Source organism: Arthrobacter glacialis, from assembly GCF_002909445.1.
Classification (GTDB): domain Bacteria; phylum Actinomycetota; class Actinomycetes; order Actinomycetales; family Micrococcaceae; genus Specibacter; species Specibacter glacialis.
Genome location: NZ_PPXC01000008.1, coordinates 1 through 115,343, shown reverse-complemented (window position 1 = coordinate 115,343; position 115,343 = coordinate 1). Strand labels below are relative to the sequence as shown.

At 59.7% G+C, this 115,343-nt stretch carries 103 protein-coding genes, 1 tRNA gene and 4 pseudogenes; 54 read left to right on the top strand and 54 right to left on the bottom strand.

Annotated features, from left to right (window positions below; all coding sequences use genetic code 11):
* Window positions 1-98: 98 nt before the first annotated feature.
* From hisI to pyk, 11 genes are all read left to right on the top strand, one after another.
* Window positions 99-512: a phosphoribosyl-AMP cyclohydrolase gene (gene hisI / locus CVS27_RS11840; RefSeq protein ID WP_103466027.1), complete on the top strand. Its 414-nt coding sequence runs from the start codon at window positions 99-101 to the stop codon at window positions 510-512.
* Between the two features lie 60 nt (window positions 513-572).
* Entirely contained in the window at window positions 573-2,126 is a 1,554-nt protein-coding gene (locus CVS27_RS11835) for an anthranilate synthase component I (RefSeq protein WP_103465944.1), read from the top strand.
* Window positions 2,123-2,779 (top strand): Trp biosynthesis-associated membrane protein, encoded by a 657-nt coding sequence (locus CVS27_RS11830; RefSeq protein ID WP_306418493.1) that lies wholly within the window; start codon window positions 2,123-2,125, stop codon window positions 2,777-2,779. Before CVS27_RS11835 ends, CVS27_RS11830 begins: the two co-directional genes overlap by 4 nt.
* Before the next feature lie 97 nt (window positions 2,780-2,876).
* Window positions 2,877-3,152: an HGxxPAAW family protein gene (locus CVS27_RS11825; protein ID WP_103465943.1), complete on the top strand. Its 276-nt coding sequence runs from the start codon at window positions 2,877-2,879 to the stop codon at window positions 3,150-3,152.
* Between the two features lie 2 nt (window positions 3,153-3,154).
* Window positions 3,155-3,970: an indole-3-glycerol phosphate synthase TrpC gene (gene trpC / locus CVS27_RS11820; RefSeq protein WP_207767516.1), complete on the top strand. Its 816-nt coding sequence runs from the start codon at window positions 3,155-3,157 to the stop codon at window positions 3,968-3,970.
* Window positions 3,971-4,097: 127 nt separating this feature from the next.
* Window positions 4,098-5,510: a tryptophan synthase subunit beta gene (gene trpB / locus CVS27_RS11815; RefSeq protein ID WP_103466024.1), complete on the top strand. Its 1,413-nt coding sequence runs from the start codon at window positions 4,098-4,100 to the stop codon at window positions 5,508-5,510.
* A complete protein-coding gene (gene trpA, locus CVS27_RS11810) occupies window positions 5,503-6,348 on the top strand; it encodes a tryptophan synthase subunit alpha (RefSeq protein ID WP_103465942.1) in 846 nt (281 codons plus the stop codon). The genes trpB and trpA overlap by 8 nt, the downstream gene beginning before the upstream one ends.
* Window positions 6,348-7,412: a prolipoprotein diacylglyceryl transferase gene (lgt, locus tag CVS27_RS11805; RefSeq protein ID WP_103466023.1), complete on the top strand. Its 1,065-nt coding sequence runs from the start codon at window positions 6,348-6,350 to the stop codon at window positions 7,410-7,412. Before trpA ends, lgt begins: the two co-directional genes overlap by 1 nt.
* A gap of 679 nt (window positions 7,413-8,091) precedes the next feature.
* Window positions 8,092-12,639: a glutamate synthase large subunit gene (gene gltB, locus CVS27_RS11800; RefSeq protein ID WP_103466022.1), complete on the top strand. Its 4,548-nt coding sequence runs from the start codon at window positions 8,092-8,094 to the stop codon at window positions 12,637-12,639.
* On the top strand, window positions 12,632-14,086 hold the full coding sequence (locus CVS27_RS11795; protein WP_103465941.1) for a glutamate synthase subunit beta: 1,455 nt from the start codon (window positions 12,632-12,634) through the stop codon (window positions 14,084-14,086). The genes gltB and CVS27_RS11795 overlap by 8 nt, the downstream gene beginning before the upstream one ends.
* Window positions 14,087-14,154: 68 nt before the next feature.
* Window positions 14,155-15,645 (top strand): pyruvate kinase, encoded by a 1,491-nt coding sequence (gene pyk / locus CVS27_RS11790; protein WP_103465940.1) that lies wholly within the window; start codon window positions 14,155-14,157, stop codon window positions 15,643-15,645.
* A 238-nt stretch (window positions 15,646-15,883) separates the two neighbouring features.
* On the opposite strand, the gene CVS27_RS11785 is transcribed toward pyk, so the two are convergent.
* Window positions 15,884-16,486, bottom strand: a complete 603-nt coding sequence (locus tag CVS27_RS11785) for an ANTAR domain-containing response regulator (RefSeq protein WP_103465939.1) — start codon at window positions 16,484-16,486, stop codon at window positions 15,884-15,886.
* Window positions 16,487-16,665: 179 nt separating this feature from the next.
* On the opposite strand from CVS27_RS11785, the gene CVS27_RS11780 reads away from it, so the two are divergent.
* Window positions 16,666-16,746, top strand: a tRNA-Leu gene (locus CVS27_RS11780).
* Between the two features lie 87 nt (window positions 16,747-16,833).
* On the top strand, window positions 16,834-17,964 hold the full coding sequence (locus CVS27_RS11775) for a tyrosine-type recombinase/integrase (protein WP_103465938.1): 1,131 nt from the start codon (window positions 16,834-16,836) through the stop codon (window positions 17,962-17,964).
* A 501-nt stretch (window positions 17,965-18,465) separates the two neighbouring features.
* Here the strand turns inward: CVS27_RS11775 and CVS27_RS21655 are convergent.
* Both CVS27_RS21655 and CVS27_RS21650 read right to left on the bottom strand, forming a co-directional pair.
* A complete protein-coding gene (locus CVS27_RS21655; RefSeq protein WP_103465937.1) occupies window positions 18,466-18,681 on the bottom strand; it encodes a helix-turn-helix domain-containing protein in 216 nt (71 codons plus the stop codon).
* A 119-nt stretch (window positions 18,682-18,800) separates the two neighbouring features.
* Window positions 18,801-19,052: a helix-turn-helix domain-containing protein gene (locus tag CVS27_RS21650; RefSeq protein WP_370739512.1), complete on the bottom strand. Its 252-nt coding sequence runs from the start codon at window positions 19,050-19,052 to the stop codon at window positions 18,801-18,803.
* 183 nt (window positions 19,053-19,235) lie between these two features.
* On the opposite strand from CVS27_RS21650, the gene CVS27_RS11760 reads away from it, so the two are divergent.
* From CVS27_RS11760 to CVS27_RS11735, 5 genes are all read left to right on the top strand, one after another.
* The gene (locus CVS27_RS11760; protein WP_103465935.1) at window positions 19,236-19,550 is read left to right on the top strand and encodes a hypothetical protein; all 315 of its coding nucleotides are present in this window, start codon (window positions 19,236-19,238) and stop codon (window positions 19,548-19,550) included.
* A 64-nt stretch (window positions 19,551-19,614) separates the two neighbouring features.
* The gene (locus CVS27_RS11755; protein WP_103465934.1) at window positions 19,615-20,115 is read left to right on the top strand and encodes a hypothetical protein; all 501 of its coding nucleotides are present in this window, start codon (window positions 19,615-19,617) and stop codon (window positions 20,113-20,115) included.
* Between the two features lie 699 nt (window positions 20,116-20,814).
* Window positions 20,815-21,564, top strand: a complete 750-nt coding sequence (locus CVS27_RS11745; RefSeq protein ID WP_103465932.1) for an RNA polymerase sigma factor — start codon at window positions 20,815-20,817, stop codon at window positions 21,562-21,564.
* A 238-nt stretch (window positions 21,565-21,802) separates the two neighbouring features.
* A complete protein-coding gene (locus CVS27_RS11740; protein WP_133162928.1) occupies window positions 21,803-22,318 on the top strand; it encodes a hypothetical protein in 516 nt (171 codons plus the stop codon).
* Between the two features lie 305 nt (window positions 22,319-22,623).
* The gene (locus CVS27_RS11735) at window positions 22,624-23,418 is read left to right on the top strand and encodes a C40 family peptidase (protein ID WP_243400154.1); all 795 of its coding nucleotides are present in this window, start codon (window positions 22,624-22,626) and stop codon (window positions 23,416-23,418) included.
* 477 nt (window positions 23,419-23,895) lie between these two features.
* Here the strand turns inward: CVS27_RS11735 and CVS27_RS11730 are convergent, their stop codons facing one another.
* Genes CVS27_RS11730 through CVS27_RS11720 form a run of 3 tightly spaced genes read right to left on the bottom strand, consistent with a single transcriptional unit; the run spans window position 23,896 to window position 26,694 of the window.
* The gene (locus tag CVS27_RS11730) at window positions 23,896-24,774 is read right to left on the bottom strand and encodes a hypothetical protein (RefSeq protein ID WP_103465930.1); all 879 of its coding nucleotides are present in this window, start codon (window positions 24,772-24,774) and stop codon (window positions 23,896-23,898) included.
* A 40-nt stretch (window positions 24,775-24,814) separates the two neighbouring features.
* On the bottom strand, window positions 24,815-25,465 hold the full coding sequence (locus CVS27_RS11725; protein ID WP_103465929.1) for a response regulator: 651 nt from the start codon (window positions 25,463-25,465) through the stop codon (window positions 24,815-24,817).
* Window positions 25,462-26,694, bottom strand: coding sequence for a sensor histidine kinase (locus CVS27_RS11720; RefSeq protein ID WP_103465928.1), 1,233 nt, complete (start codon window positions 26,692-26,694; stop codon window positions 25,462-25,464). Before CVS27_RS11720 ends, CVS27_RS11725 begins: the two co-directional genes overlap by 4 nt.
* Window positions 26,695-27,506: 812 nt before the next feature.
* On the opposite strand from CVS27_RS11720, the gene CVS27_RS20550 reads away from it, so the two are divergent.
* Window positions 27,507-27,938 (top strand): hypothetical protein, encoded by a 432-nt coding sequence (locus CVS27_RS20550; protein ID WP_133162927.1) that lies wholly within the window; start codon window positions 27,507-27,509, stop codon window positions 27,936-27,938.
* A gap of 470 nt (window positions 27,939-28,408) precedes the next feature.
* On the opposite strand, the gene CVS27_RS11705 is transcribed toward CVS27_RS20550, so the two are convergent.
* The 5 genes and pseudogenes from CVS27_RS11705 to CVS27_RS21645 all read right to left on the bottom strand — a co-directional run.
* Window positions 28,409-28,903, bottom strand: a complete 495-nt coding sequence (locus CVS27_RS11705) for an NUDIX domain-containing protein (protein WP_103465926.1) — start codon at window positions 28,901-28,903, stop codon at window positions 28,409-28,411.
* 74 nt (window positions 28,904-28,977) lie between these two features.
* Window positions 28,978-29,433 (bottom strand): GNAT family N-acetyltransferase, encoded by a 456-nt coding sequence (locus tag CVS27_RS11700; RefSeq protein WP_103465925.1) that lies wholly within the window; start codon window positions 29,431-29,433, stop codon window positions 28,978-28,980.
* 119 nt (window positions 29,434-29,552) lie between these two features.
* Entirely contained in the window at window positions 29,553-30,473 is a 921-nt protein-coding gene (locus tag CVS27_RS11695) for an aminoglycoside phosphotransferase/kinase family protein (RefSeq protein WP_207767515.1), read from the bottom strand.
* Between the two features lie 162 nt (window positions 30,474-30,635).
* Window positions 30,636-31,139, bottom strand: coding sequence for a class I SAM-dependent methyltransferase (locus CVS27_RS11690; RefSeq protein WP_279325115.1), 504 nt, complete (start codon window positions 31,137-31,139; stop codon window positions 30,636-30,638).
* A 29-nt stretch (window positions 31,140-31,168) separates the two neighbouring features.
* A pseudogene (locus CVS27_RS21645) lies at window positions 31,169-31,417 on the bottom strand (class I SAM-dependent methyltransferase); the annotation flags it as partial.
* Window positions 31,418-31,621: 204 nt separating this feature from the next.
* Between CVS27_RS21645 and CVS27_RS11680 the strand changes: the two are divergent.
* From CVS27_RS11680 to CVS27_RS11670, 3 genes and pseudogenes are all read left to right on the top strand, one after another.
* The gene (locus tag CVS27_RS11680) at window positions 31,622-32,245 is read left to right on the top strand and encodes a maleylpyruvate isomerase N-terminal domain-containing protein (protein WP_133162926.1); all 624 of its coding nucleotides are present in this window, start codon (window positions 31,622-31,624) and stop codon (window positions 32,243-32,245) included.
* A 165-nt stretch (window positions 32,246-32,410) separates the two neighbouring features.
* Window positions 32,411-33,118, top strand: a complete 708-nt coding sequence (locus CVS27_RS11675) for an ASCH domain-containing protein (protein ID WP_103466019.1) — start codon at window positions 32,411-32,413, stop codon at window positions 33,116-33,118.
* A gap of 103 nt (window positions 33,119-33,221) precedes the next feature.
* A pseudogene (locus CVS27_RS11670) lies at window positions 33,222-33,419 on the top strand (Tn3 family transposase); the annotation flags it as partial.
* A 43-nt stretch (window positions 33,420-33,462) separates the two neighbouring features.
* On the opposite strand, the gene CVS27_RS11665 reads toward CVS27_RS11670, so the two are convergent.
* From CVS27_RS11665 to CVS27_RS11630, 8 genes are all read right to left on the bottom strand, one after another.
* On the bottom strand, window positions 33,463-33,912 hold the full coding sequence (locus CVS27_RS11665) for a cupredoxin domain-containing protein (protein WP_103465921.1): 450 nt from the start codon (window positions 33,910-33,912) through the stop codon (window positions 33,463-33,465).
* 50 nt (window positions 33,913-33,962) lie between these two features.
* Window positions 33,963-34,604, bottom strand: a complete 642-nt coding sequence (locus CVS27_RS11660; protein WP_103465920.1) for a hypothetical protein — start codon at window positions 34,602-34,604, stop codon at window positions 33,963-33,965.
* A gap of 48 nt (window positions 34,605-34,652) precedes the next feature.
* Window positions 34,653-35,351: a sortase domain-containing protein gene (locus CVS27_RS11655; protein ID WP_103466018.1), complete on the bottom strand. Its 699-nt coding sequence runs from the start codon at window positions 35,349-35,351 to the stop codon at window positions 34,653-34,655.
* 34 nt (window positions 35,352-35,385) lie between these two features.
* On the bottom strand, window positions 35,386-36,159 hold the full coding sequence (locus tag CVS27_RS11650) for a GVDTG sorting domain-containing protein (RefSeq protein ID WP_165788216.1): 774 nt from the start codon (window positions 36,157-36,159) through the stop codon (window positions 35,386-35,388).
* 165 nt (window positions 36,160-36,324) lie between these two features.
* The gene (locus tag CVS27_RS11645) at window positions 36,325-36,795 is read right to left on the bottom strand and encodes a hypothetical protein (RefSeq protein ID WP_103465919.1); all 471 of its coding nucleotides are present in this window, start codon (window positions 36,793-36,795) and stop codon (window positions 36,325-36,327) included.
* An 8-nt stretch (window positions 36,796-36,803) separates the two neighbouring features.
* Window positions 36,804-37,199, bottom strand: a complete 396-nt coding sequence (locus CVS27_RS11640; RefSeq protein ID WP_103465918.1) for a cupredoxin domain-containing protein — start codon at window positions 37,197-37,199, stop codon at window positions 36,804-36,806.
* A gap of 446 nt (window positions 37,200-37,645) precedes the next feature.
* A complete protein-coding gene (locus CVS27_RS11635; RefSeq protein WP_370739507.1) occupies window positions 37,646-38,245 on the bottom strand; it encodes a recombinase family protein in 600 nt (199 codons plus the stop codon).
* Window positions 38,246-38,645: 400 nt separating this feature from the next.
* A complete protein-coding gene (locus CVS27_RS11630; protein ID WP_103465917.1) occupies window positions 38,646-39,035 on the bottom strand; it encodes a hypothetical protein in 390 nt (129 codons plus the stop codon).
* Window positions 39,036-39,411: 376 nt separating this feature from the next.
* On the opposite strand from CVS27_RS11630, the gene CVS27_RS11625 reads away from it, so the two are divergent.
* Window positions 39,412-40,227: an NAD-dependent epimerase/dehydratase family protein gene (locus tag CVS27_RS11625; protein ID WP_103465916.1), complete on the top strand. Its 816-nt coding sequence runs from the start codon at window positions 39,412-39,414 to the stop codon at window positions 40,225-40,227.
* A 407-nt stretch (window positions 40,228-40,634) separates the two neighbouring features.
* On the opposite strand, the gene CVS27_RS11620 is transcribed toward CVS27_RS11625, so the two are convergent.
* Entirely contained in the window at window positions 40,635-41,516 is an 882-nt protein-coding gene (locus tag CVS27_RS11620) for a LysR family transcriptional regulator (protein WP_103465915.1), read from the bottom strand.
* Window positions 41,517-41,642: 126 nt separating this feature from the next.
* On the opposite strand from CVS27_RS11620, the gene CVS27_RS11615 reads away from it, so the two are divergent.
* The 3 genes and pseudogenes from CVS27_RS11615 to CVS27_RS11600 all read left to right on the top strand — a co-directional run.
* Window positions 41,643-42,632 carry a nitrilase family protein gene (locus CVS27_RS11615; protein WP_243400153.1) on the top strand — a complete coding sequence of 330 codons (990 nt, stop codon included), beginning with the start codon at window positions 41,643-41,645 and terminating at the stop codon, window positions 42,630-42,632.
* A 762-nt stretch (window positions 42,633-43,394) separates the two neighbouring features.
* Window positions 43,395-43,685, top strand: coding sequence for a transposase (locus CVS27_RS11605; RefSeq protein ID WP_103465912.1), 291 nt, complete (start codon window positions 43,395-43,397; stop codon window positions 43,683-43,685).
* Window positions 43,686-43,702: 17 nt separating this feature from the next.
* Window positions 43,703-44,578 (top strand): annotated as a pseudogene (locus CVS27_RS11600) (IS3 family transposase); the annotation flags it as partial.
* A gap of 363 nt (window positions 44,579-44,941) precedes the next feature.
* On the opposite strand, the gene CVS27_RS11595 reads toward CVS27_RS11600, so the two are convergent.
* A complete protein-coding gene (locus CVS27_RS11595; RefSeq protein ID WP_103465910.1) occupies window positions 44,942-45,397 on the bottom strand; it encodes an NAD(P)-dependent oxidoreductase in 456 nt (151 codons plus the stop codon).
* Window positions 45,394-46,287: an NmrA family NAD(P)-binding protein gene (locus CVS27_RS11590; protein ID WP_165788298.1), complete on the bottom strand. Its 894-nt coding sequence runs from the start codon at window positions 46,285-46,287 to the stop codon at window positions 45,394-45,396. Before CVS27_RS11590 ends, CVS27_RS11595 begins: the two co-directional genes overlap by 4 nt.
* Window positions 46,288-46,747: 460 nt before the next feature.
* Between CVS27_RS11590 and CVS27_RS21290 the strand changes: the two genes are divergently transcribed.
* From CVS27_RS21290 to CVS27_RS11570, 4 genes are all read left to right on the top strand, one after another.
* On the top strand, window positions 46,748-46,999 hold the full coding sequence (locus CVS27_RS21290) for a hypothetical protein (RefSeq protein WP_243399983.1): 252 nt from the start codon (window positions 46,748-46,750) through the stop codon (window positions 46,997-46,999).
* A gap of 291 nt (window positions 47,000-47,290) precedes the next feature.
* On the top strand, window positions 47,291-47,752 hold the full coding sequence (locus CVS27_RS11580) for a response regulator transcription factor (RefSeq protein WP_103465907.1): 462 nt from the start codon (window positions 47,291-47,293) through the stop codon (window positions 47,750-47,752).
* 487 nt (window positions 47,753-48,239) lie between these two features.
* Window positions 48,240-50,216 (top strand): Ig-like domain-containing protein, encoded by a 1,977-nt coding sequence (locus CVS27_RS11575; RefSeq protein ID WP_103465906.1) that lies wholly within the window; start codon window positions 48,240-48,242, stop codon window positions 50,214-50,216.
* Between the two features lie 147 nt (window positions 50,217-50,363).
* Entirely contained in the window at window positions 50,364-50,855 is a 492-nt protein-coding gene (locus CVS27_RS11570; RefSeq protein WP_103465905.1) for a helix-turn-helix domain-containing protein, read from the top strand.
* Between the two features lie 81 nt (window positions 50,856-50,936).
* Here the strand turns inward: CVS27_RS11570 and CVS27_RS11565 are convergent.
* A pseudogene (locus tag CVS27_RS11565) lies at window positions 50,937-52,040 on the bottom strand (IS256 family transposase); the annotation flags it as partial.
* A 526-nt stretch (window positions 52,041-52,566) separates the two neighbouring features.
* Window positions 52,567-53,199: a TetR/AcrR family transcriptional regulator gene (locus CVS27_RS11560; protein ID WP_103465904.1), complete on the bottom strand. Its 633-nt coding sequence runs from the start codon at window positions 53,197-53,199 to the stop codon at window positions 52,567-52,569.
* A 121-nt stretch (window positions 53,200-53,320) separates the two neighbouring features.
* Here CVS27_RS11560 and CVS27_RS11555 point away from each other — a divergent pair, with 121 nt between their 5' ends.
* The 3 genes from CVS27_RS11555 (at window position 53,321) to CVS27_RS11545 (ending at window position 57,318) form a co-directional block, all read left to right on the top strand.
* Window positions 53,321-55,060, top strand: a complete 1,740-nt coding sequence (locus CVS27_RS11555; RefSeq protein WP_103465903.1) for a CocE/NonD family hydrolase — start codon at window positions 53,321-53,323, stop codon at window positions 55,058-55,060.
* Window positions 55,061-55,183: 123 nt separating this feature from the next.
* Complete coding sequence (locus CVS27_RS11550; protein WP_103465902.1) at window positions 55,184-56,299, top strand: magnesium and cobalt transport protein CorA; 1,116 nt, start codon at window positions 55,184-55,186, stop codon at window positions 56,297-56,299.
* A 341-nt stretch (window positions 56,300-56,640) separates the two neighbouring features.
* Entirely contained in the window at window positions 56,641-57,318 is a 678-nt protein-coding gene (locus CVS27_RS11545; protein ID WP_103465901.1) for an NADPH-dependent F420 reductase, read from the top strand.
* A gap of 280 nt (window positions 57,319-57,598) precedes the next feature.
* Here the strand turns inward: CVS27_RS11545 and CVS27_RS11540 are convergent, their stop codons facing one another.
* The 3 genes from CVS27_RS11540 to CVS27_RS11530 form a co-directional block, all read right to left on the bottom strand.
* Window positions 57,599-58,483, bottom strand: coding sequence for a VOC family protein (locus CVS27_RS11540; RefSeq protein ID WP_103465900.1), 885 nt, complete (start codon window positions 58,481-58,483; stop codon window positions 57,599-57,601).
* Between the two features lie 84 nt (window positions 58,484-58,567).
* Window positions 58,568-59,740: an MFS transporter gene (locus CVS27_RS11535; protein WP_243400152.1), complete on the bottom strand. Its 1,173-nt coding sequence runs from the start codon at window positions 59,738-59,740 to the stop codon at window positions 58,568-58,570.
* Window positions 59,741-59,811: 71 nt separating this feature from the next.
* Window positions 59,812-60,333, bottom strand: a complete 522-nt coding sequence (locus tag CVS27_RS11530) for a PaaI family thioesterase (protein WP_243400151.1) — start codon at window positions 60,331-60,333, stop codon at window positions 59,812-59,814.
* A 227-nt stretch (window positions 60,334-60,560) separates the two neighbouring features.
* Here CVS27_RS11530 and CVS27_RS11525 point away from each other — a divergent pair, with 227 nt between their 5' ends.
* Window positions 60,561-61,055: a winged helix-turn-helix transcriptional regulator gene (locus CVS27_RS11525; protein WP_207767514.1), complete on the top strand. Its 495-nt coding sequence runs from the start codon at window positions 60,561-60,563 to the stop codon at window positions 61,053-61,055.
* An 80-nt stretch (window positions 61,056-61,135) separates the two neighbouring features.
* Here CVS27_RS11525 and CVS27_RS11520 read toward each other — a convergent pair whose 3' ends face one another.
* The 7 genes from CVS27_RS11520 to CVS27_RS11490 form a co-directional block, all read right to left on the bottom strand.
* Complete coding sequence (locus CVS27_RS11520; RefSeq protein ID WP_103465898.1) at window positions 61,136-62,041, bottom strand: LysR substrate-binding domain-containing protein; 906 nt, start codon at window positions 62,039-62,041, stop codon at window positions 61,136-61,138.
* Between the two features lie 104 nt (window positions 62,042-62,145).
* On the bottom strand, window positions 62,146-63,033 hold the full coding sequence (locus CVS27_RS11515; protein ID WP_103465897.1) for a 3-hydroxyacyl-CoA dehydrogenase family protein: 888 nt from the start codon (window positions 63,031-63,033) through the stop codon (window positions 62,146-62,148).
* Entirely contained in the window at window positions 63,030-63,824 is a 795-nt protein-coding gene (locus CVS27_RS11510; protein WP_103465896.1) for an enoyl-CoA hydratase/isomerase family protein, read from the bottom strand. Before CVS27_RS11510 ends, CVS27_RS11515 begins: the two co-directional genes overlap by 4 nt.
* Window positions 63,824-65,050, bottom strand: coding sequence for an acetyl-CoA C-acyltransferase (locus CVS27_RS11505; RefSeq protein ID WP_103465895.1), 1,227 nt, complete (start codon window positions 65,048-65,050; stop codon window positions 63,824-63,826). Before CVS27_RS11505 ends, CVS27_RS11510 begins: the two co-directional genes overlap by 1 nt.
* A 61-nt stretch (window positions 65,051-65,111) precedes the next feature.
* Window positions 65,112-66,314 (bottom strand): acyl-CoA dehydrogenase family protein, encoded by a 1,203-nt coding sequence (locus CVS27_RS11500; protein WP_306418492.1) that lies wholly within the window; start codon window positions 66,312-66,314, stop codon window positions 65,112-65,114.
* A gap of 16 nt (window positions 66,315-66,330) precedes the next feature.
* Window positions 66,331-67,614: a CaiB/BaiF CoA transferase family protein gene (locus CVS27_RS11495; RefSeq protein ID WP_306418491.1), complete on the bottom strand. Its 1,284-nt coding sequence runs from the start codon at window positions 67,612-67,614 to the stop codon at window positions 66,331-66,333.
* A gap of 183 nt (window positions 67,615-67,797) precedes the next feature.
* Complete coding sequence (locus tag CVS27_RS11490) at window positions 67,798-69,174, bottom strand: NAD-dependent succinate-semialdehyde dehydrogenase (protein WP_103465894.1); 1,377 nt, start codon at window positions 69,172-69,174, stop codon at window positions 67,798-67,800.
* Window positions 69,175-69,403: 229 nt separating this feature from the next.
* Here CVS27_RS11490 and CVS27_RS11485 point away from each other — a divergent pair, with 229 nt between their 5' ends.
* From CVS27_RS11485 to CVS27_RS11455, 7 genes are all read left to right on the top strand, one after another.
* Entirely contained in the window at window positions 69,404-70,321 is a 918-nt protein-coding gene (locus CVS27_RS11485; protein ID WP_103465893.1) for a LysR family transcriptional regulator, read from the top strand.
* 148 nt (window positions 70,322-70,469) lie between these two features.
* On the top strand, window positions 70,470-71,831 hold the full coding sequence (locus CVS27_RS11480) for an ABC transporter substrate-binding protein (RefSeq protein WP_207767513.1): 1,362 nt from the start codon (window positions 70,470-70,472) through the stop codon (window positions 71,829-71,831).
* A gap of 104 nt (window positions 71,832-71,935) precedes the next feature.
* Window positions 71,936-72,811, top strand: coding sequence for a carbohydrate ABC transporter permease (locus tag CVS27_RS11475; RefSeq protein WP_207767512.1), 876 nt, complete (start codon window positions 71,936-71,938; stop codon window positions 72,809-72,811).
* On the top strand, window positions 72,808-73,665 hold the full coding sequence (locus tag CVS27_RS11470) for a carbohydrate ABC transporter permease (protein WP_207767511.1): 858 nt from the start codon (window positions 72,808-72,810) through the stop codon (window positions 73,663-73,665). Before CVS27_RS11475 ends, CVS27_RS11470 begins: the two co-directional genes overlap by 4 nt.
* A gap of 70 nt (window positions 73,666-73,735) precedes the next feature.
* The gene (locus CVS27_RS11465; protein ID WP_165788193.1) at window positions 73,736-74,722 is read left to right on the top strand and encodes a DUF2804 domain-containing protein; all 987 of its coding nucleotides are present in this window, start codon (window positions 73,736-73,738) and stop codon (window positions 74,720-74,722) included.
* 137 nt (window positions 74,723-74,859) lie between these two features.
* Window positions 74,860-76,020: an acyl-CoA dehydrogenase family protein gene (locus CVS27_RS11460; protein WP_103465890.1), complete on the top strand. Its 1,161-nt coding sequence runs from the start codon at window positions 74,860-74,862 to the stop codon at window positions 76,018-76,020.
* Window positions 76,021-76,390: 370 nt separating this feature from the next.
* A complete protein-coding gene (locus tag CVS27_RS11455; protein WP_103465889.1) occupies window positions 76,391-76,660 on the top strand; it encodes a hypothetical protein in 270 nt (89 codons plus the stop codon).
* 531 nt (window positions 76,661-77,191) lie between these two features.
* On the opposite strand, the gene CVS27_RS11450 is transcribed toward CVS27_RS11455, so the two are convergent.
* From CVS27_RS11450 to phnF, 6 genes are all read right to left on the bottom strand, one after another.
* Window positions 77,192-78,835 (bottom strand): ABC1 kinase family protein, encoded by a 1,644-nt coding sequence (locus CVS27_RS11450; RefSeq protein WP_243400150.1) that lies wholly within the window; start codon window positions 78,833-78,835, stop codon window positions 77,192-77,194.
* An 11-nt stretch (window positions 78,836-78,846) separates the two neighbouring features.
* On the bottom strand, window positions 78,847-80,316 hold the full coding sequence (locus tag CVS27_RS11445) for a DUF4389 domain-containing protein (RefSeq protein ID WP_103465887.1): 1,470 nt from the start codon (window positions 80,314-80,316) through the stop codon (window positions 78,847-78,849).
* A gap of 98 nt (window positions 80,317-80,414) precedes the next feature.
* A complete protein-coding gene (locus tag CVS27_RS11440) occupies window positions 80,415-81,944 on the bottom strand; it encodes a multicopper oxidase family protein (protein ID WP_103465886.1) in 1,530 nt (509 codons plus the stop codon).
* Window positions 81,941-83,590, bottom strand: a complete 1,650-nt coding sequence (locus CVS27_RS11435; RefSeq protein ID WP_103465885.1) for a SulP family inorganic anion transporter — start codon at window positions 83,588-83,590, stop codon at window positions 81,941-81,943. The genes CVS27_RS11440 and CVS27_RS11435 overlap by 4 nt, the downstream gene beginning before the upstream one ends.
* Window positions 83,587-83,952: an ArsR/SmtB family transcription factor gene (locus CVS27_RS11430; protein WP_103465884.1), complete on the bottom strand. Its 366-nt coding sequence runs from the start codon at window positions 83,950-83,952 to the stop codon at window positions 83,587-83,589. Before CVS27_RS11430 ends, CVS27_RS11435 begins: the two co-directional genes overlap by 4 nt.
* Before the next feature lie 650 nt (window positions 83,953-84,602).
* A complete protein-coding gene (phnF, locus tag CVS27_RS11425; RefSeq protein ID WP_103465883.1) occupies window positions 84,603-85,355 on the bottom strand; it encodes a phosphonate metabolism transcriptional regulator PhnF in 753 nt (250 codons plus the stop codon).
* 157 nt (window positions 85,356-85,512) lie between these two features.
* Between phnF and phnG the strand changes: the two genes are divergently transcribed.
* The 10 genes from phnG (at window position 85,513) to CVS27_RS21640 (ending at window position 93,975) form a co-directional block, all read left to right on the top strand.
* Complete coding sequence (gene phnG / locus CVS27_RS11420; protein WP_243400149.1) at window positions 85,513-85,998, top strand: phosphonate C-P lyase system protein PhnG; 486 nt, start codon at window positions 85,513-85,515, stop codon at window positions 85,996-85,998.
* Window positions 85,995-86,633, top strand: coding sequence for a phosphonate C-P lyase system protein PhnH (gene phnH / locus CVS27_RS11415; RefSeq protein ID WP_103465881.1), 639 nt, complete (start codon window positions 85,995-85,997; stop codon window positions 86,631-86,633). The genes phnG and phnH overlap by 4 nt, the downstream gene beginning before the upstream one ends.
* On the top strand, window positions 86,633-87,751 hold the full coding sequence (locus CVS27_RS11410; RefSeq protein ID WP_103465880.1) for a carbon-phosphorus lyase complex subunit: 1,119 nt from the start codon (window positions 86,633-86,635) through the stop codon (window positions 87,749-87,751). Before phnH ends, CVS27_RS11410 begins: the two co-directional genes overlap by 1 nt.
* On the top strand, window positions 87,751-88,623 hold the full coding sequence (locus tag CVS27_RS11405; RefSeq protein ID WP_103465879.1) for an alpha-D-ribose 1-methylphosphonate 5-phosphate C-P-lyase PhnJ: 873 nt from the start codon (window positions 87,751-87,753) through the stop codon (window positions 88,621-88,623). Before CVS27_RS11410 ends, CVS27_RS11405 begins: the two co-directional genes overlap by 1 nt.
* Complete coding sequence (gene phnK, locus CVS27_RS11400; RefSeq protein ID WP_103465878.1) at window positions 88,620-89,432, top strand: phosphonate C-P lyase system protein PhnK; 813 nt, start codon at window positions 88,620-88,622, stop codon at window positions 89,430-89,432. Before CVS27_RS11405 ends, phnK begins: the two co-directional genes overlap by 4 nt.
* Before the next feature lie 5 nt (window positions 89,433-89,437).
* Complete coding sequence (phnL, locus tag CVS27_RS11395; RefSeq protein ID WP_103465877.1) at window positions 89,438-90,181, top strand: phosphonate C-P lyase system protein PhnL; 744 nt, start codon at window positions 89,438-89,440, stop codon at window positions 90,179-90,181.
* Window positions 90,178-90,873 carry a DUF1045 domain-containing protein gene (locus tag CVS27_RS11390; protein ID WP_103465876.1) on the top strand — a complete coding sequence of 232 codons (696 nt, stop codon included), beginning with the start codon at window positions 90,178-90,180 and terminating at the stop codon, window positions 90,871-90,873. The genes phnL and CVS27_RS11390 overlap by 4 nt, the downstream gene beginning before the upstream one ends.
* Entirely contained in the window at window positions 90,854-92,032 is a 1,179-nt protein-coding gene (locus tag CVS27_RS11385; protein ID WP_103465875.1) for an alpha-D-ribose 1-methylphosphonate 5-triphosphate diphosphatase, read from the top strand. The genes CVS27_RS11390 and CVS27_RS11385 overlap by 20 nt, the downstream gene beginning before the upstream one ends.
* A complete protein-coding gene (gene phnN / locus CVS27_RS11380; RefSeq protein ID WP_103465874.1) occupies window positions 92,029-92,610 on the top strand; it encodes a phosphonate metabolism protein/1,5-bisphosphokinase (PRPP-forming) PhnN in 582 nt (193 codons plus the stop codon). The genes CVS27_RS11385 and phnN overlap by 4 nt, the downstream gene beginning before the upstream one ends.
* A gap of 1,290 nt (window positions 92,611-93,900) precedes the next feature.
* Entirely contained in the window at window positions 93,901-93,975 is a 75-nt protein-coding gene (locus tag CVS27_RS21640) for a hypothetical protein (RefSeq protein WP_243400160.1), read from the top strand.
* Between the two features lie 339 nt (window positions 93,976-94,314).
* Here CVS27_RS21640 and CVS27_RS11375 read toward each other — a convergent pair whose 3' ends face one another.
* The 13 genes from CVS27_RS11375 to CVS27_RS11315 all read right to left on the bottom strand — a co-directional run bounded on the left by CVS27_RS11375 (window position 94,315) and on the right by CVS27_RS11315 (window position 107,372).
* Window positions 94,315-95,064, bottom strand: a complete 750-nt coding sequence (locus CVS27_RS11375) for a ThuA domain-containing protein (RefSeq protein ID WP_103465873.1) — start codon at window positions 95,062-95,064, stop codon at window positions 94,315-94,317.
* Complete coding sequence (locus CVS27_RS11370) at window positions 95,064-96,161, bottom strand: Gfo/Idh/MocA family protein (protein ID WP_103465872.1); 1,098 nt, start codon at window positions 96,159-96,161, stop codon at window positions 95,064-95,066. The genes CVS27_RS11375 and CVS27_RS11370 overlap by 1 nt, the downstream gene beginning before the upstream one ends.
* Before the next feature lie 47 nt (window positions 96,162-96,208).
* Entirely contained in the window at window positions 96,209-96,985 is a 777-nt protein-coding gene (locus tag CVS27_RS11365; RefSeq protein WP_243400148.1) for a carbohydrate ABC transporter permease, read from the bottom strand.
* A gap of 71 nt (window positions 96,986-97,056) precedes the next feature.
* On the bottom strand, window positions 97,057-98,007 hold the full coding sequence (locus tag CVS27_RS11360; protein ID WP_103466010.1) for a carbohydrate ABC transporter permease: 951 nt from the start codon (window positions 98,005-98,007) through the stop codon (window positions 97,057-97,059).
* A gap of 10 nt (window positions 98,008-98,017) precedes the next feature.
* Window positions 98,018-99,316 (bottom strand): ABC transporter substrate-binding protein, encoded by a 1,299-nt coding sequence (locus CVS27_RS11355; protein WP_103465870.1) that lies wholly within the window; start codon window positions 99,314-99,316, stop codon window positions 98,018-98,020.
* A 94-nt stretch (window positions 99,317-99,410) separates the two neighbouring features.
* The gene (locus CVS27_RS11350; RefSeq protein WP_103465869.1) at window positions 99,411-100,451 is read right to left on the bottom strand and encodes a LacI family DNA-binding transcriptional regulator; all 1,041 of its coding nucleotides are present in this window, start codon (window positions 100,449-100,451) and stop codon (window positions 99,411-99,413) included.
* Between the two features lie 623 nt (window positions 100,452-101,074).
* The gene (locus CVS27_RS21280) at window positions 101,075-101,305 is read right to left on the bottom strand and encodes a PfkB family carbohydrate kinase (protein ID WP_243400147.1); all 231 of its coding nucleotides are present in this window, start codon (window positions 101,303-101,305) and stop codon (window positions 101,075-101,077) included.
* A 101-nt stretch (window positions 101,306-101,406) separates the two neighbouring features.
* Window positions 101,407-101,712: a PfkB family carbohydrate kinase gene (locus CVS27_RS21275; RefSeq protein ID WP_243400146.1), complete on the bottom strand. Its 306-nt coding sequence runs from the start codon at window positions 101,710-101,712 to the stop codon at window positions 101,407-101,409.
* Between the two features lie 49 nt (window positions 101,713-101,761).
* Complete coding sequence (locus CVS27_RS11335; RefSeq protein ID WP_103465867.1) at window positions 101,762-103,180, bottom strand: FAD-dependent oxidoreductase; 1,419 nt, start codon at window positions 103,178-103,180, stop codon at window positions 101,762-101,764.
* Window positions 103,180-104,043, bottom strand: a complete 864-nt coding sequence (locus CVS27_RS11330) for a carbohydrate ABC transporter permease (RefSeq protein WP_103465866.1) — start codon at window positions 104,041-104,043, stop codon at window positions 103,180-103,182. The genes CVS27_RS11335 and CVS27_RS11330 overlap by 1 nt, the downstream gene beginning before the upstream one ends.
* On the bottom strand, window positions 104,040-105,020 hold the full coding sequence (locus tag CVS27_RS11325; protein WP_103465865.1) for a carbohydrate ABC transporter permease: 981 nt from the start codon (window positions 105,018-105,020) through the stop codon (window positions 104,040-104,042). Before CVS27_RS11325 ends, CVS27_RS11330 begins: the two co-directional genes overlap by 4 nt.
* Window positions 105,017-106,288, bottom strand: a complete 1,272-nt coding sequence (locus CVS27_RS11320) for an ABC transporter substrate-binding protein (RefSeq protein ID WP_103465864.1) — start codon at window positions 106,286-106,288, stop codon at window positions 105,017-105,019. The genes CVS27_RS11325 and CVS27_RS11320 overlap by 4 nt, the downstream gene beginning before the upstream one ends.
* 46 nt (window positions 106,289-106,334) lie before the next feature.
* Window positions 106,335-107,372: an NAD(P)-dependent alcohol dehydrogenase gene (locus tag CVS27_RS11315; protein ID WP_243400145.1), complete on the bottom strand. Its 1,038-nt coding sequence runs from the start codon at window positions 107,370-107,372 to the stop codon at window positions 106,335-106,337.
* Between the two features lie 156 nt (window positions 107,373-107,528).
* Between CVS27_RS11315 and CVS27_RS11310 the strand changes: the two genes are divergently transcribed.
* Window positions 107,529-108,464: an AraC family transcriptional regulator gene (locus CVS27_RS11310; protein ID WP_133162925.1), complete on the top strand. Its 936-nt coding sequence runs from the start codon at window positions 107,529-107,531 to the stop codon at window positions 108,462-108,464.
* A 658-nt stretch (window positions 108,465-109,122) separates the two neighbouring features.
* Window positions 109,123-109,455: a MarR family transcriptional regulator gene (locus tag CVS27_RS11305; RefSeq protein WP_133162924.1), complete on the top strand. Its 333-nt coding sequence runs from the start codon at window positions 109,123-109,125 to the stop codon at window positions 109,453-109,455.
* 132 nt (window positions 109,456-109,587) lie between these two features.
* Here the strand turns inward: CVS27_RS11305 and CVS27_RS11300 are convergent, their stop codons facing one another.
* Window positions 109,588-111,918 (bottom strand): DUF7933 domain-containing protein, encoded by a 2,331-nt coding sequence (locus tag CVS27_RS11300; RefSeq protein ID WP_103465860.1) that lies wholly within the window; start codon window positions 111,916-111,918, stop codon window positions 109,588-109,590.
* A gap of 511 nt (window positions 111,919-112,429) precedes the next feature.
* On the opposite strand from CVS27_RS11300, the gene CVS27_RS11295 reads away from it, so the two are divergent.
* Window positions 112,430-114,457 (top strand): sialidase family protein, encoded by a 2,028-nt coding sequence (locus CVS27_RS11295; RefSeq protein WP_103465859.1) that lies wholly within the window; start codon window positions 112,430-112,432, stop codon window positions 114,455-114,457.
* Window positions 114,458-115,343 lie beyond the last annotated feature (886 nt).

The following is a 115,343-nucleotide window of genomic DNA, read 5'->3' as shown; positions in this document are numbered from 1 at the left end:
ACCCCGGGTTACATTCGCCGGCGCAGCCCGATGACGGTTTGAGACGCTTTCTGGCGCTAGAATTGGCACTGATGCAGCACAATCCAGAACCCCAGTCAATGCCGGCCGAGTCCGCCACGCAGCCAATCGCTGCGGCAGCAGCCACCACCATCGAGGAACTGCCCGCCGAGGTGGCGGCCCTGCTCAAGCATGATGATGCGGGACTCGTTGCAGCCATCATTCAGCAGTTCGACACCCATGAGGTGTTGATGCTCGGCTGGATGGATGATGAGGCCCTGCGCCGGACGCTGAGCAGTGGACGCGTCACCTTCTACTCACGCTCCCGCCAGGAATACTGGCGCAAGGGCGACACCTCCGGGCACTTCCAGTACGTGAAGAGCGTGGCCCTGGACTGCGACGGCGACGCCCTGCTGATCGAAGTTGACCAGGTGGGCGCAGCCTGCCACACCGGCACACACACCTGTTTTGACAACCGTGAACTCACAGCCGTGGTGGGTCACCGCGGCGAGTAGCTCCCGCACCTCGTAGTTTTGCTTCATTCACCCGATTGACTCAAGGAAGCCAACCATTTCATGCAAGATCTAGGTGTCATCAGCCCCTCCCTGGCGGAATTTAGGGAATTGGCCCGCAGCCGCCGGGTTGTCCCCGTCCATCTGAAGGTCCTCGCCGACGCGCAAACGCCCATTGGCCTGTACCGCTCCCTCGCCGCCGAGGCGCCGGGCACGTTCTTGATGGAATCGGCTGCCGTGGGCGGGGTGTGGTCTCGCTATTCCTTCATTGGTGTGCGCTCCATTGCCACTTTGACAACGCGCGACGGCGAGACGTTCTGGCAGGGTGAACCCCCAGTGGGCGTGCCCTTGGGTGGTAGCCCGGTGGATGCCATGGAAGCAACGCTGAAGCTGTTGGGCACCGAACGGTTCGATGGTTTGCCGCCGTTCACCTCGGGTTTGGTGGGCTTTGTGGGCTGGGAGGCTGTGCGGCACTGGGAGAAACTCCCGGAGCCGCCCGTCGATGACCTGCACCTGCCTGAAGTTGCCCTGAACCTTGTGGCCGACATGGCCGTGCATGACAACAATGAAGGCACCGTGCTGTTGATAGCCAATGCCATCAACGCCAACGGCACCGACGAGAACGTGGACGGCGCCTGGCATGACGCGGTGGCCCGGGTCCGTGCCATGGTGGAGCAACTGCGCCAGCCCGTGGTCCAGCCCATGTCCGTGGTGGACGTTCCGGCAGCCAGCTTTGCCGAGAGCGTGCAGGAGCGCTGGGACCGGAACCAGTACCTGGCCGCGCTTGACCGCAGCAAGGAAGCCATTGTGGATGGTGAAGTGTTCCAGGTGGTCATCTCGCGCCGCTTTGAAATGGAATGCCAGGCCACCGCCTTGGATGTGTACCGCGTCTTGCGCAACACCAACCCCAGCCCGTACATGTACCTGTACAGCTTCGAGGACTCCAACGGTGCGCCCTACTCCATTGTGGGATCCTCACCGGAGGCCCTGGTCAGCGTCAGCGGCAACGAGGTCATCACCCACCCCATTGCAGGCTCGCGACCGCGCGGCGGCACGGTGGAGGATGACAAATGGCTGTCCAAGGACTTGCTGGAGGATGACAAGGAACGCTCCGAGCACCTGATGCTGGTTGACTTGTCCCGCAACGACCTTTCCAAGGTTTGTGTCCCCGGCACAGTGGATGTCACCCAGTTCATGGAGGTGGAGCGTTTCAGCCACATCATGCACCTGGTCTCCACCGTGGTGGGCACCCTCAGCCCGGACAAGAACGCCTATGACGTCTTGGCCGCGACCTTCCCCGCGGGAACCCTGTCCGGGGCTCCAAAGCCGAGGGCGCTGCGTCTCATTGACGAACTGGAACCGCATCGCCGCGGCATTTACGGCGGCGTTGTTGGATACCTGGACTTTGCCGGCAACATGGACATGGCCATCGCCATCCGTTCGGCCCTGCTGCGTGACGGCAAGGCCTATGTCCAGGCCGGCGGCGGCATCGTGGCCGATTCAGTCAACGAGACCGAGGCCCTGGAAACAGTTAACAAGGCGGCAGCCCCGCTGCGCGCTGTGTATGCGGCCGCCTCACTAAGGGCCCTTGATGAGAATGTCGGGGAAGAATTGTGAGCACGTCAGTTCCGGAATCACACGAGTCAGACGAAGAGGTATTGGGAGCTGTGGCACCGCACTCCAGCGCCACCAAGACTCCGCCCTGGCAGCGCAAGTCAACGTTGATCCTGTTGGCAATTTTGGCTGCGCTGGCCGTGTTCGGCACCACCACCCAAACCTGGATTCACGTAGCCATCGCACCCGGTGAAGTGGCCCAGACGGACTTGGACATTCCGGGCAGCAAGGCCGCTGTGGCCGTCTCCGCCCTGGCCTTGGTGGCCCTGGCAGGCGCCCTGGCAACCACCATTGCCGGGAAAGTGGCCCGCATTGTCGCCTCCTGCATCGTCTTGCTGGGCGCGGTGGGGATCATCGCCGTCGCGCTTAGGGTTTTGGCGAATCCGGCAGCTGCCGCCATGTCCGAGGTTGGTGCCGCCACGGGCATCATTGGCCAGAATTCTGACGCCACCACCACCATCTTTCCTGTGCTGGCCGCGCTGGCTGCGGCAGTGCTGGCCCTGACCGCGTTGGCTGTGCTGTGGTTTGGGCGGGCCTGGACCGTGCGCACCAAATATGACGCCGCCACGACGGCCTCGGGAGCCAACGCCGGTGAGCCGGTGGACGAGATTGACCGGTGGGATCAGCTCAGCCGCGGGGAAGACCCCACAGTCTAGGCACGGCACACATCCAAGGGGTGCCGCAGTTTCGGCTTCCTTGGGCAACTAATGGCAGAATGTATTTCAGTATCCGCGTTAAATAGGGAGATTTACCATGAGCAACAAGTCGGCGCAGGCAGTTACCGTACACGAGCCCGTTGATCACAGCATCGAACTAGGGCACGGCAACAGCCCGGCAGCATGGACAAGCGTGACCATCATGCTGGTTGGTACCATCATCGGTTGCATCGCCTTCGTCATCGGCGAGAGCGCAACCACCTTGTTCTGGATCGGCGTGGGCGTCATTGTTGTTGGCCTCATTGCAGGACCCGTCCTGCGGGCCGCGGGCTACGGTGTTGGTGGCAGCAAGCTGAAGAACACCGGCCACTAATCGTGAGTGTTTTGCTGGACATCATTGACGGAGTCCGAGCGGACCTTCGGGCGCGCCAAGAACTGGTCAGCCTGGCCGAGTTGCAGGAGCAGGTCAAGCATGTTGCCCCTGCCCTGGACGCTTGGGCTGCTCTGGGTGGAAACTTGGCGCAGCGCCCTGAACTGATGGTCATCGCCGAGGTGAAGCGTCGCAGCCCCTCCAAGGGTGATCTGGCAGGCATCGCCGATCCGGCTGCACTGGCAGTGCACTACCGCGACGGCGGAGCCAGCGTGATCAGCGTCCTCACCGAGGAGCGCCGCTTTGGCGGTTCCTTGGCCGATTTGGATGCCGTTCGCGCGGCTGTGGACATTCCGGTGCTGCGCAAGGACTTCACCTGCGATGAGTACATGATTTGGGAAGCGCGTGCCCACGGAGCGGACCTGGTGCTGCTCATTGTTGCGGCACTGAGCGATGAGGAACTGCGAAGCTACCTGGATCTGACCCATCAGCTGGGCATGAACGCCGTGGTGGAAACACACACGGCGGAGGAGATTGCCCGGGCAGTGGCAGTTGATGCCAAGATCATTGGCATCAATGTTCGCAACCTGAAAACCTTGGACGTTGACCGGGGCGTGTTTGCAGCCCTCGCTGGCAGCATTCCCGCAGGCCCCATTGTGGTTGCCGAATCCGGTGTCCGCGACGTTGCCGATGTTCAGCATTACAGCGCCCACGGCGCCCACGCCATTTTGGTGGGCGAAGCGTTGGTGAAGGATTCCACTCCGCGTGAGCGGATCGCCGAATTCAAGGCCGCCGGGGCACTGGCCATCAGCGCCCGCTAGAGCACCTCTTGCCTGGTTGCCGTGTCCCTTTCCGGGGCATGACGGCCGGGCTTTATGGCAATATGCGGCACCGCGGCCGCCGAAGACTATTAGTGCACAATTATCCAGGAACAGGACGGTGGAACTGATGGCTAACGTGCCAGCAGCTTCGTCACAGGATCCCGCTGACATGGTGGATCCGGCAACAGCATTCTTACAGGGCGGCGCCGCGGCACCGGAATTCTCTCCCGAGCATTCCCTGCGGCACGCACCTGGCCCCTACTTTGGCAGCTACGGTGGCCGATGGATGCCGGAATCACTCATCGCAGCCCTGGATGAGCTTGAAGACACCTTTGAAAAGGCCAGGGTTGACCCCGAGTTTCTCGCCGAGATCGCCGAGCTGAACAAGAACTACTCGGGTCGCCCGTCACTGTTGACCGAGGCCAAGAACTTCAGCAAGCACGCCGGTGGCGCCCGCGTGTTCCTCAAGCGCGAGGACTTGAACCACACAGGTTCCCACAAGATTAACAATGTCCTGGGCCAGGCCCTGCTGGCCAAGCGCATGGGTAAGACCCGCATCATCGCCGAAACTGGCGCGGGCCAGCACGGTGTGGCCAGCGCCACCGCCGCCGCCCTGCTCGGTCTTGAATGCGTGGTCTACATGGGTGCCGAGGACTGCCGTCGCCAGGCCTTGAACGTGGCCCGCATGCAGCTCCTTGGTGCCACCGTCGTCCCCGTGACCAATGGATCCCAGACGCTCAAGGACGCCATCAACGACGCACTGCGCGACTGGGTGGCAAATGTGGAGAGCACCCACTACGTGCTGGGCACGGTTTCCGGCTCCCACCCCTTCCCCGCCATGGTGCGTTTTTTCCACGAAGTCATTGGTGAGGAGGCCCGCGGCCAGATCCTCGAGCAGATCGGCCGCCTGCCCGACGCCCTGTGCGCCTGCATCGGCGGCGGATCCAACGCCATTGGCCTGTTCCACGCATTCTTGGATGATCCGTCCGTGAAGATCTTCGGTTTCGAGGCCGGGGGCGACGGCGTCGAAACTGGTCGCCACGCCGCAGCCATCACGCTGGGCCGTACCGGCGTGCTGCACGGTGCCCGCTCCTACCTCATGCAGGACGACGACGGCCAGACCGTCGAGTCGCACTCCATCTCCGCAGGCCTGGACTATCCCAGCGTCGGCCCCGAACACTCTTACCTGGCCGATATTGGCCGGGTCGGCTATGAGCCGATCACCGACAGTGAGGCCATGGAGGCCTTCAGGCTGCTAAGCCAGACTGAGGGCATCATCCCCGCCATCGAGTCCTCCCATGCTTTGGCCGGCGCCATCAAGGTGGGCCAGCGCCTCACGGCCGACGCCGCCAAGGCTGAGGACGTGGTGATCATCGTTAACCTCTCAGGCCGCGGTGACAAGGACGTGGAAACCGCAGCCGCCTGGTTCGGCATGCTCGATGACGACGGTCACGTGAAAGGCACCACCCTGTCTACCCGCACCGCCAAGGGTGCAGCCCCGGCTGCCGATGAAAATACAGAGGATGCCACCCATGAGTGAGAGCACCGCACCGATCCAGTCCGCAAGCAAGTCCGCGGCTGCCATTGACAGGGCCAAGGCCGCCGGCCGCAAGGCCTTGATTGCCTACCTGCCCGCCGGCTACCCGGACAAGCAGACGTCCATTGACGCAGCCATTGCCGTGGCCCGCAACGGAGCCGACATCATTGAGATCGGCATCCCGTACTCGGATCCCGTCATGGATGGCTCCGTCATTCAGGCTGCCACCACCGAAGCCCTGGCCAACGGTTTCCGCGTAGCCGACGTCTTTGACATCGTCGCCGCCGTCACGGCCGAGACTGATGCAGCCGTTCTGGTCATGACTTACTGGAATCCCGTGGACCGCATGGGCGTGGACGAGTTCTCCCGCCGCTTGGCCGAGGCCGGGGGAGCGGGGCTCATCACTCCCGACCTCATCCCGGATGAGGCCGCCGAATGGTTTGCCGCCTCCGACAAGTACGGTCTGGACCGCGTGTTCCTGGTGGCACCGTCCTCCACACCGGAGCGTGTGGCCATGACGGTCGAGGCAACCCGCGGGTTCGTCTATGCCGTCTCCATCATGGGTGTCACGGGCGCCCGCACCTCGGTCTCCAGCGCAGCGGAGGCCGTCGTGGCCGCCGCCCACAACGCCGGAGCAGAGCGCGCCTGCGTCGGGCTGGGAGTTTCCCGGCCCGAGCACGTCCGCGAGATTGCCGCCTACGCCGACGGTGTCATCGTGGGCACAGCACTGGTGGCTGCACTGCGCGACGGCGGGGTAGCCGCGGTGGGTGCCCTAGCCAAGGAACTCAGCACTGGTTTTGACGTGCCGTCCACATCCAACACGGAGGCTTTGACCCAGTGATTTCCACTCTTATTCCGCAGCAGCTCAGCGGTGCTCTCGGCGCGGCCATCCCCGCGCCGGTGTGGTCCGGCTTTGACCTTGGCCCGCTGCGCATTCACGCATACGCGCTGTGCATTCTCCTGGGCATTGTGGCAGCGCTCTGGCTCACGGATCGTCGCTGGAAGAAGCGCGGCGGGCCCGAGGGCTCCATCTGGGACATTGCCATTTGGGCCATCCCGTTTGGCATCATCGGTGGCCGGCTCTACCACGTATTCTCCTCCCCGGATGCCTACTTTGGCCCCGGCTATGACGGCACGGGCGATCTTTCCCTGATCCCACAAATCTGGTTGGGTGGCCTGGGCATCTGGGGCGCCGTGGTGCTCGGTGTGGTGGGAGCCTGGATCGGCTGCCGCCGCGCCGGCGTGAAAATTTCGGCCTTCATTGACGCCGCAGCCCCCGGTATCCTGCTGGCGCAGGCCATCGGTCGTTGGGGCAACTACTTCAATCAGGAGCTCTTCGGTGCGCCCACCACCCTGCCATGGGGCCTGAGCGTTTCCCCTGAATTTGTGCCGCCGGGCTTTAGCCCCGACACCCTGTTCCACCCCACCTTCCTCTACGAGTGCCTGTGGAACCTGGCCGGCGTCGCGGTGCTGCTGCTCCTGGACCGCAAGTTCCGCCTGCGCAGCGGACGCTTGTTCCTGATGTACGCCATGATCTACACTGCCGGCCGCGTCTGGATTGAAATGCTCCGGATCGACGACGCCGAGCAGATCACGTTCTTCGGCATCACCACCCGCCTCAACGTCTGGACCAGCATCATTGTGTTTGTGGCTGCGCTGGCGGTGTTCCTGATCCTGACCTACGCCCGCCGAGGCAAGGAATCCGAGTCCGTGTACCTGCCCGGGCATGAGCCGGCAGCTGACGAGACGCTCGAGGGTGCAGCCGATTCCGAGGCCAGGACAGTGGGTGGTTCGGGTGACTCTGCAGATGCTGTGAAGACCGGCGACGCTGTCCCGGCTGATGCTGCGGACAAGGCCGCCGCGCCAAAGTCGGCTGCGAAGGATTCGGCCAAGGACGGTAAGTAGCTAGTCCGCATGGACACCAACCGCACTGCAAGGTGTTGTTGAAGCCGTAAAAGGTGGTTCTGGATAACCAGGGCCACCTTTTTCGTGCCCGCGACCCTGCCGCATAAACGTACCTTCCGCGCTTATGGGCGCGTTGGCGGCTTGCCTGCGGTTGAGGAACCGCCGACAAGCCGCCAAAGCGCCCATAAGCGAGAATCTGTGCCGGAAATCGGCCAGACAACCCGAGATTAGGCACGGCGGCCGCGCACGTGCACCGAATTCTATTACTGATCGTGCATATGAGTCCGTAGAACAAGATTTGCATATTCGGTAGTACCGGCCCCGCTATATAGTAAAAACGACCGAAGGGGAAGATTTCACAGCGAAATCTCCTACTATTGTGCAAATGCACCATGAACCACCCGTTCGTGTGTACTTGCACAATGAATGACGCCCTCATGGGGGAGTCAGTGCGGTACAGCGGGAATTCGGTGCCAAGGAAACACATCCGAAACAAAACGGCATCAAGGAATCCCCGAAGAAGTACCGTTGAGGAAGATCCGCTTTCCCAACGATCGGGCCAGCGTCGTCCCCCACTAAACGCTCTTACCAGGGGAAGGACTTATACGTCGTGACTAGAACTTCTACACGTGACTCCCACCAGCCAGAAGCCATCTCGCCGTTCACCCGCTTCGCAGCCATGCCGGAGCGGGCGGGCCTGTACCGCCCGGACAGTGAAAAAGACGCTTGTGGCCTGGCTGTTGTTGCCACGTTGCGCGGCACCCCCGGCCACGACATTGTCCAAAAGGCACTCATTGCCCTGCGCAACCTGGAACACCGCGGTGCCGTTGGCGCTGACGAGGGAACGGGCGACGGCGCCGGCATCCTGACGCAAATCCCCGACGAATTCTTCCGCGCCATCACGGGCTTCGAACTCCCCGCACAGGGAAGCTACGCCGTGGGAACCGCGTTCCTGCCCGCCGAAGCTGCTGAGCAGGCATCGGCGAAGGCTGGCATGGAGGCCCTGGCTGAGAACGAGGGCCTGGTAGTGCTGGGCTGGCGTGAAGTCCCCGTTGTTGCCGAGTTGGTCGGGGCAAGCGCCCTGGCCTGCATGCCGTACTTCAGCCAGCTCTTCGTGGCACTCGCCAAGGAACCGCTGCAGCCCCTGGATCCCAGCAGGGCCAACGCCTTGGACGGCAAGGCCTTCAGGTTGCGCAAGCGTGCGCAGCAGAAGTTTGGCGTGTACTTCCCGTCAATGTCCTCCAAGACCATTGTGTACAAGGGCATGCTGACCACCGCCCAGGTTGAGCCGTTCTACCCGGACCTGTCCGACCCCCGCTTCACCACACGCCTGGCCGTGGTGCACTCGCGCTTCTCCACCAATACGTTCCCGTCGTGGCCGTTGGCCCAGCCCTTCCGCACCATTGCCCACAACGGTGAGATCAACACTGTCAAGGGCAACAGGAACTGGATGCGCGCCCGCCAGTCCACCATGGCCCACCGGCTGCTCGGGGACACCCCTGAAGAGCTGTTCCCCATCTGCACCCCGGGCGCCTCAGACTCGGCATCCTTTGACGAAGTGGCTGAGCTGCTCTGGCTTTCCGGGCGTTCCATCACCGAAGCCGTCATGATGATGATCCCCGAGGCCTGGGAAAACCACGCCACCATGGATCCGGCCCGCAAGGCTTTTTACGAATACCACTCACTGCTCATGGAACCGTGGGACGGCCCGGCAGCAGTCTCGTTCACGGATGGCACACTGGTGGGCGCGACCTTGGACCGCAATGGTCTGCGTCCTGCCCGTTTCTGGATCACCGACGACGGCCTGGTGGTTCTGGCCTCCGAGGTTGGCGTGCTGGAGATCGACCCGGCCACCATCGTGAAGAAGGGCCGCGTAGCCCCCGGCACCATGTTCCTGGTGGACACCGAAAAGGGTGTGCTCATCAGCGATGAGGACATCAAGGCCCAGGCAGCTGCCGCACACCCCTATGAGGAGTGGGCCAAGGAAAACACCATCCAGCTGGCAGATCTGCCCGAGCGCGAGCACGTGGTCCACCCGGCCGCTTCCGTGCTGCACCGCCAGCGCACCTTTGGCTACACCACCGAAGAGCTGCGGATCCTGCTGGGCCCCATGGCCAAGACTGGCGCCGAGCCGCTCGGTGCCATGGGTACCGACACCCCCGTTGCCGTGCTGTCCAAGCGTCCGCGCCTGCTCTTTGACTACTTTGTGCAGCAGTTCGCCCAGGTGACCAACCCGCCGCTGGATGCCATCCGCGAGGAACTTGTCACCTCGCTGAACACCACCATCGGCCCGCAGGGAAACATCCTCTCCCGCAACAAGGTCCAGGCCCCGCAGCTGGCGTTGAATTTCCCTGTCATCGACAACGACGACCTGGCCAAGATCGCGAACATGGAGAACGCGCAGGACGAGCACATCGCCATGAAGGTGCGTGGTCTTTACAAGGTCGACGGCGGCGAGTCCGCCCTGCGTGCCCGGCTCACCGAGATCTGCGAGCAGGTTTCCGGCGCCATCAACCGCGGCGTTCAGTACGTTGTGCTTTCCGACCGTGACTCCTCGGCAGTGTGGGCCCCGATCCCGTCGCTGTTGTTGCTCAGCGCCGTCCACCACCACCTGCTGCGCAGCGCCAACCGCACCAAGGTTTCCCTGGTGGTGGAAGCTGGCGATGTCCGCGAGGTTCACCACGTGGCAGTTCTGGTGGGCTACGGCGCTGCAGCCGTCAACCCCTACCTGGCCATGGAAACCGTTGAGGAACTCATCCGCAACGGCGATGTCACCGGCGTAACCCCTGAAGAGGGCGTGCACCACCTGATCAAGGGCCTGGGCAAAGGCGTCTTGAAGATCATGTCCAAAATGGGCATCTCCACCGTGGCCTCCTACTGCGGCGCCCAGACTTTCGAGGCGCTGGGCCTGTCCCAGGACCTCATCAACGAGTACTTCACCGGCACCGTCACCCAGCTGGGCGGCGTTGGCCTGGACGTCATTGCCAAGGAAGTTTCCGCACGCCACATCCTGGCCTACCCGGTCGACGGCGTGGACGTGCCGCACCGCCCGCTCCTGGGCGGCGGCGAGTACCAGTGGCGCCGCGACGGTGAGCCGCACCTGTTCAACCCGGATACGGTTTTCCGCCTGCAGCACGCAACGCGTGAACGCCGCTACGACATTTTCAAGAAGTACACCCAGGGCATTGACGATCAAGCCAACAAGCTCATGACCTTCCGTGGCCTGCTCACGTTCAAGGACGGCCAGCGCCAGCCCATTCCGTTGGATGAAGTTGAGTCGGTCAGCAGCATTGTCAAGCGTTTCTCCACCGGCGCCATGAGCTACGGCTCCATTTCGCAGGAGGCGCACCAGACCCTGGCCATCGCCATGAACCGCTTGGGCGCCAAGTCCAACACCGGTGAAGGCGGCGAGGACGTTGAGCGCCTGCTGGATCCGGAGCGCCGCAGCGCCATCAAGCAGGTGGCCTCGGGACGCTTCGGCGTGACCAGCCTGTACCTGACCAACGCGCAGGACATCCAGATCAAGATGGCCCAGGGTGCCAAGCCCGGCGAGGGCGGCCAGCTCATGGCCAAGAAGGTGTACCCGTGGATTGCCGAAACACGGCACTCCACCCCGGGCGTCGGCTTGATCTCCCCGCCGCCGCACCACGACATTTACTCGATCGAAGACCTGGCGCAGCTCATTTACGACTGCAAGCGCGCCAACCCCAGCGCACGTGTCCACGTGAAGCTTGTCTCCGAAATGGGGATTGGCACCGTTGCGGCCGGTGTGACCAAGGCCAAGGCCGACGTCGTACTGATTTCCGGGCACGACGGCGGAACCGGCGCCAGCCCGCTGAACTCGCTCAAGCACGCAGGCATGCCCTGGGAATTGGGCCTGGCTGAAACCCAGCAGACGCTGCGCCTGAACGGGCTGCGCGAGCGGGTTGTGGTGCAGGTTGACGGGCAGCTCAAGACTGGCCGCGACGTGGTCATCGCCGCGCTGCTCGGTGCTGAGGAATACGGTTTCGCAACCGCTCCTCTGGTGGTTTCCGGCTGTGTCATGATGCGTGTGTGCCACCTGGACACCTGCCCCGTGGGCATTGCCACGCAGAATCCAGAGCTGCGCCAGCGCTTCACCGGCAAGCCTGAGTTTGTGGTCAACTTCTTCGAGTTCCTTGCAGAGGAGGTCCGCGAGCTTTTGGCCGAGCTTGGTTTCCGCAGCTTGGAAGAGGCCATTGGGCAGTCGAACGTGTTGGACATCAAGGCAGCCATGAACCATTGGAAGACGGAGGGCTTGGATTTGAGCCCCATCCTTTCCGATGCCGGAGTGCCCGCCAGTGCCCCCGTTCGCCACCTGAGCAACCAGAACCACGAGCTGGACAAGCATTTTGACCAGCAGCTGATCACCATGAGTGCTGAGGCGCTCAGTGACCGGCAGCCCGTGAAGATCAGCGTTCCTGTGATCAACACGGACAGGTCGGTGGGCACCATGTTGGGCTACCACGTGACCAAGACGTTCGGCGTTGACATCTTGGGCCCGGACACCATCGACGTGACCCTCACCGGTCAGGCCGGCCAGTCACTGGGCGCATTCCTGCCGGCGGGCATCACCTTGCGCCTGCTGGGTGACTCCAATGACTACGTGGGCAAGGGCCTCTCCGGTGGCCGGATCACTGTCCGCCCCGACCGGGCGAACACCTTCGCCGCCTCTGAAAACGTCATTGCCGGCAATGTGATCGGCTATGGTGCCACGAGCGGAGAGATGTTCCTGCGTGGTTTGGTGGGGGAGCGGTTCCTGGTCCGAAACTCCGGCGCCACGGCTGTGGTTGAGGGCATTGGTGACCACGGTTGCGAGTACATGACAGGCGGCCGTGCCTTGATTTTGGGGCCCACAGGCCGCAACTTTGGTGCCGGCATGTCAGGCGGAACGGCCTACGTTCTGGATCTGGAAGCCAGCCGCGTGAACAAGAGTGCACTCGATTCCGGCGAGCTTTCCTTGTTGAAGCTCGACGCCGTCGATGAGGACATTGTTCGCTCACTTTTGCAGCGTCACGCTGAAGAAACAGAATCGGATGTGGCGGAGCAGTTGCTGGCCGATTTCCCGGCCACCGTTGAGCGGATGGTGAAAGTCCTTCCCCGCGACTACGCAGCAGTATTGGAGACCCGCTTGGCAGCAGCCGAGTTGGGCGAAGACCCGGACGGCGCAACCGTCTGGCAGAAGATCTTGGAGGTCACCGGTGGCTGATCCGCACGGTTTCTTAAACACCCGCGAACGCATCACCCAGACCCGCCGCCCGGTCCCGGTCCGCATCATGGACTGGAAAGAGGTTTACCAGGCTCAGGAGAAGGGCGTGCTGAAGTCTCAGGCCGGCCGCTGCATGGACTGTGGCGTGGCGTTCTGCCATCAGGGCTGCCCGTTGGGGAACTTGATTCCCGAATGGAATGACCTGACGTGGCGCGACAAGGGGCAGGACGCAATTGAGCGCCTGCACTCCACCAACAACTTCCCCGAGTTCACCGGCCGCCTGTGCCCGGCACCCTGTGAAACGTCATGTGTCCTGGGCATCAACCAGCCGGCCGTGACCATCAAGCAGGTTGAAGTCTCCATCATTGATGAGGCCTTCAACCAGGACTGGGTGCACCCGCTGCCCCCGGCCAGGCTCACAGGCAAGACTGTCGCCGTCGTCGGTTCAGGTCCGGCAGGACTGGCCGTTGCGCAGCAGCTGACCCGTACCGGCCACACTGTTGCCGTGTACGAGCGTGATGACAGGATCGGTGGCCTGCTGCGCTACGGCATCCCCGATTTCAAGCTGGAGAAGGAAAGCGTTGACCGCCGCGTGGAGCAGATGGTGGCCGAGGGCACCCGCTTCCGCACAGGTGTTGAAGTTGGCAAGGATATTGGCTGGGAAGAGCTGCGCAGGCGCTATGACGCCGTCGTGGTGTGCACCGGCGCCACCGTGCCACGCGATTTGCCCATCCCGGGCCGCACCTTGAGGGGTGTGCATTTCGCCATGGACTACTTGGTGCAGGCCAACAAGTTTGTTGCCGGGGATGAAGTTCCGGCCCAGATCGACGCCCGCGGCAAGCATGTGGTGATCCTCGGTGGCGGTGATACCGGTGCTGACTGCCTGGGCACGGCGCACCGCCAGAAGGCTGCATCGGTGACCACCTTGGCCATTGGCCAGCAGCCGTCCATGGATCGTCCCGCGTCACAGCCTTGGCCCACGTTCCCGAACTTGTTTGAGGTGGCCAGCGCCCACGAAGAAGGCGGCGAGCGGACCTACCTGGCCTCGACCGTGGAATTCTTGGGCGAAAACGGCGTGCTGACCGGGCTGAAGATTGCCGAAACCGAGTATGTGGGCGGGCGCAGGGTGCCCAAGGAGGGGACCGAACGGGTCATTCCCGCTGACTTGGTGTTCTTGTCGCTGGGTTTCACCGGACCGGAAACGGCCGAACTGACTCACCAGTTGCCTGTGACTTTGGATTCACGCTCAAATGTTAACCGTGACGGTTACTACATGACGAGCCGTGACGGGGTTTTTGCCGCAGGCGATGCAGGGCGCGGCCAGTCGCTGATTGTGTGGGCCATTGCGGAGGGTCGGGCGTGTGCTGCGGCGGTGGACAAGTTCCTCATGGGGGAGACCTTCCTGCCGGCACCTGTCTCACCCAGCGACTCAGCTATCAGTGTCTAGTGGCAAAGCGATAGGCTGGTTCCGGGCACCACAGATTTCTACTGTTAACCACACACGAGGTAGGTACATTGAGACGCGCAAAAATTGTTGCGACTTTCGGGCCGGCTATTGCCAGCTATGAAAACACACTTGCGGTTCTGGAGGCGGGCGTCAACGTAGCCCGGATGAACATGAGCCACGGCGATTACACCGTGCACCAGAACACGTACGACAACGTTCGTAAGGCCGCTGCTTCCTTGAACAAGCCGGTTGCCATCATGGCTGACCTGCAGGGACCCAAGATCCGCTTGGGTCGTTTTGCCAACGGCGAGGGCTATGACCTTGCCGTGGGCGATGTTTTCACCATCACCACCGAAGATGTTCCGGGCACCAAGGACATCTGCTCCACCACGTTGAAGTCCCTCACCGAGGACGTCAACGTTGGCGACATCATGCTGATCGACGACGGCAAGGTTTCGGTTCAGGCCACAGCTGTTGACTCCGTGAAGGTTGTCACCATTGTCACCGTTCCGGGCAAGGTCTCCAACAACAAGGGCATCAACCTGCCCGGCGTTGCTGTGAACGTCCCCGCCTTGAGCGAAAAGGATGAGGACGATCTGCGCTGGGCCCTGGCCTGCGGTGCAGATTTGATTGCGCTTTCCTTTGTGCGCGATGCTGCTGACATCACCCGTGTTCACGAGATCATGGATGAAGCTGGCCGCCGCGTGCCGGTCATCGCCAAGATTGAGAAGCCGCAGGCTGTTGCCAACCTGGAAGCCATTGTTGACGCATTTGACGCCATCATGGTTGCCCGTGGCGACCTGGGTGTTGAATTGCCGCTGGAAGATGTGCCGCTGGTACAGAAGAAGTGCGTTGAAATGGCTCGCCGCTGGGCCAAGCCCGTCATCGTGGCCACCCAGGTGCTCGAATCCATGATCGACAACCCGCGCCCCACGCGCGCTGAGGCTTCCGACTGTGCCAATGCCGTGCTCGACGGCGCGGATGCAGTCATGCTCTCCGGCGAGACCAGCGTTGGCAAGTTCCCCATCGAGACCGTCAAGGTCATGGCCCGCATCATTGAGGCCGCCGAAGAGGAAGCCGGCATGAAGCTGATCCCGAAGCTGGGATCCGAGCCCAAGACCCGCGGTGGCGTCATCACCGCTGCTGCCGTGCAGATCGCCGATCAGCTCGACGCCAAGTTTATTGCCACCTTCACGCAGTCAGGTGACTCGGCCCGCCGTTTGTCACGCCTGCGCCCGAAGAAGCAGGTCTTCGCCTTCACTCCTGAAGTGCAGGTTCGCAACGAGCTGGCACTGACCTGGGGCATTGAGCCCGTGTTGGTTCCCACTGTTGCCCACACCGACGCCATGACCGAGCAGGTTGACCACACCCTGTTGGCCAAGGGCTTGGTTGAAGAGGGAGACCTGGTTGTCATTGCAGCCGGTTCCCCTCCCGGACAGGCTGGCTCCACCAACCTGGTCAAGGTTCACAAGGTGGGCGACCTCGCCGACCTGGGCAAGAGCGAATCCGGTGTTCGCATCAACAAGGAAAAGATTGGTCCCTGGCCCACTGAGGGCTAAACCCCGTCTTTGACTGATTTTGCTTCACGCGGGGCGCCCTGCTCGCTGGAAACTGTAGAGTTTCTCAGCTGGCAGGGCGCTTTGTTTGTTTAACCCAAGTTAAAGCGCGACGGCGGCACTCACCATGTGGTGGGTGCCGCCGTCGAACGTTGGTCGAGCTTGTCTGCGGTGGTCGAGCTTGGGCCCACGCGCCCGAGGGCCCCGCTGCGAGCCTGCGAGCAGTGGGAGGGCGTGGGGACTAGTTGACCTGGTTGATGATGGTCTCGGCGACCTCACGCATGCTCAACCTGCGGTCCATGGAGGTCTTCTGAATCCATCGGAAGGCCTCAGGCTCGGTGAGGCCCATCTTGGTGGTCAGGAGGCTCTTAGCGCGCTCCACAAGCTTGCGGGTGGCGAACTGCTCCTGGAGGTCGGAAACCTCGTCCTCAAGCGCCTTGATCTCCTCGTGGCGGGAAAGGGCGATCTCCAGGGCGGGGAGGAGGTCTGCGGGGGTGAAGGGCTTGACCACGTAGGCCATGGCGCCGGCGTCGCGGGCACGCTCCACCAGTTCCTTCTGGCTGAAGGCCGTCAGCAGGACCACTGGGGCAATGCGGGCCTTGACGATGATCTCAGCGGCCGTGATGCCGTCCATGACAGGCATTTTGACGTCCATGAGGACCAGGTCGGGCTTGAGTTCCTTGGCGAGCTCCACTGCCTTCTCGCCGTTGTCAGCTTCGCCGACCACGTCGTAGCCTTCGCCGCGAAGGATTTCCATGATGTCGAGGCGGATCAGGGTCTCGTCTTCGGCAACAATGACGCGGCGTGCGGGGGTGGTGGGTTTGGTTTCCGTCTGTTCAGACACAAAAACTCCTTAGAAGGGGTGAGTTACACCACATTTAGCAAATATTTACCCCAAAGCTGGCCTTGGTTCTACAAAACAGCCTATCTCCATGTAGAGTAGTTGCGCGCACTGGTTCGGAAGCGATTCAAGAACCGGTATGTGATCTTCGTAACAGTGTTCGTATGGACGCTTTTGCTAAGGCCCAAGTGGCGGAACGGCAGACGCGCTGCACTCAAAATGCAGTATCGAAAGGTGTGTGGGTTCGAATCCCACCTTGGGCACGCTAAACCCCCTGGTCACAGGGGGTTTACGTGTTTAAGTGTTCCCAAAAAACCCAAAAGTGTTCCCACAGGCGTAAAATTTAGTGCATGGCAAGTGTTGTTCAGCGCCGGTCGAAGTCTGGAACCACCTCCTTTCAGGTGAGGTGGCGGGACCCCGATGTGGCCCAACAACAAAGCGTCACTTTTGTCTCCGAGGTTGACGCGAAGTTGCTGAAGGAGTTCCTGGACAGGAATGGCCAATCGTTTGGTATTGCCCAGAAAGCAATGGAGTCCAGTAGACGCAAAGTCTTGACTGTTGCAGAAGTTATCCAAGAACACATCGATTTGTTGGTCCGTCCGGCCTCCGGCACTTTGCGCACCTATCAGACCATGTTGGATCTGCATATTAAGCCGGTGCTAGGAGCAATCCTGATTGATGAACTCGACATGCGGCAGATTACTGGGTGGGTCCGTGGAATGCAGAAAAGGGGCAAGACTGCCAAAACAATCCGAAACAACCACTCGCTGATCTTTGCCTCCATGGAACGTGCGGTGCTGCTGAAATACCGGCCGGACAATCCATGCAGGGGAGTGGAGCTGCCATCGGGGGATAGGGTTGAAGATGATGCCAGGTTCCTAACCCATGCCGAGTTTTCCCAGATCTTGGCGCTTATGCCCGAGCGGTACAAGGACTTTACCCAATTTCTCGTTATGACTGGCACAAGGTTTGGTGAGGCCACCGCCGTGACCGTTGCCGATGTGGATCTACTGGCCAAGCCGGCCACAGTGAGGATCACTAAGGCGTGGAAGCGAGACGGAAACAACGAATTCTATGTTGGCCCGACGAAAACTGGTGCAGGCAAGCGAACGGTTTCCTTGGCTCCAATGCTGGTAGAGATATTGATTCCGCTGGTAGCCAGCCGGCAGGGGAGTGACCTGCTTTTCACGACAGGTACGGGAGGGCGAATTGCGCACAGCATCTACTGGCAGAAGTGCTGGGTTCCCACTGTCAAAGGTGCTCAAGCGGCTGGACTCAAGAAGACGCCCCGAATTCACGACCTGAGGCACACGCACGCTTCGTGGCTGATCCAGGACGGAGTTTCGCTATTCACCATTTCCAGGAGGCTTGGACACGCCTCCACACGGACCACGGAGGAGGTCTACGGGCATCTCATGCCTCAGGCGCTCCAAGACGGAGCAGAGTCCGTACAACGGTCCGCGAGAATCTGGGGAGGATAGGAACGAGCAGCCGTGCGGCGGGAGGGATCGAAGCTATTTTCCGATTTAGGTCGTTTGTCCCTTGGCTCGCGTGCCAAGTGTTCTGCGAATGTTGCTACCTACCGGATGAGCTCTTACCTCGCGGAGACTGGCGATTTCTTCTAGGTGTTCGTCGGTGAAGACAATCTTCCCTTTGCCCCATGTCAGATGGGGGAATTCGCAATTGGCGGCGCCAGTCCGAAGCCATGCTTCGGAACAGTGGAGTAGCTCTGCGGCCTGCTCTGGTTCGTAGAATTCGCGCTGCATGGCGTTGGCTATCCTCTCGCGTGTAGTTGGCTGGTGTGCTGACGCAGTCCCTGGAATGGCCAGCTCTTTGTGGCGACATATTCGATTCTCTGAGGCTTCGTGCTCGAAGGACCCTCAGTCACCATGACCCGACCGGCTGGCGGTCCTCTTCACCCAATGGGCACGGTGATGCAACGGGTGCACCTAGCCATGATCGTTTCTTACCGGTTACGGAATTTACGGATCCGATCGAAGTAGGAGCCATGCCTGGAAATCTGTCCGGCTTACGCGCAGGTGCCTTCCAATCCGGTAGGCGTGTGGCCCAATGCCCTTGGCTCTCCACTGGTAGAAGGTCTGCAGCGGAATCTGCAGTTCGTGGCAGATTTCACTGGGGGAGAGCAACTGTGTGACAGTCGAATCGGTTTGACTGTCGTGCTCCGTGTAGTCGGTCATCGCGGTGCCTTCCCTTCGGTATTGCCAACATTCAAGCATCGGCAAGTGTGACTAGGTAACTACTCATAGTCGGGAAAGCAACTTAGTCCATGACCGAGGGGTGATGGAGCCGGTTCTGTTCAGAGCTCCAATCCTAAAAACTGGCACACCCGCGTCATTTCCTGGAATATTTGGGGTGCATCGGAGGCATATATTGAGTCGAAATTACCAGGAATTGCCACACTGGCGCTGACGAACCCAGCTCTCGTTAGCTGTTCAAGTTCCCGATTGACCGTGGCGGCTGAAAGGGACAGTGCGTCAGATATGTCAGGGGCCGGGGCAGGACCATGAGTAACCAGCATATGTAAGATGCGGCTTCGGGGCAGGTTCATCAAGATTGAGGGTTCCATGGAAAACACTCCCAGAAGGCTACCTGCAGGACGGAATATACCCGTCTACTCTGCAAAACTTACTCTCACTCGGTCATGGTGTAAATGCCCCAAATCCCTATGACTTCGTGTAAGTCGCCGCCGTGGCGCGGCGTTTCCGACAAATTCAGATGGAAGGTTGATCACATGACCCAGCATCCTCAGGTCGAAGCTTTTGTCAGCGCTGCGGAATCGATGCGAGGAAACCGCTATTGGGCAAGGGATCCGCAGGAACAAATCGAATTTCTCACTGCGCTTCGTAATGTACTCGCGGAAGTTTGCTTCCATCTTGATCGGAACCAATTGCTCAACCAGGAGGGGCTTCGTGCTTTTGCTGCCAGTTCGGGTGCTCCTCACGGGTTGCCGTGGCTAGAGCCCAGCGCAGAGACCGTCCTCCTGCCCGAGTTGGATAATGCGATTCAGCGTTGTCTTGCGGGGTTGGAAGGCGCGGACAATACTTGAGTGGACGCGACGATTCGGCATGGGATAGTCGGCGAGCCGACGCCATTATCGTGAGGAGCCTGGCATGAGCGCTGGAAGCGGCAATCTGCAAGACCAGCCATCGCCTCAGCTAGCCCTTTCTAGGCGCCTGAACCTACTTCTAGATGCTGCTGCAGAAAAACGTGGCTATGACGTGACTTTCCGTGAGGTCCAAGATCGATTGGCTGAACGGGGCGTGAGCATGTCCCGTGCCCGTTGGTTCTATATGAAGGACGGGACAAGGGCGCTGGTCACCGATAGGAAGGTTTTGACTGCAATCTGTGAGTTGTTCGATGTTGATTCGTCGTATTTGCTGGACTTGGGCTCCGACGTGCTTCCCAGAAGCATTGAAGCAAGGCTTGAATTTGTTAAGGCCCTGAGGGTGTCGCGAGTGCAGGCCTTTGCCGCGCGCACACTTGCCGACGTTGCACCGGAAACGCTCGATGCCATTACTGATTTTCTGAAGCACGGCATGACCGCAACAGCTGATGGTGCTAGCGAGTCGGCTCAGTCAAATACCGAAGGTGGGCCTCCAGAAGGGCCTTGACGCGGTCAGGGTTAACTGAATACCTCGGCGCGCGACCGTGCCTGCGCCCTGGTTCGACGTCTGCACTGACAGCCCCGGCTTCTTCAAGGAGTATCAGGTGCTTGGCGACGCTTGCCTCGCTGGCTCCAACGTTGGCCACGATTTCGCCGCGCGGGTTCGGCCCGTTTTCCAATAGATAGCGGATGATCTCGGTGCGCGCTCGATTGCCAAAGGTGGCGACCGCCAGCTCGACTTCGTGTGGCCAATCCGGGCCTATCGGATGCGTAATTCGGGGCATAGCTTCATTCTGCCTCAAAGTTGTCCACAGGGTAAGAGTGACGCCCCTTGACAATATCTCTTTGATGCTTGGACACTAGTCTTATTACCTTTTGAAGTGGGTCACCCGCAATCGTTGATTTCGCACCGACCCATGGGGCCCGGCATATGCCGGAACGATCCTGCCGCCACCAACGGTGTCCCCAAGATCTTCTGCACAACGTCTGACGACGTCGCGCTTGATATTCAGTCAACGCATGAAGCGGTGATCATCATGGGTCCTTGGACCAGCGAAGCATGTGAAGTACCTATCGACGGGGCGGTCGATCAGTCCCTTGCCCGCCCGCCGGAACCCGATATCCCTATCGATCAGCTGATGAGGGCTGTTGAGGGAGTTCGTCCCTATGTGAAGATTCACCTGGCCCGGTTTGGGTTTTCCAAGACGTGAATGACGTCCTGCAGGACATCCGTGTTGCTGCGTGGGAGGGAACGGTGAACGGCAGCTATCAGGCATTTCCCGGAGTGAAGTTTGATGCCTGGGTTCAGGGGATCGCTTGTAATCTGTGCGCTGATCACATTCGGCGCACCTTTGCCAGATCGACTCTGCCATTGCTGGACCAAGGCGAGTCCGGCTTTCAGAGCCAGATTGATGTCCAGCTGACGCGCCTCGATGACCAAGTCACCAATCATGTCTGGGCCACGGAGGTTTTGCAGTTCGTCAAGGCACACGTGCCCGAGCGCACATGGGATCTGGCCGTTGCCAGTCTTTCTGACGGGAAGGCGCAATTCACGGCAACCAACGCTGATGTGTCCGCAGGTATGCGCTGGCAGTCCGTTTTCGTGGTCCGCCAGATGGCTCTGACGGCGAGTCGGGTCCTGGATGTCGATCCGCATCGGGTTGTTGACCTGGCATCACTGCGTAGGGCTACAGTTGCATCGCTTTCAAATCCGATGCTTCGACTCATCGCAGAGCGCATCGTCCTGCCGGCAGTACTGGGCAAGGCACGCGCTGCGGCGGTCGCCGAGGTCGCACAGGAGGTCGGAGTCAGTGTGCGCTACGTCAAGGTGCAGGTCGGCCTAGTGCGCAGCCTCGTCCAGGCAGCCGAGGAAATTTTGCGGGCAGGGACAGGGATTGAGGGTGCTGTCATCAAAACGGCAGGCAGCTCGGCGGTCCACGCCGTGTCCAAGGCCTAGCTCCTCAAGCAAATGAGGTGTGACCATGAAATCGACATGGCTGGCGCATAGGGACGGGACAGGCCGACGCCGGCCGTGGATCCTGCTACTGGTCGCTGCCGTAGTCGTCGCTGGGATTGCCGCGGTGCTCTCAATCCGGCCCCCGGAGGTCGGCCCTGTTGCAAGTACCCCGGAGTCTGCGGTTACGGCTGCGGTCGCAAGCCCCACGGCTAAAGCGACGGCGGTGGAACCGCCGACCATGACAAGCTCACCTGCGGATCAATCGGCTGCGCCAGCTGGCGAACCTTCAACCCTGGACTTTCGGCAGCTTGCCAACATAGCTGCCCGCACCATCTACACATGGGATACGCGAACGGCCACGTATTCGGAGACGTACGGGAGGCTTCGCAGCTGGTGGCATGTGTTGCCGGATGATTCAAACCCCCTGACCATCTTCGCGCAGCAGTTCGAAGCCACAGGAACCAATGCGGCGGCCTATGCGTCCTTGACTGGAGCGAAAGGATATCGAACTGCACAGCCTGCGAACTCATCGTGCGACGAGCAGCTGGCACAATATGTCCAACAACCTCCACCGTGGGTGGGCATGCACGTGTGTGCCGTGACCTTGAGTGTCGAGGAGCACACAACGTCGGGGGACAACAAATACACCGCGCCCGTCAGCATCGTCGTCAACTGTCCGCCTGCTGTATCTGCCCCGGCTGACCGCTGTGAGATGGTGGCTTTCTACGCTGCTCCTGAACGAATCGTTTACTGATGCCAGCCCCGGCGCTCGTTCTGGGCATGATCAAGAGACGTGCGGCCCTCAAATTAGCTGGGGCGGCATTCTCAGCCATGGTGCTGTGTTGCGTTATGGCGCTTTGCGGGGCAATTGCTCTGGTAGCTTTTGGAGCTCAAAGCTCGACGGCGGCTTGCATAACGGTCGATCCTGGCGGCTCGGGTCAGGCCCTGACGATCACAGTGCCTGACCGGGCGCCCACCACATTGAGCCAGTCGCAGGTGACCGTGGCCCAGGCTTACATAGCAGTGGGCCGTGCACGGTCAGTCCCAGACAAAGGCATCGTGATTGCGTTGATGATGGCGTTGCAAGAGTCCAATATGCAAATGCTGGCCAACTCCTCCGTGTCCGAGTCCTTGCAATATCCGCATGATGGCGTGGGTAGTGACCATGATTCAGTCGGCAGTGCCCAACAACGCCCTTCGGCGGGATGGGGGAGCATTGCCGAACTTATGCAACCCGCCTACGATGCTGAAGCATTCTATGGCGGGCCACAGGGGCCCAACCATGGGTCGCCTCGAGGACTTCTTGATATTCAGGGCTGGGATCAAATGGACAGGGGCGCGGCAGCTCAAGCGGTTCAAGGATCTGCTTTCCCAGAAAGGTACGCCCAATGGCAGACCGAGGCAGAATCAATCCTGAAAGCCTTGGGATCGTCAACCGTTCCGGCGGACTGCACTGCGAACAGTTCAGGGACGTCACAACCAACAATTCCAGCCGACTTGAGCCAACTTCGACGTGCGATCACCGCGTACGCGCAGGAGGGAGTCGGCGGCGCCTATGTCTGGGGTGGAACTGCCTTCAAAGCATGGGACTGTTCCGGCTACGTGCAGTGGGTTTACGACAAAGCGGGAATCCAGCTGCCTCGAACAGAGCAGTGGACGGCGGTAACGCCTACTTCGAATCCGCAGCCAGGTGACGTCGTGGTTCAGAATCCCGACGGACCAAACCACTGGGGCCACGTAGGCATCTACGCCGGCAACGGCATGATGTACAGCGCTCTCAATCCGGCCGTTGGCACGTTGTTACACCCTGTGGCGTGGAACAGCGGATCGGCATATTTTAGGATGGTGCCCTAGAAATGACTTGCAACGATGGAAATGACGAAGCTGCCGTGACCACCAGGGACTACGGCGGCATCCCAAACCATAAATCGTCATTCAGCCGGGGGAATCTGCCTGCATAATACTGTTGTTGTCGTGATTAGATGAGACGCTTTGTGACTGGATGACTTTCTGAGACGTATCGCGCCCCGCAAGTCATTTTCAGACGCCTTCTGCACGACCTTGGTGCGCCCGTAGGGCGAACGCTCTGCGGTACAGTCGGCGGGCTTTCAAGTTGCTGGTGAGATTCTGGCGCAGAGTTGAACTTCACGGTCTGTGTGGGGTGGTTTCAGGATCTCATTGTTAATTAATCCTCTGCGGGTTTTAACGACAATTGACCGGTCCCGGAATGGCGGAGCACGAATGCTCGCATGTTCGGGGCCCGATCACTTGTCCGCGGTGCCGTTCAGAAGCCATACTTGCCGGGGGCGGTGTCTTTTGGCTGCCTTGGACTTAGCTTGTTTTGGAGGCGGTTAGTTTTGCCGAGTTCGCTGCAGCAGCTTTTAGGATGTCAGCGATGCGTTGGAACTGGGAGTCCTGCTGTTGGACCAGGGTCGTCACGTACTTGTCCAGGATTGTATCCAAAGTGGCGTGCAGGCCTGTCTGGTCGCGGCAGATAGCATCGGTCACGGCGATTTCCCGTTCCTTTTGGCCGCCCGCGGCAGTTCCGGCATCGACTGCCTGCCAGGGACCTTCGAAAGCGGAAAATGGGGTTTCCGCCATGCAGTCCTTCCACGCCTTGACGGCATCAGCCACACCAGGATCATCAGATGCGGCGTGGCTGGCGGGAGTGAGGATGTTCATGGCTGCAGCAGTTGCCAGACCGTAGTTCTCAGTGTTCCCGTAGATGGTCTTGGCGGCTTCGAGTTTACACCCGCCCAAGAATGTTCCCATGGTGCCGACTTTGACGGGTTCGCCGGTGGCTTCGGTGCCATTGAGGGCTTCGAGGAAGCCCGGATTGGCGAACAGGTCAGCTTCAGCTGTTCCCAGTGCCGCTTCGTGGGGACCCTTAGGCTGCACTGATGAGTAGCCGCTGTTCTGTGCAGTCACCAGATCTAGCCGGCTGATGCCCATGGCTCCGTTGAGATCGACGCCGGTAGTCTCCGGTAGGGGCGTGTAGTCGAATCCGGCAGCTACAAGGCACTCATGCGTGGCTTGGCTGTACCCGGATCGTGCGATGGTGCCGGAGTTCAGCAATGCCTCTGTACTGTTGGTGATGCCGCCGATCGGTGTCGGGGATGCGGTGATGCCAGGTCCGGGGATGGCGGATGCCCCGATGACAGCTGCGGTGCCTATGGCTAGGACCGCGAGGGAGATGATGCGCTTATTCACGGTGACTCCTTATACTCGGTGACGCTCGGAGGATTGGTTGTTAGGTCAGTAGACCGTTTTGGTGGGCGAAGGCCACCAGTTGAATGCGGTTTTTGAGGTGGAGTTTTGACAGGATGGCGCCCACATGGGACTTCACAGTGGCTTCGCTGAGGACTAGGTTCGCGGCGATTTCAGCATTGGACAGGCCTGTGGAGGCTAGTGCGAAGACGTCTTTCTCCCGCTCGGAGAGGACCTCAATGACGGCAGGGTTTCCCTGATCGGCGCTGGTGTAGTCGCGCAGGAGTTCGTTGGTGATTGATGGTGCGATCACTGAATGACCCGAATGGACTGTTCGAATGGCCGCCAACAGGAACTCCGGTGTTGCGTCCTTGGTCAGGAAACCTGCAGCTCCGGCCTGGATGGCACGTACTACTGCTTCGTCATGTTGGATGGTGGTGAGGACTATGACTTTGGTTCTTGAAGATGACTTGGAGATGCGAGCTGTTGCTGTGATCCCGTCCATCACTGGCATCCGAATATCCATCAACATGACATCCGGTGCCGATGCCTCCGCCAGCTGGACCGCGGCTTGTCCATCTGTGGCTTCTCCAATGAAATCAATGTCTGCTTGGCTGCGCAGGATCATCTTCAGGCCGGCGCTGAACAGCGGTTGGTCATCGACCAGGGCGACACGAATGGTTGGTGCGCTCATGAGTGATTCCGTTCAAGGGGTGGTGCACCAATGGCGGCGCTGACAATAAAGTGGGTGTCGGTGGGGAAAGCGTTGAGCCAGCCGCCGGTGGCGTTGGCTCGGGCAGTCATTCCGGGTATTCCCCGGCCGGAGCCTGTGCCCGATGCGCTTGCTCCTTCGCCCGAAGGCTGCGCTGTATCGGCTGGCAGTGTTGATTCGATACGCACGATGACGCCGCCGGGATGCCAGTTCAAACCAACGTCGGCCCCTGCACTGTGGTCTCCGTGCTTGAAGGCATTGGTCAGGCTTTCCTGCACGACCCGGTGGACAGCGGGCCCATGCGGTTGGACCAGTTTGTCGGGGTTGCCCTCTTCTGAAAGGCGGACGGTCATGCCGGAGCTGGTTAGCCGTTGTGCCATCAGTTCGATGCCGTCGGTTACTGCAGCGACGGACAGATCAGGGTTGGTACCTTCAATCATTCTCCGGGTTTCCACCAAGGCGCTCCGTGCGGCCTCGGCGATGACGGTAGCGGCGGCTTCGACTGATTCTGGTTCGGTGCGGTGGATGTAGCGGATTCCTTCGGCTTGGGCGATCACTACAGCCAGGGAATGAGCCAAAACATCATGGAGTTCAGCAGCTATTCGGTTCCGTTCCTGTTCCACTGCAAGGGCCGTGGCCGTCTCGCGAAGTCGGGCCTCAGCTCGCAATTGGGCTCTGCGGCTGGCCGACGTGGCACTGACAGCGACGCCTAAGGCCCATGCCCCCAAATTGACGGCGGCAAAGGCTCCCATGATCAACAGGCACACCGTGAGGCTGCGGACCATGCCTCGGCCGTAAAGGTGAGTGCCGAAAATGAAGTTGATCCACGGCCCGTCCTGAAACCACGAAACGGTGGCAGCGGCAGCTAGAAGGACAGCCGACACCGGGAGCACCCGCCGGCGTGGACCGCGATACCCCCGCGTGGCAAAGAAGACCACGAACGGCACCGCACAATACGGTAGTACACCGGCCACGAGAATCGATGGGAAAACGCCAGCGGCCTGGGCAACCAATGCGCAGCCAGCAAACGCAAGTGCCACAAATGGGATCGTGTCCGCCACGGCAATGGCCAGGCCAAGGGCGAGCAACAGGGCACTGTTGGCATTGAATTGCCGGTCTTCAAGGACCGACAGCCAAAGCACCAGGGCGGCAGCGCAGCCTGGTGCGGCCAAGAAGCTGAGGCGAGGACGAAAGCGGAGGATGCTGTGCATAGCTTCACACTATGTTCCGGTGTGACTCCAAATGCACCAAAACCCTGCAGGTTCCACACTTCGGATGATCAAGTTCAACCTTGCTGATGAGAACCTGCCCCCAGGGTACATAACCGACCGTAGCCGCGCCTCTCGAACCACTCAATCGGAGAATGGGTTCCATACGGGAACGCTATGCGGTACTGGGACTGTATTCTGTTGGTTTCATAGACTTTGGGGTGGGAACGACATGAGAAGTACCCGTAATGCGCCGGCATTCCTGATTGGCGTGATCATGATTCCAATTGGCATGTTTCTGTATGGGCCAATTGGAGGGCGTGTGGCCCGGCAGGAATACCGTGATCACGAGGATCTTTACACTTTGCTCTTGTTGTTGGGTGGGGTGATCATTCTGGCCGGAATAGTTCTTGTTGTCCTTAGCATTTTTCGATCGCTTCGGAAAATTGATCGACTACCCAATGATGCATCGGTTCCGTCGCCCGACCGGGACATTTCGGTTCCCACGGTTCGTTAGAGCCAGGCATCGATTCGGCGTCTTTGGAACAACAGCAAGGCTTGGCGCTACTGCTCATAAATCCGAAATGGTGTCGAGGTAGTTCCACGCCGTATCCGCTGACCATAGACCAACGCTCTACCGGAACGATATGTCAGTAATCTGAAACCTTGAAATCAGGAGTTGCGCCTAGGCGCCTACTATTAGACAGATGACGTTGGACTCTCAAAATGACACGCACACAACTCTCGGCCGGCAATTTCGAACACCAGCTCACCCTCAAGTTCTGGAAGCACTTGGACGCGCCCACTATTGCTTCTTGAGCCTAGAAGAATCTGTGTCAGCGATTCTCTTCGAAACTGGGGCCTCGACTCTCCCCGAGGTTCAGGCAAAAATGGCAGGTTCTAAGGAGAGAGAACTTGAGAATCTTGCAGACCAATACAGATTAGTAGCGTCTGGCGTTGTCGTCGCAGATGCGCTCGATCAAGCTGTACTTGAATTCCGGAAGGCGCGGCAATCGGTGCGCAATGTACTCTTGCACGCTCATCCATATACGGCAGGTGAAGATGCGGAGGGTAATTACCTTCCAGGGTTGGCCTACACTGCGGCCGATGGGCAGTCGTGGAAGACAGTTTCGCGGACTCCTGAAGACCTGCTTGACCTCGCGACAAACATCGAGCGGGCGATCGATCCGCTCAGTGTGGCCCGCCTGGCTGTTCAAACGCTGCCACTCTCGGCGCTTAATCCTTGAGTTCTCCTCGGGGATACCGCAGAGACCGGAAAGAATCGTACGATTAGGGCCGGCCACCCAGAGCCTGCCCGTAGCGGGAACCTCCTGTGGGACGCTTCAGTTTTTTGCCCGCCATTGGATTCTATATACCCTTGTGAATCTACGTCGGAGAAGCCTGCTGGCTCCCCATCCACGGTCGCCACGTAACTGTTCCGCTCGTGCATCGCGGCATGCCAGGTGGATAGTTCGCGCGCTTCTGGCCGTGCCCACGCCTGAATCTGCTCCGGCGAGTAATCAGCGGCAGCGGTCTCTGTCACTGCGGCAAGGAAGACCGCCATGGTGTCCGCAGCATCCGCGAGACGGTAAGGACGAATGGCAACTACTGGCACATTGGTGTTTGTTTTCAAGTACACAGAACTAGCATCCCACTTCGACTGGCGATGACCACTCGGCGCTTATCTTGCCTCGTAGCCGAACCCCTACTGCGACGCCTAATTTGCTTGGAAAACGCCGGTTTCCCGGAACAGCGCATATAGCTTCAGCACTTCCAGAGTCGGGGCATGAGTGGGAGACGGTGGATCAATCAGCGGAAAGAACCCAAGGTCACTCACCTCGGACTCTTCTGCTGACAGGCTTCCTTCCCAGCTAGCAAGCACAAAACACATGGCGAAGGCTTGAACCTGATCACCGTTGGGGTAGGTCAAGGTGTGAATTGAAGGATCGGACAGGCACGCGAAAGGTTCGAGGTCTTCTATTTTGGCAACGAGGCCCGTTTCCTCAAACAACTCGGCTACGGCTGCTGTCCTGAAACTCTGGCCAGGTTCGCAGCCGCCAGCGGGCAGCTCCCATACTCCGTTATCCGCTCGGCGCTGGAACAAGGCATGGCCCTCTTGTCCTAGCACGAGCCCTTGAGCCCCAGGCAGAAGAACGAGTTGAGATCCGAGGTGTTGCCGAATCTTCCATAGATAAGAACCAATATGCCCCATGACCTCACCATAACAAGATGTCCCGAACACGTTCCTGAGGGGGACGTCATACGGAGCGGGCCTCTGCAGGTGTGTCAGAGCTGCCTGTTCCAGGCCACTTCACGTCCGAGCTGGCCAGTTTCAGTAAACAGTTGGACTTGATGAGTGGAGGCAAGGGCAACCGCTAGCTCGTTCGTGTCTGCTGACGTGAATCCTGCTTTCTGCCAGAACGGGCCAGACCTGCGGCTAAACAGCCAGGCTTGTTTGGCGCCAGCTTCGACAGCTCGTTCCATCGCGAATTGGGCGAGTTCCAGCCCAATCCCTGCCCCGCGAAGTTCTGGATCAACGGCGACGCTTCGGATAAGGGCGTGACTGCCGTCCTCGCTGCTTTCATATCCAGTCGTGGCGAAAATGCGTGCCGTCGTTTCATCCCGCGAGATCCACAAGTGCACAGTTGATGAATCGAGTCCGCTCAACGTCAGGTCCGCGATGCGCAGGAACTCTGAAATCTCGGCCATATCGGATTCAGTTGCGCGCGCAAGTTTGATCATTCCTCAACGGTATTCACCCAGCGTTGGATTCTCTAAATATGTAGGAGGGTGTCAGAAGTCGTCTCCACAAATTTCAGTACTCTGCTGCACAGCACTCCATCGTCCGCAGGCGGAACGCTCTACAGGACGCCGGCGCGTTGGAGTCGTTCCGGTGCCTGACAGGTGAGTGCATCTAGCGCGACCGGCGGGGATTGGAAGAGGCTTTCACCGCGGGCGTTATGCAGGGCAGGCCACAGGCTCGCGGCCCAGGCAACCTCCTGCTCTTCTTCGGTAAACCGTCTACCGCGCGCCTGCTGGTAGGAGTCGATGAATTTTTCCGAGCTTTCGATGGTTGCCAGCGTTGGGATGGCGGTGCTGGCAAAGGCGCCGGATCCTGCACCGACGATAGCCGCTTCAGGGAGGGCGACGAGGCTGTCCCAATCGTGGACCGCCCATGGGCGAAGCCCCTGCCATCGAAGATTTTGGCTTTCCCAGTCACCGTGCCCAACAGCTAGGGGCAATACTCCTTGTGTCAGCCTTTCCGATACGGCACGAGCAATAACATGAACGTGATCAGGTACGAGGCCTTGGTCCATGGCGTCTATCTCTGGATTTGTAGGCCACAAGCCACCAGTTGGAGGATTCCAGTGCATCCACGGAGGCGGTGAACCAAGCCCGGTTGGGGACTGTGACTCAAGAATCTCCATAAGCCCCGCCAAGAGTCTGGCAGACCGGTTGGCAAAGGAAACGCCTTCACCGGAGTACATTTCACCACCAGGAATCCACGTCTCAGCACTGATCACCAAACCTGGTCCGAGTAGGTCAGCACCGGTCAGCGGCCGGGCGCATGGGAAATCAGCATCGGCAGCTATGCGCTGAATTTGAAGGCATCGACTGATCCTGTCAGCGGAATCAGACCGGACTTTGACGACCACGATGCCCTGCTCATCGGAGTCGTATAGGAACTGATGAGACATTTCACCGCCAGCTTCGGCACGCAAGGATGTCAGGGTGCCGTGGCCGAGCACGCGAAAACACCACCCCTCAACTTCACCTGACATTGAACTTGTCACCATCATTCGATTCTACAAACAGGAACCCGCCGTAATTCCACTGTTGCCTACCACTCCCAGGGACGGCATCTTCTACCGCTCCGCAAGCGGAACGTTCAGCGGGAAAGTTTCCGGCGTTCGGTGAGCTGTCGTCATGAGTTTTCGTTCCGCCTAACCCACGACTCCTCGTACTGGCTGTTTGAGACGAAAGGTGGCCGTGATGTGGGGGAATCTGACAAGTCCTGTGTGAAGAGACTCGGCTTTTTCGCCCAGGTCGCGGATTTTCGCTAAGACGACGTTTCGGTCTGATCTCTGCGCAACGAAGGACCAGGAGCTGGCAAGTTGAACGAGTTGCTCGACCGTCAGCTCGTGATTGAAAGGGAATTCCTTGCGTTCAAAGGCGCCTCGTTCGACGAACTCTCCAGGCACGCTGAGCGTTTGGTCGGCAGGGGTTCCGTCCGGTTCGACAATTGCGGCCAGTGCCTGCACCCACGAGCTGGTGCGGTCCCAGGTATGCCATGCCATGCCCATCATGCCGTTCTGCTTGAGCACACGATCGCATTCATTTGTTGCCTGTTCGGGCTCGACCCAGTGCCAGGCTTGGAGGCAAATAGTGGCGTCGACGCTCTGATCGCCCAGGGGGATGCGTTCTGCCGATCCGCTAGTAGTCGTGATGCGATTAGCGACTCCGGTGGCGGTTCCTCGCAGGACTTTCGGAGCACGGACAACATGTCGGCGGAGGTATCAACCGCGGTGACGGTGTGTCCGAGTGTTGCGATGGCCCGTGTCCCTAGTCCTGTGCCGGCTCCTAGGTCCAGGACTGCCAGTCGCTGGCCGCTCAGTGGAGATCCTAATAGCCACGAGACCACCTCCGCAGACCATGTCGGACGAACATCATCATGCAGTACAGCGCTGTGGCTCGAAGCTGTTGTTGCACTGTGGAACTGATTCATGCCTTCAGCCTAACTAGTGTCCGGGGAGACCCGTCTTGAATACCCAAGGTCCGCTCATAACCGCGTAAAGAATCTGGCGCGTCAAACGAACCGAGGCGCGGTCGTTTGATATTTTATCTGGATCGAGTCCGCCCACCCAGGTCGGTGCGAGTGCTTGTGGCAGAGTTGTCTGTGATCGAGTGGCCAAGAAAGGTTGATGCATTCGTGGATCTTGAGAGTAATCCGGAAATGGCGTCCCGACTGTGCCGTGAAGCGCAGGGGCGATTGATGCGCCGCATGGCCCAGCTGACGGACGCCGACGTCCAATCGCCAAGTCGTCTGCCAGCCTGGACCGTGGGCCATGTACTGACCCATCTTGCTCGCAATGCTGACGCCCATGCGCGCCGCCTGTCAGGTGCGCTGAGCGGCAATAATGTTCCCAAATACGAAAGTGGGGAGCAACAGCGCAGCACCGAGATTGAAGACGGGGCCACGCGGTCGGCTGGCGAGATCATCGCCGACCTACAAGCCAGTATGGACAGTCTTGAAGAGATATTCACGCAATCCACTGCGGCAGGATGGCCCAATGGACACTTCCTCGGCGGAGGGCACTACGGTGTAGCTGGTTGCCCGGCACACAGGCTCCGCGAGGTGGAGATGCACCACGTCGACCTTGGACTGGGCTACACCCCTTTGGATTGGCCGGACGAGTATGTTGCCTGGGATCTTCCGCAGTTGCTTGCAACCGCCCCCGAGCGGCTTGATTCTTCCAATAGTCGTCGGTTGTTTATGGCTTGGTTGGCTGGGCGCGGGCCGCTGGACAGCGGGACAACACTGAACCCCTGGTAACCAACTGCCTCGAGTCGCGCAGCCAAAGATGGAAGACGCCAGTCTCAGATACCGAACGTCATACGGGACAGGCATAGGGCAGACAACGATTTTCATTCAATGTCCATCTGAATGTCGGGGGATTGATGCGCAGCATTACAATCACGGTGCGGCAGACTGTTGTTCATGGACCCATTTGAATCAGAATTGAGAGTCATTGAGGCAGCCGAAGAACTAGCAGCGACGCTCGGAGCAGACAAAAACCATACGGTAGCGGCTGCGGCGATGGATACGAACGGCGTTATTCATCGTGCTGTGAATGTTTACCACTTCACGGGCGGACCGTGCGCCGAGTTGGTCGTCATGGGGATCGCTGCTACAGCGGATGCCGGACCGTTGATAACGATGGCTGCTGCCGGCGATGGTGGACGTGGGCTGATATCGCCGTGCGGGAGATGCCGACAAGCTATGTTGGACATTCACCCTGACCTCATGGTGGCTGTGCCGACAGATAACGGCCCGAAGATGCGCCCGATTCGAAAGATGCTCCCAGACACGTATTTCTTCCCGGATGCAGATTCTCATCGCTTACTGAGATTCAACAAGCGTTACTACGACGTTGTCGCGAACGGAACTAAGGTAACGACCGTTCGCTTTGATGATCCGGTGACTCTGGGGCCGCACACCTTCGTTTTTGAGGACGACGCCGAGCATCGAACACTGGATGGGAGGGTGACAGAGGTTCTGTACTATCAGCTCGATAAAATGACAGCTGAACAAGCTGGTCTTGCACCCGGAACATCCGTCGAGGAGTTTCGCCGCGGACTTCGTTCTCACTATCCTGCGCTCTCCGATGAAGATGAGGTCGGCGTAGTCGCATTTGAAGTTGCCTGATTCGCCTTCACTTCTGAGCGGTAGCGCAACGACTTTGCCCGATACGGGAACCCTCTGCGGGACAGTCACGTGTAAGCGCCAACGTCGCCTTGCCCGATGATGTATCTGGAACACTGTCTACCTCGAAAGAGCCGCACATGCACTCGGCAGTCACGACCACGAAGCCCGTGAAGCTCTCCTTCAATACCTCTCACCACTGGGCTGGGAACACATCAACCTCACTGGCGACCACACCTGGCGCAACACCGCCATGCCCGGCACAGGCAAATTCAGACCCCTGAGTCACGGCAGACGGCCTTAGCGTACGATTTTCCGTTTTCTGCGGCGACCCCTTCTGCCGGGAGTTATTTCACGGTGAGGGTGCCTTTCATGTTGCCGTGGAAGTTGCAGTGGTAAGGGTAGGCCCCGGGTTCGGTGGGGGCGGTGAAGGTGGTGGTACCGACCTGGATATTGACGTCGAACGCGTTGGCGGTGTCAGCGGTGATGGTGTGCGCTTCGATGTCTTCGTTGGTGACGGTGATCTCGGCTCCGGGGCTCACGGTTTCCGTTCCCTGGTATTTGAAGCCCTTGATCAGTATTTTCTCCGGGGCCGCCGCGAGTGTTGTGCCCGGGCCGGAGGTTGAGGGAGAGGTGTCTGTGGTGGTGGAAGGAGGTGACTGGAATTGTTCCGCTGGTGTGGGCGAGGCTGTTGTGTCTGCCCCGGAGGTGCCGGGGTTTCCGCAGCCGGACAGGGCCAGCACTGCTATTGCTGCCGCAAGTCCGATCCTGCTACCGGTTCTGGTGTTTGCTTTCATGGGTGAACCTTTCATGGGCACCGAAAATGGGTGTCGGGTTGCGCATGGGGTCAGGGGTGTTCGATCCAGCAGGCGAGGATGGTGGAGGAGAGCTGGTAGGCAAGGGCGTTCCTGGTGATGTTCTCCGGTCCAATGGTTGCGGGCAGGTCTGTGGCGTCCACGTGCAGGACGAAAGCATCTTTTTGGAACACCGCTGATCCGTCGTCGGTTTCGTAGGCCGGGAAGCCGAGGTTCGTGAGGCCTTCGATGGGTGAGGCGTCTTTGGCCAGGGCCTGCATCGCGTTGAAGTAGGTTAGGGCGGACGCCTTGTCGACGGCCTCATGGACTGAGATTGTCAGTGCGCCCTCGTTCAAGTGGTAGGTGCAGGTGAAGGTATTGTTGGCCCAGTCGTTGATGGTGTGCGGGTCCTCCTTCAGGTTCAGGATGGACGTGAGCCTGTCCATCGGCTGGTCCCCGCAGACCATCAGGGCAGCATCGCTGGGCCCGTCCTTGGTGGCACCGGGCGAGGACGTACCCCCGCCGTGATGCCCGCCGCCCTGGCTGTCAGTGTGCCCTGCTTCGGGTGACGCTGCGGACGGGGCCGTCGCCGAAACCGCTGACGGGGCGGAAACGGACCCGGTAGCTGCGGCGCATCCGGAGAGCAGCATCGATGCTACGGCCAGGGCGGCCAGGGCCTGGTTTCGATTCTTCATTTCTTATCCATCCGTGCCCTCTCCTGCTTCTGCAGGCGAGAGCCGTTGTCAGGTTTTGAGTTTGGCGTAGATGACGTAGTTGTCGTCGAAGAGGCCTGTGGCGGGGTCGTAGCCGTCGCAGGTAACGAGCCGGAGTTCAGCGAATTTTGTGTTCCCGTAGACCTCAAGGGTGGGGAATTCGTTCTTGCTGTAGAGGGCTCCGCGGTCAACGATAAACACGGCGATGCTGCCGTCGGTTCGGGACACGTTGATTTCGTCGCCGTTTTTGAGCTTCCGGAGGTCCGCGAACACCCCGGTGTTCCCGCCGAAGGCGTTGACGTGACCGAGCATCACGGAGGGTCCCCGTTCACCGGGTGTGGGGGAGCCGTTGTACCAGCTGGCGGGTGCGCCGTCACCGGTGTCTTCCGGTACTTCTAGGGAGCCGTTCTCCCGCAGCCCTAAGTGGAGAAGGTCCGTCCGAACCCCGATTGAGGCAATGGTCAGGGTGACGGGTGCCGACGCGTTCATCACCGGCGAAAGCTGTTGTGCGGGCGGGGACGCCACGGCGGCAACGGGCGGCGGGGTGGCTGTAGCAGGTGTCGGAGCCGCGGACATGCCGGGTGATACCGGAGATGAGGCGGAAGCGGAAGTTGGGGAGCTGTCGTCGGGCGTTCCGTTGTTTCCTGCGCCGCAGCCTGCCACGGTGAGCAGGAGCAGAATCCCGGCCACCGCAGAGGCCAGGGGGCCTCTGCGGTGGCCGGGATTCATGAGTGTCACAGTGATGGGTCCAGTCAGCCCTTGCTTAGGCTGCTGATTCGCTGCTGCGGCGGCGGCGGATGACGTAAGCTCCGCCGGCGAGGGCGATCAGAGCCAAACCTCCGCCGATAGCGAGGGCTCCGGTGTCGGTGCCGGATTCGGCGGTCACGCCGGTGTCAGCGCCGCCTGCCGGCATCTTCATCTGGCCGGCCTGCAAGGTCCCGCACAAGGCGGGGGAAGTGGCGGCAAGTGGAAGGGTCGGTGCAAGGTCGCTCTTGGCGGCCTGACCTGCCGCGCTGAGCGTGGCGGGGTCAAGGCCGTGGACGACGACCACGGCGGTGCCCGCTTTCAGGGCCGCCTGGGTTTCGGGGTTCAGTTCGAACGTGCGGTCAACGGTGTACGCGGCGCCCTGGCCACCAACCTTGAGGTCAAGGCCTGCTGCGGGGCTGGTGTCGCCGCTGGTGGACAGCGTGGTGACGATGGGGCCATAGAACGGGTCACCTTCAGTGGTGGAGATGACCTGGTCGCCGTCCTTGTCGGCCGAAGGGTCCGGGCAGGTGCCTTGCTTGCCGCCGTGGATGTGCTGGACGTGCGGGTACGGGGCGTCCATGAACGTCGCCGGCATACCCGAAACTTTCAGAACAACGTGGGCCTGGTTGCCCGTGACATCAACTGTGATGGTGCCGGCGCCTGCGCTGCCGTTGAGCTGGCCCAAGGTCGACTGGTAAGACTGATCCGCTGCCATCGCGGGGGAACCGGAAAGGGCCAGAGCGGCCAAAGCGAAGGTGGAAACAGCCATAAAGCGAAGTGTCTTTTTCATCGAAAAATCTCCTCATACCCATTCGTGTGATGTTGGCTCGCCGGGGATGGGATCCCGGTACTTCGAGACGCTACCAGAAAAGGATGGGTAAGAACGTGAATTGCGCCACATGATTCAGGTAGGCCAGAGAGGCGTGGGTGTTCAGGTGGCCGTGATCTGTCTGGTTCAATTAGTCGAGGCGCCACGGCGGCCCCGAGTAGCCGTCCCCGATCCCGACTGGTTCTTGCGCAGCAGGGCGTAACCGGCCACCGCCAGGGCCCCGGCGACCGCTTCAGCGACTGCCGATATAACCTTGGCCGCGTACCAAACCGGCTCATACATTGAGGGCAGCGGCCCAATAGCCGGGACCTGGACATACCGGTACAGGATGACCGCGACCAGAGACGACAACGCAACTACGGCGGCGGCCGCGAAAGCGGTGCGCGAGCCCGTGACTAGTACGAACACCGAGGCCAGGACCGCGGCTCCGGCCTGGATCAGAAACAAGGTGCCTTGCCCGAGTCCGCCCGGGGCACCCTGCTGGTAGCCCGGGGCGAGCTGGACATGGATCACGGCACTGACCACCAGGCCCGCCGCGACACCGACACGCAGCACCCACAGAAACCGTAGATGCGATTCTAGTTCCGGCCGGCTCATTTCTCGGGTCATTTCACGACCAGCGTCCCGTTCATCTGCGGATGGAAGCTGCAAATAATTTTGTACTCACCCGGGGCATCCGGGGCCTGGAAGGTCACCGTTGCCCCGCCCGGGACCTCAATGTCGAATCCGCCCTTGTCCTTAACAGTCAGCGTGTGCGGGGCGATGTCAGCGTTCGTTACCGTCACCATCGCCGTCGGCTTAACCGACTCCGGAACCTCATAGGCGAAGTCCAGAATCGTGATATCCGCCTCACCAGCCTGCGCCGATCCGTCAGCCGACGGGGCAGCGGAGCTGGCCGCGGGCGGCGGGGTGAAAGAGTCCCCTTCCTGAGCTGCGCAGCCGGCGATGGCCGCCAACGATACGATTCCAGCTAGGGCCAGAATACGGTTGATCGCTCTCATGACAATCCCCTTCAATAAGGAATGTTGTCCCGCACCCGCCAGATGGCGCGCCCATCAGGAAACAACCCCCTCACGCGCTATTCATCTCACCTGCGCTCAAGGACTGCCCGCCGGGGACTAGCGGAATAACCAACCCAATTGGCTCCATGATGTCCGAAGGAAGTCGTCTGGTCAAGACTAAATGTGTGGCGTAACACAGTTGATACGTGATCCGGGGTTTGTTTGGGTTCTGAGCGCCATGTCGGTGATCGTTTCAGCCTCCTTCGTGGCTGGGGTGCCGACGGTCTGGGATTGTAGGATGAGGGAGTTCCTGTCGGGGAAGATCCCGTCCACGTCTGTCCGACTTCCAAGCTCGCGATTGAGGCGTTCATTGGCCCGGTACTCCTAGAGCTGTCCCTACCCGACAAGTAGCTGGTCTGATACCTAGACCGGGGTTGCGTGAGTGGTTAGTTTTGGGTGTTGATCCAGTGTTGGGCTCCGAGTTCTGCGATCCGTCGGTAGAGGGTTGCTCTGGACATGCCAAGGTCCCGGGCAACATGGGTTGCTGGCTGGCCGGCGTTGATGAGGCGTAGAGCGTTTTCGATTTGGCTGTTGGTGAAGCGTGCCCGTCGCCCGCCGAGGTCTTTGCCGGCGGCGCGGCGTTTGGATACTGAATCGGTGATGCGTTCGTGTTTGATGTCGAGTTCCATTTGTGCCAGGGCGGACATGACCGTGAAGACCATTGAGCCCATGGGGGTGCCGGTATCGACGTCGCCGCCGCCCAGGCGCAGTATCCGCAGCCCGATTCCTCGCTGCCGCAGCGCTTTAGCAAGGCCTAGCATGTTGGTGGTTGAGCGGCCGAGTCCGTCCAGGGTGGTGATGACGAGGGTGTCGCCGTCATGGAGAGCTTCCGGGGCCTTTTCGAATCCGGGTCGGCTGTTCCTGGCTCCGCTTACTCCGTGGTCGGCGTAGAGGTCATCGTGGCGGTCTCCGGCGCCGAGCAGATCGGTGGTTTGCCGATCGGTGTCTTGTGTCCTGGTCGATACTCGTGGTCGATACTCGTGCATACCCGACGAGCTTGCCCTTTTCCTTCTCCAAGTGTCTTGCAACAGTGGTTGCCTACTGCAATTCCAACTGTTGCTCGTGGTGTCATTTTCAGCACTCGCCTGCACAACCCCGGAAACAAGCGGCCCGCTTTGCAGACGAGTACTGAAAATGACATGTTTCTTTGGTGGTGGAGTCCCAGCGGGGGAGTGTCCCGGTTCCTAGGAACTGGGACACGGGTACTTCCGCAATGCATCTCCTTGGCCATGTCCTTGAGCGTGTAGCCCTGCCCTTTCAAAGTGCGGGCCAGTTCGGCTGGGCGAGCGTCCGCGGTAGCCCTTGTGGCCGCGAGTTGGCCCTCTGCCTAGTGATAGGACTCGTTGGCGGCTTTGGCGTCCTCCGGCCATCCCTGGTTAGGGCGGGTCAGCGGTGCGGGTCCACAACAACCTGAACATCGTCTTCATAGAGGACATGCCCCGGGGCTGATGAACGAAGTTCTTCCCATGGCATCCCGTAGCGGTCCAGCAGGTTCAGGTAACCGGGAACCCTGGCCAGCAGGTGCGTTGCGCTGATTTTGAACCATGCTTGGGCGTGCGGATTATGAGTTCGGTCGTAGACGGTGGGGTCTATAAGGTTTGGGTCGGCATAGGTGTCGTCGTACCAGGCATTCGCGTCCTGCAACCATTGGTAGTCCTCAGCGTTGAGCTGGCCGTTTCTTGCCAGTCTGTTGGCCAAACCAAATATCCCGTCGTAGATCCCACGCTCATCCAGTTGGGTTGCCTGGTACCTGACAAATTTGGGAGTTGCATCCATGCCTTAATCCTTCATTCTTCCGTCCGATGTTCGAGCGCCCGGCCCTATCCACGAGAGTCTCTATATCCTGCTGGATTCGAGTCTATTCCAGCAGGAAATGCGTGCACTCGCCTCTTGAAAATGACAGTGTTTCACGACCAAAGCAGTCTCACTGGTGGAGTGTCCCAGTTCCTTCGAACTGGGACGGATATATCACGAGGGGGCATCCGATCTGAGGCGGCGGGTTGTCGCTGGCGACTGGTAGCGTTTGTGTGCATTCGGCTTACCTTGGTGGCTCAACTGGAAGCCGGCGGCCGAAACCCTAGCGGGGCTTCAATTTGGGTATTCCCGGCACGGCGATGTTCTGAGGTGCCGATGATCAAAAGACAGGAATAGCATGACCATTTCGACAAAGCCCACGCTCTGGGCGATCACGGGTGCGGCAGGACAAGTAGGCCGCCATCTACGGACCACACTCGGTTCCCAGCTCGGCAATTTACTCCTGCTCGACATCATCGATCCGGGCCCGGTTCCTCCCAACGAAAAGAGCCTCATTGTCGATCTTCGTGATTTCAATACCGTTCACGCTGCGCTTGAGGGAGTCACAGGGATCATCCATTTGGGTGGAATCGCCGACGAGGCAGACTTCGCCGATCTCGTTTCGGCAAACATCCTTGGCACCCACCACGTGCTCGAAGCCGCCCGACAGCACTCGATTAGGCGTGTCGTCTATGCCAGCAGCAATCGGGCGACGGGCTTCTACCCTCGCGAGGGAACTATCAGTCCCGAGCAGCCATTCCGTCCTGACGGTCTCTACGGTGTAAGCAAGGCCGCAGCAGAAACACTGTGCCGTCTGTACTCGGATAAATTTGGCCTGGAAATCGCCTGCCTGCGTATCGGTAGTTTCGAAGCCTCACCCAGCACACCCCGCGAGCTGAGCACGTGGCTCAGCCACGACGACTGCACCCGCGCATTCAATGCGGCACTCGCCGGGGACTACCAGTTCACCACGTACTACGCGGTGTCCCGGAATACCCGACGTTGGTGGGACCTGGAAGCGGGCACACGGATTGGCTTCCATCCTCAAGACGACGCGGAGAACTTCGCACCAGAGATCTCAGGAGAGCCCACAAGACCGCAAGGAGGAGCCTTCGCCTCTCCCGAATACACCCTCTCGCGCCAATACAATACGACCCCGAGTGCCGGGCAGTGATCGCTGCCCACCGGCTCGAGTACGTTCGAGCAGGCGGAAACAGAAGGGAAGCACTCACGGATGCTCCCCGCCCCTCAGCCAAAGGCAAGAACTAGTTTAATCCCTCGCAAAAAGGCCGCCAGGGCGGCTTGCTGTAGAACGACTTTAGGACCCGCCCACGGCAGGTGAATGCCGAGGCCGGGTATCCACGAATCATGAGACTTGCCACCCTTCCGGCAGTGTCCCACTTCCTTGGAAGTGGAACACGTCTCTCGTCATCTTCGGGTAGCTGAGAGTGGGTATCGTTCGTCTGGGTATCGTTCGTCGTTGGACGCAGTCGATACGCGATGGCGCGTTCGGGTCCGGTACTTAAAGACGACGGATGCCAGTTTCGCGACGTACCCAGTCCCGGGTGCTGACCGGTTGCGTCATCCTTTTACGTTGGTCTCAACTGACTGGAGGAACAGGGGGACCAAGGGGCTTTGGCTCTTGAGGAGCCATGCAGTTCCGACGCTCCAGACTGCGGATTCTAGGTCGATTGGGATAAGTTGGACCCCCTCCGGGACTATCGCTGAGGCGCTGGCGGGTACCAGTGACCAGCCTGCTCCTGCCGCGACCAGAGCTAATACTGTCAACAAGTCGGAGGTCTCGTACATCACGGTCGGGCTACATCCCAGATCGGTGAACAGTTCGTTGGTTTGAGCGGCCAGCCCTGGCCCCCTGTCCTTCAGCAGACGAATGAGCGGGCGGTCTTGGAGGCATTCTCGCAAACTACTCCGATCAGGTTCCGGAATTGCCTCACCGGAGGGGACAGCAAGGGCAAGCTGATCACGGCGAATCACTCTGGTGCCCATTTCAGGCGGGGCGGGGAGCCGAACAAAGCCAACGTGTACGGAACCTTCGCGGATGGCGGCGAACTGCACAGAGGAGGACATGTCTTCAAGCCTGATGTCCACCGCGGGGTGGCATTCCCGGAAGGCCGCTACGGAGCGGGGCGCAACGTCGATGGTGGACATCCCGAAGCCCACATTGAGTACACCTTCGGCGCCCATTGCCACGCGCTCCATACGCAAAGCCAGAGCGTCTGCCCTGCGCACCAGATCAGTCGAGTCTGCCAGTAGAGCCTCGCCGGCAGCGGTCAGCGATGCGCCGTGGCGCCCCCGGGTAAACAGCGTGTTTCCTGTCTGCCGTTCCAAAACCTGAATCTGCTTGGTGAGGGCGGGCTGGGTTGTCATCAGCGCTCTCGCCGCGGCTCCGAAGTTCCGGGTTTCGGCGACCGCTATAAATGAGCGCAACAGGCGGAGTTCCATGCTGCAACCCTATCGGAATTCTACTAAATTGCATGCCAGCATGGAATCGAAACCCACCAAAGTTTCAATAGACAGAATGCATGGGATTGGCAAGCATGGGAGAGGTTCAACACCCACCGAGGAGACATGATGTCCAACGATCCACAGTTAACCCTTCGCGCCTCAACCGTGCAGTTCGAAGCTGTCCCTGACCGACCGGACCTCAATCTGAAAGCCATTCGTCGGTTGGCGACCATGGCAGCAGAGGATGGAACGCAGCTGGTCGTTTTTCCGGAAATGTGCCTGATTGGCTACTGGCATCTTCGCAGGCAAACGACCCAGCGCTTGAAGGAGCTTGCCGAACCCGACGACGGTGCAAGCATCCGCGTGGTCAGCGGGCTCTCCCGTGAACTAGGTGTGGGCATCGGCGTCGGTTATTTGGAGGCCGGGAGAGACGGCCGGCTCTACAACTCGTATACGGTATGCCTTCCCGACGGATCCCAACATACACACCGAAAGATCCACGCCTTCGAACACGAGGCCATCGAATCCGGCTCACGGTTTACGGTCTTTGGCACTCCTTGGGGGGTCAAAATCGGAATCCTGATCTGTTGGGACAATAACCTCGTCGAAAACGCCCGCGCAACCGCGCTCCTGGGCGCGACAGTACTCCTGGCACCCCACCAAACCGGAGGCACCAACTCCCCGAGCCCGCGCGGAATGAAACCCATCCCTGCCACCCTCTGGGAAAACCGCGCAGCAGATCCCGACGCGATCCAAGCAGCCATTCGCGGCCCACATGGCCGCGAATGGCTCATGCGGTGGCTACCAGCCCGCGCCCACGACAATGGAATCTTCATTCTCTTTAGCAACGGCGTAGGTCACGACGACAACGAGATCCGCACAGGCAATGCGATGATCATCGACCCCTACGGTTCGATCATCGCCGAAACCTGGGTCGCTGACGAAGCGATTGTTACCGCCGATCTCGATCTCGGCCTCATTCCCCTTTCAACCGGCAGACGGTGGATCCGAGGGCGCAGACCAGAGCTCTACGCCATCCTGAACCAAAAGCAGGGCAATGAGTTCGATGTCCGCGCCGCACGCTTCTCAGCAGACCCAGTCAAAATTCAGTAGGGACCTCGAACAACCATTCAGTAACTAGACAGCTGGCCCAGCCTCCGCCGCAGATGGGCCGCGCCAAAAGCGGTACCCACCGTCATTGGCGATCGGTGCGATGGAACACGACGCGCTACCGCTGCGGGCCGGACACGGAGCGCCTAAGAAGTTGCTCGGGATCTTGTGCAACTTTTGTGTGCGCCTCTAGGGCGCGTTGGTTTCTATGGGGAGATATTTGGTTGACCAGGTGCCGGGCCGGGGTGCTGGTGCTGTCAGGGAACCCTATTTGTGGGTTGCCTGGTTGTGGTCGGGGAGTGGGATGCCAAGCCAATTGTCAGACTGTCCTTGAAGTGTCTGAACCGAAGTGGCCAACCGTCCCCCAATAGTGAACTGCACCCCGAAAGTTGGACTGAATAATTCAGTTCCATCACTTCCGGGGAGTTTTTCTTGCGTCCACAAAGTTCCTTGACCGCCGCTCAGCGGTTGGCCGCCCTTGATCTATTCGAGGAGGGATTCGGGTACTACGCTGTAGCCTCAAAACTGAACGTTAGCGCCAAGGCCACCCGGAGTCTTCGGGAACGATTCATGATTTGGGGTAGATCGACGTTGGAAAGTAAACCGACCAGACCGGTGTACAGCTTCGAGTTCAAACTCGCCCTTGTCCGTCAGTTCCTGAATGGTGAAGGAACCCAGTCTGAGCTCGCCCTCAAGCACCAGCTCAGTTCTCCAACGCTTGAGGTGTAGTACTGATGTGGGACAGTTCCTGAAAGGATTGTTCCTATGTCTTCTCGTCCAACGTATTCCGATGAGTTCAAAGCCGATGCCGTGGCCTTGGTTGATTCCTCCGGCCGCTCATTAGCGCTCGTGGCTGCTGAACTTGGTATCTCCCTGACCGCCCTCAAACGATGGGTGAAGCTCGCCCATGAAGTGCCAGGAAGTGCCGTTGTGAAGCCTGAGCAGCCGGTGGATGCCTCGAAATATAAGGCTTTGGAAGCCCGACTGCGGGAAGTGGAGCGGGAGAATGAGTTCTTGAAAAAAGTGTCGGCGTTCTTCGCCAAAGAACAACGGTAGATACCAGCTACCGTCTTGTTCAACAGGAGGAGAACGCCGGAGAGAAAGTATCCTGGATGTGCCGGCAACTAGGAGTCCCACGATCCTCGTACTACCGATGGAAAGACGCCGGAGCGACACCGACGAGCTTACGCCGACTGGAGCTGACCGATCAGGTCAAGACCGTCTTTGATTCTTCCGATGGGATCTTTGGCCACCGGATGGTGCATGCGAAACTATCCACCGCCGGGGTGGAGGTATCCGTGGGAACGGTGGCTACGATCATGGCCGAGAACGGGTGGCAGGCCAGGCGGATGCGGGCTTTCAAACGCACCACCACCCCCTGCGATCCGGACAAGGTTTTCAAGGACTTGATCGGCCGGGACTTCACCGCAGAAACGCCTGGTACCCGTCTGGTCGGTGACATCACGTACCTGCGCACCGGTGAAGGATGGCTGTACTTAGCCACCGTCATTGACCTGTGCACCCGCATGATCGTGGGCTGGGCCATGGCTGACCACATGCGCGCATCCTTGTGTGTCAGTGCCCTGGAAATGGCCAGAGATAGAGGCCATCTGAGGGCTAACGCAATTTTCCATTCCGACCATGGGACACAATATACGTCCCGTGAATTCGGTGCCTGGTGCGCAGGAAACAGTGTCCGCCAGTCCATGGGATTAGCCGGTGTTTGCTGGGACAACGCCGTGGCCGAGTCCGCCTTCTCGACCATCAAGAACGAGTTCCACCATCACTACAGCTTCCCGACCCGTCAGGAAGCCAGACGGGCCACCATGCACTACGTCGAGGCCTTCTACAACCGCTGGCGGCCCCACACCCATAATGGTGGCCTGCCGCCAGGTACAGCAATGGCCAACCACACCGCCCAAAACCAACAGCTACCCGCTGGTGCCTAACCCAAAAAAACGAAACGAGCTGTCCCAGATCCTTGACACACCACATACTATCGATACAGGGCGAGAACCAGGTGATCTGACTGCCGAGGCCACTGGAATGCACTACGGAAATCCATGAGACTAACGAACGCTCACAAACGATCGGTTCTGAGACGGTCCCGGGGGCCAGCGTGCGGGATTGTGTTGTGTGCGTAGGTCAGCTGTCGGCGGCGAAGGGTGCTTGCTGCATGTATTGATCGGTGGTGGCGCAGTCCAGCAGCAACGTCGCAAGCGCTGAACGGTGCAGCACGGTCTTACGCGGCGGGATGTGTGGGTCGACGATTGCCGGCATGCTGGTGTCGCCGTCGATGAGGCGGGGGACCCTCAGTAGCGTCCACGACGGTCACTGGCCTGCCATGCTTGGTATTCGCGTTCCCGGTCACCCGATGCCGCCCCGGCGAGGGTACGTGCCAAGACTCCGATGAACCGGTCGCGGGGCCCTTTGCGGTCGCCGGGGACATCGAGGCCTCCGACGCTGACACCGACGAACCTTTTCACGCCCGTGGCTGTCATGGCGTGGATGCTGTTCGTGGCGAGCAGGGTGTGCAGATCTACGGCGCGGCAGCGGGCACCAATCGGCGAGATCATCGCGTCGGCTCCTTCGAAGACGCGAATAAGTGCGTTTGGGTCGCCGATATCACCTTCGACTGTATCCACGTCCGAACGCCCCGGCATGCTGGGATTACGGGCAAGTGCGGTGATCTGGTGTCCGCGTGAGAGTGCTTCTGCCAAGACAAGGCTGCCGGTGCGACCGGTAGCTCCCAGAACCGCGATTTTCATGGATTCTCCTTTGTGGGCGCCGGTAAGGTCCAGATTTCGCGTTCCCGATGCGCGAACTCGGCGAAGCTGATCGGATCTCGGCCTAATACTTCGTGCACGGTATCGGTCAAGGCATCGGCCAATCCAAAACGAGCTGTGGTGTAGATGGCGGCCGTCACCCACACCATGCCCCACGGCATGCCAAGGGTTCGACGCGCGTGTCGGAGGTATCGGAGGATGCCGGGCCTGGCGTACCTGATGGGGCGGCCAAGCTCACGAGTCAGTATCCGTGCGATCTGTTCATAGGTCAGGGCTTCATGCCCGGTGACGGTCCAGGCGGTGTTGCGATGACCGGCGGGGTTCAGCAGCTCGGCGGCGGCTACGGCTCCGACGTCTTCCCCATCCACAAACGCTGTCGCTCCCCGGCCGGCCGGGATCAGGAGCTCATCGCGGTCGCGGATATCGGACAAATGTGTTGTGGAAAGATTCTGGTGGAAAAAGGAAGCCCTCACAAAGGTCCAGTCAACACCGGAAGTACGCAACCATGCTTCGATGGATGCGTGCGGGACGACCTTGTTCTTCTCCGCACCTTGCAGGGACAAAAACACCACCTGCTCGACGCCCTGGGCGCGGGCATATTCAAGGGCGGGAACGATTTGCTTCTTCGGCTTGCCCAACTGTGGTGGACGCAGCAGAAACATGCGCTTGACCCCAGCAAATGCCCCGGGCCACGTCGCCTCGTCGGTGAAGTCCATGGCGACGGCCTCAACCCGCTGCCCAAACATTCCCCTCACAGACTCCACGGTACGACCCGCGGCCCGAACCCGCAGCCCCGCGGCCAACAACTGATCGACCACGACCCGGCCGATATTGCCCGTAGCCCCGGTCACCAGAATCAATTCCTCAACCATCAGAACTCCTTCTTTCACTGTTTCTGAGGTTACCAAGCCCGCACCCTGATAGTTCCCGATCCAATGGGGCATGTTCCGTCCTATTCAACGCACCCACCCAAAACGGTCATTTTTGCCCAGGTAACCATGAGCTCAATAGCTGTCATTTTCCGAAGCCGACTGCACTGGTGTCCGAAGTCCTGGACACTGCTCTTAGGCATCCGCAGGCGGAACCTTTACCGGGCGCTACATTCCGTTGATTGTTTTTCATGGCAGGCCGGGTAGGTGTGGGGGGTAGATTCGAAGCATGACACCGATTCGCAGATCCGTTTACGGACTTTCACTGGGTGCTCTCGCGGCACTATTGACTGGATGTTCAATTGACCCACTGATCTGGGGAGGCGATGGCGCCCAGGTGATTCAAGCGACCGAGAAGCTCGTGAGTGACTTAGCTTCGGGTGAAACGTCAGACATTGATTGCATGGATTCCGTAGCAGATCTCGGCACGCCCAGCGATTGGTCAGGGCTCTCGGCGGGTGAACCGGAAAAGTTTTCCCCGGAGTATTGGGACGACCAAGTGGCGCTCGACCCTCAGTGGAGCATCAACCTCGAAGGTCTCCCGGAGGGCGCAGTGCCCGGCACCGACTATCCGGGAAACGTCTTCTACCGTGAGACAGATGGTGGTCTATGTGTGATCGACGTAGCCTGGTCAACGCTCGTCTCAGTGAACTGACCAGCTAGGCGTATCAGCTGAACCTCATTCCTTATGGGAAGGGCTACCGCTATTCCGTTGCCTTACTTGCTGATCCGGTGTCCCTTATAGACAACCCTCACTGGTGCGATCCGGGGATGCCCTGGGTTCGGGAAGTGTTGGCTGCATGCGGAGCCTGGGAAGCTGATGAATCCTTGGTCTGGATTTCTGTATCGCTCCGCTTAGGGTCTTACTGGCAGGCGCTGGCAGGGATCGGGTTGATTATGGCAGTTTGGTTGAGTTTAGACTTGGGCTGACTGCGCCGGGGGTGCCATGAGTTCGCGAGGAGTTTGTCTAGTTATCGAAGATGACTGGGACATTCGGGATTTGATCAGCGCTATTTTGACTCGATCGGGGTTCGAAGTCCATGCTGTCGCTTCGGGTGCAGAAGGTGTTGTAGCTGCAGGAAATCTGGATCCTGTGCTGGTGACTTTGGATATCGGGTTACCTGACATGAGTGGCCACGAAGTCGCACGCCAGATCCGGAGGGTATCCAAGGCCCCGTTGCTGTTCCTGATTGGCCGCGCGGGGACCGATGATGAGGTGGCCAGCATATCCTCAGGGGCGGCCGCGTACCTGACCAAACCCTTTCAACCCCAACAGTTACGGGAAACCGCTGACCAGCTATGTCCGGTGAATCGAGCCGTATGTTACGTATCGGACCCCAAGGGCTCCGAGCAGGGCCGATCGGGTGAAATGTTATGGCCCTCTGCGGTGGCCGAATTCGTCGAGTAATCCATGCGGGGGTCGTTCCCGACGCTACGAGCAGGTGAAGCGAAGAGAGCCGAACCAAGGTGTTGAAGTATTCAAAGTGGGTTGAATGACCCGAGTTCCGCGCTCTCCACTTCGTTGAAATCTTAACATCGATCTAACGCCCGGAGCCCATCCGTCGCCAACCCTCTACGTGACTGCTTCAGATCATGTCTGCTCGTTGGTAGGTGAAGACAAGGCAGACTGTCTTGAGCCAACGGGTGATGAAGCAAAGTGGCCAGGCGCCGTCATTGGTCGTAATGAAACGTAACAATCGTGCAGAGTGTATCGAACTGCTATGGATAACACCGTGGCTGGTGCAGTGGTTGAGGTTAAGGTTCGGCCAACAGGCACATAGGTGTCATCCTCGTGAGATTTTTTGTAGCTTGTTTTGTACCTTAGATTTTCTAAGTAGAAAAAAATAACAAAAAAGTACTTAGCGGACATTTGCCCGCCCGAGGAGAATTAAATCTTGCGATCACCGAAACAATCCGTCGGCAACAGTTACCTGAAGAAGGCTGGCGGTGCAGGGCTGGCCGCAGCCTTAGTTACCGGGGCTTTCATTATCATCCCGCAGGCTGCGTTCGCGGCTGCTGCTTTCCCTGACACAGGGATGTACGCCACTCAGTCGGGTGGTTCCAACATCGTCTCTGTTAATCTGGCCACGGGCACGACCTCACTTGTATTGCAAGTGCCAGGTGGAGTGACCGGGCTAAACCAAATTGGCCTCACCAACGACGGCAACAAGCTCCTGCTAACCAACGGCACCAGCATTTTCGAATACACGGCATCGACCGAGCTTTGGGAGACCACCGCCAGGGCAACCCCTGCGGTGCCCAACACCATGGGTGGAGTTAATCCCACCAACGGTATCTTCTACTTCGGCGGGCAAGCTGCTGGAGGCGGCAACAACTTCGTATTCAAGACATTCGACCCTGCAACGAACAAGCTTGCAACGACGACAATCCCCGTCACAGCGGACGCCCCTCCGGGCGGCAATGGTGACCTCGCATTCGACAGCCTCGGGAACATGTACTTCGTGGCCAGCAGTGCCGCGGCGGGTCAGATTTACCGTGTGGACGCAGGCCAACTGACCTCCAGTGGAGGAGCGGCTGTCAAAGTCGGCCCGCAAATCGCGACCGGTGTAGCGCTAAATTCCATGGCTTTTGCCAAAGATGGCTTCCTCTACGTCGCCGGCGGCGGAGCCAACGGCTTCCTCAGGGTCAACCCGGTCACCGGCCAGGTCCTTGAGAGAAAAACTCTTGACGTCGCCATCACCGACCTCGGCTCCCGGTCACTGCCGTTCACCGGTTCCGTCCAGGTTGAACTACCCGCGGAACGCATCAATGACACAGACCAGTTCACAGTTACTATCGGCGGTGGCGGAATCAGCACCGGCAACACAGTCACGACGACCGGCGACGATGAATCCAAGATTGTGGGCCCATTACTCATTCTTCCTGGTGAGACCTACACCGTCGAACAGACACCCGCCGGGACAACCAATCCAGCACTCTATGAGACTTCCTGGAAGTGCGTAGATCCTGCCACTGATGCAGTCATCGCCTCCGGCCCCGGCGCATCCGGGTCCTTTACCATTCCCAAAGGCGTGCAAAACGTCTCCTGCAGTTTCACCACGGCACCATACCCGGCCCCTAGTGCTGTGAAGGATGAGTCGCTGAATAATGTTCAGGGTTCTGCTGTGAAGGTTCCTGTGTTGGGTAATGACAAGGGCGACCTTGATCCGACCACGGTGAAGCTCTTTGACGGTGACGGTAAGCCGGTTTCCGAGCTTGTCGTACCGGGTGAGGGTACGTGGACTGTTGATCCTGTAACCGGTGCTGTGACGTTCACACCCGAGGCTGGCTTCTCCGGTAACCCGACTGATGTGACCTACCAGGTCACTGATGTGCGTGGAAACAACACCGAGGCAGCCGTGACTGTCACTTATGTTCCGGGGGCTGTGAAGGATGAGTCGCTGAATAATGTTCAGGGTTCTGCTGTGAAGGTTCCTGTGTTGGGTAATGACAAGGGCGACCTTGATCCGACCACGGTGAAGCTCTTTGACGGTGACGGTAAGCCGGTTTCCGAGCTTGTCGTACCGGGTGAGGGTACGTGGACTGTTGATCCTGTAACCGGTGCTGTGACGTTCACACCCGAGGCTGGCTTCTCCGGTAACCCGACTGATGTGACCTACCAGGTCACTGATGTGCGTGGAAACAACACCGAGGCAGCCGTGACTGTCACTTATGTTCCGGGGGCTGTGAAGCCGGTCACCCCGGCCCCGTCACCTGGAGCTGTCAGTTCTCCGCCTCCTGCCCCGGAAGCTAGCAACGGTCCTCTTGCCTCCACAGGTGTTCAGGCATTCGGCATTGGCATTGCGGGCCTTGCGTTAGTTCTGCTTGGCGGTGCCTTGCTGGTCATCCGGCGCCGTCGAACGCAGAGCTAGAGAACTAATCGCGGGGCGACCACAAGTGCCCAGTAAGTTCTCAGATTGTCCTTGTGGTCTTTAAAACGAAGTGGCCAACTGCCCTCATGAACTGCTCCCCGGAAGTTGGACTGATTAATTCAGATCATTACTTTCGGGGAGTTCTTCATGCATCCACATAGTTCATTGACTGCCGAGCAGCGGCTAGCTGCCGTCGATCTGTTTGAGGAAGGGTTTGGGTATCGCGCGGTATCCCCAAGGCTGGGAGTCAGCATGTCGGCTATCTGCAAGTTGGAGAGTCGGTTCAAGATCTGGGGTAGGGCAGCATTGGACAAGAAACCAACCAAGCAGGTGCATTCCTTTGAGTTCAAGCTGGCGGTTGTTCGACAATATCTCGACGGTGAGGTGACGCGGCAGGACCTTGCCCGGATGCATCAGCTCAGTTCCCTAGACCTCTTGCGAGCATGGATCCGCGCCTATCGGGACTATGGCGAGGAGGGCCTGCGCCCCAAGGCCAAGGGCCGACCCAAATCTGTGCCTGGGACCCCATCGGTCGAAGTCAGCGAGCTGGAGAAGCTACGCCGCGAGAACCAGCGTCTGCAGGCAGAGAACGCCTATCTAAAAAAAGTACAGGCCTTGAGGAACCAGACACCGCTCTGAAAGTCAGTGCCGTGATTGCCCTCGGTTGCGTCCCGTGGAGTGGTGGAGTTTTCCTCAACACCGTGCGGGTCAGTGCTTTGATTATGCTGCAGTGAGTTCTGGGAGCAAAATTCCTTCCTCGACCGGGTCAGGTGTTGTGGTGTTCATGGTTTTGAGTTCGGTCATTGAGGCCTCGGAGAGGTAGCGGCGGTCCCCGGCTTCCCATTCGTCGTGTTGCTCGACGAGGACGGCGCCGGCGAGCCGGAGCAGGGCCGCAGGGTTGGGGAAGGCCCCGACGACATCGGTTCGTCGTTTGATTTCCTTGTTGACCCGTTCCATGGGGTTGGTAGACCAGATCTGGCGCCAGTGCCTGGTCGGGAAACCGGTGAACGCGAGCACGTCTTCCCGGGCGTCGCCGAGCATTGCGGCGACTTTAGGATGGGACTTGTTCAGCATCCTCGTGACTTCATCGAACTGGGTATTCACGTGTTCGGCGTCGGGTTGGGCGAAGGCGGTGCGGATGATTGAGCCGACCATGTCCTGGGAACCCTTGGGCACGATCGAGAGTACGTTACGCATGAAATGCACCCGGCACCGCTGCCAGGAAGCGCCCTGGAAGACCGTGGCGATAGCCTTCTTCAAGCCTAGGTGGGCGTCGGAGATCGCCAGCTTCACTCCGTCGAGTCCACGGGTTTTCATGGAACGCAGGAACGCGGTCCAGAAACCTTCGTTCTCGCTGTCGCCAACATCGAAGCCAAGGACTTCCCGGCGCCCGTCCGCAGCCACCCCGAAAGCGACCACGACGGCTTGGGAGACGACCCGGTGCCCGACCCTGGCCTTGCAGTAGGGCGCATCGAGGAACACGTACGGGTAGTCCATGGCGGAGATGTCACGGTCACGGAAAGCACCGACTTCATGGTCCAGGTCCTCGCAGATCCGGGAGACTTCGGACTTGGAAATCCCGGTGTCGGCCCCGAGCGCCTTGACTAGATCGTCGACCTTGCGGGTGGAAACCCCGTGCAGATAGGCCTCCATCACCACGGCGTAGAGGGCCTGGTCAACGCGACGGCGCCGTTCGAGCAATGCAGGGAAGAACGATCCGTTCCGCAGCTTGGGGATCTTCAGGTTCAAATCCCCGGCTGTGGTCGTCAACGTCCTGGTTCGGGAGCCGTTTCGCTGGGTAGTGCGCGCCTCGGAGCGTTCGAAGGGGGCTACGTCTACTCTGCTGATCTATATCATCGGAGCAGGCAGCCAAGAAGCAGCCACCTCCCGTTCGCCCGAGGCGTCCCTTGGCAGAGCGAACTCGCTCGCCTCGATCAGCGCGCACTGGGCGGCGCTTGACCCTGAGGAGTGGATCTTCACCCGGAGTATGGCCTCACGCCTCCAAACCCACGATGATAGGTCAGAGTTCTTAGCGGGCGTCGACCTCATCCTCCATGGTCTCGCCGCCAAGTCACCTAGGTACATGGGCACCTCACATGGCCGCGAATAGGCAGTTTCAACTGGCCACCAGCAGCCTGGTGAGCTGATTCTTGTCAACGCACTATTGGCTGGCATCTTGGATGCGTGGCAGCCATCGATTCCGTTGAAGTAGCTGAGTGCGCATGCCATGGACGACGGCGGGATGGGAAGCCTTCGGGTCGATCCAACACGCACAGACCGCCATTTCGGGCGCCGTCCTGTACGCGAGTATTGCGTGCAAGTCTCCTATGGCTCCGAGGGAACGGGAGGATCACGATGCGCGGTTGGCCGTACCAGGGGCGAGGATTTCTTGGATTGCCGGGCCAACTAGTCTGATGACCGCCTCGGGGTCGGCCTCGGCTAGGAGGGGGACGCCGATGATGCGGCGGCTGGTGATGAGGCCCACGAGCATGGATGATGCGAGGCCGGCCCGCAACGCGCTTTCGGAGTCGTCGGCGATTCGCTCTCTCGCTCCATCGAGCAGCCGGGATTGGATGAAGTCCGCGAGTTGCTTGCTTGCGGTGTCGTTGACGATGGCTCCGCGCAGCATGACCATGAGGGGCTCCGACTCTTCCGGGGTTCCTTCCCAAGCCTGCAGATAAGCGCGGACCACACGCTCCCCAAGGCACTCGTCAGGGCCTTCGAAGGCCGTGTCGAACAAGGCAAGAACCATCGGGGGAATGGACATGACGGCGGCGAAAAGTGCGTCCTTTGATCCGAAAAATTGCATGACTTGGGATGCGTCGACGTCGGCATCTGTGGCGATGCTTCGAATGGTTGTGGTGGTGAATCCCTCGGTGGCAAATTGTCGTCGGGCTGCTTCGAGGATGGTGTTCCGGGTGCTCCCGCTGCCTGGGGGGCGTCCGCGCCGTCGCCCAGTAGAAGTCGATTTCTGCTTAGTCATGGCATCAATCTACCTCAGAAAAAGATTTATATAAACAACTGTTGATTTATTCTTTGGTCCGCCATACGCTAGGACCGGCACAACGATTCGTGTCCCGAACTAGTGATTTGAGGAGCTCACCATGAGCGCTGACCAGAAGATGTTCGTACCGTCCCAACCGCTGCCCCCTGAGCGGACTGGGCTGCTGACTGCCTATGACCCGGGCACCCGCACTCTGGCTGCGGGATATCAGATTGCCCCACAGTTCCGCCCGTTGCCAGTGGACATCGTGTTTGAGAAGGATGTCCCGGTAACCTTGCGGGACGGGGTGAAGATCCATGTGGATGTGTTCCGGCCCGTCGGCGCCGAGAAGGTTCCGGTCATTGTTGCCTGGAGCCCATATGGCAAGGGCCAGGGCACGTCTGCCAGTGTCATGGGCGTCTTCGGGCTTGTTGGGCTCGGCAACGATGCGGTGTCGGGGTTGGAGAAGTTTGAGGCCCCGGACCCGGCCTACTGGTGCGCCCAGGGTTACGCCATCGCCAATCCGGATATTAGGGGAGTGGTGGATTCCGAGGGTGACAGCGTGCTGTGGGACCGGCAAGAGGGGCGTGACTGCTACGACTTGATTGAGTGGCTGGCAGAGCAGGACTGGTGCTCCGGCAAGGTCGGCATGACCGGCACCTCATACCTGGCTGTGTCGCAGTGGTTCACTGCGGCGGAGCAGCCTCCCCACCTCGCGGCCATTAACCCCTGGGAAGGTGTCAGCGATGTCTACCGGGACTTGGTGTTACGCGGTGGCATGCCGGACACTGGCTTTGCTGCGATCCTGCAGAATGGGAGCTTCTGGGGAAAGAACCGGAAGGAGGACATCCTGGGGGAGGCTGAAGCCTTCCCTCTGATGACCGAGCTCTGGGAGAACAAGATACCGGACTTCGACCGGATCACCGTGCCAGCTTATGTTGTTGCCAGCTATTCAAATACCCTCCACACCGCCGGCACGTTCCGCGCCTGGCGACGGCTGGCCTCGGAGCAGAAATGGCTTCGCATCCACAACAGCCAGGAATGGCCCGACTACTATGACCCGGAAAACGTTGAGGATCTGCGCCGCTTCTTTGACCACTTTCTCAAGGGTGCAGACAACGGGTGGGAGCAGACACCGCCGGTGCGCTACTCCTTGCTTGACTTTGCCGGCGGTGACCAGGTTGCCGTCGCCGCCGACGCGTTCCCGCCGTCGGGGGTTACTTCAACTAAGTTCTACCTCGACGGCGGCTCCCGGGTGTTGACCCAGACACGGCCCGAACCGGATGCCGCGGCAATGTACGCCGTTGCTGGCAATCCGGATTTGGCATCCTTCGTGACCCGATTCGACCACGAGACCGTGATGGTGGGCTACCCGAAAGCGCATCTGTGGGTCGAGGCCCGCGGTGCTGATGACATGGACCTATTCGTTCTGGTGCAGAAACTCGATAAGTTTGGCACGCCTTTGCAGCAGTTCACCGCTCACAATCAAAGCGCGATGATTCACGACCTCACCGAACGCGGTGGCTCGATCCTGCGTTACAAGGGGTCCGACGGCCGACTCCGCGTCTCTCTGCGGAACTTGGATGCCGCCCAATCAACCTCCGACATCCCGGCGCATAGTTTCGACCGGGTTGAGAAGCTCACTCCGGAGCAGATCGTGGAGGTCGAGATTGACCTGCTTCCGATCGGGCTTGTTTTCCATCCGGGGGAGCAGCTCCGCTTTATTATTAGCGGTCGCAGCCTGCTGGGGCCGATGATGCCCGGAGCACGGGAGTATGTGCCCGCGAACAGTGGCATGCATGTCATTCACACAGGGGGAGACCATCCCTCCTATCTGCAGCTTCCCATCAAGGACAGCTGAAGCGCCCGGCTAAGCTGGTTGCATGACACCAGAGGACGATGCGCACTCCCGTTGGGAGCGCGCATCGTCCTCTCAAGACCGGGGCCATTTGCCCACACCCGATACCTGAATGAAGGCGAACATATGCCTCAGCGTTACAGCGACGAGTCCACCCGGCGCCGGGGCACACGATTCCAGCGACGGTCTGCCACCGAACTACCTCAGGCCGAGGTCTCCTCGTGCAGAACCCGATACATCGTCGACGGCCACCTTCGCCCCACACCGGAGCGCGTTGCCGTGGCCGAAGCCCTGCATTTTGCCGAAGCTGCCCCACACCGGATGGCGCTAACTCTTTTCCCCGCACCAACTCCGCAGGACATTAACGAACTTGCCGAGGCATGGGCCTTGCACCCGGTGCTTGTCGAAGACCTGCTGCACGCAGGCCAGCGTCCGAAGCTGGAACGCTACGGCGATGTCCTCTTCATGGTGGTGCGGTCTGCGCGATACGACGACGCTGCAGAGGATGTCGATTTTTCGGAGTTTCACGTTCTGGTTCGCCCCCACGCCATAGTTGTCCTTTGCCAGGACAAGCGGTGGATCGATGGGACCAGTGAGGCAACTATGTCCGGCGATCCGTCAGATCTTGCTGACCGCGACGGCCACACGCTCCTTGATGACGAATACTTGCTGAATTTGGGCCCTGAGGCGGTCGCTTACCGACTTTTGGACGCGATTGTTGACGGGTATACGCCGGTGCTGCGCGGTTTGGCCATTGACAAGGAACAAATTGAACGCCAGGTATTCAGCGGGGACGCCGCCGTTGCTGAACGCATTTACCGGCTGAGCCAGGAAGTCATCGACCTGCAGCACACAACTACCTCGATGGCAGATGTTCTCGCTGCACTTCGCCAAGGATTTGACCGCCACGAAGTTCCAGAACCACTGCAGGCCTACCTGCAAGACGTCGCGGACCACCTCACTCACGCCAGCACCCGCGTATCCGAACTTCGTGACGCCCTTTCGCAGATCCTCAGCGTGAACTCAACCCTCGTCGCCCAGCGGCAGAATGAGGACATGAAAAAGATCTCCGGCTGGGCGGCAATCCTCTTCGCACCCACCCTGATAGGGGCCATCTACGGCATGAATTTCGATGTCATGCCCGAGTTGCACTGGTCACTCGGCTACCCCTTGGCTGTGGGAGCGATGATCGCCTTGGCGGTCGGGCTGTACATTGTCTTCAAAACCAAAAAGTGGATGTAGGGGGTGTGAATCCCACCTTAATCCCCGGGTGGGGGTGTTGACAGTGTCAACACATTTCCTGTCGGACTGGTCCGGATTGGCTCGTACTGAGCCGTATTGCCGCGGTGTCCCGCCATTTCCCTTTGTTTGCAAGGGTTTAAAACACTTTCGAATCCCACCTTGGGCACGCTTAACGCCCTGTTGGCAGGGGGATTCAAGCACGAGGATGGCCTCCACCTTGGCTGATGGGCAGACTGCGCCCCAAGGTTGACAGGTGGGTCGATCCGATACAGCCTGTTGAGAACGATCCGTCACACCGGGTTGAGGCTTTGCAACAGAAGAAACCACAAGGAGATCAACCCATGAAGACCGCCATCCTCGGAACCGGCACTGTCGCGCGCACCATCGCTGCGCGGCTCGTCGAACTTGGGCACGATGTCACCATCGGCACTCGCGATGCCGAGGCCACACTGGCCCGCACCGAGGTCGACGCCATGGGCAACGCACCCTTCGCCGCTTGGTCTGCCGGGAATCCCGACGTGACCGTGGCCAGCTTCGCCAACGCCGCTTCCGGATCCGAACTCATCATCAATGCCACCAACGGCGGCGCCTCCCTGCATGTTCTGGCCCTTGTCGGTGCGGAGAATCTAAGCGGCAAGGTCATTCTCGACCTCGCCAACCCCCTCGATTTCAGCCACGGCATGCCCCCGACCCTGTTCGTCAAGGACACTGATTCCCTCGGTGAACAGATCCAGCGTGCCTTCCCCGCCGCCCGCGTCGTGAAGTCCCTCAACACACTCAATGCGGACCTCATGGTCCACCCTGACCAACTTTCGGAGTCCAGCACGGTCTTCGTTTCCGGGAACGACGCCGATGCCAAGCACACCGTTACCGCGCTCCTAGAGGACTTCGGCCACCGGGATGTCATCGACCTCGGTGACATCACCACCGCCCGGGGTACCGAAATGCTCCTGCCCGTCTGGCTCCGCCTCTGGGGCGCACTCGGCACACCTGCCTTCAACTTCAAAATTGTCCGCTGACCCGTAACGGATCGCTGCGGCACGGAGCCGACGCATTCGACGCCCTCAATGACGGACACCAGGATGCCCGGCGGGGCGAGACCCTGGAACGGACCGGCGTCATGGCTCTCTTGCAAATCAGCGCGTGGTTTTGAGTCCTAAGGCAGGCCTGAGCGCCCCCATCGAAAAGCTCCACCCGCAGCTAGCAGCCACAACCGCATAGACAACGCCATGATGGCACCGTGGGCATGACACGACCCTGTCTGCACCGCGTGGCCGTCTGCAGGCGTGACTGTGAGTGTCACAGCTCGGCAATGATGAGTTTCTTCATGTCGAGCATCCGGGCAAAGGCCCCCGGGTGCTGCATGAGCTCGCCCATATTCTGCGGCACGATTTGCCAGCTCACGCCGTAGCGGTCCACCACCCAGCCACATTGTTCGGCCTCGGGCACGCTGGATAGTGCTTCCCACAACCGGTCGATCTCGTCCTGATCTGCGCAGGAAATTTCCAGTGACAGCCCTGGTGTAAACGTGAAATCGTGATCGGTGCCGCCATCCATGCCGGAGAACCATTGCCCGGCAAGTTGGAATTCGGCGAACATGATGCCGTTTGCTTCGTCCGGGTGGGGCATGACCATGCCGGTGCCTGAATCCGGAATAAGCCCGGTATAGAGCTCGATTGCCTGCTGGGCCTGGGCGACGGGTCCGGTGAAGAGGAACTGTGGAATCACTAGCGGCCGCCGCTCTCCTGCGGGGTCGCTCAACATCAGCTGCCAGTTCACCCCGAAGCGGTCTTCGACCCAGCCATAGAGCTTGCTGAACGGATACTCGCCTAACTCCATGCGCACCTGCCCGCCTTCTGCGAAGACCTCCCAAATGCTCTGGATACGGGTGCGTGCCTCATCCTCGCCGCCGTCGAACAGGAGCGGATCCATGTTCAAAATGAACGAGATGGCAGGTGTTGGGCGGAACTCATGTCCGGCATTGATGAGGCGGATCTGGTAACCGCTGACGGTCACATCCACGACGAGGGGCTGCCCTGCAAAATCGCGTTGGAAGTCCAGCAAGCCTTCTGTTGGATAGTTCATGGTTGTCTCGGCTGACGTTTGCGGAAGCACCGCAGAGTAGAACTCTCCGACCTCCACCGCGTTGCCTTGACACCATACGTTGGGCACAATCCGTTGCATGATTCCTCCTCGAAGTGACTCATTTCAGCATGTCACGGCTGTCCATGGCCTTCAATAGATTTGAAGGCGGTGATACCGCCTTCGTTAAGCGTTGACGGCTCTCGCAGCCTGCGGGGAAACGTGAGTCGAGATCTTGAGCAGGACAACCGCGAGTATGCAGAGGCCCGCCAGGGTCGCGGCCGCGGCGATCACGGCCGTGCTCAGGGTTCCCGAGGTGGCAAGCGCACCGACTCCGATGGCCGTAGCTGCTTGGAAAACGTAAGCGATGAGGTAGAGCAACGAGAGCGTTGCCCCTCGGTGGCGTTCGGGTGCGACGCTGTTGATGAGGCCGAGCCCGCCGGTGAAGGCCAGGGAATAGGCGCTGCCACCCACAAGACACCAGCTCAAAAACAGGACGCTTGATCCAAACATGCTTGCGCCAACCATCAGGGCCAGGCTGATGACCGTCAGCACGGCCCCGGCCCACACTTGGGAGCGGGCCGAAACTCGCACCGCCAGCAGTGCTGTAAGGCAGATCGCCACAGACGAACTTGCCAGGAGCGAACCGATGATCGCCCGGTTGTCTGTCTGGGCGAATTGGGCGATCATGTGCGCTCCAAGGGAAAGGAAGATCGCGCCCATGGAAAAGGCAAGTGCCACCGACAGTGTGGCGATCAGGAAACTCATCCTGATTCCGTGCGGAACCTTGGGGGACTGGGGGCGCCACCGCTGCCGAACCTCGGGCCGGTCGCCCGGGGTCATGAGCAGGGCCGCCGTCGTTGCGATAGCCAGGACCAGCAGGACGATGTAGCTCAACACCAAGGGCAGCGGCGCATATTGTGCCATCAGTCCGCTGGCCAAGAGGGCCATGGTGAGCCCTGTCGCTGTCGCAACTGTCGCCGTCGTACTGGCAAAGCGTGGGTTGATTCTGGGATTGTTCTCAATCAGCGACACTGTTGCTGCTCCCATGGCCAGCCCGGAACCAATGCCCTGCAGCGCCCTGCCGGCGAACAGGAAGCCGACGTTTGGTGCGACGGCGAACAGCAACGTGGAGAGCGCAATGAGCGTGACTCCGCCGATCATGACCATGCGACGTCCGTAGAGGTCAGAGAGGTTGCCGAAGAGCGGCAACACCACGATGAGGGCCAGGGGATAGGTGGCGAAAACGCTGGTCATCACCACCGGGGCCAGATCCCATTTTTCGGCGTAGGTGGGGTACAGCGTACTCGGGGCTCCGGAGGACCAAAGCACCAGAGCGAGCACGGATGCAGCGGCCAAGAATGCACCTTGCTGTCCTAGCTGTCCCCGCCTGCGCGCCGGTAGCTGATTCTCGCTGGGACCTTGGCGACTCACTGTGCAGGGCCTTTTTGGATGATGAGGCAGGTGCTTGATGCGGTGGCCAGCACACGGCCCTCGCTGTCGCGGATGTCGGCCTCTGCGAAGGATGCGCTCTTGCCGCGGCGGGTGACCCAGCCGTGGGCGGTGACGGTTCCCGTTTCAGCGGTGATGGGCCGGAGGAAGGACACCTTGATCTCCAGGCTGGTGTAGCCCACTCCTGCCGGGAGCGTGCTGTGCACGGCACAACCGCAGGCCGAATCAAGGACGGTGGCAAAGAATCCTCCGTGAATCGAGCCGATGGGGTTGTAGTGGGATTCATCCGGTTGCGCGGTCATCACCACGTCGCCCTCTGAGACCGAAATGAACTCCAGCCCGATGTGGCTGCTAATGGGTGGCGGCGACACTGTCCCGTCAACGAGTGCACGCAACTGCTCGAGTCCAGTCCGCTCAAACAGCGTCTTCTTGTCCGCTTCCGGGCTTTGGTAGTGGATGGTGCGCGAACGGTTCGTCGGCACCTCAGGCTGTGGAGTCACGGGCTATCCTTCGGTTTCTCGAAACAGGGAGTGGATGCCAAGGCGACAAGAGCCATTCACCTGGCCGGACGGGCTGGATCAACCATACCGAGGCTAAATTGGCTATGGCAACCCAGCTATAACAATTCGGGTTGAAGAGTGGCAGGAATCCTGCCGATGAACTGATGCGGCAGCCGGGCAATCATTGCTGCTGGATTGGTTGTGCAGATTCAAGCTACGGTTGGAACATGCCTCGTAAGTCAGCAACTCTCATGAACGCACTCGACAGCCAGTGCGGTATTGCCAGATCACTTGGCGTCCTTAGTGATTCCTGGAGCTTTCTCCTGCTCCGTGAGGCGCTCCTGGGGAAACGCACCTTTGCGCAGTTCCGGGACTCCCTGGGCATCGCCAGTGACGTGCTCAGTACGCGGCTAAACACACTCGTGGAACACGGCGTCTTGGAGAAGGTTCCCTATCAAGAGCAAGGCCAACGGACGCGTGATGCCTACGAGCTGACTGCGGCCGGCAATGAACTCAAGCTGGTGCTCGTGGCCATGCAGCAGTGGGGAGAAGCCAATGTTCCTCGCGGGCCAGGGGTGAGCATGCTTCCCGTGACGCGGGCCGGCCAAGAACTTGTGCGAGCGGTCCTGGTCGATGCCAGCGGCGTGAACGTGCGGCACGAGGACGTGGATTTTATTCGCGTCAGCGACACTGATGCGGCACAAGCACCGGCACCGTGCTGATCGCCGTTCGAACCCGGCGGCCCGGCCTTCGAGTTGGGATCGGGCAGTTCGACGGCGTCTGCGCGGCGGGTGGTGGCGGACTAATCGTGGTCGGGTCTGGACACGTCAACAGTGCCGACTTCATTCAGCACAGCCTTCAGGGCCGCGCTTGAATCGCTGCGGCGCCAAGCTGCCCGCAGATGGACGTCTGCGGTGGAGCCTTCGAGTGGAACAAACACCACATGCGGATCGGTCGCTTGGGCGGCCACGGAAGCAAGGGTCAAGTGGCACCCAACCTCGGCGCTAACCAGTGCGAGGGCCGTCTGCGTGTCCGGGGCCACCTGGACTATGTCGGCGAGGAATCCGGCGTCGTGTGCCATTCGCCGAAGCCGATCTGGCAGTACCGCCCCCTCGAAAGGGATGAGCGAGATGAAACTGTCGCCGGCGAGTTGGGCAATCGTCAGCCGGTCGGCACCGGCAAGCGGGTGGGTGTCCGGCATTGCAACGACCAACGAGTCCTGCAAGACCACTCGGCTGGCGACCTCGGCCGGGATGACATCCCACCGGCCCAGTGCGATGTCAGTTTCCCCCTGCAGCAATTTCTTCAAGGCAGGCAGGGCGAAGTTCTGGCTCGACAGCTCCAGCTGGATCCCTGGCCGGTTCGATTTCACCTGCCGGGCGAGCCGGGCAACCAGCTGATGGGTGGACACGCCCGCAAAAGCGATCCGGACCAGTCCCGCCTCACCGTTCTCGACCGAGCGGACGGCCTCTTCGGCCCGGCGGAGAGCCTCGACGACCTCTGTGGCCGGACCAATCAAGGCCTGTCCGCTGGGCGTGAGCTTCACTGAACGGGTGTTGCGATCGAGGAGGCGCGTCCCGAGCTCTGTCTCAAGTTGTTTGATGATGCGGCTCAATGGGGGCTGGGCAATGTGCAGCCGGAGGGCGGCACGGCCGAAGTGAAGCTCCTGTGCTACGGCCAAGAAGGCCTTCAACTGGCCAATGTCCATGTGTCTCCTTGTCCCGAAATTATTGATCCAACGGTATCACCGGGCTGCGTCATGTTCAGGGGACGGTAATAATCGTTGGTCATGGATAAGGATCAGGCGGTCATTTAGTTCCAGTCGTAGAAGCCCCGGCCGGTCTTGCGCCCCAGTTCCGCCGCGGCCACCTTGTCGCGGAGGATCTGGGGCGGAGCAAATCGATCGCCCAGGGTCTCCTGAAGGTATTCGGCGATATTGAGACGCACGTCGAGCCCAACAATATCCGTTGTGCGAAGCGGGCCGACCGGGTGTTTGTAGCCCAGCACCATGGCGTTGTCGATGTCTTCCGCGCTGGCCACACCCTCCTCCAGCATTCTCATCGCCTCCAGCGCAATAGCCACACCAAGGCGTGAGGAGGCGAAACCTGGCACGTCGCGCACGACGATGGCGGTCTTGCCCAGTCCGGAGACCCAGCGCCGGGCAGCGGCGACCGTTTCCTCGGAGGACTTCTCAGCAACAACTACCTCGATGAGGGTTGACGCCGGCACAGGGTTGAAGAAATGTAGGCCAAGGAACTGTTCCGGTCTCGCCAGCGATGTGGCAAGCCCGCTGACCGACAGGGAAGAAGTGTTGGTCGCCAAATAGGCGTGCGGCGAAAGGTGTTTAGCCACGGCGGTGAGTGCTGCCGTCTTGAGCTTCTGATCCTCGGGCACGGCTTCAACGACAAGATCGCACTGTGCAAAATGGGCGTAGTCGAGGCTCACGCTAAACCTTGCGATGACCTCATGTTCCTCGCCATCCACGACGCCGCGGGCGAACGACGCCGCAACGGCCGCAGCTACACGGTCCTCAGCGCCCTGGGCGGCCTCGTCATTGCGCTCGACGACGATGACTTTCGAGCCCTTGAGGAGGAAAGCGTGGGCAATGCCGGCACCCATGCGGCCGCCGCCCAGCACGCCGACCGTTGCAGGAAAACTCAGGGATGGGCTGGGGGGTGTTGCTTCGACTGTATTCGTCACGTGTTGTTCTTCCTGTCGAGGAATTGTTGCATGCGATCAAACTTCGCGGGGGATTCGAAGAGGATGCCTTGGGCGAGCGTGTCGATGAGCGGATGGGATTCCCGCGGAGCATGGAACACGGCCTTGGTCAGGCGCACTGCGAGAAAGTCTTGCCGGGCGATGCGGTCGGCCAGCGCGTGCGCCGCGTCGAGGAGGCCGTCGGATTCAACGAGCTCAGTAATGAGCCCAGCCGCCAGACATTCGGCGCCGGTCAGGGTCCGCCCGGCCAGGAGCATTTCCTTGGCCAGGGGCTCCCCGACGAGCTCGCGAAGTCGCCACGTGGCACCTGCCGCGGCAAGAATACCGAGCCCGGCTTCGGGGTTGCCCATGCGGAGGTTCGCCGTGCCGATGCGGAAATCGGCCGCGTAGGCAAGCTCGCCGCCGCCGCCCAGGGCGAAGCCGTCGAGTGCGGCGATGACGGGCATGGGAAGTTTGGCAATCCTCTCAAACAACGAGGAATTGATCCCGGCCAACGCATCATCACGACGGCGGTCACGGAGTTGGGCGATATCGGCACCAGAGGCGAAAAATGCTTTGGTTTCAGTCTCCGGGTCCGCCGGTGTGCCCGTGAGAATCAGGATTCTGGGCGTCGCCTCCAGATCCGCGCACACGGCATGCAACTCTTGCACCATGGTGGCATCGATGGCGTTGCGCACCTCCGGCCGGTCCAGGCGAATCAGCACACGGTCCTGGCGCTCGGTGATGATGAGCGTGGTGAAGTCTTGGACGCCGAGGTTACTTTGAGAGCTCATTACACGCCTTCCAGCAGGAGGGCGGTTCCCTGGCCCACGCCAACGCACATAGTTGCCAGTCCAATCTTGCGGCCGCGGGTGGCCAGCTCGCGCTCCATCCGCCCCAGCAGAGTCACGACCAGCCGGGACCCGGAGGAGCCGAGCGGGTGGCCGAGGGCGATAGCGCCGCCGTCGGCATTCACAATCTCCGCATCCAGCTTCAACTCCCGCATGACCGCCAGCGATTGTGAGGCGAAAGCCTCGTTAAGTTCGACGGCGCCCAGGTCACCGACATGCAACCCGGCGCGTTCCAACACCTTCCGCGTTGCAGGCACCGGACCGATCCCCATGAGCTCCGGGGCCACTCCGGCTGAGCCGCCCTCCAGAATCCGGGCCCGAGGCGTCAACCCATACTTCCTAATGGCGGCCTCGGAAGCGACGATGATTGCCGAGGCTCCGTCATTAAGCGTGGAGGCATTTCCGGCCGTCACCACGGAACCACCTTTGACCACGGGTCGTAGTCCGGCGAGGACCTCCAAGGTGGTCCCCGGCCGGGGACCCTCGTCGGTTTCCACCACGGTTACGGCTCCCTTGCGTCCTTGGACATTCACGGGAACGATCTCCTCCGCAAACCGCCCGGCAGCAATCGCCTCCAACGCGCGTTCGTGCGACCGGACGGCAAAGGCGTCGCAGTCAGCCCGCGAGGTTCCGAATACCCGTGCCACTTCCTCTGCCGTCTCGGGCATCGAGAACGCGGCCTTGCCGCCACGGCTGAGCTCGCCGTCGAGGAACGAGGGATTCGTAAAACGCCAGCCGATCGAGGTGTCGAAAACGGCACCGGGCTTGGCGAAAGCCTTGTCTGGCTTCTCCATGACCCAAGGGGCCCGGCTCATCGATTCCACCCCGCCGGCAACCACAATGTCCGCGGCCCCTGCCTTGATCATGTGGCTTGCCATGATGATGGCCGACAGGCCCGAGGCGCACAGCCGGTTGACAGTAATTCCAGGAACGCTGTCCGGATAGCCATTCAACAGCCACGCCATACGGGCAACGTTGCGGTTCTCCTCACCGGCACCATTGGCGTTGCCCAGGATCACCTCATCCACAGTGGCAGGATCAATGCCTGCACGTTCGACGGCGGCGCGTACCGTGAGTGCCGCGAGGTCATCGGGGCGCACCGAAGATAGGGAACCGCCATAGCGGCCCACGGGCGTCCGCGCTCCGCCGATCAGGAAGGCCTCAGTCATGACATTTCCTTGTCTCTAGAACTTGTTGCTCGGGCCAGGGTTCGGGACGTGGGCCCATGGTTCACTTAAAGGCCGAGATTCCGGTGATGTCACGGCCCACTATAAGTGCCTGCATGGAATCGGTGCCTTCATACGTAGATACCACTTCCATGTCCGTCATGTGCCGTATGACGTGATTTTCCAGCAGCAACCCGTTGCCGCCCAGCAGATCGCGGGCTTCACTGCAGATCCACTTGCCCTTTTGGGCTGTGGCCATCTTGACCATTGAGGCCTGTGCGTTGGTGAGCTGGCCACGGTCCGCCAGTTCGGCCATCCGGGTGCACAACAACTGCATGACCGTGAGCTCGCTGAGCATGTTCGCCAGCCGTGATTGCACCAACTGGTAGGACCCGATGGGTTTGCCGAACTGGTGCCGCGTGCGGGCGTAGTCGGAGGCGATTTCGAAGGTCGCCATGCCGTGGCCCACGGCCTCCCAGGCAGCCCCGCCTCGGGTTGCCTGCAGGACCCGCGACACATCACGGAAGTCGTGGCAGCCATCGAGCCTGTTGGCCGCCGGCAATCGCATTTCATCGATAGTGATGTCCGCCTGAAGGATTGCGCGCTTGCCCACCTTGCCGGTGATGACGGTGGGGGAGTACCCGTCGGGGTACAGGCCCTTGGCATCCTTTTCGACGACGAACGCGTTGACGTTGCCGTCCTCGGTGTTCCGGGCAAACAGTACTGTGACATCTGCTGCGTGGCCGTTGCCTATCCAGCGCTTGTGACCGCTGATGACCCACTGCTCACCGTCGCGCCGCGCCTGTGTCTCCAGGGCGACAGAATCCGAACCGTGGTCAGGTTCGGTTAGGGCAAACGCCCCGGTTTTTTCTATCCGGGCCAAGGCCGGAAGCCAGCGTTGCCGCTGCTCCTCGCTGCCGAGAATATTGAGGGCACCCATGCACAGGTTGGAGTGGACGCCGAGGAAGGTGTTGAGGCTGCCGTCAGCCCGGGCCATTTCGCGGGCCACCATGCCGGCGGCCTTACGGCTCATTCCCGGGCATCCATAGCCTTGGATGGTGGTGCCGATGATGCCCAACGCTGCCAGCGGCTCCAGAAGTTCGGTGGGGAATTCGGACTTTTCCCAGTACTCATTGATGATGGGCATGACTTGCTGTTCGGCGAAGTCGCGGACTTTGTTCCGGATCAAGACTTCGTCAGGGGTGAGGTCATCATCCAGACGGAAGTAGTCGGACATGGTTGTTTGTTGATCAGCTACAGAGGTCACTTTTGGATGGCTCCTTCTAGAGCTTGATTGAACTTTTGCGGTGGGTTGTGCTTTCTGCTCCGGGGGAGGTCCTGCGGAGCCAGGCGAGGATCGGCTCACGGTGTCCGTCATGATCTGGCGGAACCATGTCGTAGCTGACGGGTGTCTCCGAGAACGTGATGGGGTTGCGGATCCCCGGCAGCGCATCGGCGCCCTGACCTACTTCTACAACCGGATCCAGGCCGATGCGTTGGGCGAATTCAAGTCCCTGACGCACGTCGTTGATGGGTGCACAAGGGATTTGGGCTGCTGTGAGTACTGCGAACCATTCGGTGGAACTGCGGTTGCTCAGGGCCTCGAGTAACAAGGGCCTGAGGAGATGTCGGTTCAGGCTGCGCTGGGGGGCCGCTGCGAATCTGTCATCCTCGCCCAAAGCGGGCGTGCCCAGGGCCTGACACAGCCTGCGGAACTGGGGGTCGTTTCCGATGGCGATGACAATATCACCATCGCCGGTGGCCATTGGCTCATAGGGGTAGATGCTGGGGTGTTCGTTTCCGAGCCTCGTGGGTACTGTGCCGCTCAGCAGATAGCCGGCCGTCTGGTTCACCATGCCTGACAGTGCCGATGACATCAGGTTAACCTCGATCCGTTGGCCTTTCCCGCTGCGCTGGCGTTCCTGGAGTGCGGCTAAGATTCCGATGGCAGTATGCAGGCCTGTCATCACGTCAAAGACGGCCACACCGGATCTATAGGCGGGGGTATCAGGTGAGCCCGTCACGCTCATCAGCCCGGACAAGGCTTGGACGAGGAGATCGTATCCGGGCAGCGAGGCGCCACCGGCCGTGCCGAAACCCGTGATGGAGGCATAGATTACTGCGGGATTTCTGGCGGCTACGGAATCGTAATCCAGCCCAAACGGGTTCAGCCCGTTGGGTTTGAAGTTCTCAACTACAACATCCGCCCGCTGGGCAATTGCTTGTGCAATGCCCCGATCCGCAGGATCCTTGAGATCCAAGGCGATCGATCCCTTGTTGCGGTTGACGGAGAGGTAATACGTTGACTCTCCGTTGCGTACGGGAGGCCGCCAGTCCCGGGTTTCGTCGCCGCCTGGACTTTCAATCTTCACCACGGTGGCACCCATATCGGCCAACAGCATGGTGCAGTAGGGTCCGGCCAGCACGCGTCCAAAGTCCGCCACGAGCAGCCCGGACAAGGGGCCGGTGCCGGTACGGCCGAACAGATCGGACTCGAGATGGACTCCGGGCGCGATGAAATCTGCGTCCGGCAGGGCCTTGTCGGTGGGGTGCGGTTCAAGCGTCACGGTACTCCTCGGAATCTTCGTTGATGCCTTAACTTTCGCAGTTGAATTACTTTCAGTCCAATACTTATTGGGACATCCATTGATGTAAATAGAGGAATAATAAAAGTGTTTTCTTAACTCATTTTGCCGCCCAGAGCATGCTCTGGGCGGCAAGATTTGAAGGATGCCCGGGGTTGGTGTTTGCTACACCGCCGGAACGCGAATGAGCTTCTTGTTGGCGAATTCGTTGATGCCCAGATGTGCCAGTTCACGTCCAAAACCGGATCGTTTCACGCCACCAAAGGGCAGGTCGGCGGCACTGCGGCTGGTGCTGTTGATCCAAACCATTCCAGTTTCAAGCCGCTCGGCAAGTATTTTTGCGGACTCGATATTCCTCGTGAAGATGGAACTGGACAAGCCATAGGGGGAATCGTTGGCTAAGTCAATGGCTGCGTCTGTTGACTCCACATGGTAGACCACGGCTGCGGGGCCGAAGATCTCCTCCGAGTAGGCGCGCATGCCTGGAGTAACTCCTGTCAGGACCGTCGCGGGATAGTAGGCGCCGGGTCCTTCGGGCCCCTGCCCGCCAGCCACCGCGGTTGCGCCCTTGGATGTTGCATCGTGGACGATTTCTGCAATTTCATCGGCTGCGGACTTGGATGACAACGGTCCGTAGGCCGTCTTCGGGTCGGTGGGATCGCCCGGGGTGATCTCAGACATGGCCTGCGTGTAGCGGCGCAGGAACTCGTCATATATATCGCCAACAATGATGAATCGTTTGGAGGCTGTGCAGGCCTGGCCCCCGTTGTACATGCGGCCAGACACAGCGCCAGCCACGGCGATGTCCAGATCGGCATCCGGCAGAACAATGAACGGATCGGAGCCACCAAGCTCCAGCACCACCTTTTTCAGGTGGCGACCGGCAACTTCGGCAACGGCAGATCCGGCCTTCTCCGAGCCCGTCAGGGAAACCCCCTGAATGCGCGGATCGGCGATCATGGTGGCGATTTGGCCGGATGTGGCGAAGGCATTGATGTAGACATCCGCCGGGAGCCCCGCCTCCCGGAAAATGGCTTCGATGGCCAAGGCAGACTGCGGACAATTGCTGGAGTGCTTCAAAATGACAGTATTGCCCAGGGCAATGTTGGGGGCGGCAAAACGAGCCACCTGATAATACGGGAAGTTCCACGGCATGATGCCAATGAGCGGGCCGATTGCTTCCGTACGGACCACTGCTGTGCCGGGACCTTTGATATCCAAGGGTTCTTCTCGGAGGAAACGTTCGGCATTATCCGCGTAGTAGTCATAGATCGAGGCGACCAAAGCAACCTCACCCTGGGCTTCCGCCGTCGGCTTTCCAATTTCAAGAGTCAGGAGTGCAGCAAGTTCCGCGGAGCGTTCACGGTGAAGTGTTGCCACACGGCCCAGGATCGCGGCGCGGTCCGTGATCGGGCGTGCCCGCCATTGTTGATACTGCGTGTAGGAGCGCTCGACGATACTCTCCACCTCCGGGTTGGTGAGGGTTGGAAATTCGGCCATGTGCTCGCCGGTCGCCGGATTGATGGTTGCGTACTTGCTCATGATTCAGGATTCCTTCTGCAGACAGGTTCTTCGGTCTCAGCACTCACGATCCCAGCTGAGCGGCCATACAGTCCAATACTAATTGGAGCTGGATTCATGATGATTTTGTACTAATGAGCGCGGCGAAGGCCCTGACGGCGTCTAGGCTGGCTAGCATATCGGAACAGGCTTGAGGCCTCCGCAACTGAACGCACGAACACTGTGGCGGAATTACTACAGAAGGTGGCGCATGGAACTCCGCAGTCTCAAAGGGTTTGTGATGGTTGCTGAGGAGCTGCATTTCGGCAGGGCTGCCGAGCGTCTCCACATGGCCCAACCCCAGCTCAGCCAACAGATCAAGGCTCTGGAAAAGGAACTCCACGTCAAGTTGTTTGAACGAAATACGAGGTCGGTCACCCTCACCGAAGCCGGTGAGGCGTTTCTGGATCCAGCGAGAACAGTGCTCATCGATGCCGAGCTTGCCATGCGGGCAGCCATCATGGGCCGGGCCGGCATTGTTGGCCGGATCAAAGTTGGCTATGCCGGTGCAAGCAGCAGGGAAGCACTGCCCATCTTGGCCCGCGCGGTCCGTGCGGAGCAGCCTGGAATTGAGCTCGTTTTGTTGGGGCAGATCTACGGTGGAGCCGCTGTGCGAAAGGTGGTCAGCGGTGAGCTCGATATTGGTTTTGCGAGGTTTCCCATCACAAATGAAGGCGTATCAACCCATATTTACGAATACGAACGCTTGGTAGTTGCTTTGCCTTCGGATCATCGGTTGGCCAATGAAGCCTCGATCGATCTCCGTGACCTGGCCGAGGATCGCTTCGTGTCGTTTCCGGGCACCCTGGGGTCCACCATCAGGGATGCGACGGTTCATTTGGCACTTCAGGCGGGGTTCGTTCCGAGAATCCTGCAAGAAGCGCCCGATTCCTACACGATCCTTGGCTTGGTTGCCGCTGGTGTGGGCGTAACAATCACGGCATCGTCGGTGCAGCACGTGAATTTTCCGGGCTTGGTTTACAAGGAGATCAGGGGCAAGGTGCCCCACCTTGCTGCTGCGTTGGTGTGGCGGCAAGGTGACAATGCGCGTGATCTGCAGGCGGTTCTGAACATTGTTCGCCGTACGATGCCGCAGCCTCTGGCTGTGCCGGACTACATCATCCACTAAGACGGAATTCTTATAACTGAAATAAGAACTAAGTATTGGACTTGACTAGTTCCCATCTGAGATCGTGGAGTTCCAGAAGGTCCAGTGGCCTACATCACGCTGATGTGATGGGGTTGTCCATGAAAGTATTCAGAACGAGGATTCAATGATGAATAAGTCAGGTTCATTCTTCCAGCCGTCCAGGCGCGCCTTTCTTGGCGCTGGTGTCCTAGCCGCCGCAATGTTGGCCACGGCCGCCTGCGGTGGTCCCGCCAAGGAATCCGGGGGCGTTGGAACAGCCGAGAAACCTGTTGAGCTGAGAATTCTTGCCAACGACGGTTACGCTAAGCAGTGGCAAGAGCAGATGGTTCCGGAATTCAACAAGAAGTTTCCGAACATCAAAGTGACCATTGACGGTGTCCCTTACGGTGACCAGCTGGCCAAGACCATGCTTGAACTGACAGCGGCAGACCCGACCTACGACATCGTCATGGCCGACGATCCGTGGATCCCGCAGATGGCTTCAACCGGTGCACTGCTGGATCTGAAGAAAGATGCGGCCGAATGGACTGACGCCGCTTATGACTGGAACGACTTCAACTCAGCTCCTCTTGCCGCCGGAGAGTGGGAGGGCGTCCAGTACGGCGTCCCGCTGCGCTCCAACATGTTGATGATGTTCTACAACAAGGCCCTCTACAAGGATGCCGGCGTTCCGGAACCGACCCCGGAACTCACCTGGGACGACTACATGTCCCAGGCCCCAAAGCTGGTGCGGGATACCAATGGTGATGGCAAGGATGACACGTGGGCGGTAGGCACCTACTTCACCCGCGATCCGTTGACGCCAACCGTGTGGCAAACCATTTTCAACGCCAATGGCGGCGAGCTCCTTGACGGGGACAACAAGCCAGCCTTCAACAATGCTGTCGGCGTGGCCGCGCTGCAGACGCACGTGGAGATGCTCAAGTACGCTCCTCCCGGAGCCTCAACGTGGCAGTTCACCGAACCATTGGAAGCATTCCGCCAGGGCAAGACCGCCACCATGTTCAACTGGGGGAGCGTCTACAAGGGAACGGCCATTGACCCGAAAACGACAACCTTGACAGCCGACCAGGTGGGCATTCAGGTCATGCCTGCCGGAACCAATAGTTCCGGTGCACACCGGGGTATCTGGAGCGGTGCCATCGCCAGCCGCGGCCAGAATACGGAAGCTGCTTGGAAGCTCGTCGAATGGCTGAGCTCCAGCGAAGGTGAAGTCTGGCAGTCAAACACCCTTGGTGTATTTCCTGCGCGAACCTCCACCCTTGACTCGACTCCGGAACAGGCTTGGCTTAGCCCGGTATTCGATGCACTGAAGATGGCCTACGCGGATGCTGAAACCGGCAAGATGTGGCGCCCCCGTTTGACCAACTCGGACGAGGTACAGCGGATTCTGGCCGATGAGACGGCCGTGGCCATGGCAAATACCAACGATGCTGCCAAGGCGCTAGACGACGCTGCGGCTGAAATTGAGAAAGCCCTGACCAAGTAATGCGCACTTCAAGTCTTCTCCCTAAAAAGCAGGAAGCCAGCGAAATCCCACCGCCTTCACGGCGAACGGTGAAAGGTGGCTATTCCCAGCCATCGCGTGCCAGATTGAAATTCAATGATCTGCTCAGCAAGTGGACCTTCCTTGGGCCAACAACCCTTCTGTTGTTGGCACTGCTGGCATACCCCATCTTCTACACGATCCAGATCAGCTTCTCCGAGCTGAATCTGGCAACGTTCGCACCCAAGGGGTGGGTCGGTTGGGAGAACTACAAGGACGCCATTACTGATCCGGGATTCCTGAATTCCCTCAAGGTCACCGGCATCTACCTGGTCCTGGCTCTTCCTTTGCAGATGGTGCTTGGCTTTGGCATCGCCTATCTGCTCAATGTGGAGTGGAAGTGGCGTGGATTGGTCCGCGCGCTGTTCCTCATTCCCATGGTGGTGGCACCGGTTGTGGCCGGTGGAGTGTGGAAAATGCTCCTCGACCCGCTCTGGGGAATCGTCAACTACATGTTGGGATTCGTAGGAATTGGCCCACTGAACTGGCTGGGCGATCCGAACCTTGCCATGATCAGCATTGTCTTGATCGACACGTGGCGCTGGACCCCCTTCATCGTCCTGATTGCCTCGGCTGCCATGCTGGCGTTGCCGCGTGATGTCTTCGAAGCTGCGGCCGTTGACGGTGCACGCTGGTGGCACACCCTGATTCACGTCAGCCTCCCGTTGCTGGCCAGCGCCATCGGTGCAGTCTTTGTGGTTCGCTGGCTCGGTGCCGTGAAGATGTTCGACATTGCGCTCGCTGCTACCAGGGGTGGGCCGGGCCAATCGACGAATGTTGTCAACCTCTACATCTATGAAGAAGCATTCCGTTCGCTCAAATTCGCCGAATCATCCGCGATGGCGGTGATCGTTCTTGTTCTCACCATGATCATGACGATGATCTTCCTCCGCACAACCAAGAAACTGGAGGACAGGTTTTGAGCGCCTCGACCCTAACAATTCGCAAAAGAAAAGTAGACGCGGGCCGGTGGTTCCGCATCATTGCCGGAGTGGCCATCTGCCTAGGCTTCCTGCTTCCGGTCCTCTGGATGATTTCCACGTCGTTCAAGTTGCCGACCGATATCTTTACAACTCCGCCGAAAATCTTCTCCACGTTCACCATGGACAACTACACCAGCTACATGCAGCAAGCCGACATTGGACGGAGGATGATCAACACGGTCATCGTTGCTGTTGGGGCTGGTGTGCTGTCCCTGACTTTGGGGACCATGGCCGGCTACGCACTATCACGCCTGAACATCAGGGGAGGGGCAACCATTGGCGTGCTGATTCTGGCATCGCGTGGAGTTCCGCCCATCGCCTTGGCTGTGCCGATGTTCCTCGTGGCACGAAACCTGGGCATCACGGATATGCACATCACGCTTATTCTCGCGTACTGCACGTTCCTGATTCCCTATGTCATGTGGCTGATGCGGTCCTTCTTCGCGGCCCTGCCCAAGGAGTTGGAGGAATCGGCCATGCTCGACGGCGCGTCAAGACTCACGACGTTCTTCCGGATCATTGTTCCGATCTCCATGCCCGGGATTGTCTCGACGTTGATCTTTAGCATCATCCTTGCGTGGGAAGAGCTGCTCTTTGCGCTCATCCTGACCAACCGAAATGCGGCAACGATTCCGGTAGCTATCGCCGGTATGGCGGCCGACACGGAAAATGGTGCCATGTGGGGGGCATTGACTGCCGTGGGCACGCTCACCGTGATCCCCGTGGTTATCTTTGCCCTGATGGTTCAAAAGCACCTCATCAACGGCCTGGCCGAGGGTGCAACCAAGGGCTGACCCCGCCCACCCGGAATGCTTCACCGTTTGATCACCCGGCCACATGGCCATAAGAGGAGAACTCGTATCCATGGAACGTGAAATTACCAGCCAGGTTCAGATGTGCCTGCCCAATGGTCGCCTGAATCCAGAAGCCGTTGGTTGGAGCCGGACACCCATGCATCGGGCGAACCTGCGGGGTTGGGGACGTAACAAGCGCTTTGAATATTGGTGCATTTCAACACCTAGCCACGTGGTGGCACTGAACGTTTCTGACACCGATTACAAGGTGACCAACGCCGGGTTCTTCTTGGACAAGAAGACGCTGAAGGCCATACCTCTGGCGGAAATTCAGTGGCTCAAGAACGGCACCAAGGCGCTCACGGGGATGGAGAACGAACCCATCATCGGCAAGGGTAAAGAGATCCAGATCAGCATGACTCCCTACGCTGGCGGCGTGAAGTTGCGCATGGATTCAGAGCGGTTGAAGGTCAACCTGGATGTGGTGGTTCCCCCGAATCACCAGTCCATGGGCGTGTTGGTGCCCTGGAGCGACAAGGTCTTTCAATACACGCGTAAGGACAACTGCCTGCCCGTGTCCGGGACGACAATCGCCGACGGCGTTGAATACCGGGTTGACGCCGAGGATTCCTATGCCACCTTGGATCATGGGCGGGGCCGTTGGCCCTACTCGATCGTCTGGAATTGGGCCTCCGGAAGCGGCCGGACCAACGGGCGTGAGATCGGCCTGCAATTTGGTGGCAAGTGGACCGAAGGGACGCCGTCCACCGAAAATTCGCTCCGCATCGATGGTGAAATTCAAAAAATCAGCGAAGAATTGACGTGGACCTACGACGTCAATGACTGGATGAAGCCGTGGCGCATCACCGGTAGCCGGGTGGACCTGACGTTCACACCTATCTACGACAGGTACTCGAATTTCAATAAAGTGATTGTGCTGAGCGAGGAGCACCAATGCTTTGGTTACTTCGATGGCGAGATCACCTCGGAATCAGGCGAGAAAATCAGTGTTAGCTCCGTCTTTGGGTGGGCAGAGGAAGTGAAACGCAAGTGGTAACGGGGCTAGTTATCACCTAAGCCAGCCGCGGCGCAGCGGGGGAGTTGTGCCCAACGCAAGCGGACGACGGCGGGAGGTTCCGGCGTCGTCCGCTTTGTTCCCAGAGAAACCTGACCATCACCTTGAAAGGCCCCAAGATGTCTGATTCCAGCGACCTTATTGATTTCGATTCCCTCCTGACCGTGGCAGAGCGCACGCTGCGTGATTCCGTGCGGTCATTTGTTGACAGCGAGATCAAGCCAAACATCGCCGGCTGGTATGAGAAGGCCGTTTTCCCGCTGGAGATCGTCCCAGAATTGGCCAAACTGGGCCTGCTCGGCATGCATCTGGACGGCTATGGATGCGCCGGCCGATCCGCAGTCGAGTATGGCCTCGCGGGTGCAGAGTTAGAAGCAGGGGATTCTGGGCTGCGGACGTTTGTCTCTGTACAGGGGTCACTTGCCATGAGTGCCATCCATAAGCACGGTTCGGAAGAGCAGAAGCATGAGTGGCTGCCGGCCATGGCCAAGGGTGAGGCCATCGGGTGCTTTGGATTGACCGAAGCCACCGCCGGTTCCGACCCAGGCAACATGACTACTTTTGCCCGACGCGACGGTGGCGATTGGGTGCTCAACGGTAGCAAACGCTGGATTGGGCTCGCTTCCGTGGCCCAAATTGCCATCATCTGGGCCCAAACTGAGGAGGGCGTGCGTGGTTTTGTTGTACCCACCGCAACGCCGGGTTTTACGGCCACGCCCATAGAACCGAAACTGTCCATGCGCGCCTCCATCCAGTGCGATGTGGAGCTTAGCGATGTTCGGTTGCCAGCATCGGCAGTGTTGCCCAACGTTGTGGGACTCAAAGGTCCTTTCGCCTGCCTGAACGAGGCCCGCTACGGGATCACCTGGGGTGCCATGGGTGCGGCTCGAGACGCTTTCGAAGCCGCCCTTGCCTACTCCGGCACTCGAATGCAGTTCGGCAAACCACTGGCCGGATATCAGCTCACGCAGCAGAAACTCGTGGACATGGCCTTGGAAATCAACAAAGGCTTCCTGCTGGCCCTCCATCTGGGACGCAAGAAGGATGCCGGCACCTTGCATCCTGACCAAATTTCAGTAGGGAAGTTGAACAATTGCCGTGAGGCCATCGACATTTGCCGTGAAGCCCGGAGCATTCTCGGCGGCAACGGGATCACACTGGACTACTCACCCATGCGCCATGCGAACAACCTGGAGTCCGTGCGCACCTATGAGGGCACTGATGAGGTGCACACCCTCATTCTCGGTCGCAAAATCACCGGAATCCCGGCCTTCCGGTGAAACAACAAGGTGACGACGGGCCGGATCGTTTGGTTGAGGGGTGGGGATGGTTCAGCCGGTCCCCGCCGGGGTTGAGATGACCAACTAAGTCGGTATGGCCGCTCTAGGAGACCCTCTTGGGTGACAACCACCATCACATGGTCTGCCAGCGTGTCGAACATGAGAAGTTTTGCCTGCAAGGTTACAGAGACAACGTTTTGGGGCGTTTTTGCTCCCACGGTCAGGCGGCCCTCGCCACTGCACAAGTGGCCTGAATTCTCACTGCAGCGCACTCAAGCTTCAAGAACTACACAGCAGCCCTGCACGCTGCTGCTCCAACCACCCACATGGCGCCATGACGCGCGCCCGCACCCGACCAACAGGGGTATTCATGAACAGCTTTTTGAACCAACCAGACCGAGCCCGGTTCCTCAATGACGACGAGGCAGGCGGTCAGGGATCTCCCGCGGCCCACCAGCAGGCCCTCGGCGGATCATACGTGACCACCGACTCACCCCGCACCGGCCTCCCCGAAGGCTACGTGACCACCGCTGCACCCCGGATGAGCCCCCCTGGAGGCTACGTGACCACTAGTGCGCCCCGCACCGGCCACCCCGGCAGCTATGTGACCAGCATCCGGCGCACCCAACTAGGGTGTTGACTATGAGGTCGAACGTTAACACCTCCACCTTTATCTAGCCTGGGCAAACCTCCGAGTTGTTAACGCTGACTTTTGGCAGGTCAAAATGGCTTCTCAGCCTAAAGCGGGAGTTTGCGGTTCGAATTCCACCTTGGGCACGTTTGACCCCCTGCTAACAGGGGGTTTTCGTGTTTAAGTGCTCCCGCTGACCCAGAAGTTCCTGGATCGGAACGGTCAATCCTTCGGAAATGCCCAGTACGCTTTGGAATCGTCCAAACGGCACGTCCCCACTAGGGCAGATCGCCGCTTGAGTTCTCGGCATACAGAAAAAGGCAAGAGCACCAAGACCATCCGCAACAACCACGACCTCGTCTTTTCCTCGATGGAACGAGCCGTGTTGTTGAAGAACAGGGCGGATTATATTCCTCACTCATGGCGAGTATGCGCTTCCACTTCTCACATCCGTAGTACAGCTCGGTAGACGCTCGCGGACATGGCCACAAAGGCCAGAACTCCCGGTGGCCAAGCCCCTAGACACAAGCCTTGGTTGTACTAGCGCTTGCCACCGCCACTGCGCCGTGCTGTCCACGCCAAGTAGCCGCCCAATACCGTGACTGCGCCAGCACCGCCAGCAACCAGCGTGTTTTGCCACGCCTTGAGCCGTCCCTGATCGGCTGCTGTAAGCTCCCCAATTCCTCGAACAAATGCTGCGATGATCACCCCTGCAACAAGACGATTTCCGATGCGTTCGGCGCGGGTAACCAGAGGCACCAATTCCTCTGAGCGCAGGTGAACCTCGACGCCGTCGTCCAGTAGATCAAGTAGCTTTCGCAGCTTTTCGGGCAGATTGGCGCCCAGGTCTGCTACATCCAAACCCATTTGGGAGAGATTGTGAAACAGAGTGCGTGGAGTGGCCCTGGCCAAGGCCAATCTTCTGGCATAGGGCTTAACCACCGTGCCGAGGTTGAAGCTCGGATTGAGCCGTGCTCCCAGTCCTTCTGTCATGAAGATCATTTTGGTCAGCATGGCTATCTCACTGGGCAGCTGAAGATGGTGATTGCGCGGAAGAGCCAGCAGCTGGGTGACCAGAGGCGAGATTTCGATTTGGCCCAACGGGCGTCCCTGATAGAGCCGCATGAAGCGCAGAATATCTTGCCGCAACCGGCCACGATCGGCGGTGGGTCGGTTGATCGAGAGTTCCAGCAGTGCCCTGGCGATGCGGTCGGGGTCGTCAACGCTAAATGCCAGCAACAGTTTCCCCAAGTGACCCTGGAGCTCATTGTCGATTTCTCCCACCATGCCGAAATCGATCAAGGCTATTCGTGAAGCTGATTCAACAAAGAGATTTCCTGGGTGGGGGTCGGCATGAAAGAAGCCGTCCTCAAAGATCATCTTGACAGCAGCTTTAGCTGCCAGATCTGCCAGCCGGGTTCGCTCGAGGTCAGACATGGCAAGAACTTCGTCGTCGTCGATCTTCAGACCATAGATTCTTTCGATGGTCAACACACGGGAGGTGGTGGTGGACCAGAAGATTCTGGGAATGTGGATGCTGGGGTCGTTAGCAAAGTTTCTTGCAAATCGTTCCGCGTTGCGCCCCTCTTGCAGGTAGTCGAGTTCGGCCCGAAGTGTCCCTGAGAACTCGGCGGCAATGGCCTCAAGGTTGTAGTCCGCCACTGCCGTCCAGTTCCGGCTGGCCTGATGGGCCAGGTTTTGAAGGATCTCCAGGTCTTCCTGAACTTGGGCAACCACGCCAGGCCGCCTGACCTTCACAACAACGGCGGTGCCATCATGCAACGTTGCTGCATGGGCCTGACCAATCGAGGCACTGGCCAGTGGAGTAGTGCTAAATGTTTTGAAGAGTTCTTTGGCAGTTCCACCCAACTCCTGCTCGATGAGTGAGGTGATGATCTCCGCAGGAACTTCCGGCGCCCCACTTTGAAGTTTGGACAGTGCGCCAAGGTAGTCCGGTGGGAGGATATCGGGCCTTGTGGAAAGCACCTGCCCGAGTTTGATGAAGGTTGGTCCCAGTTCCTCCAGTGCGCGCCTGAGCCGTTCGGGGTTGGAGAGATCATCAGGTAGCCACGGTCCTGAGCCCAGGTGTATCCGGCCAAGGCCCAACTTTGCCAGCAGGGAACCGAAACCATGCCGCGCCAAGATTTCCGCTACCTCGGCGTACCGCTCAAAATGGTTGCCCATGGATGCCCCCATCAGTGGTGGTCCGCCTTGACCGGCTCATCAGGGCCCTGATCCAGGCGGAAAGGCGGGTACTCATCCCGCAGCAGGAGGGCATAGCTGGCGACGCGGTAGATCCACCGGTTGATGCCCATGATGAGATCAAAGAGTGGTCGTTGGTATCGCCCTGTGAACAAGAGTCCGACGGCGGCAATGAGCACCAGAATGCCGAGCAGGGAGAACCCGACCCTATGGCCGTAGTCCGATTGCCAATCACCGCTCTGGCCCCACATGGACCACGCAGCACTGGTGAATATGGCTACGACCAGCAGGTGGGGGAGCACCAAGAGCCACCACTTGACCAGCACTAGTCCACGGGAGAGTTGACGGGGATAGTCAACCTCGAAATCGGCGGGATACTCGGTGGCGGCAAGGGTGAATGGTGGGTACTTGTCGGTGGCTAACGCCGAGTAGGCGTAGAACGTCACCCGCCAGCTCCATCTCAGGACTCCGACGTTGAAGTTGAAGAGAGCGCGGGGGTAGCGGCCGGTGAACAGGATGGCGAAGCCGGCAAAGATTGTGGTGATGACCACGGCGCACCACAGGAAAAACAAGACGATCATGTGCGGCAAAGCCAGAAGCCATTTGACTAGCCACAACCCCCGAGACAGCTGCGGGTCAAGTTGCCCGGTGAGTCTCGCCGGATATCCTTTCGCGTAGGCATGCTCGCTCGGGGACACGCCGTCGCCCGTGACCGGATTGTCAGGCACTGGCTGCCGGGATGACGGGTGCCGTCTGCCCAGGCCCACGGCACCCAAGGCGATCAAGCCAGCCCCGATGATCAAGGCTGCCACCCCGCCAGTCAACAACGCCGGTGTGATTGCTCCAAACAACTCGGAGTGGAACCCGGCCGCCATGTTGACGGTGACACCCGGGCTGGCATCGGCGTTCATGATCACCATGACCCAATCACCACTGCGCAGGTCCATGGTGACTTGCTGTGTACCGGTCCCGGATGCTTGCACTGCCCAAAAACTTTGCTCCCCGGGCAGCTCCGGTGCGGCTTGGCCGGGAACATCGCTGTAGCTCACCCGGAACGGCCGAGTTTCGACGCCGGTAATGACTGTTGTGTGCACACCGTTGAGATAGCTCTCCACTTCCGCCTTGGGGCCAATGCCAATGAATACCTGGCCCCCGGGCGCAGCGGACTCGGCACTCAGCCGGATGCTGCCAAGGTCAAAGGGAATCGACTCGACGCCAAGCTGGGCCGGGGGAGAGGAGAGCGCATAGGAGGTGGTGGCGAATTCACGCGCCTCGGAAGTGAAGTAGCCCTCTGATCCCTGCTGTGAACTCACCACCGCCGAGGCCACGCCACCGATGACCCCGCCGGCACCAAACAATGCCAGCAACGTGCCAAGCACCAGCGCCACCACAAACCCAGCCGCTCCACCTTGAGTGTTGCCTGAAGGTCGCTTCGAGCCGTCAACCACTGAATTGCTCGTCATGCCATCGCACCTCTTTCGTCAACTACCACTGTGTGGCTCACGCTGCGGCATCACTAGAGGCTAAGGTCACTGCTGGCTGGGAAAGGTTAAGGGAGCCATCAATGGTGCATGTCGCCGTTGTGCAAAGGTGCCGCTGCGGGTTTCCCGTTGGTGAGGACGTACTGGGCCATCATGCCTTGATCTTCATGCCAGAGCATATGGCAGTGGTACATGTAAGGGGTCGTTGGGTCAGCGTAGGCGCTGAACGGGACGGTCAGCTCGGCGGTGCTCCCCGGGGCAATGAAGATGGTGTCCTTCCACCCTCGATTCCGGGGCGCGGGGCTTTCACCATTCTCTGTGTTGACGATGAACTGAGTTCCGTGGATATGGAAATTATGGGCGCGCCTCGAGGTGTTCTCGATCAACCAAGTCTCGGTTGAGCCGGCCGCGATCACCGTATCAATGCGGACCATGTCCATGGACTTTCCGTTGATCGTCGTATCACCGAGCATAAAATGACGGTCGACGGCGGCTGCGCGCGTAGGGTGTGCTGCGGCCGGCAGCCTCGCCGGCAACTCGCTTGTGGTGACGTCGTTCGCTCTGGTGATGCGCAGAATTCCAAAGGTGTCCTCGGCTCCAGAAGTGACATTGTCCCCACGGCTCATGCCAAGATCGTGTGGAACGGAGCGAAGCACCAGGTCGGCGTCTGGGGGCACCGTTATGACTACTTCGGCACGTTCGGCGGGGGAGAGCAGCAACTGACTCAGCGGCACCGGCGCCGGAAGAAGGCCGCCATCGGTGCCCACGAGATGAAACACGTCCCGTGTCGAGAGCTCAAGGTTGTAGCAGCGCGCTGCCGAGGCGTTGAGGATACGTAAGCGCACCAAACTGGTGGATGCCACAAAGTGCGGTTCGTACGTGCCGTTGACGATCACCGTGTTACCTATCCGCCCGATGGGCGTAGTGGTGGGTGTCCCCGGACGTTGGCCTCCGGACTGGACCGTGACGTCCTGAATGATCAGGGGGACATCGTCCACGCCGTATTCCGCGGGCAGGCCAGGGGGTGCCTCGTCGTCGATAAGAAAGAGCCCTGCCATGCCTCGGCTGACCTGCAACTCGGTCTGCCCGTGTGGATGAGGGTGATACCAGAGGGTCGCTGCGGGTTGCTCGATCTGCCAGGCGGCTGTCCACGTTGCAGTTGGGCTGATGCTTTGATGTGCGGTGCCGTCCTGGCTGGCGGGCAGCACCATGCCATGCCAATGTGCGGTGGTCGGAACTGTCAGCTCGTTGGTGACGTGGATGCGTACCTTTTCCCCGTGAGCAGCACGCAAGGTGGGGCCCAGGTGGGCGCCGTTGAACCCCATCGTCGCGGATGAGACGCCGGGTACGAGCTCGGTTGCTCCCGCCTGCGCGTTCAAGCGGAACACCCGTTCGCCGTCGATCATCTCCGAGTCCAACAGCGGCGGAACACGCAGGGGAGTGGCAAATGAAAGCCCTGGGCTGTCCGGTTGCCGCTCCCTAATCCAATAACCAATCCCACCAGCGGCGCCGAGCGCGCCTATGCCCAGCAGGAACGTTCGTCGTTTGATCTGGATCGGCGGCGGGCCCTCTGCCGACGGCTCATGGGTATTGCTGGCGGCGGTGCTCATGCGCGGGCGCTCGCCGTTCGGCCGATGTGGGATCGGGCGTGGGCGATAGTGGGCTCCAGTTCGTCGAAGAGATGGTTGGGGTGGCGGAGCGAGTCGACGGCGCCGAGTCGCTCGAGGACTGGCAGATGTTCAGCCCTGATTCCCTTGATGAGAACCGTGACCCCGCGCCGCTCAAGGGCGGTCACGAGTTCGGTGAGGGTGTGAGCGCCGGTGGCATCGATGAGTTGGAGTTGGGAAAGGCGCAAAATAACCACCTCGATACCTTCGTGAGCGTTGATGCGCTCGAGGATTCGCTCGGCGGCTCCGAAGAACAAGGAGCCATCGATCCGGAACAGTGCAATCCGTTCGTCGCCGGTAGTAGGGGTACCGTCCAATTCCTCCCGGTGAACACCGCTGGCGGCGCTGAGGGCGCGCAGCGCGAAGAACGCGGCCACTGCGATGCCGATACCGACGGCGACGATGAGATCAAAACTCACCGTAATGATCGCCGTGATGACAAATACCATCGCGTCTGATCGGGTCGATCGCAGCACCTGTTTAATGATTGAGGGGGAGATCATCCTGGCTGCCGTGACCATGAGGACCCCTGAGAGTGCGGCCAACGGGATCACTGCGACCACGTTTGCTGCCACGTACACGACGGCGAGGAGAGCTAGCGAGTGCACGATCGCAGACGCCCGGGTTCGCCCACCGGAGCGGACATTGACGGCCGTTCGGGCAATGGCGCCAGTGGCGGGCATCCCGCCAAAGAACCCCGACGCGATCGAGGCGAGACCTTGCCCTACGAGTTCACGATCAGCGTTGTAGGGGCCCGTGTCCGTCATTGACGCAGCGACCCTGGCCGAGAGCAGCGATTCGATAGCGGCCAAGGCTGCCACGGCGAATGCAGGACCCAGCAGGGCGAGCAGACTTCCCGAGGTGATCGCCGGGAGTGCCGGCAACGGCAGCGAATGGGGCAGTTCCCCGATGGTGTCTAGCCGCCCGCCGAACAGGGAGGCGAGAAGGGTTACGGCCACGATCGCGATGAAAGATGCCGGGAGGCGGCCGCTTACACGGCTCAACAGCAGCATGATGACTGCGATAGCCGCTACGGTGGCCAAGGGGAAAAGCGCTGTTGGCCAGTCCGCGTCCAGAGCAGACTCGACAGCGGCAACCACAGCGTTGGTGCTGTGTCCGGCACCGCTCACACCGACAGCTGCGGGAACCTGTTGAAGGAAGATTATTGCCCCAATACCGACCGTGAACCCCTCAATGACCGGCCAGGGAATGTAGCTCACGGTGCGTCCCAGGCGCAGTACGCCGGCGAGCAGGACGATAATACCTGCAAGGACACTGATAACCATCACAGAGGCGACGCCGTGGCTGACCACAATGGGCGCGAGCACCACCACCATCGCTCCTGTAGGCCCCGACACTTGGACATTCGAACCGCCGAACACTGCAGCGACCAGCCCGGCCACGATTGCCGTGATCAAACCGGCAGCGGCACCTGCCCCGGAGCTCACACCGAATGCCAAAGCCAAAGGAAGCGCTACGATGCCCACTGTGACGCCAGCAACCAGGTCACCGCGCCAACTCCGACCAAGCTCGCGATAGTCCTGACGGTTTGGCAGCAACGATCGCAACGACCTCGATGGGGACGTCATCGAACAGAAGAAATCGCCGGCAACGCCAAGGCGGAACTCTGGTGACGCTGCGAATCTTGCAGCAATTCTGAAAGCAATGCACGGGCAACCTGCAGTAAGTCTGCTACTTGAGGGAACGCCAGACGGTAGTAGACAACGCTAGCTCGCCGTTCGGACACCACCAGCCCGTAGCGGCGTAGCACCGAGAGATGTTGGGAGAGATGCGAGGCCTCAAGGCCAGTGGCACTAATCATGTCTGAGACAGGTGCCTCGCTAACGCCGGCAAGGATTTCCAAGACCCGAATTCGGTAGGGGTGGGCGAGCCCCTTGAAGAGGTTTGCCTTGATCTCGTACAGGGGTCTTTCGTCATTCTCGAATGCCATAGCTCTGCTCCTGGGTGTCACTGCAAGGGAACGAAATAGTGACTTTATAAAGTCATCATATCAGAATTAGTGGCACCCAATCACTATTTGGCGCGCCCATGGATCTGCCACACACACAAGAGTCACTGTCCGTATGCATGCGCAAGGTCCTTCATCCCAGCTACTTCCCCTTGTTTGTGCGGGTTTGGATCCGGCTCGAATCCCACCTTGGGCACGCTTGACCCCCTGTTTGCAGGGGCATTCGGCCATGAACGCACAAGTCCCGAAGCGTTCGAGCAATCGTACATTGCTCGTAACTTCAGCCCGTTTCCCGATGCAGCCGCCAACAAAACGGCGGCATTCAGTGGCCTATAACGACCAATGCGACTGATCGTGGGCGAGAGTGCCAGCAGGACCGGCCGGATGCTGACAGTATCCATGGCGGTGCCTGGTTAAGAGACGATCTTCCTGGGGATCCACGCCCCACCGTCGCAAACCTCGCCGCATGGCTGATCGCCACGAGCGCAGAAGCGTCCGCTGGAACGCCGTCGTTCTCGGTTACTTCAGGTGTGGGTATGACGTTGTCCTTCGGACTGGCCGAGCGGACACTCACAGCATTTGAACCAGCCCTGCCTCTGAAGACCTGAGCGCCTGTTTTAGGCTGCGCTAGTTTAGTCAGCGCTAGGGTGCTCGATGTCCAGCCGCACGTGCTGGGCGGCGAAGCGAGTGACGAGGTGCTGCAGTGGAGTGCCGTCGGGCAGGCCGTCGAGTGCCTCGGTGACAAGCACGATCGCGCCGGGCCGTAAAGAAAGTAGTTCTGCCTCGGATGCCGTTGCGTGCCGGGCGCCAACGACGGTAGAGGTTCGCACATAGTCCTCTATGCCGCAGGCACGCAGCGCCGCCGTGACCGATCCGGTGCGCCGTAGTGCTGTCGCGATGTCCGGTAGCCGCTCGACGTCGAACCAGTGCGTACCCACCGCGATGTGTAGCCCGCCCGTCGAGCGAGTGGTCTCGACGCGGATTGCCTTTCGGTGGGGGAGCCCGAGCCGACGCGCAATATCCTCCGGGGCCTCCTCGATGGTGCTGCTCAACACGCGGCTGCTCGCCGAGGCGCTGCCATCATCGCCGAGGCTTCTTGTTAGTCGAGTACGTAAGCCGATCTGGTGCAAGCGTGCAGGTTCGCTGGTCACGAAAGTACCACTGCCCCGCTGAGACTCGACTAATCCGTCCTCGACCAGGGCTGCGATGGCTTGCCGTGCGGTGTGTCGATTGACGCTGTACCGCTCGGCCAGCATGTTCTCAGTGGGCAGGTGATCTCCCGCTCGCAACCGATTTTCGGCGATTTCGCCGCGCAACTCCTCCGTGATTAGGCGCCACGCTGAATATCCGCTGTTTGATCGCGAGCCTAACTCAAATTCTGTCACTGTGCCGTCTCCCTGCTCGGTTTACCCAAAGTTCATCCAGTGCTTTCCTTCCTGTTCCCCAGAAAGTCCACTTCCCTAGATTCTACGTGCATAAAATTGAAGTTGTCTAGATAAATAGATAACTTCGAGAAGGGTCAGCCATGAAGGACATTGCATTGTGACTGCGCAGGAGAGCGCCGCATACGGGCTTGCTCCAGATGAACGACGACGGGCCGCGCGAGTGCTCTCGGGAGCCACGCAGGCCGATCTGGAAATGCTGTGGTCAGACTGGAAGGAACAGCCGGAGGTCACGTATCTGCGGGCGCCGGAAGCCGGACTCGTCATGGTGCAGGGCCGGATTGGTGGCACCGGCGATCGCTTCAACTTGGGTGAGGCAACGATAACGAGGGCCACCGTGTTGCTGAGCGGAATCGGGATCGAGGACGTGATTGGCACATCGTATGTGCTGGGAAGCCACCCCGAACACGCCGGACTCGCCGCCATCTTTGATGCGCTGCTGCTTGCCCCCGAGCAACGTGCCCGGGTTCTCGCCGAAGTGATCGAGCCGCTTGAGCGCGGCCAGAAAGAGCGTGACACCAGCGCCCAAGCCGACGCACGCAGCACGGTCGTTGACTTCTTCACAGTTGCTAGGGAAAACGAATGAGAACTCTGACAAGCCAGAACCACACCCCCGGGTTCGCGAACCCGGTACACGATGCGCAACAGGTCTTCCGTGCAGTCCTGGAGGCACTCGCCCGCCCGGGTACTCGGCATTCCATCGAGGCGAACCTCAACCCTCCGGAACCGCTTGGCGCGAGCACAGGCGCGGTCATTTTGACATTGTGTGATGAGCAAACGCCGATCTGGCTCGATCCGACGCTGCGCGCCTCTTCTGCGGTGGGCGGCTGGATCGCCTTTCACACAGGTGCGCGCATCGTTGAAAATGCCGGCGAGGCGCTGTTTGTCATCGCGTCGTCGCCCAAAGCTGCACCAACCCTTGCCGACTTGATGCAGGGCACCGATGAGGAACCACATCGGTCCGCAACTCTCATTATCGACGCTCAAGGATCCCGCAGTATCGGCAACTTGGTCGCGAGCGGCCCCGGCATCTCGGGAACCATTGGCTGGGATGGCGTGGGCCTGCCCATCGGGTTCCTCCCGCAGTGGCGAGAGAACGGGATGCTTTTCCCTTGCGGTGTGGACATCGTCCTCGCGGCCGAAACCACGGTGCAGGGATTGCCACGCACCACAGCGCTGGTTAGCGCAGATCAGCAAAGTCACCAGCAGAGGAGCGCTTAATGTATGTTGCCGTCAAGGGAGGCGAAAAGGCGATCGCTAACGCGCATGCGTTGCTCGCCAAGCGTGGGCGTGGCGAGGTCGATGCGCCACGCATCGACTACGCTCAGATGCGCGATCAAATGGGCGTGCTGGTCTCACGCGTTATGGCTGAAGGTTCGCTGTATGACCCGGACCTAGCAGCCAAGGCGCTGCTTCAGGCGCAGGGCGATGTTCTAGAGGCTGTCACGCTACTACGGTCCTACCGCACAACGCTGCCTCGGTTTGGTCTCACGGTTGCAGTGGACACCGCGGGCCTGCCGTCGGAACGGCGCGTGTCGGCGACGTTCAAAGACATCCCTGGCGGTCAGCAGCTCGGTGCAACGTTCGATTACACGCACCGCCTGCTCACCGACGAATTGGGCACCCCTGAGGTACCTAATTTGGAGATGCCTCCAAGTGCGGCGATGCCGCGAGTGACGGATCTGCTGGGCGTCGATGCTCTCATTGAGGCCGACAAACCCGCAGAGGGCTGGAATGATCCAGATCCGGGAGACCTAACCCGGGAACCCACCACCTTTCCCATGAGCCGGGCCGAGCGTCTGCAGGCCCTCAATCGCGGAGACGAAGGCTTCCTGCTTTCGCTCGGCTACTCCACGCAGCGCGGCTTCGGCAACAACCATCCGTTCGTTGGCGAAGTCCGTGTCGGCGAGGTGGAAATCGAGTTTGACGCCCCGGAAATCGGACATGCTGTGCCGATCGGACGGATCGAAATGACCGAATGCCAGATGGTCAACCAGTTCGTCGGCAACACCGAGCAGGCGCCACAGTTCACCCGCGGTTATGGTCTGGTCTTCGGGCGAGGCGAGCGCAAGGCCATGTCGATGTCGCTCGTGGATCGCGCGTTGCGGAGCGAGGAGTTCGGTGAGCGCATCGTCTCGCCAGCGCAGGACGAAGAATTTGTGATCGCACACTCGGACAACGTACAGGCGACAGGTTTCGTTGAGCACCTCAAACTGCCGCACTACGTCGACTTCCAAGCGGAGCTTGGGCTGATTCGCAGCCTTCGCCGCGAGTTCGAGACACGTCATGCCGCGGACGCACGCATGTCCGCCGGCAAAGACCAGAACGGAGAGAACTGATGAGTGCCCCGCGCATCGTCTACAACGAAGGTTATCTCGACGAGCAAACCAAGCGAGTCGTCCGCCGTGCGTTGCTCAAGGGCGTCGCCATTCCCGGCTTCCAGGTACCGTTCGCTTCGCGAGAGGTGCCGATGCCACGCGGCTGGGGGACCGGGGGAGTGCAGGTCACAGCATCGATAATTGGTCCGTCCGACACACTGAAAGTGATTGATCAGGGTGCCGATGACACGACCAATGCGGTGTCGATCCGACACTTCTTCGAAAAGGTTGCCGGTGCCGCGAGCACTACGCTCACGGAGCAGGCGAGCATCATCCAAACCCGGCACCGGATTCCGGAGACGCCACTGCGTGAGCATCAGATCATGGTGTACCAGGTGCCGATCCCCGAGCCGCTGCGGTTCTTGGAACCGCGAGAAACGGAGACTCGGCGCTTGCACGCGCTCGAGGAGTACGGCCTGATGTACGTCAAGCTCTACGAAGACATCGCTAAGTATGGGCACATCGCCAAGACCTATGACTACCCGGTTCTCGTGAATGGACGGTACGTCATGGCGCCGTCGCCCATCCCCAGCTTTGACAACCCCAAGATGCACCAAAATGCAGCGCTGCAGCTCTTCGGCGCCGGCCGGGAGAAACGCATCTACGCGATCCCGCCGTACACCGACGTGGAGAGCCTCGGCTTTGAGGACTTCCCCTTCGAGCCTCAACGCTTTGACCGGCCCTGCGAGATCTGCGGGTCCTCCGGCGTCTACCTTGACGAGGTCTTTATCGATGACAAAGGCGGCGTGATGTTCGTCTGCTCCGACACTGACTATTGCGAACGCACTGCCACAGCAGGCGAGAGGCGCCAAACGATGGAGAAAAGCGCATGAACAACGAAACCCCGTTACTGAGTGTGACCGGCGCAGGACACCGCTATGGCGACCGCTTCGGCTGCCGCGACGTAAATTTTGACCTGTGGCCCGGCGAAGTGCTGGCAGTTGTGGGAGAGTCAGGCTCCGGCAAGTCCACCCTGCTCGGCATGCTGTCACAACGGCTCACCTTGGACGAGGGATCCATCAGCTACCTCACGACGCGTGAGAGCAGCGCCGGACGCGAGGACGGCACTGAATTCGAGCTGCTCGATCTGGCGACACTGAGCGAACGGGAAGTACGCCGGCTGTGGCGCACCGAGTGGGGATTCGTGCACCAGAACGCTGCCGAGGGACTCCGGATGCATGTCAGCGCTGGTGGCAATGTCGGGGAACCTCTCATGGCGAACGGATGGCGTAACTACAGCAAGATCCGCAGCGAAGCCGAAATGTGGCTGCGCCGCGTAGAAATCCCGTCGGATCGAATTGACGATGCTCCCGCGACATTTTCAGGTGGAATGCGCCAGCGCGTACAGATCGCACGCAACCTCGTATTCGGCCCACGCCTGGTCTTTATGGACGAGCCGACGAGCGGCCTGGACGTGTCCGTGCAGGCCCGCCTCCTGGACCTGATTCGCCAGCTCGTCGCTGAACTTGGTCTTGCCGTCGTCATCGTCACCCACGATCTCGCCGTTGCACGCCTCATCTCACACCGCACCTTGGTGATGAAAGACGGCGCAGTCATCGAATCGGGCCTCACAGACCGGGTTCTCGATGACCCGCAGGCTCCCTACACCCAGCTACTCGTTTCTTCGATCCTTCAGGGCTGATTTCCATGAGCTACAACGTAAACAATGACTTGCCAGAAAATGCAGTACTGTCCGTGCAGAACGTCGGCAAAACGTTCACCCTGCACCTCCAGGAATCACAACGGTTGCCTGTCCTGCATGGGCTAACCTTCGATGTACCGCGCGGGGCCTGTATTGTGCTCGGTGGCGAATCGGGGGCAGGCAAGAGCACCGTGATGAAAATGATCTACGGTAGCTATGGCACAGACTCGGGCCGCATCCTGCTCAGGCACCAAGAAACCGTCATGGACCTGGTCACGGCGCAACCACGACAGGTGCTCGCAGCCCGGCGGGAGACCTTGGGGTACGTAAGTCAGTTCCTGCGAGCGGTTCCCCGCGTGCCCGCCCTCGACGTCGTCGCCGAACCACTGATCGAGCGTGGCATCAGTCGGGAAACGGCTCGCGAACGGGCAGGAGAGCTCCTCACGCGGCTGAGCATCTCCACACGACTATGGAAGCTGCCGCCAGCGACCTTCTCTGGCGGTGAACAGCAACGCGTCAACATCGCGCGCGGATTCATCATAGAACGCCCGCTCCTGCTGCTCGACGAACCCACAGCGTCACTCGATGCCCGAAATCGTGGCGTCGTGATCGAGCTGATCCGTGAGAGCCTCGGCCGGGGGACCGGGATGCTCGCAATCTTCCACGACGCCGATGTACGCGAGGCCGTAGCCGATATGACGGTCGACGTACAGTCGTTCACGCCGGCGCGCGAACAGGCAGCCGCATGAAACGATATGCCGTCTACGCGGTCCCCGGAATCAATAAGGAAGAGGTTGCCGAGGCGATTCGGCTACGCACCGCGGTCGATGACTGGTACGGCCGCCAGGAGTTCCATGACCTCACACAGGACGCTCGCCGCTACGGATTCCACGCCACACTTAAAGCGCCCATCCACTTAGCCGCTGGACGAACGGAAGCACAGCTGTGTGCTGCCGCAGACGCGTTCGCTGCCGGTCGCGGGCCAGTGGTGATTTCCGCTCTCCGACCCGCAGCGATTGGCGGGTTCCGCGCGTTGGTCCCCGGCAGAGACCCCGAGGACCTGGATGTGCTCGCCGCCGATGCCCTGTGGACGTTCGAGGACTTTCGTGCCCCGCTCACCCAAGGTGACATCCGCCGTCGTCGTCCTGAAAACCTGGAGCAGCGAGAGAGGGAACTATTCGAGCGCTGGGGCTATCCCTACGTGCTCGATAAGTACCTCTTCCACTTCACGCTCACCGACCACGTTCCACTGGAGCGGACGGCCGAGATTGACGTCGCAATCAAGGACCATTTCGACGGCGTATCCGGCGTCGATGTGCCTCTCACCGCGGTCGTGATCAGCGTCGAGCCCGCCCCCGGCGCTGCCTTCGAGGTCCTGTCCGTTCACCCTTTCGCAGAACAAGCCGCTTTGGAGACCCCTGATGCCCCTCGTCCTTCATAATGCCCGCATCGTCCTGGAAAACGAGGTCATCCATGGATCCGTGCATATCGAGAACGGCATGATCGCGGAGGTCTCTCACGACCCGCAATTTTCACTCGACGGTGTGCCGGGCGAGGATATGGGAGCGGATTACCTGCTCCCCGGTCTCGTTGAGCTGCACACCGACCAGGTTGAGTCGCACTACCAGCCCCGGCCCAAGCGGTTCTGGGATCCGATCCAGGCAGTGATCGCGCACGACGCACAGATGGCAGCTTCGGGCATGACGACTGTGCTGGACGCGATGCGCATCGGCAGCGGCCCGGGTGAGAACCTGATCAGCGGTAACGCGCGCACACTCGTGAATGCGGTCATTAACGCGGCCGAGGCGGGTCTGTTGCGCGCGGACCACTACGTGCATTTGCGCTGCGAGGTGGCGACACCGGACGTCGTTGACGTGTTTGACGAGGTCGGCGGGCACGAACGGGTGCGGATGGTGTCGCTCATGGATCACACGCCGGGCCAGCGCCAATATGCAGACATGGAGGCGTTCCGCACCTACATGGTTGGCAAACACAATATGACCGAGATGCAGTTCGGCGAACACGTCAGTGAGATGCGGCATCTTTCTGCGACGTTCTCCGAGAACAATCGGCGCAGGATGGTGGGGCGCGCCCACGATCGAGGTATCACGATCGCCGCGCACGACGACGCTACCCAGGCGCACATTGATGAGTCGACGGCAGCAGGCGTGCGTATTTCGGAATTCCCCACGACCATCCTGGCCGCCCACGCTGCCCGGGCGGCAGGACAACTTATCGTCATGGGTGCGCCAAATATTGTCCGCGGCGGTTCGCACTCCGGCAACGTAGCTGCCTCCGACTTGCTACGTCTGGGGCTGCTCGACATCCTCTCCAGCGATTATGTCCCGTCCAGTCCACTCCACGCCGTTTTCCTGCTGTTCAGCCGCGGAGACATTACCTTGCCTCAGGGGGCCGCGCTGGTGAGCGGCAATCCTGCGCGTGCCGCCGGTCTTGAGGATCGCGGCGTCATCGCGCCCGGCAAACGGGCCGACGTCGTTCGTGTCCAGACATACGAGGGGACCGCGACGGCGCAGCACCCGCTCGGATCGTCCCTGCCGATCGTGCGCGGCGTATGGTGTGAGGGAAAGAGGGTCGCGTGAGTGGCGCATTTGTGGCCATTGTAGGGCCGAGTGGATCGGGGAAGGATTCGATTATTGATCACGCACGCCTTGCCATCGAAGGACGCGAAATCGTCTTCCCGCAACGCCAGATCACCCGGCCTGCAGGTACAGGGGAAGATCACAAGCCTGTGAGCGAGAGCGAATTCGAGGGCGCCAGGGACCGTGGCGAGTTCGCGTTGACGTGGCGAGCTCACGGCCTGGCCTACGGCATTCCGGCCCACGTGTTCGACGCCGTCGGCGCGGGAAACCTGGTCGTGGCGAACCTCTCGCGCGAGGTGCTCAAGCACTTGCCTGGCCTGTTCGCGAACGTGCACGTTGTGCGCATCACGGTTTCTGATGATGTACGCCTCGCGCGCATCATTGCACGCGGTCGCGAGGACGAGATTGCCGCAGTGTCACGCGTTGCTCGCATCAACCCGGCGCCGGATCATCCGGCCGACCTGGAGATCGTCAACGACGGCACGCTTGAGGACGCGGGAGGGAAACTCGTGGAGTTCCTGGGCAGCGTCCTGGATGCGGCGGGTCGATCCACGGAACTGCACCGACAACGTTCCTGAGCCTGAGGATGGCCACCGACGCGCCATAAACCCTCCACAATCAATGGAAACTGGAGAGAATTTAGTACCTTCTATTGTTCCGATTCATCGTCTAGAAAAAAGGCCAAAATGGGTATTGACAAGGGTTGATAGCCTTATGTCGCCAAAGCGGGGTTGATAACTAACAATGGGTTTTGAGTATTCAACATGCTCTGACCTGCGGTGATAGTTTTCGTTGGTATTTACCTGCAGTTGAAATTTTGACCGTTCAGCAAGGGCTGTTTCGGTTCGAATATCCGAAGGTTGCCTACGTGTCAGCTTGTACATCAGCCACCTGAGCTCATGGCCACCGCACAGCCAAAGCTATTAATGTGACGTGTGACGAGCAGCTGGCTCAATTTGTTCAGCCTCCCGTTCCATGGGTCGGCTCGCATGTCTGTACGGTGACTTTGGCTGTGCCGGAGCACGCAAGCTCGGGCACGAGCAACTATAAGCGGCTCATAAGCCCTATCGTGAACTGACCACCTGCAGCCCCAGCTGATCGTTGCGAGATGGTGGGGTTCTACGCGTCGTCCGATCGGATCGTGTACTAATGCCGGCCTCGGAGCTCCTTCTTGGAGTAGTAATGAAGTGAGCAACGCTAAGACTGATTGGCGTAACTGTCAGCGCATTGGCGTTGTGTTGTGTCATGGTGTTATGCGGAGCAATTGTTTTGGTGGCATTCGCATCTCAGGGTTCAACCGTGGCAAGCGCGGTAGCCGCCGTCGATATCGCCCTGATGATGGCCCTGCAGGAATCCGGGTTGCAGAGGCTGGCCAACACATTTGTGCCTCAATCTATGTAATTGCCGCACGACGGCGTTGCAGTGACCATGATTCGGTAGGCAGCGTGCAGCAGCGCTCTTCGGCCGGGTGGGGGAGTGTGGCTGAGCTTATGATTCCTACCTTCAACGACGGAGCTTTCGAGGGAGGACCGCAGGGGCCCAACCGAGGATCTCCGCGAGGCCTTTTAGATGTTCAGGGGTGGCAACTGATGGATAAGGGTGCTGCAGCACAGTCCGTTCAAGGGTCTTCGCTCCCGGAGCCCTACGCCAGGGGCGGTCGGAGGCTGAAGCAATGTTGGGCGGTCTCGGATGTTCAACGGAGCCGGTTCCCTGCAGCGCCGAGGAGCCAGGCCCAGACAACCCTAAGATCCCGTCTGACCTGAGCCAGATTCAGCGTGATATCCTCGCCTACGCTCAGGAAGAAAGGAGTTGACGGTGCACACGTCTGGGGCGGCACAGTGTTTTAGCCAAGGGACTGCTCGGGCTATGTGCAATGGGTCTACGGACAAGCTGACATCAGTTTGCCGCGAACGGTCCAGTGGACCGCAGGAACCCCCGGCTGATCCGCAACCCGGAGATCCCGTGGCGCAGAATCCTGACGGCCCAAACCACTGGGGCCTCGTCGGTAACTATGCTGGCAACGGCACGATGTACAGCGCGCTCAATCCGGCTGTTAGGACGCTGGTGCACCCTGTTGCTTGGAATGCGGGAACGGCATATTTGGCCTATCTGCCCCGCGGGGCATCCAAGTGCGTGGGTCAGTAGTCGATTCTCGGGATTCCTTGTGTCGAAAACATGCAAGAATTCAGGTCTATTTGATGGATGCTGGCTCCAGATTTATAGGAGCCATTGACGGGCAGCCACTACTGACCCACGCTAGGTGGCTAAGTCGGCGAAGCTACTTAGGACTCCGTGGACTCTAGAAACCAGTCCCGCGCCGGGTTGGTCACTGCAGGCAATGCCGCCTCAACCTTGGGTACGGCCCATCGAACACCATTGGCCAGAACCCTCTGGATCTCGTCCTGATGGTATACCGGGTAGTCCTGGTCGCCAGGGCTGAAGTAGAAGATCCTACCCGCGCCGCGCTGGTATGTCACTCCGGAACGGAACACTTCTCCACCCTCAAAGGATGAGATGAACACCACTTCATCGGGGGCCGGAACGTCGAAGAACTCGCCATACATCTCCTGATGAGGAATGTTGATGGGGTGTGGAATGCCGCTGGCAATCTCATGCGATGGTGCCACAGTCCATACCAATTCACGTTCGCCGTCGTTGCGCCATTTAAGCGAGCAGGTGGTGCCCATGAGTTGCTTGAAGATTTTGGAGAAGTGGCCCGAATGCAAAACGAGCAATCCCATACCGGACAGCACCCGCTGGCGTACACGCTCAACAATCTCATCCGACACTTCCCCGTGTGCTTTATGTCCCCACCACAGCAGAACATCTGTCTCATCTAGCACAGCATGGGTAAGGCCGTGCTCGGGGTCTTGCAACGTTGCTGTCCGGATCACGGCGTCATCATCGAGATACTTGCGCAACCCGGCGGCGATAGCTCCATGGATACCTTCGGGATAGTCGCTCGCGATGGAAGCGGGCGTTCCAAGTGTTTCGTGGACGTTCTCATTCCACACTGTCACATGAATTGTCATTAGAGTTGTACCTCTCGCTGTTCGGCGGCCGAAAGGTAGCAAGCATCGATGATGCGGGCACGGTTCAACGCAAGTGAACCATCCTGTTCAGCCCAGGTGGTTGGATCAAGCACGTGTTTGACGAAGGTACTAACCACCTCGGGATGCCCCGGTTCCGTCGTGAGACTGGTGGTTTTGTCATCTGTCTCGCCGGCTGTGTCACGGTAAATGGTAAGTTCGCCCGGGCTGAACTGCTTTGCGCTACGGACCTTGAGGTCGGCTCCGCCCTCGGTTGCCAGGACACTGAAGTCGAGTAAATCCTCGGGATCGCGGTAGCTTGCCCAAGAAGATTCGAGGATCAGCGTTCCTCCGCCTTCAAGCCGCAGAAACGCACTCGCGAAATCCTCCACCTCAAACGCAGACCCTCGCCCCTGGTCAGCCGTCTCTCGCGCCGATCCGCCCAGCCCACGCGGCCCCAACTCGGAATACGTCGACGCCGACACGCTGAGTACTCGCGGCTCGCCCATTAAATGCAGGGAATAGTCCAGCACGTGCACTCCGATATCGATTAGCGGTCCGCCACCGGATTTGTCTCGGTTGGTGAACCAGCTGCCGAGCATCGGAATACCGCGTCGGCGCAGCCACGACGCCCGCGCATAGTAGGGTCGCCCAATCTCGCCAGCGGAGATGACACGCGAGAGCTCCTGAATGTCCTGGCGCAGACGGTGATTAAACGCCACCTCAAGCACGCGGCCAGCCTTCCGGGCCGCATCCACCATAAGTTGCCCTTCCTCGCCGTTCCGGGCGATCGGCTTTTCACTCAGAACGTGAATGCCCCGTTCCAACGCAGCAATGGAGATCGTCGCGTGCAGGAATGTTGGAACCGCTACACTCACGGCGTCGAGGTCGGGGACGTCAAGAAGGTCTGTCCAGGATTCGAGCTGGTGGACGACGTTGTATTCCTCGCCCAGAGAATTTAGTAGATCCGTCTCCTGGCCGGCAATTGCGACGACGTCTACGTCGGGTAGTTCAGCATAGGCGGCAAGGTGTTGCTGCCCTGCCCAACCCAGACCTATCACCCCAACCTTGAGGCTTCGGGTGCTGAGTGTGCTTGTCATAGTTAACGTGCTCCTTGATAGTGGTGTGAGGCTGGCCGGCAAGGGAGCTATCCCTTCACCGCACCAGAGGTAAGTCCGCTGACAATGCGTTTCTGGAAGATCATGACTCCCACTAACAACGGAATAGTGACCAGCACCGAGGCGGCGCTGATAGTGCCCGTGGGGATGTCGAACTCGCTGGCACCTGTGAAGAATGCGATAGCCACTGGAATGGTTTGCGCATCTGGTGTCGAGGTAAGCGTGGCAGGCAGGAGGAATTCATTCCATGAAGCGATGAATACCAGGATTCCGGTGGTGACGATCCCGGGTACTGCCAGTGGAAGGATGACTTGCCAAAAGGTGCGAGCCGGGCTCGAGCCATCAATTGAGGCTGCTTCCTCCAGTTCCGTGGGAATTTCCCGGAAGAAGGAGGTGAGAGTGAAGATCGCCAAGGGCAAGGTGAATGTCAATTTCGGAATGATGAGCCCGAGCAAGGTGTTGTAGAGGCCAAGCTGGCTCCAGAGGTTGAACATTGGCGCCGCTATGGCTATCACGGGAAAGGTGGTCACCGACAATACCAAGGTCAAGATCATACCCCGCCGCTTCAAGGGCAGCCGCGCCAAGGCATAAGCCGCTGTCGCGCCGAAGAGCAAGGCAAAGAACGTTGTGGCGACGCTCACGACCAACGAGTTTCTCAGCGCGAGAACGAATTTTGCGTTCCTGAAGACGTCAATGTAGTTCTGTACTGACGGGTTTTCTGGCCACAATGCGGCGCTGGAAAGACCACCACCAACTTTGAACGAAGTGTTGATGAGCCAGTAAAACGGTATCAGCGAAACGATCATGATGACGATGATGAGCGTCCACAACAAGGGGCCTACACGTGTGGCTGTCGGTGACAGTGGGCGGCGGGGGCTCATATTTTCTCCTTCGTCGTGCCACGTAGATTGCCTCCAGCGAAGCGCAGGTAGATTACCGCTACGACCATGACGGTGAGGAATGTCAGGATGGATAATGCGGAGCCCTCGCCCACTAGCCGCGACTCACGCAGCTGCTGGTAGGCCAGCAACGACATTGAACCTGTGCCATTGGCTCCCCGTGTCAGAACGAACGGTAAATCAAAGACACGCAGCGCGTCCAACAAACGCAAGATTGCGGCTAGCAGGATGGCCGGTCGCAAGAGTGGCAGGGTAATGAAGAAAAAGGTCTGGAGCTTGGTCGCACCGTCCAAGGCCGATGCCTCATACACATCTGACGAGATGACTTGGAGACCGGCCAGCACGAGCAACGCCACAAAGGGCGCCGTCTTCCAAACGTCGGCCATAATCATAACGGCCATGGCGTAGCCGGACTCGGCCAGCCAGATGGTATCTCCACCCGGCATACCAAGTGTGCGCAGCACCTCAGTGATAAGACCCAAATGTGGATCAAACATGGCTTGCCAGGTAATAGCACTGACCACGGTGAGAATGGCGTAGGGGACAAGCAGTGCCGATCGCATCAGAGCTCGTCCACGGAAAGCGAGGTTAAGTAGAAGTGCCATGCCGACGCCGAGCAGCACTTCGAGGGACACGGAGATGGTGGCAAAAGTGAATGTCTGGCCAAAGGCCTGCCACCACGCTTCCGACGCCAGGGCGTCGATGTAGTTCTTGAATCCAACGAAGCGGCTAAGGCCCGAGACTCGAACACTGTATTGATGCATGGAAAGCCAGATGGCGTAGCCAATGGGGAAGGCCGCGACTAAGCCCATCAACGTTAGCGCCGGGGCAACGAACCAAAAGGCGGTTCGGCGGGCCGCGGCGTCTACGCTACGGCTGTGCCGGACCGGTGCGGCCGATGTCAGCTCCCGCTCGCGGGATATTGTCATGGATTCCACGTCAGAACGTCTCCTGAGCCTTTTCCATTTCGGAAACCATCTTCTTGACAGCGTCGTCAATTGAGACGCTGGTGCTCAGAACGGCGTAGACGTTGTCATAAATCGCCTGTGAGATCTGCGCATATGCCGGTGATTTGGGGCGCGGCTTGGCATTCTCCAAGGTTTGCTTCAGTTCTCCGGAGAATGGCAGGGCCTTCACCACGTCGGGATCGGAGTAGATATCGGCAATGACCGGGGCTTGGGAATTTGTCAGGAACATGGTCTTCTGCTGATCGCGGCTGACAGTGTACTTAATGAACGCTGCTGCTCCACCAGGATTCTTGGCCGTGATGGGCACAGCCAGATTCCAACCGCCCAGTACGCCGGAAGGCTCGTTGGTATCGTCAAATGCAGGCAATGGCGACACGGCGGTTTCTGGGCCAACGTTTGTCTCTTGGGCCGAGGCGTACGAGTTGGGCCAGTTGCGCTGAAAGCCGCCAACACCTGATTCGAAGGCACGACGGGTTGCCGTCTCGTCGTACGTCAGGGATGCCCGGTCGATCGAGCCATTGGCCAACCCGTCGCGCATAAACTGCAATACCTCGCGGGTCTGCGGAGAATCGATGACGACCTTGCCGTCCTGGTCGATGGCATCGCCACCTGCGGAGTACAGCAGTTCCAGGAAATTCACTGTCAGGCCTTCATAGGGCTTGAGTTGAATGAGCAGCTTATTGTCCTCGCTCTTTGCCGCCTGCTTATACAGCTCCTTCCATGTGGCTGGCGCCTGGACGCGGTCTTTGCGGTAGAGAACCAGTGCAGCATTCGTGTAGAACGGCGTGGACCAGTTCTTGTTGTCGTACACAGTGGTGTCGAGCACGGACGGCATGATTTCGGTGCCTATATTCTTTACGAGACCGGTCTGATCGTATAGCCACCCCTGTGATGCCCACTCGGCCGTCCAGGTGACGTCTGTCATATAGATATCGCAATCCTTGTTACCGCCTTCGAGTCGCTGGATGGCTGCAGTACGGGTTGCGCTGGTGTCTGGACCAAGCTCAACGTAGCTGGCTTTAACCGCGGATTGCGATTCGTTGAAGTTCTTGACCAAATTGGTCTGAATTCCCGTGTCTTTTCCGCCGCAGAAAACCATGTTTCCGTTGGCGCTCTGGTCTGCATCGGCGGCGAGCGCTTGGGTGGTCGGAGCAGCCTCGGAGGGGGCGGCGCCTGCTTGTGAACCGCCACCGCAGGCGGTCAAGGCTAGGGAGAATACGCTTAGCAGAGCTGCGGCTTGTGCCATCCGGCGGTAACGATTCAGCATCATCGGTGGGTCGCTTTCTTGAAAGGGAATCTAGTGCTGGATCGATCCAGCAACATCGATATTGGCACGCTTTAGGCCTTGTGTCAAGAGTCACAACTCAGGGATTATTGGTGGTTTTCTCCGGCGGGACGTCCAGAGTGCGACATCCGCATGAGGCCCGAATGACCAGATCCGAATCAATGTACTGCACCTCAGTGGCGGTCCGCTTGCCGGAGAGTCGGTCAACAAAAGTTGCTGCAGCGAGCCGCCCGAGCATCGCTGGATGGCTTGACACGGTGGTTAATCGCGGACTCGAAAAGGCTGCCAGCTCGACATCATCGAACCCGATCACGCGCGGTATTTCAGCAACACCCGCCTCACGAAACGCATCGAAAAGTCCAAAAGCCACGTTGTCACTGCCGCAGACTATGGCATCAGGAAGGGGGCCGGAAGCGATCAAAATCTTCGCGGCCTCGTAGCCTCCCAGCGGGGTCATGTCTTGTCTCAGGGTGCGCAGTGCGTCATTTAGACCCGCAGCCTCGAGCCCAGCCATGAGGCCCTTGCGACGCAGTCGCGAAGCCGATGACGGACTTCGACTTCCTACGAAGGCGAATGTTCGTGAACCATGCCATAGCAGGTGCGCCGCGGCCACGCGACCGCCTTCGAAGTCATTTGGACCGACATAATCCACGGCCCTGCTCTCCACGAACCTCGTATAGCTAAGGCACGGCAGCCCGGCGGCCTCCATTTCTTGCGCTACCGACTCAATGGTGTCTTCCACGGCAGCAACGATGACGCCGTCAACGCCAAATTCACGAAGCTGGCGTAGTAGCTGATCCTGCCTATCCCGGCTTCTGAGGGACGATGCTGAGATGGAGCTGTATCCGAGCCGCTCCAACTCCATTTCCATAGCCATCACAGATTGGGCGAAGAATGAATTATCGATGTTGGTGACGATGATGCCTACCAGCCGGCTCTGTTTTGTGCGCATGGCTGCTGCGGTCCGGTTATAGACGTACCCCAACTCGTCCATGGCCTGTAGTACGCGTTCTCGGGTCTCAGCGGCCAGCCGCCCGTCACCCCGCAATGCCAGCGATGCCGCCGAGCGGGATACACCCGCCCGTGCGGCTACATCTTGAAGCGTCACTCGGGTGGTCATGGACAGATCTTATCCTCACTGCGCAGGGTAACTAATTCCGGGGGGTACCGGCGGCCTTGAGTCTGACACCACTTCGAAGCCAAAATGGGAGCTGCAAGGGTGGATCTGCAACATGCTGCCAATTGTGACAGAGACTATTGCGGCAACGATCTCCAGGTCATCGTCCTGGCCTTCCTTCCCCGTCAAAGTTGGGTTACTAAATGCTGATTCTGAGATTTCTTGCATCCGTGTCAACGTACATCACGTCACCGGCGCCCCTTGGTCTTGCTCACATCGACGCATGAAGATAGGGGGCATGAAACGTAGATTCTGCATCATCGGATGGCAATGTGCGACGACGACAATTCGTTTCACCGGGCCTCTACCGTCACGGTGACTCACTTCCGGTGCCGCTAGCACGGCAAGAACATCCCGAATCCGTGGTACCAACAGCACTTTAACCCCTGTATCAGCGCCGGGTAATGGTGCATGCCGAGCCGGACGCGGTGAGAGTCGCATGTCCGGTTCGGCGGGCAGCCATGGCGAATCAGCAGCCTAGCAATCAGCAAAGGTGCGCGCTGTGGCTGACCGAACCAATAGAGCACGTAGACATCAGGCTGGTCAATTCCCATTCCTTCATGAGTTCAATCGCTGGCCGCGAGCCCGGCTAGGGACGGCGGGCGTGCACCCCGGCGGGAAACTGTGAGAGCCGCGGCCCGAACGGCAGCGCCACCGAGGTCATGCAGGCCCGCGATGAGTGCGGACATGAAGGAATCCCCTGCCCCGATTGTGTCTACTACCTGGGTTGGCATGGCGGAGACCGCAAGTTCCGTCCGGGCTGAGCGCAGGATCGCACCCCCACCTCCCCGCGTCACCGCGGCAAGGGGCGCACCCAGAAGCTGTAACCGGGCGAATGTTGGGGTCGTAGCTGATGAGGCTCGAACCTTTCGCAACGTTAACCGCGGAGAGCACGGTATCAGCCCTTCGCTGCATTAACGAGGTTATGGAGCCGGTGTGAAACAGCCGATATCCTTCCACCGATGGGCGCCTCCGCCGCGCCTAGGACCGCCAGCGCGGTCGACGTCGTATTTCCAGCGCCCGTAGGCAGTAGCGCAACACCGGCAACCTCGAGGTGCTCCCGAAGGATCTCGCCTTCCGGATCGTCCCCGAAATGTGCGCACAGGTCTGTGGCAACGCCCAGCCGAGCGAGCCCGAATGCTACGTTGGCCGGGCTTCCTCCGGGGGATGCCGACGTCGAATGCGGGTGTTGGACTATGTCCACGATGGACTCCCCAATGTCACCGCCCGAATGGAACGCCCGGGCCCTGCGATCACCCGACGTCCTTGGCGAAAACAAGGGCGCCTTGATCCGTCAAGGTTTGTTGGACCTGGCGAATATCTACGGCCCGAGGCTCCACATTGTCCCGCGCGGACAGCGCCGCAGCAACGCCGGCGGCCTGACCCATTGCTGCGCACGTGGCACCGACCCGCACAGACCCGAGGGCTTCACGGTCGGCGGACGCGCACCGACCGGCCGCCAGCAAGCCATCGATAGCTTCGGGTACCAGCATGCCGTACGGGATATCAAAGGGCGCCGGCACGTACATGGCGTGGGTGCCCACCTGTCGGTCGGCCGGATGAACATCGATGGGCCAACAGCCGACTGCAACGGAGTCCTCGAAGCGTGTTCCGTTTCTGACGTCGTCACCTGTCAGCGTGTAGGACCCCACCAGCCGCCGTGTTTCACGCACACCAATTTGAGTGCTGGTTTGCATGAGCCACGAATCTTCCATGCCGGGAACGTGGGCCTTGAAGTAATCCGCTATCGCTTGGGAATCTTGGCGGCCGGTGACCTCAGCCTGACTCAACTGTGTGGCATCGGAAGCGTCCCCGATAACCCGAGTGGAATTGACCCACACGGTGTCCTTGCGCAGGCCGCCGAACCATGGTCCGCCGTACCGAGGTAGATCGCCCTTGTCTCGAGCCGCTCTCATGTGCTCGACGTCGACCGGGACGTCGCGGCGCACCGATGAGAAGTCGGTCAAAATCGGATTGTGCAGCATGCCGGCCTCCGGCCCAATGGGGAGCACGGCAGCACCGTCGTGGGGGATTGACTCATCCAGAACAGCATTTCCCATTCGGAAGGACATGGTCATGGGCTGCAAGGTGTCTGACTTGACCCAGGAGGCCCCGCTGCGTTCCACAATATCTCCATTGCCTGTGCAGTCAATGGTCACTTTCGCCCGGATGGCGCGCCGTCCATCGACGTTCTCAATGAAGGCCCCTGCTACCCGATTTCCGTCCATGATCGGAGCGGCACCCCACGTGTGGAAGAGGAACTCGATGTTTTCCTCAGCGATGAACTCGTCGGCCACCCGTTTCATGACCTCTGGCTCCGAATTAATGACGAAGCCGGAGTTCACGAGTGCTCCATCCTCCCCAGCGGCACGAGTCACCCACTCCTCGGCAATCCCTTTCACACAGCGATCATAGGGACGCAGCCAGGAGTTGAATCCGGCCAAAGTTAGCACCATGCCAGCGGTCCACATGCCACCGAGAAAACCATGGTGTTCCACGATGGCAGTTTTGGCTCCCGCACGAGCTGCGGCCACGGCGGCAGCCACACCGGCAGGCCCGCCGCCGACGACGAGCACGTCGACGTCGCTGTAGACGGTGGTGTTTCGGGGCTGTTCCAGTACGTAGTTCACGGGGCTTGATTCCTTGTTATTGTGTTTGATGATCTTGCTCATTAGCCTTTGACACCACCAGCTGTCATACCGCTGACGAGATGGGGTTGCAGGAACCAGTACACGACGAGCACCGGCAGAATAGACAGAGCACCGACCGCCATGAGTTGATTCCAATTGACATTGACGTCACCGATCATGGACGCAATACCCATGGGAATGGTCCATTGTTCCTGAGAGATGAGCAATGTCCGGGAGAACAATAAGTCCGTCCAAGCGCTGGTGGCAGCGAAACCCACGCACGCGGCGACACCAGGGATGGAAACAGGCAGGAGGACCCGCCAGAGCGCACCAAGGCGGGAGCAGCCGTCAACCATCGCCGCCTCGTCGAGTTCGCGGGGGATTCCATCGAAATAGCTTTTCATCATCAGCGCCGTGAAGGGTGTAATGGCTGCCGTGTTGGCGAGAATGACACTTGTCGAGGTGTCTAGAAGCCCCATGGTCTGAAAAAGGACGAAGAACGGCAGAGCCAGCAAGGTTCCGGGAAGGACGCGCCCCATGAGCAAGGTGAAGCCAACAGCCTTGCTGCCCGGGAGGATGAAGCGAGACATGGCAAAGGCGGCGAAGATGGACAGGACGGCACTCAACACAGAAGCCCCGATAGTGACCACAGCCGAGCGGGCGAACCAGGACAGAATGCTGGTTTCGGTCAGCACTCCCTTAACCGCATCCAAACTCAGAGGTTGGCCAATGGGGATGACAGCCGGGGTGCGGGAGAGAACCGCGGAGGTGGGGAGCACTGCCGTCAGAAACATCCAATACACAGGAAACAGCAGAACAACTGTCACCACGATCGTGGTCACAAAGGCCCAGTTGAGCCGGAATTTTTGAATCTTGTTGCGGCGGGTAGCTATAGCGACGGTCACAGGACGCCCTCCAGGGAACCTTTGAATTTTTTGCGGACTAAGAAGAAGACGACCGCGCCTATGAGTGCGAACGTCAGGATACCCAGCGCTGCAGCTGAGCCCAGGTCGAATCGCTCGAATGCTTGGTTGTAGATGCGCACGGCAATGGTCTCCGTGGCACCAGCTGGACCGCCACGTGTCGAGGCGTAGATGAAGTCAAATTCTCGGAAGGCATACATCATGTTGAAGATGACGGAGATGAAGATGAATGGGCTCAGCGCAGGCAACGTTACGTACCGGAATTTGAGCAGTTTTCCTGCACCGTCCATGGAGGCTGCCTCATATTGTTCTTTGCCCACGGATTGCAGTCCGGCCAAGAGCATCAGGGTAAAGAAGGGAAACGCTTTCCAGCTCGTCGGGGCGATCACGGCTAGCAGTGCCAGACTGTCGTCGGCGAACCAGTTGATGTCGGTGCTGATGATACCCAGAGTACGCAGTATGTAATTGACTACCCCGTAGGTGGGGGCCATCATCCACATGAACGCAATAGTGGCGGTGACACCCGGTACAGCCCAAGGGACGAGGACCAGCGTACGGAGCAAACGCTGTCCCGGCATCTTTTGATTGAGCAGCAGCGCCGTGCCCAGACCGATGGCAAAGGGAATGGCCGTTGAGCCTGCCACGTACACCACCGAAATGCCGAAGCTTCGCCAGGTGTCGGCGTTCGTCAGGACCTCGGCATAGTTCACGAGAGACAGTGGTGCGGCCAGCACCTTGTCAAGGGGACCCAATCCGACGTCGCGCAAACTCAGACTGAGCAGAAGGACGACCGCGAAAACCAGCGTTCCACCTACCCACAACATAGTCGGAGCCATGAGTGCCACCCCGATCCAAGGGCTGTTTGCCTTGCGCATTTTCCGCCGTCTCACGGGCTGAGCCTTGGAGTTTCCGGGAGTGTGGGCAACGTCGTACTTGTTCTGCCGCTCTGTAATGCTCATGGCGTGATGCCTGCTTTCTCAAGCTCGGACTGCAACTCGGCCAAAATGGTTCCTGTGTCATCTGTGCCCATGAGGAGCTTGTGGAACGATGTACCGGCAATCTGAGTGAAGTCAAAGTAATGTAATCGCAAGCCCTCCATCGACGGATCGATAATTGGCGTCATATTCTCGGCAACGTTGGCCATGACCGCTCGCTGCTCATCATCGAGCAGGGCCGCGGCCGCACCGGGGCGAGTCACTGGGGACCCAACGAGTTGTGAATAGGCCTCCATCATGGGCATGGACGTTGCGAACTTCACGAAGTCCAGGGCCAGCGCTTCTTTGGTCGCATCCAAACCCTGAGGGACTGAGAAGCCGTGGCTCACATCACCGGGGCTGATGGCGAACGGTGTTTTGGCAATTTGGAGGGAGTCAACGAGGCTGGCACTGGCAGTTTTCTTGACCGTGGCCTGATAGAACGGTCCCTCAATCATCATGGCCACGTTACCTGTCAGGAATGCCTCCCGCTTTTGGGCGATGTCAGTGCCTTGAGGTGCGTAGTCGCGGCCGAGGGTGCGCCAGAGATCCAAGGCCTTGACCACTCCGGGATCGGAGAAGGCCCACTTACCGTCGGACGCCCACTGCGCATCCATGCCGGTGGTAAACACAAGAGCGTCGCGGATGAAATTCGCCGAGTTGTCGGCGGCAATGGCGAAAGGTTTCACGTCCCCGCTCAGAGCGGCGACCCGCTGAGCTGCGAGGAGCAACTCCTCGGGGGTCTCCGGGACGCTCACCCCAGCCGCGGCGAGAACCGCCTCGTTGTAGAACATTACATAGCCATAGTCCACCAGCAGGACGCCGTAGTTGCGCCCACCCCAGGCCATGACCTTTTGGGTGCTGGGCCACGAGCCTAGGATGTCGGTCCCTGCCAGGAAGTCATCCATGTCTAAGAGGAAACCAGCTTCTGCCCACACCGGAAGGGTAGTGGTCGGTGTCGGCACGTGCACCACATCGGGAGCTGCGCCGGCCATGAGCTGCGTTGTAATCTGCTGCTGGTAGTCGGCATACGCGATCTCGCGAAGTCGTACTGTGACGCCACCGTGTTCGGCTTCGAAGCCGGCAATGAGTTGTGGCCACCAGTCCTTAAGGCCCGGTTCTTTGGCCGTCCAAGTGGAAATAGTTAGGACGGAATCTCCTCCTCTCCCGTTGGCCGAGGCCGTGGGGACACAAGCGGTCAACCCGCCTGCGAGTATTGCAGCCCCGGCCACAATGAGTTCTCTCCTACGCATCAACGCTCCTTTGTGTGATGAAGTAATTGGTCAAGATGGTTTTGATCTACTGCTGTGGGAACACGATTGCCTTGAGTGCGCCCGGCAGCGATGGATGTTGCAGCGCAGACTCCGTTTCTGACAGCCCCATCCTGGCGGTGATCAGCTCTTCAACCCGAACCTGCCCGCTCGCGATCAGTTGAATGGCATCGGGATAACAGTTGGCATAACGGAAAGTGCCCGTAATTGATAGTTCCCGTTCCTGAATATCAGCCACCGTAATGCCCAACGGCGCGCCACCACCCATCCCGACCAGGACACATGTACCGGCTCGGTCCAGGTGTCCGATGCCGTCCTTTGCGGCGCTAGCATTTCCGGAACATTCAATGTGCACGTCGACGTCGAGCCGGTTCGGCAGGCCTGCGAGAGCCCGGGCGTCGATCGTCAACGCCGCCCCGAATCTTGCGGCCAGTTCCAGCTTCACGGGATCGACGTCGGTTATAGTCACGGATGCCGCACCAAAAGCCAGGGCCGTTTGGAGCGTAAGTAGGCCAATCGGCCCCGATCCGGTGACTAGAACCTTGGAGCCTACGGTGACACCGGCCTTGCGGCAGGCCCACAGTGCCACGGCCAGTGGTTCGGTCAGTGCCGCCTGCTCGAATGTCATGGTGTCGGGAATAAGGAAGCTGAAATCGGCCCGTATGGCGACATATTTTTGCAGAGCACCGTCGACTGGAGGTGTGGCGAAGAAGATAACATCCGGGCAGAGGTTGTAACGTCCTTTGCGGCACTGTTCGCACCGCCCACAACTTACGCCAGGTTCCACGGCGACGCGCTCGCCTATACGGCGTGTCTTCACATTCGACCCGACGGCAACAACAACGCCAGAGCTTTCATGTCCAAGGACTAAAGGATCCTCCACCACGTAGCCGCCGATACGGCCTTCGCGATAGTAGTGAACGTCGGAGCCGCAAATGCCAACTGCCTCGACTCGCACCAACACTTCGTCCGGCGCGATCGATGGACGCTCACGGTGTTCCATGCGCACCTCACCCGGCGCTACTAGGACTGCGGCATCATGGGTGGTATTTGCAACTGCTGACACGGTATCTATCTCCTGACGTCATTGCACATCTGATCTCGTGTGCCCTAACGACAGTACAATTCCGACGAAGCAGGAACTAGCACGTTGCGCGTCGACTTCTGGTACTTTCTTTCCAAGAAGCTACTCTTACTACTAAGGAATGATACTCAGGAGCGTATGAATACATCAGATGGCGTCATGCCCACGGCAAGGAAGTCGGCCCGAGCCCTTCTCGGCCGTGATCCTGTGCGCGAGCTTGTCCCGCGAGACATTAACGTCTCGGCCCGCTGGCACACTCACGATTTTCCGAGCCCATTGGCCCGTTGGAATTCGCATCCTGAGTTCGAGATACACCTGATCACCAAAAGCCACGGCAATTTCATTGTGGGTGACCACATCGGAACGTTTGGTCCCGGACACTTGGCGATGGTTGGCGCCGATCTGCCGCACGATTGGATCTCCGAACCTGGGGACGGGGCGGTAATTGTGGAACGCGACGTGGTGTTTCAATTTCGCAGAAGCTGGATAGACGACTGTGCAGCCTTTTTACCAGAGCTGCATGAGCTTGATGCTCTCATGGCGCGAGCGATGAGAGGTATAGAGTTTTCCGGGCGTACCGCACTTCAGGGCGCCCAACAATTGCGCAGCATCGGTGGTAGCTCCGGTATGTCGCGCTTGTCCAATATCTTCACCCTGCTGCAGACCCTCAACGATGCACCGTCGGAGGAATTGAGACTGTTGTCCAACGATTGGCTCCCCGTGCCCACAGATGCGCACACGGCGACGATTGTTAGTGATGCGATTTCCTATGTGCTCGACAACCTGCACACGGGAGTCCTTATGTCAGAGGCGGCGAGCATTGCAGGAATGTCCTCATCGGCATTCTCGAAATACTTCAAACGGGCCAGCGGGCATACCTTCAGAGACGTAGTCAAACAGATGCGGCTGACACAAGCCTGCAAAATGCTACAACATTCCAATACGGCAGTCTCCACAATTGCCTCGGAAGTTGGATACGATAATTTGTCCAACTTCAATCGACAATTTCTTTCTGAATATGGGTGTACTCCGCGCCAATTCCGAAACCGTCAGGGACTGCCTAGATCCCCTTGACTCGCGGACCTACCCTACGACTTGGTTGCCTTGGGAGGTCCCGATGGGCGCACTGGCCAACACTGATAAGGTCGAGCGGACCGATGATGCTTTCAGAGGTCTTCTCCTAAGGGCACAGGATTAAGCGGGAGCGGCCAGCCGCTACCTCAAAGATGAACTGTCTCAAGTAGTCAGTATCGGCGTCAGGGCCATGAAGGTCGGTGTTCCGTGAATATGGCAGCTTGCGGGGTGATTAGGACGGATCAAGAGTAAAATTCCAAGCACAGCCGCATTGGTAGCCGATTTGCTCTGCTCGGGTTCGTGCGGCAGTCGGGCGGGAGTTCCCGCCACGTCATACACACCTCATCCCAATCAGTACAAAGTGGAGAGTGTTTAGTACCTCTAGTTGTTGCAATTACGCCATGCAGAAACTGGTCAAAAGGGCCTATTGGCAGCTTGAAATGGACTCATCGCAGGACAGTGGGGTTCAAAAAGCGTTGATAACTGATGATTAGTTTCTGGTGCTGAACATGCTCTGACCTGCGGCAATAGTTTTCCTCACTGGGTCCATGAAGTTGCATTTAGGGCCGTTCAGCGCGGGCTACTTCGGTTCGAATTCCAGCCTTGACTTCCACCGGCCAGTTGATAATGAACGCTCGCGGCCAACGTTTTGTTGGCCTTGAACTTCATCAACAACGCAGGCGAAATGACGCCCAAGGAACTCTCCGCGCTGCTGGAAATCACCACCGGATCCATGACAGCAATGGTGGATAGACTCGAAGCCGCCGCCCTGGTCACCCGCAATCCCCAGCCCACGGACCGCCGGAGCCTGCTGCTTACCCTTGCATCTGCCGGGCGGCATGCCACACAGTGGGCGCAGGATGTCTTTGAAAACGCCATTGCCAGCGTTTGCCAGCAAGAAAGCAACCGGGAGGCCGCAGCCGACGCGGCCTTCCTCGCCACCATTGCCGAAGCTCTCAACCAAGCCGCCCGGCTCCAGAAAGCAGCCTAGAACCTACAACGGTACCGGCACCGCACGCTTTTCCGGCACGAGCATCAAAACACAAGCAGGACAATAGACCTCAAGCGCAAAAAAGCAGGAGGGTCCGAGTACACCCGGGCCCTCCTGCTCTATATGTCCCTCTTAGCTTTGACGCACTCCACGACGGCTACGCACTGCCAGCAGCACGCCGCTTCCCAACAACAGGAAAGCCAACAGCCCTACCATCACGGACAACGAGGTGCCCGTATCTGCCAAGTCAATGCCATCCCCTTGGTGCCCTGGATCCGCAGGCTCCACTGGTGGACCCGACGGATTGACAGGAGCCGGTGGAATCACTGCGCCCACGGCATAAGTGATGGTCACGGTGCCCGGCAATGCCAGGTTACCGTCACCGTCTTCGGCGGTGTATTTGATGGGGGTTGGGTCCCCGCCGAAGCCGGCCTCGGGGGTGAAGGTGATGTCGCCTGCGTCGTTGACGGTCCAGGTCCCTTCGCCGGTGGAGATGACGGGGTCCTTGGTCGAGTTCCCTGTTGCCGGGTTGATCAACTGCACCGTGGCCGGGTCCATGCCCGGATCCAGTGCGGCAGGAACCGTCACGGGCTGACCCTGATCACCGGCACCGGCCGCATCGGACACGTTCGGGTAGAGGACTGTGACGGTGGCGTGAGTGACTTGTGCTCCTGTTCCATCGGTGGCGGTGTATCTAATCGGCGTTGGATTCGACTGGAAGCCTGCCTCCGGGTTAAACGTAAAGCTACCTGCACTGTTTACCGTCCAGGTCCCTTCACCGGCAACCACCAAAGGGCTGGTGGTCGGGGAGTTTGTTGCTGGATCAATGATCCTCGCACTGGCTGGATCAATGTCGCTGGTTTGTCCGGTGAGGGGCACAGTGACGGGCTGACCCTGATCACCTGCACCGGACAAGTCGATGATGTCGCCTCCGACAACGATTGTCGCAGTTGAGGTGACGAGGTTGTTGTTCGAATCCTGGTAGGTGTAGGGCATTGCCGGGGTTGTGCCCACGTAACCGCTTGCAGGGCTGAACATGATGAGCCCTGTGTCACTGTCATAGCTCCAAGCGCCTGCCGCTGTGGACATGCTGGTCTGGCCATTGCTGAACAGGAACGTGTTTCGGTTCGCCGTGGTGGGGGTGGCATCCGCTGGCACGGGTGCGAAGTTTGCAAACGGGTCGATGGTGACGGGGGTGTTGAACGGGGTGCTGGTTGATTCAGGCGCGTCGGCGGGAGCTGCAAATGTCGTGGTCGCCGGAGCGAACTGTCCCACGTTCAAGAAATTGGCAACCACGTTGCTGGGCCCATTGGTGTAGCTGCCTGGGGCGGTACCGCCTCGGACTTGGATGGAAACCGTGCAGCTGTCCGCACCATTGGGGATGCCGCCAGCGATGCGGATGGTGTTGCCGCCGGTCACTGCGGTGGTGGTCACAGCCGAGGGGGTTACGGCACCTCCCGCGGGACTGACACAGGCAACCGTCAGCGCGGGGTCGGCGACTGTCATCCCTGCTGGGAGTGTGTCCGTAAAGTCCCAACCGTCTTTGGCCAAAAGTTCTGTGGTGTTGTTGATCTTGAACACCACACCCACTCTGTCGCCCACCGTGTTGACGGGCGTGCTGAAGCTTTTCTCGAGAGTCGGGGTGACATCCACGATGCGCATGTTATCAACGGCGGCGTCATTGCCTGATCCGCTGCCGTTGAGGTTTTCAATCACGGCCCGCAGTGAGGACCCGGTGAATTTCGTGGCCAAGGCTGAATCAACGGTGGCGACCCGGGCTGTGCGGGCCGCGCCACCTTCCAGCCCGGGAGCTGTGATGTTGACGGCTCCCGGGTCGGTGCACAGCGCAGATGAGCCAAGAGGTGTTGCAACGTTGGTTGTGCCGTTGACAATGGAGAACTTGTAGTTGGGGCCGCTGGAGGCGCAATTCAATGCGGCACCATCGACTGACAGGGCAACGTACCTGTTTTCGCCGCCGATGTTGATGACGCTGCTGCGCAGCTGTTCCCCCATGCCGGGGTTTTCACCATCAGTGAACGCGGCGAGGACGTGGTTGGTTTCCGGTGCAGGGTTGCCCCTGTACTGGCCCAAAGCATTCGCCAACTGCCGCAGGGACTGGTAGGCCCTGGCGTTGAGTGCCGGGTCTGAGCGAAGATTGCAGTTGGTCAGAGCCAGATCGTCAGGGCTGGAGTTGCCTGCCAGAATGTTTCCGTTACATGCCCGCAGCCATCCCGGGTTGGCCGTGTAGGTGACATTCATGCCATTGGGGGCGATACTCGAGTAGTTCGTCAGGAGGACCGGCTGGGTGCCAGTGTTCTCAAACTTGGCTTCAAACAGCACCTCTTGAGGAACTGCGGCAGTCGCCGCCGGTGCCGCTAAAAGGGGGGTGAATGCCGCGGCAATAAGGGCGCCAGCAGTCACGAGTGTACGTCCGATCGGAGGACGCTTCGATATGGAAGTCATTCAATGCTTTCTGTTCAGCGGCGGACCGCGTATTGAAACTTTGCGCACCAACTTCCGCCTTTAAACAGCGCGCACGTCCGGTCTTGTAGATTCCCCCTAAGAATATGCCTAGGAATCACATGGGGAGCTTACCGGGCATGCCAAACAAGCTCAAAGGAATTTACCACTGGGCTGCCCCTGATCTGGTCCAAGCCACTCGGGTGTCTGGACCTAGTTTGTTGCTCAGACCCGCTAAGGTGCCGGGTTTTCCCGTCAGAGGTCAACTAAAGCTGAAATGAAACCGCGGTCTTGCAAGCCGTCACCAAGTGAAGGTGCTCCGGAAATGACCAACAACTGTCCTTCTGGAGCATTGACGAAAGTGATTCAACTCACTAAATTGATAGGACGTTCTACGTCTTTTCTGATGTCGATTGGCTTGGGCGTAGAGCCAACCTGTTCATACATTGCTGGCTGAATTGCCGCCGGAAACACCTGGCCCGGGCTCCTACACCTGGGTCTTGAAAGGATTGAAATGCCCTTCATTGACCATCAACGACGAGGTTTGGCGGGACGCGCGGGAATTGCGTCCCTTGGAGTGGCTGCACTGCTGGCAGGGACCTTCTTGGGTTCAATGCCCGCCTCGGCGGCGCTGAGCGACCCTCCCGGCACCTTTGCCGAACAGAACCTGGCTCCAACAGTGGTCAGCCCCTTCGCGGCCTACCGGATCCCGGCGCTGAGCTACCTGGGCAACGGAGTTGTGGTGGCTGCCTGGGACGGCCGGCCCACCAGTGCCGCCGATTCACCCAACCCCAACTCCATTGTTATGCGCCGCAGCACCGACAACGGCGAGACTTGGGATGCCCAGCGCACCATTCTGGCCGGAAACCTTGATGCAGCCAACGGCGGAGCCAACAAGACTGGCTACAGTGATCCGAGCTTCGTGTTTGACGCCGAAGTCAACAAGCTGTTCGTGTTCTCCGTCTACTCCAAAAGCACGGGCTTCATTGCCAGCGTCTTTGGCAATGACGACGCCAACCGCAACGTCATCAGCGCCCAGGTCTCTGAATCCAGCGACGGCGGGATCACTTGGGGCGCGCCGCGCCTGATCACCGAGGTGGTCAAGCCCGGCAACAACGCCGCCAGCCCCCAGCCCGGTGACGTGCGTGGCATGTTTGCCAGCTCCGGCGAGGGCATCCAGCTCAAGTACGGCCAGTACGCAGGACGTCTGGTCCAGCAGTTTGCCGGCGATGTGCGCCAGGCTGACGGCAGCAACGCCATACAGGCCTACAGCGTGTACTCCGACGATCATGGTGTCACCTGGAAAAAGGGCGACAACGTGGGTACCCGCATGGATGAGAACAAGACAGTGGAGCTCTCCGACGGCCGGATCATGTTGAACTCACGCTCCAACAACGCTGCCGACAATGCCCGCAAGGTGGCCTACTCCAACGACGGCGGCCAGAGTTACGGACCCGTAACTTTGGACATAAACCTGGTTGACCCGGCCAACAACGCCGCCATAGCCCGCCTCTTCCCCGAAGCACCGGCAGGATCGGCCGATTCAAAGAAGCTGATCTTCACCAACACCAACGACGCCAATGTCCGACAGAACGTCTCAGCACGGGTTTCCTGCGATGACGGAAAGACCTGGGGAGTGCCGCGCACCATCCGCGCAGGTTCCTCGGCCTACTCCACCGTCGCCCGCCTGGAATCGGGCCAAATTGGTGTCTTGTATGAAAGCAATTTCGTCAACGGCATTTCCTTTGCCAAGTTCAACGACGCCTGGTTGAACAGCTGCACGCCTCCCGTGCCGGCTGAACCCACCACCATTGCCGGTGTCACCATTGCAGGTCTTGCCACGGACACTTCACGCGACCTTGCGGCCAACCCCTACAAGGCAGGTGACATGGTTCCCTACAGCTTCACCGTCACCAACAAAAACGCTGGAACTGTGGCCGTCACGCCGTCGGCCGGTAATTTTGCTCCCTTCCTGCCTCCCGCGGCAGGCAACTGCCGCTACACTGCATTGCCCGCAGGTTCCTCCTACAACTGCAGCGGTCAGAACCACACTGTGACAGCAGCGGAAGTGAACCAAGGCTACTTTGTCCCCGACACCAGCTGGTCCATCACCGGCGCGGCCACCGGAAGCGGAAAGGTGCTGGGCCGCCCCGTGCCGTTGAAGGGCGGAATCCAGACACCCACAGCCAACTTCTCCGGCGTAACCATTGCCGGAACACGCACGGACACGGCCCGCAACGTGACCAGCCAGCCGTACGTCGCGGGGGAGAAGGTTGGCTACTCCTTCGCCGTCAAAAACACCACGGCTGCCACCCTTACGGTGACACCCACGGCTGGGAATTTTGCCCCGTTCGTGGCACCGGGAACAGGCAACTGCCGCTACACGGCGTTGAATGCGGCAGGCTCCTACAACTGCACCACACCGCAGTACACGGTGACGGCCGCAGACGTGGCCCGCGGCTACTTTGTTCCAGACACCTCATGGTCCATCGGCACCAGCGCTGCACAGCGGCTGCTCGGTGAAGTAGTAAAGATCAAGTAACCTATTTCCCAGAACATGGACGGCGCCCCTAGGGCGCCTTGCCTAATGGACATTTCCGGGCCTTTCATCATATTTTGATCTGGAAAAACCAAGGTGGAAACAACATCGTTGAAATGGCTTCGATAGCATTCGGAACTCATGGTGCTGAGACGGTGTTGTTATCGATTACAGGCAATTGGGATGAAGACCTCTTAGGTTGGCGGTCAATGCACCGTTACAAACCTAGGAGGTCTTCATGTCTCACTGTTAGGTCGATCCATCTCGTCATGTCTTGCCACGGGCGCAGGTGACGAAGGAAATACGCAGCATACGGAAATACAGCCCCAGAGAGTGGCCGATTCCGAGATGAGATTTGAGTCGGTTTGGAGAACCCTGCCTCCATACCAAAGTCCTGGCCGGACTTTGCCGCCCGATCGCGGCGACTACGTGATGCCCTCAAAGAACAAGCTGGGACGAGGCAATTATCCGCCCCCTGATGTCAGGCCATGACCGGACGCCTTCACCTAGCCCCGGATGTTAGCGCACGTCTGCGTTGTTGGTGGGTAACCTCCCGAAGCCATGCATCACCACTTACGGACAACTTTTTGTCTTGTCGAGCAGGGGCATGGGGAACCGTTTTGCACAAGCCAATTCATTCGAGCGAACAATCAGTGTCTCAGTTGGGGGTGCGGCGGCGCAGAGAACGGAAAAAATCGTACGCTAAGGGCTAGTTGAGCCAGGTAGCCACTGGACTACAGCTTGCCAATGGAAGCCACTCAGAGCCCGTCCGCAGGGGAACGGCAAAAGGGACGATGAACCTGTCCGCTGGGTGTTAACGCCAACCGAAAATAGGGCCACGGCTGCCAATTGAAAACAGGGCCACCAACCATCATGGAGGGTGATCAAT

What these genes read in the sequence shown, in the direction of transcription:
- hisI (WP_103466027.1), top strand. Translation starts at nt 99, where the DNA reads ATGCCGGCCGAGTCCGCCACGCAGCCAATCGCTGCGGCAGCAGCCACC.
- CVS27_RS11835 (WP_103465944.1), top strand. Translation starts at nt 573, where the DNA reads ATGCAAGATCTAGGTGTCATCAGCCCCTCCCTGGCGGAATTTAGGGAA.
- CVS27_RS11825 (WP_103465943.1), top strand. Translation starts at nt 2,877, where the DNA reads ATGAGCAACAAGTCGGCGCAGGCAGTTACCGTACACGAGCCCGTTGAT.
- trpB (WP_103466024.1), top strand. Translation starts at nt 4,098, where the DNA reads ATGGCTAACGTGCCAGCAGCTTCGTCACAGGATCCCGCTGACATGGTG.
- trpA (WP_103465942.1), top strand. Translation starts at nt 5,503, where the DNA reads ATGAGTGAGAGCACCGCACCGATCCAGTCCGCAAGCAAGTCCGCGGCT.
- gltB (WP_103466022.1), top strand. Translation starts at nt 8,092, where the DNA reads ATGCCGGAGCGGGCGGGCCTGTACCGCCCGGACAGTGAAAAAGACGCT.
- CVS27_RS11775 (WP_103465938.1), top strand. Translation starts at nt 16,834, where the DNA reads ATGGCAAGTGTTGTTCAGCGCCGGTCGAAGTCTGGAACCACCTCCTTT.
- CVS27_RS21655 (WP_103465937.1), bottom strand. Translation starts at nt 18,681, where the DNA reads ATGACCGACTACACGGAGCACGACAGTCAAACCGATTCGACTGTCACA.
- CVS27_RS21650 (WP_370739512.1), bottom strand. Translation starts at nt 19,052, where the DNA reads ATGAACCTGCCCCGAAGCCGCATCTTACATATGCTGGTTACTCATGGT.
- CVS27_RS11760 (WP_103465935.1), top strand. Translation starts at nt 19,236, where the DNA reads ATGACCCAGCATCCTCAGGTCGAAGCTTTTGTCAGCGCTGCGGAATCG.
- CVS27_RS11755 (WP_103465934.1), top strand. Translation starts at nt 19,615, where the DNA reads ATGAGCGCTGGAAGCGGCAATCTGCAAGACCAGCCATCGCCTCAGCTA.
- CVS27_RS11740 (WP_133162928.1), top strand. Translation starts at nt 21,803, where the DNA reads ATGACAAGCTCACCTGCGGATCAATCGGCTGCGCCAGCTGGCGAACCT.
- CVS27_RS11725 (WP_103465929.1), bottom strand. Translation starts at nt 25,465, where the DNA reads ATGAGCGCACCAACCATTCGTGTCGCCCTGGTCGATGACCAACCGCTG.
- CVS27_RS11720 (WP_103465928.1), bottom strand. Translation starts at nt 26,694, where the DNA reads ATGCACAGCATCCTCCGCTTTCGTCCTCGCCTCAGCTTCTTGGCCGCA.
- CVS27_RS11705 (WP_103465926.1), bottom strand. Translation starts at nt 28,903, where the DNA reads ATGGGGCATATTGGTTCTTATCTATGGAAGATTCGGCAACACCTCGGA.
- CVS27_RS11700 (WP_103465925.1), bottom strand. Translation starts at nt 29,433, where the DNA reads ATGATCAAACTTGCGCGCGCAACTGAATCCGATATGGCCGAGATTTCA.
- CVS27_RS11695 (WP_207767515.1), bottom strand. Translation starts at nt 30,473, where the DNA reads ATGTCAGGTGAAGTTGAGGGGTGGTGTTTTCGCGTGCTCGGCCACGGC.
- CVS27_RS11675 (WP_103466019.1), top strand. Translation starts at nt 32,411, where the DNA reads ATGGACCCATTTGAATCAGAATTGAGAGTCATTGAGGCAGCCGAAGAA.
- CVS27_RS11665 (WP_103465921.1), bottom strand. Translation starts at nt 33,912, where the DNA reads ATGAAAGCAAACACCAGAACCGGTAGCAGGATCGGACTTGCGGCAGCA.
- CVS27_RS11660 (WP_103465920.1), bottom strand. Translation starts at nt 34,604, where the DNA reads ATGAAGAATCGAAACCAGGCCCTGGCCGCCCTGGCCGTAGCATCGATG.
- CVS27_RS11655 (WP_103466018.1), bottom strand. Translation starts at nt 35,351, where the DNA reads ATGAATCCCGGCCACCGCAGAGGCCCCCTGGCCTCTGCGGTGGCCGGG.
- CVS27_RS11650 (WP_165788216.1), bottom strand. Translation starts at nt 36,159, where the DNA reads ATGAAAAAGACACTTCGCTTTATGGCTGTTTCCACCTTCGCTTTGGCC.
- CVS27_RS11645 (WP_103465919.1), bottom strand. Translation starts at nt 36,795, where the DNA reads ATGAGCCGGCCGGAACTAGAATCGCATCTACGGTTTCTGTGGGTGCTG.
- CVS27_RS11640 (WP_103465918.1), bottom strand. Translation starts at nt 37,199, where the DNA reads ATGAGAGCGATCAACCGTATTCTGGCCCTAGCTGGAATCGTATCGTTG.
- CVS27_RS11635 (WP_370739507.1), bottom strand. Translation starts at nt 38,245, where the DNA reads ATGCACGAGTATCGACCACGAGTATCGACCAGGACACAAGACACCGAT.
- CVS27_RS11630 (WP_103465917.1), bottom strand. Translation starts at nt 39,035, where the DNA reads ATGGATGCAACTCCCAAATTTGTCAGGTACCAGGCAACCCAACTGGAT.
- CVS27_RS11625 (WP_103465916.1), top strand. Translation starts at nt 39,412, where the DNA reads ATGACCATTTCGACAAAGCCCACGCTCTGGGCGATCACGGGTGCGGCA.
- CVS27_RS11620 (WP_103465915.1), bottom strand. Translation starts at nt 41,516, where the DNA reads ATGGAACTCCGCCTGTTGCGCTCATTTATAGCGGTCGCCGAAACCCGG.
- CVS27_RS11615 (WP_243400153.1), top strand. Translation starts at nt 41,643, where the DNA reads ATGATGTCCAACGATCCACAGTTAACCCTTCGCGCCTCAACCGTGCAG.
- CVS27_RS11605 (WP_103465912.1), top strand. Translation starts at nt 43,395, where the DNA reads ATGTCTTCTCGTCCAACGTATTCCGATGAGTTCAAAGCCGATGCCGTG.
- CVS27_RS11595 (WP_103465910.1), bottom strand. Translation starts at nt 45,397, where the DNA reads ATGAAAATCGCGGTTCTGGGAGCTACCGGTCGCACCGGCAGCCTTGTC.
- CVS27_RS11590 (WP_165788298.1), bottom strand. Translation starts at nt 46,287, where the DNA reads ATGGTTGAGGAATTGATTCTGGTGACCGGGGCTACGGGCAATATCGGC.
- CVS27_RS21290 (WP_243399983.1), top strand. Translation starts at nt 46,748, where the DNA reads ATGGATTCCGTAGCAGATCTCGGCACGCCCAGCGATTGGTCAGGGCTC.
- CVS27_RS11580 (WP_103465907.1), top strand. Translation starts at nt 47,291, where the DNA reads ATGAGTTCGCGAGGAGTTTGTCTAGTTATCGAAGATGACTGGGACATT.
- CVS27_RS11570 (WP_103465905.1), top strand. Translation starts at nt 50,364, where the DNA reads ATGCATCCACATAGTTCATTGACTGCCGAGCAGCGGCTAGCTGCCGTC.
- CVS27_RS11560 (WP_103465904.1), bottom strand. Translation starts at nt 53,199, where the DNA reads ATGACTAAGCAGAAATCGACTTCTACTGGGCGACGGCGCGGACGCCCC.
- CVS27_RS11555 (WP_103465903.1), top strand. Translation starts at nt 53,321, where the DNA reads ATGAGCGCTGACCAGAAGATGTTCGTACCGTCCCAACCGCTGCCCCCT.
- CVS27_RS11550 (WP_103465902.1), top strand. Translation starts at nt 55,184, where the DNA reads ATGCCTCAGCGTTACAGCGACGAGTCCACCCGGCGCCGGGGCACACGA.
- CVS27_RS11545 (WP_103465901.1), top strand. Translation starts at nt 56,641, where the DNA reads ATGAAGACCGCCATCCTCGGAACCGGCACTGTCGCGCGCACCATCGCT.
- CVS27_RS11540 (WP_103465900.1), bottom strand. Translation starts at nt 58,483, where the DNA reads ATGCAACGGATTGTGCCCAACGTATGGTGTCAAGGCAACGCGGTGGAG.
- CVS27_RS11525 (WP_207767514.1), top strand. Translation starts at nt 60,561, where the DNA reads ATGCCTCGTAAGTCAGCAACTCTCATGAACGCACTCGACAGCCAGTGC.
- CVS27_RS11520 (WP_103465898.1), bottom strand. Translation starts at nt 62,041, where the DNA reads ATGGACATTGGCCAGTTGAAGGCCTTCTTGGCCGTAGCACAGGAGCTT.
- CVS27_RS11510 (WP_103465896.1), bottom strand. Translation starts at nt 63,824, where the DNA reads ATGAGCTCTCAAAGTAACCTCGGCGTCCAAGACTTCACCACGCTCATC.
- CVS27_RS11505 (WP_103465895.1), bottom strand. Translation starts at nt 65,050, where the DNA reads ATGACTGAGGCCTTCCTGATCGGCGGAGCGCGGACGCCCGTGGGCCGC.
- CVS27_RS11490 (WP_103465894.1), bottom strand. Translation starts at nt 69,174, where the DNA reads ATGAGCAAGTACGCAACCATCAATCCGGCGACCGGCGAGCACATGGCC.
- CVS27_RS11485 (WP_103465893.1), top strand. Translation starts at nt 69,404, where the DNA reads ATGGAACTCCGCAGTCTCAAAGGGTTTGTGATGGTTGCTGAGGAGCTG.
- CVS27_RS11480 (WP_207767513.1), top strand. Translation starts at nt 70,470, where the DNA reads ATGAATAAGTCAGGTTCATTCTTCCAGCCGTCCAGGCGCGCCTTTCTT.
- CVS27_RS11465 (WP_165788193.1), top strand. Translation starts at nt 73,736, where the DNA reads ATGGAACGTGAAATTACCAGCCAGGTTCAGATGTGCCTGCCCAATGGT.
- CVS27_RS11460 (WP_103465890.1), top strand. Translation starts at nt 74,860, where the DNA reads ATGTCTGATTCCAGCGACCTTATTGATTTCGATTCCCTCCTGACCGTG.
- CVS27_RS11455 (WP_103465889.1), top strand. Translation starts at nt 76,391, where the DNA reads ATGAACAGCTTTTTGAACCAACCAGACCGAGCCCGGTTCCTCAATGAC.
- CVS27_RS11450 (WP_243400150.1), bottom strand. Translation starts at nt 78,835, where the DNA reads ATGGGCAACCATTTTGAGCGGTACGCCGAGGTAGCGGAAATCTTGGCG.
- CVS27_RS11445 (WP_103465887.1), bottom strand. Translation starts at nt 80,316, where the DNA reads ATGACGAGCAATTCAGTGGTTGACGGCTCGAAGCGACCTTCAGGCAAC.
- CVS27_RS11440 (WP_103465886.1), bottom strand. Translation starts at nt 81,944, where the DNA reads ATGAGCACCGCCGCCAGCAATACCCATGAGCCGTCGGCAGAGGGCCCG.
- CVS27_RS11435 (WP_103465885.1), bottom strand. Translation starts at nt 83,590, where the DNA reads ATGACGTCCCCATCGAGGTCGTTGCGATCGTTGCTGCCAAACCGTCAG.
- CVS27_RS11430 (WP_103465884.1), bottom strand. Translation starts at nt 83,952, where the DNA reads ATGGCATTCGAGAATGACGAAAGACCCCTGTACGAGATCAAGGCAAAC.
- phnH (WP_103465881.1), top strand. Translation starts at nt 85,995, where the DNA reads ATGAGAACTCTGACAAGCCAGAACCACACCCCCGGGTTCGCGAACCCG.
- CVS27_RS11410 (WP_103465880.1), top strand. Translation starts at nt 86,633, where the DNA reads ATGTATGTTGCCGTCAAGGGAGGCGAAAAGGCGATCGCTAACGCGCAT.
- CVS27_RS11405 (WP_103465879.1), top strand. Translation starts at nt 87,751, where the DNA reads ATGAGTGCCCCGCGCATCGTCTACAACGAAGGTTATCTCGACGAGCAA.
- phnK (WP_103465878.1), top strand. Translation starts at nt 88,620, where the DNA reads ATGAACAACGAAACCCCGTTACTGAGTGTGACCGGCGCAGGACACCGC.
- phnL (WP_103465877.1), top strand. Translation starts at nt 89,438, where the DNA reads ATGAGCTACAACGTAAACAATGACTTGCCAGAAAATGCAGTACTGTCC.
- CVS27_RS11390 (WP_103465876.1), top strand. Translation starts at nt 90,178, where the DNA reads ATGAAACGATATGCCGTCTACGCGGTCCCCGGAATCAATAAGGAAGAG.
- CVS27_RS11385 (WP_103465875.1), top strand. Translation starts at nt 90,854, where the DNA reads ATGCCCCTCGTCCTTCATAATGCCCGCATCGTCCTGGAAAACGAGGTC.
- CVS27_RS11375 (WP_103465873.1), bottom strand. Translation starts at nt 95,064, where the DNA reads ATGACAATTCATGTGACAGTGTGGAATGAGAACGTCCACGAAACACTT.
- CVS27_RS11370 (WP_103465872.1), bottom strand. Translation starts at nt 96,161, where the DNA reads ATGACAAGCACACTCAGCACCCGAAGCCTCAAGGTTGGGGTGATAGGT.
- CVS27_RS11365 (WP_243400148.1), bottom strand. Translation starts at nt 96,985, where the DNA reads ATGATCGTTTCGCTGATACCGTTTTACTGGCTCATCAACACTTCGTTC.
- CVS27_RS11360 (WP_103466010.1), bottom strand. Translation starts at nt 98,007, where the DNA reads ATGACAATATCCCGCGAGCGGGAGCTGACATCGGCCGCACCGGTCCGG.
- CVS27_RS11355 (WP_103465870.1), bottom strand. Translation starts at nt 99,316, where the DNA reads ATGATGCTGAATCGTTACCGCCGGATGGCACAAGCCGCAGCTCTGCTA.
- CVS27_RS11350 (WP_103465869.1), bottom strand. Translation starts at nt 100,451, where the DNA reads ATGACCACCCGAGTGACGCTTCAAGATGTAGCCGCACGGGCGGGTGTA.
- CVS27_RS11335 (WP_103465867.1), bottom strand. Translation starts at nt 103,180, where the DNA reads ATGAGCAAGATCATCAAACACAATAACAAGGAATCAAGCCCCGTGAAC.
- CVS27_RS11325 (WP_103465865.1), bottom strand. Translation starts at nt 105,020, where the DNA reads ATGAGCATTACAGAGCGGCAGAACAAGTACGACGTTGCCCACACTCCC.
- CVS27_RS11320 (WP_103465864.1), bottom strand. Translation starts at nt 106,288, where the DNA reads ATGCGTAGGAGAGAACTCATTGTGGCCGGGGCTGCAATACTCGCAGGC.
- CVS27_RS11310 (WP_133162925.1), top strand. Translation starts at nt 107,529, where the DNA reads ATGAATACATCAGATGGCGTCATGCCCACGGCAAGGAAGTCGGCCCGA.
- CVS27_RS11300 (WP_103465860.1), bottom strand. Translation starts at nt 111,918, where the DNA reads ATGACTTCCATATCGAAGCGTCCTCCGATCGGACGTACACTCGTGACT.
- CVS27_RS11295 (WP_103465859.1), top strand. Translation starts at nt 112,430, where the DNA reads ATGCCCTTCATTGACCATCAACGACGAGGTTTGGCGGGACGCGCGGGA.